The sequence below is a fragment of the Nakamurella endophytica genome (genome assembly GCF_014646215.1).
GTDB classification, from domain to species: Bacteria; Actinomycetota; Actinomycetes; order Mycobacteriales; family Nakamurellaceae; genus Nakamurella; species Nakamurella endophytica.
The window spans coordinates 304,874-419,657 of sequence record NZ_BMNA01000002.1 but is presented as its reverse complement, the minus strand read 5'-3'; the positions used below and the strand labels follow the sequence as shown (position 1 = coordinate 419,657).

102 protein-coding genes and 1 pseudogene (1 of these 103 only partly in view) are annotated in these 114,784 nt (G+C 74.1%); 51 read left to right on the top strand and 52 right to left on the bottom strand.

The window, feature by feature from the left end:
- The 4 genes from IEY37_RS05465 to IEY37_RS05450 all read right to left on the bottom strand — a co-directional run.
- Window positions 1–1,079, bottom strand: partial view of an enolase C-terminal domain-like protein gene (locus IEY37_RS05465; RefSeq protein ID WP_188940493.1) — the 5' portion only. 13 nt of this gene lie to the left of the window's left edge; the window shows 1,079 of its 1,092 coding nt (coding positions 1–1,079); the start codon lies at window positions 1,077–1,079; its stop codon lies beyond the left edge, outside the window.
- On the bottom strand, window positions 1,076–4,219 hold the full coding sequence (locus tag IEY37_RS05460) for an FAD-binding and (Fe-S)-binding domain-containing protein (RefSeq protein ID WP_188940492.1): 3,144 nt from the start codon (window positions 4,217–4,219) through the stop codon (window positions 1,076–1,078). Before IEY37_RS05460 ends, IEY37_RS05465 begins: the two co-directional genes overlap by 4 nt.
- A 111-nt stretch (window positions 4,220–4,330) precedes the next feature.
- Window positions 4,331–4,867, bottom strand: a complete 537-nt coding sequence (locus IEY37_RS05455) for a hemerythrin domain-containing protein (protein WP_188940491.1) — start codon at window positions 4,865–4,867, stop codon at window positions 4,331–4,333.
- Between the two features lie 86 nt (window positions 4,868–4,953).
- Window positions 4,954–6,750, bottom strand: a complete 1,797-nt coding sequence (locus IEY37_RS05450) for a thiamine pyrophosphate-requiring protein (protein ID WP_188940490.1) — start codon at window positions 6,748–6,750, stop codon at window positions 4,954–4,956.
- A 218-nt stretch (window positions 6,751–6,968) separates the two neighbouring features.
- On the opposite strand from IEY37_RS05450, the gene IEY37_RS05445 reads away from it, so the two are divergent.
- The gene (locus IEY37_RS05445) at window positions 6,969–8,336 is read left to right on the top strand and encodes a DUF2254 domain-containing protein (protein WP_229673932.1); all 1,368 of its coding nucleotides are present in this window, start codon (window positions 6,969–6,971) and stop codon (window positions 8,334–8,336) included.
- 33 nt (window positions 8,337–8,369) lie between these two features.
- Here IEY37_RS05445 and IEY37_RS05440 read toward each other — a convergent pair whose 3' ends face one another.
- The gene (locus IEY37_RS05440; RefSeq protein ID WP_188940488.1) at window positions 8,370–8,633 is read right to left on the bottom strand and encodes a hypothetical protein; all 264 of its coding nucleotides are present in this window, start codon (window positions 8,631–8,633) and stop codon (window positions 8,370–8,372) included.
- 286 nt (window positions 8,634–8,919) lie between these two features.
- On the bottom strand, window positions 8,920–9,582 hold the full coding sequence (locus IEY37_RS05435; protein WP_229673930.1) for a MarR family winged helix-turn-helix transcriptional regulator: 663 nt from the start codon (window positions 9,580–9,582) through the stop codon (window positions 8,920–8,922).
- A 175-nt stretch (window positions 9,583–9,757) separates the two neighbouring features.
- Between IEY37_RS05435 and IEY37_RS05430 the strand changes: the two genes are divergently transcribed.
- The 3 genes from IEY37_RS05430 to IEY37_RS05420 all read left to right on the top strand — a co-directional run bounded on the left by IEY37_RS05430 (window position 9,758) and on the right by IEY37_RS05420 (window position 13,911).
- The gene (locus IEY37_RS05430; protein WP_188940487.1) at window positions 9,758–10,885 is read left to right on the top strand and encodes an AI-2E family transporter; all 1,128 of its coding nucleotides are present in this window, start codon (window positions 9,758–9,760) and stop codon (window positions 10,883–10,885) included.
- A 165-nt stretch (window positions 10,886–11,050) separates the two neighbouring features.
- Window positions 11,051–12,616 (top strand): Na+/H+ antiporter, encoded by a 1,566-nt coding sequence (locus tag IEY37_RS05425; protein ID WP_188940486.1) that lies wholly within the window; start codon window positions 11,051–11,053, stop codon window positions 12,614–12,616.
- Between the two features lie 47 nt (window positions 12,617–12,663).
- Window positions 12,664–13,911 carry a cation:proton antiporter domain-containing protein gene (locus tag IEY37_RS05420; protein WP_188940485.1) on the top strand — a complete coding sequence of 416 codons (1,248 nt, stop codon included), beginning with the start codon at window positions 12,664–12,666 and terminating at the stop codon, window positions 13,909–13,911.
- 41 nt (window positions 13,912–13,952) lie between these two features.
- Here IEY37_RS05420 and IEY37_RS05415 read toward each other — a convergent pair whose 3' ends face one another.
- Window positions 13,953–14,402: a hypothetical protein gene (locus IEY37_RS05415; RefSeq protein WP_188940484.1), complete on the bottom strand. Its 450-nt coding sequence runs from the start codon at window positions 14,400–14,402 to the stop codon at window positions 13,953–13,955.
- A 322-nt stretch (window positions 14,403–14,724) separates the two neighbouring features.
- On the opposite strand from IEY37_RS05415, the gene IEY37_RS05410 reads away from it, so the two are divergent.
- The 4 genes from IEY37_RS05410 to IEY37_RS05395 all read left to right on the top strand — a co-directional run bounded on the left by IEY37_RS05410 (window position 14,725) and on the right by IEY37_RS05395 (window position 20,236).
- Window positions 14,725–16,998, top strand: a complete 2,274-nt coding sequence (locus IEY37_RS05410) for an MMPL family transporter (protein ID WP_229673928.1) — start codon at window positions 14,725–14,727, stop codon at window positions 16,996–16,998.
- Complete coding sequence (locus tag IEY37_RS05405) at window positions 16,995–17,777, top strand: LmeA family phospholipid-binding protein (RefSeq protein WP_188940483.1); 783 nt, start codon at window positions 16,995–16,997, stop codon at window positions 17,775–17,777. Before IEY37_RS05410 ends, IEY37_RS05405 begins: the two co-directional genes overlap by 4 nt.
- Before the next feature lie 197 nt (window positions 17,778–17,974).
- Window positions 17,975–18,463 carry a DUF421 domain-containing protein gene (locus IEY37_RS05400; RefSeq protein ID WP_188940482.1) on the top strand — a complete coding sequence of 163 codons (489 nt, stop codon included), beginning with the start codon at window positions 17,975–17,977 and terminating at the stop codon, window positions 18,461–18,463.
- A gap of 363 nt (window positions 18,464–18,826) precedes the next feature.
- Window positions 18,827–20,236, top strand: coding sequence for a glycosyltransferase (locus IEY37_RS05395; protein WP_188940481.1), 1,410 nt, complete (start codon window positions 18,827–18,829; stop codon window positions 20,234–20,236).
- 62 nt (window positions 20,237–20,298) lie between these two features.
- Here the strand turns inward: IEY37_RS05395 and IEY37_RS05390 are convergent, their stop codons facing one another.
- From IEY37_RS05390 to glgX, 5 genes are all read right to left on the bottom strand, one after another.
- The gene (locus IEY37_RS05390) at window positions 20,299–20,793 is read right to left on the bottom strand and encodes a DUF421 domain-containing protein (RefSeq protein WP_188940480.1); all 495 of its coding nucleotides are present in this window, start codon (window positions 20,791–20,793) and stop codon (window positions 20,299–20,301) included.
- 21 nt (window positions 20,794–20,814) lie between these two features.
- The gene (locus IEY37_RS05385; protein ID WP_188940479.1) at window positions 20,815–21,375 is read right to left on the bottom strand and encodes a hypothetical protein; all 561 of its coding nucleotides are present in this window, start codon (window positions 21,373–21,375) and stop codon (window positions 20,815–20,817) included.
- A 110-nt stretch (window positions 21,376–21,485) separates the two neighbouring features.
- Window positions 21,486–23,336, bottom strand: coding sequence for a malto-oligosyltrehalose trehalohydrolase (gene treZ / locus IEY37_RS05380; protein ID WP_188940478.1), 1,851 nt, complete (start codon window positions 23,334–23,336; stop codon window positions 21,486–21,488).
- Window positions 23,333–25,660 (bottom strand): malto-oligosyltrehalose synthase, encoded by a 2,328-nt coding sequence (treY, locus tag IEY37_RS05375; RefSeq protein ID WP_188940477.1) that lies wholly within the window; start codon window positions 25,658–25,660, stop codon window positions 23,333–23,335. The genes treZ and treY overlap by 4 nt, the downstream gene beginning before the upstream one ends.
- Entirely contained in the window at window positions 25,657–28,071 is a 2,415-nt protein-coding gene (glgX, locus tag IEY37_RS05370) for a glycogen debranching protein GlgX (RefSeq protein ID WP_229673926.1), read from the bottom strand. Before glgX ends, treY begins: the two co-directional genes overlap by 4 nt.
- A 226-nt stretch (window positions 28,072–28,297) precedes the next feature.
- Between glgX and uvrC the strand changes: the two genes are divergently transcribed.
- From uvrC to IEY37_RS05325, 9 genes are all read left to right on the top strand, one after another.
- Window positions 28,298–30,781: an excinuclease ABC subunit UvrC gene (uvrC, locus tag IEY37_RS05365; protein ID WP_188940476.1), complete on the top strand. Its 2,484-nt coding sequence runs from the start codon at window positions 28,298–28,300 to the stop codon at window positions 30,779–30,781.
- 218 nt (window positions 30,782–30,999) lie between these two features.
- The gene (gene rapZ / locus IEY37_RS05360; RefSeq protein ID WP_188940836.1) at window positions 31,000–31,851 is read left to right on the top strand and encodes an RNase adapter RapZ; all 852 of its coding nucleotides are present in this window, start codon (window positions 31,000–31,002) and stop codon (window positions 31,849–31,851) included.
- 29 nt (window positions 31,852–31,880) lie between these two features.
- On the top strand, window positions 31,881–32,894 hold the full coding sequence (locus IEY37_RS05355; RefSeq protein WP_373298265.1) for a gluconeogenesis factor YvcK family protein: 1,014 nt from the start codon (window positions 31,881–31,883) through the stop codon (window positions 32,892–32,894).
- A gap of 26 nt (window positions 32,895–32,920) precedes the next feature.
- Window positions 32,921–33,901: a DNA-binding protein WhiA gene (gene whiA / locus IEY37_RS05350; protein WP_188940475.1), complete on the top strand. Its 981-nt coding sequence runs from the start codon at window positions 32,921–32,923 to the stop codon at window positions 33,899–33,901.
- A gap of 284 nt (window positions 33,902–34,185) precedes the next feature.
- Window positions 34,186–35,190 carry a type I glyceraldehyde-3-phosphate dehydrogenase gene (gene gap, locus IEY37_RS05345; protein ID WP_188940474.1) on the top strand — a complete coding sequence of 335 codons (1,005 nt, stop codon included), beginning with the start codon at window positions 34,186–34,188 and terminating at the stop codon, window positions 35,188–35,190.
- Window positions 35,191–35,424: 234 nt separating this feature from the next.
- On the top strand, window positions 35,425–36,621 hold the full coding sequence (locus IEY37_RS05340) for a phosphoglycerate kinase (protein ID WP_188940473.1): 1,197 nt from the start codon (window positions 35,425–35,427) through the stop codon (window positions 36,619–36,621).
- Window positions 36,622–36,684: 63 nt separating this feature from the next.
- Window positions 36,685–37,431, top strand: coding sequence for a triose-phosphate isomerase (tpiA, locus tag IEY37_RS05335; RefSeq protein ID WP_188940834.1), 747 nt, complete (start codon window positions 36,685–36,687; stop codon window positions 37,429–37,431).
- Between the two features lie 145 nt (window positions 37,432–37,576).
- On the top strand, window positions 37,577–37,813 hold the full coding sequence (gene secG, locus IEY37_RS05330) for a preprotein translocase subunit SecG (RefSeq protein ID WP_188940472.1): 237 nt from the start codon (window positions 37,577–37,579) through the stop codon (window positions 37,811–37,813).
- Window positions 37,814–37,846: 33 nt separating this feature from the next.
- Window positions 37,847–38,194, top strand: a complete 348-nt coding sequence (locus IEY37_RS05325; protein WP_188940471.1) for an RNA polymerase-binding protein RbpA — start codon at window positions 37,847–37,849, stop codon at window positions 38,192–38,194.
- A gap of 70 nt (window positions 38,195–38,264) precedes the next feature.
- On the opposite strand, the gene IEY37_RS05320 is transcribed toward IEY37_RS05325, so the two are convergent.
- Complete coding sequence (locus IEY37_RS05320) at window positions 38,265–38,813, bottom strand: amino-acid N-acetyltransferase (RefSeq protein ID WP_188940470.1); 549 nt, start codon at window positions 38,811–38,813, stop codon at window positions 38,265–38,267.
- A 141-nt stretch (window positions 38,814–38,954) separates the two neighbouring features.
- Between IEY37_RS05320 and rimO the strand changes: the two genes are divergently transcribed.
- The 4 genes from rimO (at window position 38,955) to IEY37_RS05300 (ending at window position 42,587) form a co-directional block, all read left to right on the top strand.
- A complete protein-coding gene (gene rimO, locus IEY37_RS05315) occupies window positions 38,955–40,439 on the top strand; it encodes a 30S ribosomal protein S12 methylthiotransferase RimO (protein ID WP_188940833.1) in 1,485 nt (494 codons plus the stop codon).
- On the top strand, window positions 40,439–41,026 hold the full coding sequence (gene pgsA, locus IEY37_RS05310) for a CDP-diacylglycerol--glycerol-3-phosphate 3-phosphatidyltransferase (protein ID WP_188940469.1): 588 nt from the start codon (window positions 40,439–40,441) through the stop codon (window positions 41,024–41,026). Before rimO ends, pgsA begins: the two co-directional genes overlap by 1 nt.
- A gap of 32 nt (window positions 41,027–41,058) precedes the next feature.
- On the top strand, window positions 41,059–41,604 hold the full coding sequence (locus tag IEY37_RS05305) for a CinA family protein (protein ID WP_188940832.1): 546 nt from the start codon (window positions 41,059–41,061) through the stop codon (window positions 41,602–41,604).
- 605 nt (window positions 41,605–42,209) lie between these two features.
- Entirely contained in the window at window positions 42,210–42,587 is a 378-nt protein-coding gene (locus IEY37_RS05300; protein ID WP_188940468.1) for a helix-turn-helix domain-containing protein, read from the top strand.
- A gap of 70 nt (window positions 42,588–42,657) precedes the next feature.
- Here the strand turns inward: IEY37_RS05300 and IEY37_RS05295 are convergent, their stop codons facing one another.
- Complete coding sequence (locus tag IEY37_RS05295; protein ID WP_188940467.1) at window positions 42,658–43,197, bottom strand: dihydrofolate reductase; 540 nt, start codon at window positions 43,195–43,197, stop codon at window positions 42,658–42,660.
- Window positions 43,194–43,988 carry a thymidylate synthase gene (locus tag IEY37_RS05290; protein ID WP_188940466.1) on the bottom strand — a complete coding sequence of 265 codons (795 nt, stop codon included), beginning with the start codon at window positions 43,986–43,988 and terminating at the stop codon, window positions 43,194–43,196. Before IEY37_RS05290 ends, IEY37_RS05295 begins: the two co-directional genes overlap by 4 nt.
- A 180-nt stretch (window positions 43,989–44,168) precedes the next feature.
- Here IEY37_RS05290 and IEY37_RS05285 point away from each other — a divergent pair, with 180 nt between their 5' ends.
- Together IEY37_RS05285 and IEY37_RS05280 are read left to right on the top strand one after the other, a co-directional pair.
- The gene (locus IEY37_RS05285; protein ID WP_188940465.1) at window positions 44,169–45,107 is read left to right on the top strand and encodes a DUF998 domain-containing protein; all 939 of its coding nucleotides are present in this window, start codon (window positions 44,169–44,171) and stop codon (window positions 45,105–45,107) included.
- Window positions 45,108–45,165: 58 nt separating this feature from the next.
- Window positions 45,166–45,993 (top strand): DUF2127 domain-containing protein, encoded by an 828-nt coding sequence (locus tag IEY37_RS05280; RefSeq protein WP_188940464.1) that lies wholly within the window; start codon window positions 45,166–45,168, stop codon window positions 45,991–45,993.
- A 55-nt stretch (window positions 45,994–46,048) separates the two neighbouring features.
- Here IEY37_RS05280 and IEY37_RS05275 read toward each other — a convergent pair whose 3' ends face one another.
- Complete coding sequence (locus tag IEY37_RS05275) at window positions 46,049–48,349, bottom strand: HelD family protein (protein WP_229673909.1); 2,301 nt, start codon at window positions 48,347–48,349, stop codon at window positions 46,049–46,051.
- Between the two features lie 171 nt (window positions 48,350–48,520).
- Window positions 48,521–49,240, bottom strand: a complete 720-nt coding sequence (locus tag IEY37_RS05270; protein WP_188940463.1) for an LON peptidase substrate-binding domain-containing protein — start codon at window positions 49,238–49,240, stop codon at window positions 48,521–48,523.
- Between the two features lie 80 nt (window positions 49,241–49,320).
- Here IEY37_RS05270 and IEY37_RS05265 point away from each other — a divergent pair, with 80 nt between their 5' ends.
- Window positions 49,321–49,908, top strand: coding sequence for a TIGR03086 family metal-binding protein (locus tag IEY37_RS05265; RefSeq protein ID WP_188940462.1), 588 nt, complete (start codon window positions 49,321–49,323; stop codon window positions 49,906–49,908).
- The gene (locus tag IEY37_RS05260; protein ID WP_229673908.1) at window positions 49,901–50,566 is read left to right on the top strand and encodes a GNAT family N-acetyltransferase; all 666 of its coding nucleotides are present in this window, start codon (window positions 49,901–49,903) and stop codon (window positions 50,564–50,566) included. The genes IEY37_RS05265 and IEY37_RS05260 overlap by 8 nt, the downstream gene beginning before the upstream one ends.
- A 125-nt stretch (window positions 50,567–50,691) precedes the next feature.
- Here IEY37_RS05260 and IEY37_RS05255 read toward each other — a convergent pair whose 3' ends face one another.
- Window positions 50,692–51,111, bottom strand: a complete 420-nt coding sequence (locus tag IEY37_RS05255; protein WP_188940460.1) for a VOC family protein — start codon at window positions 51,109–51,111, stop codon at window positions 50,692–50,694.
- Window positions 51,112–51,500: 389 nt separating this feature from the next.
- Between IEY37_RS05255 and IEY37_RS05250 the strand changes: the two genes are divergently transcribed.
- The 3 genes and pseudogenes from IEY37_RS05250 (at window position 51,501) to IEY37_RS05235 (ending at window position 53,871) form a co-directional block, all read left to right on the top strand.
- Window positions 51,501–51,989, top strand: a complete 489-nt coding sequence (locus IEY37_RS05250) for a DUF2243 domain-containing protein (RefSeq protein ID WP_188940459.1) — start codon at window positions 51,501–51,503, stop codon at window positions 51,987–51,989.
- A gap of 4 nt (window positions 51,990–51,993) precedes the next feature.
- Window positions 51,994–52,838: pseudogene (locus IEY37_RS22775) on the top strand (cytochrome c oxidase assembly protein).
- A gap of 19 nt (window positions 52,839–52,857) precedes the next feature.
- Window positions 52,858–53,871, top strand: a complete 1,014-nt coding sequence (locus IEY37_RS05235) for a zinc-dependent alcohol dehydrogenase (RefSeq protein ID WP_188940830.1) — start codon at window positions 52,858–52,860, stop codon at window positions 53,869–53,871.
- A 58-nt stretch (window positions 53,872–53,929) separates the two neighbouring features.
- On the opposite strand, the gene IEY37_RS05230 is transcribed toward IEY37_RS05235, so the two are convergent.
- The 3 genes from IEY37_RS05230 to IEY37_RS05220 are packed head-to-tail and all read right to left on the bottom strand — an operon-like array spanning window position 53,930 to window position 55,366.
- Window positions 53,930–54,526 carry a maleylpyruvate isomerase family mycothiol-dependent enzyme gene (locus IEY37_RS05230; protein WP_188940456.1) on the bottom strand — a complete coding sequence of 199 codons (597 nt, stop codon included), beginning with the start codon at window positions 54,524–54,526 and terminating at the stop codon, window positions 53,930–53,932.
- Window positions 54,513–55,013, bottom strand: a complete 501-nt coding sequence (locus IEY37_RS05225) for an SRPBCC domain-containing protein (protein ID WP_188940455.1) — start codon at window positions 55,011–55,013, stop codon at window positions 54,513–54,515. The genes IEY37_RS05230 and IEY37_RS05225 overlap by 14 nt, the downstream gene beginning before the upstream one ends.
- The gene (locus tag IEY37_RS05220; protein WP_188940454.1) at window positions 55,010–55,366 is read right to left on the bottom strand and encodes an ArsR/SmtB family transcription factor; all 357 of its coding nucleotides are present in this window, start codon (window positions 55,364–55,366) and stop codon (window positions 55,010–55,012) included. Before IEY37_RS05220 ends, IEY37_RS05225 begins: the two co-directional genes overlap by 4 nt.
- 275 nt (window positions 55,367–55,641) lie before the next feature.
- Between IEY37_RS05220 and IEY37_RS05215 the strand changes: the two genes are divergently transcribed.
- Window positions 55,642–56,760 carry an undecaprenyl-diphosphate phosphatase gene (locus IEY37_RS05215; RefSeq protein ID WP_188940453.1) on the top strand — a complete coding sequence of 373 codons (1,119 nt, stop codon included), beginning with the start codon at window positions 55,642–55,644 and terminating at the stop codon, window positions 56,758–56,760.
- Between the two features lie 54 nt (window positions 56,761–56,814).
- Here IEY37_RS05215 and IEY37_RS05210 read toward each other — a convergent pair whose 3' ends face one another.
- Window positions 56,815–57,318, bottom strand: coding sequence for a mycothiol transferase (locus IEY37_RS05210; protein ID WP_188940452.1), 504 nt, complete (start codon window positions 57,316–57,318; stop codon window positions 56,815–56,817).
- Window positions 57,319–57,617: 299 nt separating this feature from the next.
- Between IEY37_RS05210 and IEY37_RS05205 the strand changes: the two genes are divergently transcribed.
- The 5 genes from IEY37_RS05205 to IEY37_RS05185 all read left to right on the top strand — a co-directional run bounded on the left by IEY37_RS05205 (window position 57,618) and on the right by IEY37_RS05185 (window position 61,853).
- Window positions 57,618–58,328: a sensor domain-containing protein gene (locus IEY37_RS05205; protein ID WP_188940451.1), complete on the top strand. Its 711-nt coding sequence runs from the start codon at window positions 57,618–57,620 to the stop codon at window positions 58,326–58,328.
- 56 nt (window positions 58,329–58,384) lie between these two features.
- Entirely contained in the window at window positions 58,385–59,524 is a 1,140-nt protein-coding gene (locus tag IEY37_RS05200; protein WP_229673906.1) for a sensor histidine kinase, read from the top strand.
- 13 nt (window positions 59,525–59,537) lie between these two features.
- Window positions 59,538–60,179, top strand: a complete 642-nt coding sequence (locus IEY37_RS05195) for a response regulator transcription factor (protein WP_188940450.1) — start codon at window positions 59,538–59,540, stop codon at window positions 60,177–60,179.
- 113 nt (window positions 60,180–60,292) lie between these two features.
- The gene (locus IEY37_RS05190; RefSeq protein WP_188940449.1) at window positions 60,293–60,685 is read left to right on the top strand and encodes a hypothetical protein; all 393 of its coding nucleotides are present in this window, start codon (window positions 60,293–60,295) and stop codon (window positions 60,683–60,685) included.
- A gap of 22 nt (window positions 60,686–60,707) precedes the next feature.
- Window positions 60,708–61,853, top strand: coding sequence for a geranylgeranyl reductase family protein (locus IEY37_RS05185; RefSeq protein ID WP_188940448.1), 1,146 nt, complete (start codon window positions 60,708–60,710; stop codon window positions 61,851–61,853).
- Between the two features lie 156 nt (window positions 61,854–62,009).
- Here IEY37_RS05185 and IEY37_RS05180 read toward each other — a convergent pair whose 3' ends face one another.
- Window positions 62,010–62,270, bottom strand: coding sequence for a DUF8836 family protein (locus IEY37_RS05180; protein WP_188940447.1), 261 nt, complete (start codon window positions 62,268–62,270; stop codon window positions 62,010–62,012).
- 127 nt (window positions 62,271–62,397) lie between these two features.
- On the opposite strand from IEY37_RS05180, the gene IEY37_RS05175 reads away from it, so the two are divergent.
- A complete protein-coding gene (locus tag IEY37_RS05175) occupies window positions 62,398–63,501 on the top strand; it encodes a DNA glycosylase AlkZ-like family protein (protein ID WP_188940446.1) in 1,104 nt (367 codons plus the stop codon).
- Window positions 63,498–63,947: a hypothetical protein gene (locus IEY37_RS05170; protein WP_188940445.1), complete on the top strand. Its 450-nt coding sequence runs from the start codon at window positions 63,498–63,500 to the stop codon at window positions 63,945–63,947. Before IEY37_RS05175 ends, IEY37_RS05170 begins: the two co-directional genes overlap by 4 nt.
- Before the next feature lie 122 nt (window positions 63,948–64,069).
- Here the strand turns inward: IEY37_RS05170 and IEY37_RS05165 are convergent, their stop codons facing one another.
- Window positions 64,070–64,570, bottom strand: a complete 501-nt coding sequence (locus tag IEY37_RS05165; protein ID WP_229673902.1) for a hypothetical protein — start codon at window positions 64,568–64,570, stop codon at window positions 64,070–64,072.
- Between the two features lie 412 nt (window positions 64,571–64,982).
- On the opposite strand from IEY37_RS05165, the gene IEY37_RS05160 reads away from it, so the two are divergent.
- Window positions 64,983–66,590: a cation:proton antiporter gene (locus IEY37_RS05160; RefSeq protein WP_188940444.1), complete on the top strand. Its 1,608-nt coding sequence runs from the start codon at window positions 64,983–64,985 to the stop codon at window positions 66,588–66,590.
- Between the two features lie 75 nt (window positions 66,591–66,665).
- On the opposite strand, the gene IEY37_RS05155 is transcribed toward IEY37_RS05160, so the two are convergent.
- Window positions 66,666–67,286, bottom strand: a complete 621-nt coding sequence (locus tag IEY37_RS05155) for a TetR/AcrR family transcriptional regulator (RefSeq protein ID WP_188940443.1) — start codon at window positions 67,284–67,286, stop codon at window positions 66,666–66,668.
- Window positions 67,287–67,353: 67 nt separating this feature from the next.
- On the opposite strand from IEY37_RS05155, the gene IEY37_RS05150 reads away from it, so the two are divergent.
- The 3 genes from IEY37_RS05150 to IEY37_RS05140 all read left to right on the top strand — a co-directional run bounded on the left by IEY37_RS05150 (window position 67,354) and on the right by IEY37_RS05140 (window position 71,825).
- Entirely contained in the window at window positions 67,354–68,793 is a 1,440-nt protein-coding gene (locus IEY37_RS05150; RefSeq protein WP_188940442.1) for an MFS transporter, read from the top strand.
- Between the two features lie 230 nt (window positions 68,794–69,023).
- Complete coding sequence (locus IEY37_RS05145; RefSeq protein ID WP_188940441.1) at window positions 69,024–70,307, top strand: FUSC family protein; 1,284 nt, start codon at window positions 69,024–69,026, stop codon at window positions 70,305–70,307.
- Between the two features lie 189 nt (window positions 70,308–70,496).
- Window positions 70,497–71,825 carry an MFS transporter gene (locus IEY37_RS05140; RefSeq protein ID WP_188940827.1) on the top strand — a complete coding sequence of 443 codons (1,329 nt, stop codon included), beginning with the start codon at window positions 70,497–70,499 and terminating at the stop codon, window positions 71,823–71,825.
- 24 nt (window positions 71,826–71,849) lie between these two features.
- Here the strand turns inward: IEY37_RS05140 and IEY37_RS05135 are convergent, their stop codons facing one another.
- The 5 genes from IEY37_RS05135 to IEY37_RS05115 all read right to left on the bottom strand — a co-directional run bounded on the left by IEY37_RS05135 (window position 71,850) and on the right by IEY37_RS05115 (window position 76,111).
- Window positions 71,850–72,506: an SGNH/GDSL hydrolase family protein gene (locus tag IEY37_RS05135; protein WP_188940440.1), complete on the bottom strand. Its 657-nt coding sequence runs from the start codon at window positions 72,504–72,506 to the stop codon at window positions 71,850–71,852.
- A gap of 212 nt (window positions 72,507–72,718) precedes the next feature.
- Window positions 72,719–73,012, bottom strand: a complete 294-nt coding sequence (locus tag IEY37_RS05130) for a hypothetical protein (RefSeq protein ID WP_188940439.1) — start codon at window positions 73,010–73,012, stop codon at window positions 72,719–72,721.
- A gap of 195 nt (window positions 73,013–73,207) precedes the next feature.
- A complete protein-coding gene (locus IEY37_RS05125) occupies window positions 73,208–73,963 on the bottom strand; it encodes an SGNH/GDSL hydrolase family protein (RefSeq protein WP_188940438.1) in 756 nt (251 codons plus the stop codon).
- A gap of 163 nt (window positions 73,964–74,126) precedes the next feature.
- Window positions 74,127–74,537, bottom strand: coding sequence for an MmcQ/YjbR family DNA-binding protein (locus IEY37_RS05120; RefSeq protein ID WP_188940437.1), 411 nt, complete (start codon window positions 74,535–74,537; stop codon window positions 74,127–74,129).
- Between the two features lie 110 nt (window positions 74,538–74,647).
- Entirely contained in the window at window positions 74,648–76,111 is a 1,464-nt protein-coding gene (locus tag IEY37_RS05115; RefSeq protein ID WP_188940436.1) for a protein adenylyltransferase SelO, read from the bottom strand.
- A gap of 141 nt (window positions 76,112–76,252) precedes the next feature.
- Here IEY37_RS05115 and IEY37_RS05110 point away from each other — a divergent pair, with 141 nt between their 5' ends.
- The 3 genes from IEY37_RS05110 (at window position 76,253) to IEY37_RS05100 (ending at window position 78,853) form a co-directional block, all read left to right on the top strand.
- The gene (locus IEY37_RS05110) at window positions 76,253–76,666 is read left to right on the top strand and encodes a YciI family protein (RefSeq protein WP_188940435.1); all 414 of its coding nucleotides are present in this window, start codon (window positions 76,253–76,255) and stop codon (window positions 76,664–76,666) included.
- A complete protein-coding gene (locus IEY37_RS05105) occupies window positions 76,663–77,823 on the top strand; it encodes an RNA polymerase sigma factor (protein ID WP_188940434.1) in 1,161 nt (386 codons plus the stop codon). The genes IEY37_RS05110 and IEY37_RS05105 overlap by 4 nt, the downstream gene beginning before the upstream one ends.
- Window positions 77,824–77,923: 100 nt before the next feature.
- On the top strand, window positions 77,924–78,853 hold the full coding sequence (locus tag IEY37_RS05100) for an NADP-dependent oxidoreductase (protein WP_188940433.1): 930 nt from the start codon (window positions 77,924–77,926) through the stop codon (window positions 78,851–78,853).
- A gap of 115 nt (window positions 78,854–78,968) precedes the next feature.
- Here the strand turns inward: IEY37_RS05100 and IEY37_RS05095 are convergent, their stop codons facing one another.
- Together IEY37_RS05095 and IEY37_RS05090 are read right to left on the bottom strand one after the other, a co-directional pair.
- Entirely contained in the window at window positions 78,969–83,318 is a 4,350-nt protein-coding gene (locus tag IEY37_RS05095) for a fibronectin type III domain-containing protein (protein ID WP_188940432.1), read from the bottom strand.
- A gap of 393 nt (window positions 83,319–83,711) precedes the next feature.
- On the bottom strand, window positions 83,712–84,095 hold the full coding sequence (locus IEY37_RS05090) for a VOC family protein (RefSeq protein WP_229673896.1): 384 nt from the start codon (window positions 84,093–84,095) through the stop codon (window positions 83,712–83,714).
- Window positions 84,096–84,178: 83 nt separating this feature from the next.
- On the opposite strand from IEY37_RS05090, the gene IEY37_RS05085 reads away from it, so the two are divergent.
- Both IEY37_RS05085 and IEY37_RS05080 read left to right on the top strand, forming a co-directional pair.
- Window positions 84,179–84,646, top strand: a complete 468-nt coding sequence (locus IEY37_RS05085) for a globin domain-containing protein (protein WP_188940431.1) — start codon at window positions 84,179–84,181, stop codon at window positions 84,644–84,646.
- An 84-nt stretch (window positions 84,647–84,730) separates the two neighbouring features.
- Window positions 84,731–85,504 (top strand): DinB family protein, encoded by a 774-nt coding sequence (locus tag IEY37_RS05080; RefSeq protein WP_188940430.1) that lies wholly within the window; start codon window positions 84,731–84,733, stop codon window positions 85,502–85,504.
- Window positions 85,505–85,538: 34 nt separating this feature from the next.
- Here the strand turns inward: IEY37_RS05080 and IEY37_RS05075 are convergent, their stop codons facing one another.
- Genes IEY37_RS05075 through fumC form a run of 3 tightly spaced genes read right to left on the bottom strand, consistent with a single transcriptional unit; the run spans window position 85,539 to window position 89,145 of the window.
- Entirely contained in the window at window positions 85,539–86,291 is a 753-nt protein-coding gene (locus IEY37_RS05075) for a YoaK family protein (RefSeq protein ID WP_188940429.1), read from the bottom strand.
- The gene (locus tag IEY37_RS05070) at window positions 86,288–87,658 is read right to left on the bottom strand and encodes a threonine/serine exporter family protein (RefSeq protein ID WP_188940428.1); all 1,371 of its coding nucleotides are present in this window, start codon (window positions 87,656–87,658) and stop codon (window positions 86,288–86,290) included. The genes IEY37_RS05075 and IEY37_RS05070 overlap by 4 nt, the downstream gene beginning before the upstream one ends.
- On the bottom strand, window positions 87,658–89,145 hold the full coding sequence (gene fumC, locus IEY37_RS05065) for a class II fumarate hydratase (RefSeq protein WP_188940427.1): 1,488 nt from the start codon (window positions 89,143–89,145) through the stop codon (window positions 87,658–87,660). The genes IEY37_RS05070 and fumC overlap by 1 nt, the downstream gene beginning before the upstream one ends.
- Before the next feature lie 416 nt (window positions 89,146–89,561).
- On the opposite strand from fumC, the gene IEY37_RS05060 reads away from it, so the two are divergent.
- Entirely contained in the window at window positions 89,562–90,842 is a 1,281-nt protein-coding gene (locus tag IEY37_RS05060) for an MFS transporter (protein WP_188940426.1), read from the top strand.
- Between the two features lie 18 nt (window positions 90,843–90,860).
- Here the strand turns inward: IEY37_RS05060 and IEY37_RS05055 are convergent, their stop codons facing one another.
- The 11 genes from IEY37_RS05055 to IEY37_RS05005 all read right to left on the bottom strand — a co-directional run bounded on the left by IEY37_RS05055 (window position 90,861) and on the right by IEY37_RS05005 (window position 100,600).
- The gene (locus tag IEY37_RS05055; protein ID WP_188940425.1) at window positions 90,861–91,253 is read right to left on the bottom strand and encodes an OsmC family protein; all 393 of its coding nucleotides are present in this window, start codon (window positions 91,251–91,253) and stop codon (window positions 90,861–90,863) included.
- A gap of 100 nt (window positions 91,254–91,353) precedes the next feature.
- The gene (locus IEY37_RS05050) at window positions 91,354–91,749 is read right to left on the bottom strand and encodes a VOC family protein (RefSeq protein ID WP_188940424.1); all 396 of its coding nucleotides are present in this window, start codon (window positions 91,747–91,749) and stop codon (window positions 91,354–91,356) included.
- A complete protein-coding gene (locus tag IEY37_RS05045; RefSeq protein ID WP_188940423.1) occupies window positions 91,746–92,030 on the bottom strand; it encodes an ArsR/SmtB family transcription factor in 285 nt (94 codons plus the stop codon). The genes IEY37_RS05050 and IEY37_RS05045 overlap by 4 nt, the downstream gene beginning before the upstream one ends.
- 32 nt (window positions 92,031–92,062) lie before the next feature.
- Window positions 92,063–93,259 carry an MFS transporter gene (locus IEY37_RS05040; protein WP_188940422.1) on the bottom strand — a complete coding sequence of 399 codons (1,197 nt, stop codon included), beginning with the start codon at window positions 93,257–93,259 and terminating at the stop codon, window positions 92,063–92,065.
- Window positions 93,256–93,393, bottom strand: coding sequence for a hypothetical protein (locus IEY37_RS05035; protein ID WP_188940421.1), 138 nt, complete (start codon window positions 93,391–93,393; stop codon window positions 93,256–93,258). Before IEY37_RS05035 ends, IEY37_RS05040 begins: the two co-directional genes overlap by 4 nt.
- 126 nt (window positions 93,394–93,519) lie before the next feature.
- The gene (locus tag IEY37_RS05030) at window positions 93,520–94,563 is read right to left on the bottom strand and encodes a class I SAM-dependent methyltransferase (protein ID WP_188940420.1); all 1,044 of its coding nucleotides are present in this window, start codon (window positions 94,561–94,563) and stop codon (window positions 93,520–93,522) included.
- Between the two features lie 201 nt (window positions 94,564–94,764).
- On the bottom strand, window positions 94,765–96,552 hold the full coding sequence (gene dacB, locus IEY37_RS05025) for a D-alanyl-D-alanine carboxypeptidase/D-alanyl-D-alanine endopeptidase (protein WP_188940419.1): 1,788 nt from the start codon (window positions 96,550–96,552) through the stop codon (window positions 94,765–94,767).
- Window positions 96,553–96,780: 228 nt separating this feature from the next.
- The gene (locus tag IEY37_RS05020) at window positions 96,781–97,779 is read right to left on the bottom strand and encodes an amidohydrolase family protein (protein ID WP_188940418.1); all 999 of its coding nucleotides are present in this window, start codon (window positions 97,777–97,779) and stop codon (window positions 96,781–96,783) included.
- Window positions 97,780–97,910: 131 nt separating this feature from the next.
- The gene (locus tag IEY37_RS05015) at window positions 97,911–99,167 is read right to left on the bottom strand and encodes an RNA polymerase sigma factor (protein ID WP_229673894.1); all 1,257 of its coding nucleotides are present in this window, start codon (window positions 99,165–99,167) and stop codon (window positions 97,911–97,913) included.
- Entirely contained in the window at window positions 99,149–99,526 is a 378-nt protein-coding gene (locus IEY37_RS05010) for a YciI family protein (RefSeq protein WP_188940417.1), read from the bottom strand. The genes IEY37_RS05015 and IEY37_RS05010 overlap by 19 nt, the downstream gene beginning before the upstream one ends.
- A 192-nt stretch (window positions 99,527–99,718) precedes the next feature.
- Window positions 99,719–100,600 carry an SDR family oxidoreductase gene (locus IEY37_RS05005; protein WP_188940416.1) on the bottom strand — a complete coding sequence of 294 codons (882 nt, stop codon included), beginning with the start codon at window positions 100,598–100,600 and terminating at the stop codon, window positions 99,719–99,721.
- An 80-nt stretch (window positions 100,601–100,680) separates the two neighbouring features.
- On the opposite strand from IEY37_RS05005, the gene IEY37_RS05000 reads away from it, so the two are divergent.
- Window positions 100,681–101,259 carry a TetR/AcrR family transcriptional regulator gene (locus IEY37_RS05000; protein WP_188940415.1) on the top strand — a complete coding sequence of 193 codons (579 nt, stop codon included), beginning with the start codon at window positions 100,681–100,683 and terminating at the stop codon, window positions 101,257–101,259.
- Window positions 101,260–101,570: 311 nt separating this feature from the next.
- Here the strand turns inward: IEY37_RS05000 and IEY37_RS04995 are convergent, their stop codons facing one another.
- The 6 genes from IEY37_RS04995 to IEY37_RS04970 form a co-directional block, all read right to left on the bottom strand.
- The gene (locus tag IEY37_RS04995) at window positions 101,571–102,575 is read right to left on the bottom strand and encodes a sugar phosphate isomerase/epimerase family protein (RefSeq protein WP_188940414.1); all 1,005 of its coding nucleotides are present in this window, start codon (window positions 102,573–102,575) and stop codon (window positions 101,571–101,573) included.
- 67 nt (window positions 102,576–102,642) lie between these two features.
- Window positions 102,643–103,824 (bottom strand): Gfo/Idh/MocA family protein, encoded by a 1,182-nt coding sequence (locus tag IEY37_RS04990; RefSeq protein WP_229673892.1) that lies wholly within the window; start codon window positions 103,822–103,824, stop codon window positions 102,643–102,645.
- A gap of 97 nt (window positions 103,825–103,921) precedes the next feature.
- Window positions 103,922–105,088 carry a substrate-binding domain-containing protein gene (locus IEY37_RS04985; RefSeq protein ID WP_188940413.1) on the bottom strand — a complete coding sequence of 389 codons (1,167 nt, stop codon included), beginning with the start codon at window positions 105,086–105,088 and terminating at the stop codon, window positions 103,922–103,924.
- 223 nt (window positions 105,089–105,311) lie between these two features.
- Window positions 105,312–106,379 carry an ABC transporter permease gene (locus IEY37_RS04980; RefSeq protein WP_373298264.1) on the bottom strand — a complete coding sequence of 356 codons (1,068 nt, stop codon included), beginning with the start codon at window positions 106,377–106,379 and terminating at the stop codon, window positions 105,312–105,314.
- 2 nt (window positions 106,380–106,381) lie between these two features.
- Complete coding sequence (locus tag IEY37_RS04975; RefSeq protein WP_188940823.1) at window positions 106,382–107,860, bottom strand: sugar ABC transporter ATP-binding protein; 1,479 nt, start codon at window positions 107,858–107,860, stop codon at window positions 106,382–106,384.
- Window positions 107,861–108,021: 161 nt separating this feature from the next.
- Window positions 108,022–109,212, bottom strand: a complete 1,191-nt coding sequence (locus tag IEY37_RS04970) for an ROK family transcriptional regulator (RefSeq protein ID WP_229673886.1) — start codon at window positions 109,210–109,212, stop codon at window positions 108,022–108,024.
- 415 nt (window positions 109,213–109,627) lie between these two features.
- Between IEY37_RS04970 and IEY37_RS04965 the strand changes: the two genes are divergently transcribed.
- From IEY37_RS04965 to IEY37_RS04950, 4 genes are all read left to right on the top strand, one after another.
- Window positions 109,628–110,635: a sugar phosphate isomerase/epimerase family protein gene (locus IEY37_RS04965; protein WP_229673884.1), complete on the top strand. Its 1,008-nt coding sequence runs from the start codon at window positions 109,628–109,630 to the stop codon at window positions 110,633–110,635.
- Window positions 110,636–110,910: 275 nt separating this feature from the next.
- Window positions 110,911–111,903: a LacI family DNA-binding transcriptional regulator gene (locus IEY37_RS04960; RefSeq protein WP_188940412.1), complete on the top strand. Its 993-nt coding sequence runs from the start codon at window positions 110,911–110,913 to the stop codon at window positions 111,901–111,903.
- Between the two features lie 208 nt (window positions 111,904–112,111).
- A complete protein-coding gene (locus tag IEY37_RS04955) occupies window positions 112,112–113,056 on the top strand; it encodes an alpha/beta hydrolase (RefSeq protein ID WP_188940411.1) in 945 nt (314 codons plus the stop codon).
- A gap of 460 nt (window positions 113,057–113,516) precedes the next feature.
- Window positions 113,517–114,707, top strand: coding sequence for an ABC transporter substrate-binding protein (locus IEY37_RS04950; protein ID WP_188940820.1), 1,191 nt, complete (start codon window positions 113,517–113,519; stop codon window positions 114,705–114,707).
- The last annotated feature ends 77 nt before the right edge of the window (window positions 114,708–114,784 follow it).

Below are 114,784 nucleotides of genomic sequence, written 5' to 3'. Positions count from 1 at the left end.
CGCGGCTCGCACCGGCCGCTGAGGGTGAGGCCGCTGCCCGGTTGGCCGCCGGGCACGGACAGCTGGCCCCCGTGGACCGAGGGTGTCCCGTCGAACAGCTGCGGCTCCAGGCGGGCGTGGTCGGCGAACCACTCGACGTGCCGGAGGTTGGGCACGGCGGCGGCGACGGGAGCGTGCAGGCTGGGCGCACAGTGCGCCGAGACCTGCAGTTCGGCGCTCGCCGCCACGGCGGCGCCGGCCAGGAACCCGGTGTAGCCACCGCAGCGGGTGGCGTCCAGTTGCAGGCAGTCCACCGCCGGGCACAGCCGCGCGGCGTCGACGACGTCCGCCGCGTACTCGCCGGCGGCGACGTCCGCACGCAGGCAGGCGCGGAGCAGGGCCAGGCCGGCGACGTCGTCGCTGCTCACCGGCTCCTCGAACCAGACGACGCCGCGGTCGTCCAGCGCGGCCCCGACCCGGCGCGCCTGGCCGACGGTGTAGCCGCCGTTCGCGTCGACCATGATCTGCACGCCCGGGCCGACGAGCTCCCGCAGCCGGTCCACCCGCGCCAGGTCGCGGTCGACCCGGGAACCCCACGACTCGCCGATCTTGATCTTCACGGCGGTGCAGCCGGCGTCGGTCCAGCCGGCCACCTGGGCGGCGAGCTGGGCGTCGTCCTGCGTGGTGAATCCGCCGGAACCGTAAACCGGCACGGTGTCCCGGCAGCGCCCGAGCAGCACGGACAGCGGGACGCCGAGGAGCCGGGACTTGAGATCCCACAGGGCGACGTCCACGGCACTGATCGCCTGGCCGACGAGTCCCCGGGTGCCGAGGTTGCGGCACGCGCGGCGCATGGCGCTCCAGCAGGCGGTGACGTCGCCCGCATCCTGCCCGCACACCACGTCGGCGAGATGGTCGGCCACCACGCCCGCCGCGGCGGCGGTGCTGTACGTGTAGCCCACTCCGGTGTGGTCGCCGGCGCGGACGCGCACGACGACGGCGGTGGTGGCGTCCCACTCGATGGTTCCGTCGGCCTCCGGGTAGGGGGTCGGGAACCGGTAGACGGCCGTCTCGACGGCCGAGACGGGTTCGAGCGTCATCGCCGGATCCGTCCGGCCGAGCGGCGCAGGACCGCCCGCCCGGCGGCGCGGATCCCCACACCAGCCGCAGCGAGCAGCACCGCTGCGCCGGCGCCGGCGCCGGCGAGCGCGGCGGCACTGCGGAGCGGTCCCGGCTCGACTGGCCGCTGCGCCCAGGCCTTCTCGGGTCGACGGATGGGCGAATCGTTGCCGGCCAGCGCTGCCCGGACGACCTCGGCCAGGTGCAGACCCTCGCGTCCGTTGCCGTCCATCTGGTGGATCTGCGTGCGGCAGCTGAAACCGTCGGCCAGCACCAGCGTCTCGTCGTCGGCACCGCGGATTGCCGGCATCAGAACCCGTTCGGCACAGTCCCGGCTGACATCCAGGTGCCCGGGCTGGAATCCGAAGTTCCCGGCCAGTCCACAGCAGCCGGAGTCCAGGTGGTCCGGCCGCATCCCCATCCGCCGCATCAATTCCATGTCCGGTCCGTTGCCCAGGACGGCGTGCTGATGGCAGTGCACCTGCACCATCGCGTCCGCGGCCAGCTGCGGCGGTTCCCAGCCGGGGGAGTGGTCGGCCAGCAACTCGCCGAAGGTTACGACAGCTCCCGCCAGGCGTCGGGCGTCCAGGTCGTCCGGGAACAGCTCCGACATGTCGGACCGGAACACGGCGGTGCAGCTCGGCTCCAGACCGACCACCTTCCCCCCGCCACGGACGTGGTCGGCGAGCAGTCGCACCGTGCGACCGAGCACCTTCTTGGCGACCTCGAGCTGACCGGTGGAGATCCAGGTCAGACCGCAGCAGACCGGTTCGGCGGGCACGACGACCCGCCAGCCGGCCGATTCGAGCACCTCGACGGCGGCGCGGCCGACGTGCGGGTGGAAGTTGTTGGTGAATGAATCCGGCCACAGCAGCACGGTGCCGCGCTCGCCCGTGCCCTGCGGTGCGCGGGCTGAGAACCACTGCTGGAAGGACTCGGCGGCGAACAGCGGGATCTCCCGGTCCGCCACGCCGGCGACGGCCGTGGCCACCCGGCGCAGGCCGGGAGCATGGCTCAGCGCGTTCACCACCGGGCCGAGTCGCAGGCGCGTGACCGTCCCGGCGAGCACCGGCAGGTAGCCCATCGCGTAGTCCGACCGCGGACGCAGCCGGCCCTTCCAGAAGTGTGACAGGAACTCGGCTTTGTAGGTGGCCATGTCGACGCCGACGGGGCAGTCCTTCTTGCACCCCTTGCAGGACAGGCACAGGTCGAGGGCGTCGAACACTTCCTGCGACCGCCAGCCGTCGGTCACCGGCCCGTCGCCGTGGCCGTCGAGCATCTCGAACAGCAGCCGGGCCCGCCCGCGCGTCGCGTGCTCCTCCTCGTGCAGCACTTGGAACGACGGGCACATGACCGTGCCGCCATCGCTGGCGTGCTGCCGGCACTTGCCGACCCCGACGCACCGGTTGGTGGCCTTGACGAACGATCCCCCCTCCCGGGGGTAGGCGAAGTGCAGACCGGCCGGCTCGCGGGGCGTCCACGACGGTCCGATGCGCAGGTCCTCGTCCAGCCGGTGCGGCGCCACCACCTTGCCGGGGTTCATCCGGTCCCCGGGATCGAACACGGCCTTGAACTGGCCGAAAGCGCGCATGATCTCGTCGCCGAACATGCGGGGGAGCAGCTCGCCGCGCTGCTGACCGTCGCCGTGCTCGCCGGAGAAGCTCCCGCCGTAGGCGACGACCAGATCCGCGGCACGCTCGAGGAACCGCCGGTACTGGTGCACGCCGGCCTCGTCCCGCAGGGCGAACGGGATGCGGGTGTGCACGCACCCCTGCCCGAAGTGCCCGTAGACGCTGGCCTGGGTGTACCCGAACTCCACGTAGAGCGCATTCAGGTCGCGCAGGTAGTCGCCGAGCCGATCCGGCGACACCGCGGAATCTTCCCACCCGGGCCAGGTCTCCGCGGCTCCGGGCACATGCGCGGTGGCACCGAGCCCGGACTCCCGGACGGTCCACAACTCCCGCTCCCGGTCCGGGTCGTCGAAGAACTGGTGCTGCGGCTCGTGCTCGGTGCCGGCCAACGCCTCCAGCAGGTCGTGTCCGGCCCGGTTCACCTCCTCCTGGCTGTCCGCACCGAACTGCACCATGAGCCAGCCCGACCCGTCCGGCAGCAGGTCGAGGGCCTGCGAGTTCATGCCCTTGCGGCGTTCGAACCCGATCAACTTGTCGTCCAGCCCCTCCAGTGCGATGGGCCGGTGCGGCAGGATCGCCGGGACGGCGTCGGCGGCCTTGTCCACGGACGGATACCCGAGCACGACCAGCGACCGGTGCGCCAGCACCGGGATCAAGGTCAGCTCGGCGCGCAGGACGGTGACGAGCGTCGACTCGCTGCCCACCAGAGCACCGGCCACGTCGAAGCCGTGCTCGGGCAGCAGCGAGTCCAGGTTGTAGCCGGAGACCCGCCGCGGGATGTGCGGGTACCGGGTGCGGATCTGCGCCAGGTAGGTGTCCCGGAGCGCCCGCAGTTGCCGGTAGACCTCCGCCTGCCGGTCCGTCCCGGCGGCGATGCGGGCGTACTCGTCGTCGTCCGTGGTCCCGCACCAGAACCGGGTGCCGTCGTAGAGCAGCACCTCCAGCCGGACCAGGTTGTCGACGACCTTGCCGGCGCGCTGCGCCGTGGCGCCGCACGAGTTGTTGCCGATCATGCCGCCGATCGTGCAGTTGTAGTGGGTCGCAGGCTCGGGCCCGTACCGCAGACCGTGCTCGGCCAGCTGCCGGTTCAGCACGTCCAGCACGATGCCCGGCTCCACCACGCAGGTGCGCTGCTCGACATCGACCGACAGCAGTCGGTCGCAGTACTTCGAGAAGTCGAGGACAACCGCCGTGTTGCAGCACTCACCGGCCAGACTCGTTCCCCCGCCGCGGGACAGCACCGGTGCATCGTGGTCCCGGCACACCGCCACGGCTTCCACGGCCGCGTCGACGGACCGGGGCACCACCACACCGATCGGCACCTGCCGGAAATTCGACGCATCCGTGGAGTAGGCGCCACGGGAACCGGCGTCGAAGCGGACCTCTCCGTCCACCCGGGACCGCAGTGCGGCCTCCAGAGCTGCGACGTCGACCGCTGCGGCGGACCGCGCGGACCGGACGACCGGCTCGGGAAGGGATGTGGTGCTCACGAGGACCTCCGAACGGTGCGGGACGAGGGCGGGGCAGTGGTCGGCGACTCTGTGGACAGCGAGCTGCCGCCGGAGGGCGGACCGACCGCAGGACGCCGCCGGATCCGCACGTCAACCAGCACCGTGCGGGTCGACGAGCTGGCGAAAGCGCTGCCGGTAGTGAGCCAGCTGCTCGGTGAACGGCGCGAAGTCCATGTCGGATTCCGTGGTCGCCCACCGCGCCGCAACGCGCAGTACCGCCTCGAGCCGTGTCAGGACGGTCACGTCGTCGACGGCCGCGAGGTGGGGGAACTCCTGGTCCTCCTCCTGGGCGGCATGGCGCTCCACCGCGTCCCGCAACTCGGCGAACCGCCGGTCGAACTCCGCCGACCCGACGTCGATCGACTCGAGGTCGGTGATGGCCTGGGCGGCGTGGCTCTCCTCGGCGATCCGCTGTTCCACGGTGTCACCCACCACGTGTCGTGCAGTCGGATGGACCGCCTCCTCCTCGGCCGCCTCGTGGACGGCCAGCAACCGGCACAGATCGGCGAACGCCTGTTGCCGACCGCAGCCGCTGTCGACGCCGACCGACTGCAGCAGCGCCCGGATCAGGGCGTGCTGCTCGAGCAGCAGCGGCACGAGTTTCGTCGTTCCGGTGCCCGCATCCATTGCCGGGGCGCCTCCTTCGATCAGATCGACTCCGAGATGTCGCTGCCGGGCTCGCGGTCCGCGACCCCGACCGCGCCATCCGTCCGTCAACTCTTCTTGGTCCCGGGCAGGAACTCCTGCGCCTTCTGCTTCACGCCCTGCTTGACGAACCCCCAGGCGTTCTCGTCGCCGTGCACCAGCGCGCTGAGGGTGGACGTCGCCTGCTCGAAGGAGGCGTGCGGCGGGATCGGCGGGACGTCCGGATCGCAGCGGACGTCCAGCACCGTGGGCCGGTCGGCGGCCAGCGCTCTGTCCCACGCGGACCCGAGATCGTCTGGGTCGTCGATGTTCAGCCCGTTGAGGCCGAGCCCCCGGGCGAAGGCGGCGTAGTCCACGTCGGGGAGGGTCTGAGACTCGCTGAACTTCGGCGATCCGGACATCGCCCGCATCTCCCAGGTGACCTGGTTCAGGTCGTCGTTGTGCATCACCATGACGATCAGGCGGGGATCCGCCCACTGCTGCCAGTAGTGCCGCACGGTGATCAGCTCCGCCAGGCCGTTCATCTGCATCGCGCCGTCGCCGGTGAGGGCGATGCTGGGCCGCGCGGGATGCGCCCACTTGGCGCCGATCGCGTAGGGCACGGCAGGTCCCATGGTGGCCAGCGTCCCCGAGAGCGACCCGCGGACGCTGCCGCGGAACTTCAGGTGGCGGGCGTACCAGTTCGCGGCGCTGCCGGAATCGGCGGCCACGACGGCATTGTCGGGCAGCCGCTCGGACAGCTCCCAGAAGATCCGCATGGGGTTGATCGGGTCGGCACCGGTCATCGCCTGCCGTTCGGCGATTTCCCACCACCGGGCGACGTTGGCCTCGACGGTGTCCCGCCACGAGCGGTCGGCCTTGCGGGTCAACAGCGGGATCAAGGCCTGCAGGGTCGCCTTCGCGTCGCCGACCAGGTTCAACTCGTACGGGTATCGCATGCCGATGAACTTGCCGTCGATGTCGATCTGCACGGCGCGGGCCTGGTCCAGCTTGGGCATGAACTGCGTGTACGGGAAGTTCGACCCCACCGTCAGCAGGGTATCGCAGTCCATGATCAGGTCGTAGCTGGCCTTGGTGCCCAGCAGGCCGATGGACCCCGTCACCCAGGGCAGGGTGTCCGGCAGCACGTCCTTGCCCAGCAACGCCTTCGCCGCGCCCGCCCCCAGCAGCTCGGCCACCTCGGACAGCTCCGTCAGGCACCCCCGCGCGCCCTGGCCGACGAGCATGGCGACCTTGGAGCCCGCGTTCAGCAGGTCGGCGGCTGCCCGCAGGGCGTCCTCCGGCGGCCGCACCACCGGCCACGCCGTGCTCGTCGCCGACGACGGCACCTGCTTGAACGCGTGCTCCGGGGCCTCGTACTCCAGCGTGAACACGTCCGACGGGAAGATGATGCAGGTCGGCGTGCGCTCCGCCTCGGCGATGCGGATCGCCCGATCGATCAGGTTGGGCAGCTGTTGCGGTACCACACAGGTCTGGACGTACTCGCTGCAGACGTCCTTGAACAAGCTCTGCAGGTCGACCTCCTGCTGGTACGAGCCGCCCAGGGCGGTGCGTTCGGTCTGGCCGACGATGGCGACGACCGGGACGTGGTCGAGCTTGGCGTCGTACAGCCCGTTGAGCAGGTGGATGGCACCCGGCCCGCTCGTCGCCGTGCAGACGGCGACCCTGCCGGAGAACTTGGCGTACCCGACGGCCTCGAAGGCCGCCATCTCCTCGTGCCGGGCCTGGACGAACTGCGGCTTGTTGTCCGCCCGCGCCCAGGCCGCGAGCAGTCCGTTGATGCCGTCTCCCGGATACCCGAAGACCTGCTCGACGCCCCACTCGCGCAGCCGCGCCAGCAGGACGTCGCCGACCGTGTCAGCCATCGCATACCCCTCTCCTGGACCCGCCGGATGCGTGTCCGGTTCCCACCGGGATCGCGGTCATTCATCGTTGCTGCGCCGCATTCTTTGCCATGTGGCAACCAAGATCACGACGAGTGGGCGGGAGGTCGACGATCCGCGATGGGGAGCAGCGGAGGAGGAGGGGCGCGGCGGCCCGTGCCGGAATGGATCCGTGGGTCCGCATGCGGAACAGTGGCCCGATGACCGTGCAGAGACGCTTGACGACCGTCCGGGACTCGTTGCGCACCCAGCTGTGGCCCGTGCCGACGGCAGCCGTGGTTCTGGCGCTCGTGGCCGGGGTGTTGCTGCCCGAGCTCGACCGCGCGATCGACGACCGACTGCCCGGCGCCGTCACCGACGTCCTGTTCGGCGGCGGCGCGTCCGCGGCCCGGACGCTGCTCGACGCCATCGCCAGCTCCCTGATCACCGTCACCTCGCTCACCTTCTCGCTGACCGTGGTCACGTTGCAGCTGGCCAGCGGCCAGTACTCGCCGAGGCTGCTGCGCACCTTCACTCGCGACCGTCTGGTGCACGTGACCCTGGGGGTGTTCCTGGCCACGTTCGCCTACGCCCTCACGGTCCTGCGGACCGTGCGGAGCCCGGACGACGACCAACCACTGTTCGTCCCGCAGATCTCGGTGACGGTCGGCTTCGTGCTCGCCGTCGGCAGCGTCGTCGTCCTGGTCGTGTTCCTCGCCCACCTGGCCCGGGAGATCCGACTCGAGACGATGGTCAGGAACGTGGGAGCGGATGCGTCCGCGGCGATCGACCGGCTGGTGCCCGACAACCGGCCGGACGGCGAGGACCGGCCGCTCGCGCCCGGCGAGCTCGCCGGACCACTGCAGGATGCCGTTCCCATCCTGGCGTCGGGATCGGGGTTCGTGACGGCCGTCGACCACGCGGCGCTGGTCGACCGGGCCGTCAAGGCCGAGGCCGTCGTGGTCATCGACCGGTCGCCCGGCGCCTTCGTGGTGGCCGGCACCCCGATCGGTCGGGTCTGCCGCCCGACGGTGGGCGACCGAGAGGCGGTGTCCGACCTGGCGCGGTCGCTCTCGCGCCTGGTGACCGTCGGCGTGGAGCGCACCGACGCCCAGGACTGGACCTTCGGCCTGCGCCAGCTCACCGATGTCACGGTGCGGGCGCTGTCGCCGGGCGTGAACGACCCGACGACCGCCGTGCACACCCTCGGGTACACGTCGGCGCTGCTGTGCCGAGCGGCGCGCCGGCCCCACCAGGACCACGTCGGCCGCGACGACAGCGGCCGGGTGCGACTGCTCCGTACGGTGCCGACGTTCGAGGAGGTCCTCGACGCGGCTGTCACCCCGGTCCGGCGCTACGGGGCGGCGGACCCCACCGTCCTTGCGCGACTGCTCCAGCTGCTGCGTGAGGTCGCCTGGTCCGCCCAGACCCCGGACTCACAGGTGGCCGTCGCCGATCAGCTCGCCCGGGTCCGGGCGACGGTGCGGGCGCAGGACTTCGACGCGGCGGAGCTGCGCCAGCTCGACGCGCACGGACGGGACGTGGAACAGGCGACGACCGGCCGCTGGTACGGCCCGCCGTCGAGGTGAGCCGAGCGGCGACCCGCCGGGATCCGCGGCGGTTCAACGCTGATTCGGGCGCCCTCGCAACGCATCCGTCAGGCGGAGCCGCGCGAGCCGCTCGACGAGCTCGTCCAGTGCCGCCGGTGGTGCGTTGCCACTGGTCAGGTCGGTGTGGCAGTGCAGAGCCACGGACCGGATGGTGCGCCGGTCGACGGGCAGTTCCCGCGAGAGCCGGTGCACCGTCCCGCGCACGCTCTGCGGGAGACCGGGACGGTCGCACAGCGGTGTCCGCGGAACGGACGTCGGCACCACGGGTCGAGGCACGTGCGGATGGTCAGCCATGGCAGTTCGTCTTCCAGGACGGGGCACTCACGTCGCAACCCGTTGGGCAGCCGGTCGACCTCCAGCAGACCCGTCCGGTCCGGAGCCCGCAACCGCGCGACCGGGACGGGGCGGGATCGTGTCCTGATCGTGACTCCGCGGGGAGGGTTCGTCCCGGACGCCCGCATCCGTCCGGCCGCCGGTCGGCCCCGGCCACACCGGATGTCGTAGAAGTAGGCCGTCGGGGACCGCGACCCCGGTCCACGGTCCGGCGACGCGATCACCCTGGTCAGGTGGCATCGTCGACCGTTGCGGTGGTCCAACCCACCCGCCACAGATCCGCCGGATCCGGTTCCCCGCCGGCGGCGGCGAAGGCCGCGAGGGCACAGGCCACGCGTGCCCGCTCGTTCGCCGGCATCCTGAGCAGGGTCTCGGCGACGGCCGCCCGCCGCACGGACATGACCTCGTGCAGCAGCGCACGTCCGGCCGCTGTCAGCGCCAGGACCAGCTGCCGCCGGTCCTCCCGGTTCTCGCGGCGGTCCAGCAGCCCCGCCGCGACGAGCCGGTCACATCCCCGGGTCGCGTTGGACGGGTGCACCCCCATGGCCTCCGCCAGGGCATTGACCCCGATCGGTCCACGACTTTCGACGATGACCATCACGCGGAACTGACCCACCGTGACCCGGTCCTCCGCGACGGACAGCGATCGGGCACTGACCGCGACCAGGACCCGGGAGGCAGCCAGCACCGCGTCCACCTGATCCGCCGCCACCGGCTCCGGTGCGGTGCGATCGTCGCGCAGGGTGTCCCGAACCGTCCGCTGCACGGTTGCCGGCTGCGGCACCACCCGGCGGCGAGGTCGGATCCGGGCGTGCGCCACGTCGTCCGGGGCGGAAGGCGCGCTGCCGGTCGACCGGCGCTCGGGACGTCCGGATGTACGGGAGCGCGACACCCGGGCATGGTGACCGTGCAGTTGCGTCGATGCAAGCGACACGGCGGGCTGGTTCGGATCGGCCCCGGGGACGGTCAGGTCCGGCGGGGTGCCACCATGGACGATCCCGGTCGGGCCGGCGCGGCGCCGCCATCGGCACCGACCCACTTCGCCCGCGACGCCGAGAGGACCGCACGTGTCCCATCCGCGAGCCTCCTCGTCCGGCACGCGTGTGCTGTCGGCTCTCCGCGCCTCGGCGGTGGTGTCGGCGTACTGCCTCGTGGTGGTCGCCGGCCTGGCGGTCGTCTGGTGGCTGCTGGGCTGGATGTGGGTCGCCGTGCTGCCCGTGTGCCTCGCCCTGCTGGTCAGCACTCTGGTCTGGCCGCTGGCGCGGTTCCTGCGGCGGCACGGATGGCCACCGCTGCTGGTCGCGGCCGTGGTCACGGCCGGCACGGTGCTGCTGGTCGCCGGGCTGGTGGTCGTGGTCGTACTACCGGTCGCAGGCCAGGCCACCGAAGTGGCCACGGGCGTCTCCAGTGGCGTCGACACCGTGCGGCAGTGGCTCAGGGGTCCGCCGTTCAATCTCGGTTCCGACCAGCTCGGCTCGGCGGTCGACGCGGCGATCGGCCAGCTGCAGAGCAGCACCGGCGAGATCCTGGGTACGGTCCTGAGCGGCGTCGGCGTCCTGGGTACCGGCCTGGTGACGATCGCCATGGCGGTCGTGCTGACCTTCTTCATGCTCAAGGACGGACCGGCCTTCCTGCCCTGGCTCGGCCGTCAGCTGGGCGGACGCGCCGGCCCGCACGTGGCCGAGCTCGGCCGTCGCTGCTACGACGCGCTGGGCGCGTTCATGCGGTCGCAGGCCCTGGTCGGGCTGGCCGATGCGGTCGGCATCGCCATCGGTTTGCTCGTCGTCGGCGTGCCGCTGGTGCTGCCGCTGGCGGTGCTGACCTTCCTGGGGGCGTTCGTGCCGGTGGTCGGGGCGTTCGTCGCGGGCGCCGTCGCGGTGCTCATCGCCCTGGTGAGCAACGGTCTGACCGACGCGCTGATCGTGCTCGGCGTTATCGTGCTGGTGCAGCAACTCGAGGGCAACGTGTGGCAGCCGATCCTGCAGGGCAGGAGCCTGCGGCTGCATCCGGCGATCGTGTTGCTGGCCGTCGTGGTCGGCGGCAACCGAGCCGGTGTCGTCGGTGCCCTGCTGGCGGTTCCCGTCGCGGCTGTCGTCGCCGTGTTCTGGCGGTACGGGCGCGAGCAGCTCTCGCGGTCCTCGGGACCGTCCGGTCGGGACACGGCCGGGGAGGCCGAGGAGACGGACGACGCCTGAGGCCCGCTCGGTCAACCGGATCCGGTGGATGCCGGCGACCCACCGGCAGGCGGGTCCGCCGCTCGGGCGGGACGATGCGTTCCATGGCCCGCCAGGGCGGCCGGCCGGGGACCTGGCCTCGACACCGGTGACGTGCGCCGAGGACGGACAGGCCAGGATGGTTCGGTGCACGCCGTCATCCTGCTGGGGTTGCTGGTCGCGGGCATCGTCGTGCTCACGCCGGTCTCGGACCGGATCGGCGTGCCGCAGCCGGTGCTGCTGACCATCTACGGGCTGGTGCTGGGGGTCGTTCCCTTCGTGCCGGCGCCGGATCTGGAACCCGACCTGATCCTGCCGCTGGTGCTGCCGCCGCTGCTGTTCGCGGCCACCCAGAACGCGTCCGTCCGGGAGCTGCGCAGCGCGGCCAGGCCGATCCTGGGTCTGGCGGTGGGACTGACGGTGCTCACCGCCGCGGCGGTCACCGTCGTCGGTCACTGGCTGGGCCTGTCCTGGCCGGTGGCTGCCGTCCTCGGCGGCGTGGTGTCGCCCCCGGACCCGGTGGCGGCGACGGCGGTCGCCAGCCGGTTGCGGCTCCCGCCGCGGCTGGTGACCCTGCTGGAGGGCGAGGGTCAGTTCAACGACGCGACGGCGCTGGTGCTGTATCAGATATCGGTGATGGCCGTCGTCGTCGGCAGCGTGACGGCGGGGCAGATCGGCGTCGGTCTGCTGGTCGCGGTGGCCGGCGGTGCGGCCCTGGGGCTGGCCGGGGGGTGGCTGACGCGGCGCGCGCTCGGGCTGCTGCACGATGCCGCACCCGAGACCACGGTCACCCTGGCCGTCCCCTTCGCGCTCTATCTCACTGCGGAGGCGGTGGGCGCTTCCGGCGTGCTGGCGGTCCTGGTGGCCGGACTGTTCCTGCGGTCGACCCTGTCCCGCGAGGTCACCTCGGCCGGGTGGGTGCTCGGGCGCTCGGTGTGGCGCTACGTGGATTTCGCGGTGAGCGGTCTGGTGTTCTCGTTCCTGGGTGTGGAACTGACGGACGTGCTCGGGTCCACCGACGTGCTGGCCGACGGGCGTGCCCTGGAACTGGCGGGCGTCGTGGTGCTGGTGCTGGTGGGACTGCGGGCCGCTGCGATGTTCGCGGCCTCGGCGGCGGTCGGCCGGCGGGCCAGGCGCAGCGGATCGGCGACGCCGTACGGGTGGCGCGAGTCGACCGTGGCCTCCTGGGCGGGGATGCGCGGCGTGGTGACCGTGGCGACCGCGCTGGCCCTCCCGATCACCGTCGACGGTGGCGGTCCGTTCCCCGCCCGCGACGAGGTGGTGTCGGTGGCGTTGATCGTGGTGCTGGTCACGCTGGTGCTCCAGGGGCTGACCCTTGCCCCGCTGATCCGCCGGCTCGGGGTGGCTGACGAGGCGGACGTAGGCGCCGACACCCGACGGCTGCACCGGGCGGTCACCGAGGCAGCTCTGAAGAGGCTGCGCCAGGCAGACGACGTCCCACCGGAAGTGAGAGCCGCTGCCATCCACCAGTACGAGAGCCGCCTGCACTACCGCCGCCAGGTCGAGGATCTGGTCGACGGAGATGCCGGCGGCGACGACGCCGGGGACCGATTGCGGGACCTGCTGGCGTCGGCCACCGAGGCGGAGCGGGAGGCGGTGCTGCAGGCCCGCCGGCGCGGGGACGTCAGCCCCGCCGCGGCCGACGACGTCCTGTTCGACATCGAGGCCCGGGCCCTGCGGTACGACACCTGACGTCGGCCGAACGGCGTGAACCACTGAACCCGGGAAGCGGGAAGCCCATGGTGCGATTGCACGTCGTGCTCGCTGTCGTCGGCGTGGCCGGTCTGGTCCTGGCGCTGTTCAGCGGGTCGATCCGCCGGCTCCCGCTCAGCGAGCCGCTGGTGGTCCTGGTCCTCGGAGTCGTCCTCGGCCCCTACGTCCTGGGGGTGCTCGACCTGTCCGACGGGACGCGCACCGAGGTGTTGCTGGAGGGCAGCCGGGTACTGCTCGCCTGGTCGGTGACGGCAGCGGCGCTGCGGTTCCCGGTGCGGCCACTGAGGGGGGTGCTGCGCCCGGTCGGGCTCCTGCTGGTGGTCGCGATGCCGCTGGCGGCCGTGTCGACCGGAGCAGCCGCACTGGTGACCGGTGTGCCCCTGGCACTGGCCGCGGTGGTCGGCGCGTGCCTGTCACCGACCGACCCGGTGCTGGCCGCGTCCGTGGTGACCGGTGGACCGGCGGAGCACAACCTGCCCGGGCGACTCCGGCAGGTGATCACCGTCGAGAGCGGAGCCAACGACGGTCTCGCCCTCCCACTGGTGGTGCTGGCCCTGGCCTGGGCCGGGCCGGGGGAGACCTTCGGGGCCGCGGTGCGCGAATTGCTCTGGCAGGTCCTGGCCGGTTCGGCGATCGGGGCACTGCTCGGCCTGGGCACCGGCTGGGCATTGCGCGTCGTGTCACGCCGCCGGGACCTGGAACACGGACCCCAACTGGTCCTCACGCTCTTGATGGCGATTGCGGTCCTGGGCGTGTGCCGATTGGCCAACACCGACGGCGTCCTGGGCGCCTTCGTCGCGGGCCTGGCCTACAACGCGCTCGTCGAGCGCAGCGAGCGGCAACCGGAGCAGGGTATCGACGAGGCGGTGAACCGCTACGCCGTGCTTCCGCTGTTCCTCGTCCTCGGAGCGGTCCTGCCACTGCGGGACTGGGTGGCGCTCGGCCCCGGGGTGGTGCTGTTCGCCGTCGCCGTGCTGCTCGTCCGGCGACTTCCCTTCGTGCTCGCCCTCGCCCGTCCGCTGGGACTGTCCGTGCGGGACGCGACCTTCGCCGGCTGGTTCGGCCCGGTCGGGGTGAGCGCGATCTTCTACCTGGCACACAGCGCCGAGCAGGGCATCACCGATCCGCGGGTCTTCGCGCTCGGCTCGCTCGCCGTGGCACTGAGCGTGGTGGCGTTCGGCGTCAGCTCGGTGCCGCTGCGCAACCTGTACGCCCGCAGCCGGACCGACGGTGCCGCACCTGGCGCGTCCGGGGCCGGCCGTCGCGCATCCTGACGTCCCCCCGCCGGTCAGCGCTTCCGGGCCGCACGTCAGGACTATCGCTGGCTGGTCGTGACGGTCGTACCCGGGACGTCCGAGGCCGCGGACACACCGCTCGAGACGGTGGCACCGTTCGGCAACCGAGTGGTGACCCGGCAGGCGGTGACGTCGTTGCGGAGGTTCTGCTGCAACGGCTGCAGCCGGCGGATGATGTCGTCCAGCCGGGATGCGTTGAGGGAACGGACGGCGTCGGCGACGTCCTGGACGAGCGCGTAGGCGTCCTGCGCCTCGTTGATCGCCCGCAGGCAGGCGTCGTTGACGCTGACCTCCGCCGTAGCACCCGACGACGGTGCGGGCATGGCCGACGTCGACGGTGACACCGCGGACGGGCTGGTCGTCGCGGGCGTGGCCACAGGTGCCGGACTGCCCTCGCTGAGCAGGCCGACGACCACCGCGCCCACCACCAGGCCCAGCACGAAGGTCGCAGCCGCAAGCCACCAGCGCACGGCCCTCCCGGGCCGGTCCGTTCGGCGGGGCGTTCCAGTGGGCGTGGCCATCGGTCCTCCACGGCGTCCGGTCGGCGGCATGATCCGGCGGTCGGTGTGACGCGACCTGGTGGCCACGCTAGCCCGGGTGCCGCCGGGTGGCGGCGGGGACCTCCCCGGTAGCGTCTCTGACTCCGGATGGTGTCCAGTCCGGGTAGCCGATCCGCCGGCGACCTGCGCACGACTCGAGTGCTGCGTCGCGTCGAGGCTTGCGGAAAGGGGGGCCACGGCTGGCAACGCCCTGCGATGGCTGCGTCACGCCCCCGGGCGTGCTCTGCGCGTCGTGGGGCGGACGTACGTCAGGGCCGTCGTGGCCGGCCGATGGTTCATCCTGGTCGCCTGGGTGGCCCTGACCTTCGCGGTCTCCGCCGCACTGCCGTCGACAGGCCCGGGCGGGGGCGGGGAGATCGGCAGTCTGCTGCCGCGGGACAGTCCGGCGGTCGCCACGCTGCAGCGGTCGCTGGCACAGTTCGCGGTGCCCGTCCTGTCGGAGACGTCAGTGGTGGTCCACGACCCGGCCGGACTGAGCCTGCTCACGCGGGCGGACGTGGCGCTGTGGGCACTGGCCCATGTCCAGGCCGCCGACGACGGAGCCGTCCCGTCCGGACCGGGACACATCGTCGCGGCTGTGCCCATCCCGGTGGCGACTGCGCAGACCGCGGTCACGTACCTCTACCTGTCCGGGGGGACCGGGCAGCTCGACGGGGTGGGTCTGGCGCAGCAGTACGCGGCGCACTTCCACAACCAAGCATCGGTGCAGACCTTCGTCGCCGGGGTCAGCCCGGCCCAGGTCCGACAGAGCCACTATCTCACCGACTATCTCGGGTACTTCGAGACCGCCACGCTGGTGCTGATCACGGTCGTGGTCGCCGCCGCCTTCCGGTCCGTCGTGGCACCGCTAGCCGTCCTGGCGGTCGCCGGGCTGGGCTACCTGGTCGCCGTCCGGCTGCTCGGCCTGCTGGCCGCAGCGCTGGGCTTCGCCATGCCGGAACAGATCCAGCCGCTGCTGGCGGCGCTGCTGATCGGCGTCGTCACCGACTACTGCGTGCTGTTCTTCTTCGGCTTCCGCGACCAACTGCAGCAGGGTCGGCAGGCCCACGGCGCCGCGCGGCGATCGGCGGCGTCCGACGGCCCCATCGTCGCGGTGGCCGGCATGACCGTGGCCGCTGGTACGGCCGCGCTGTTGGCCGCCAACTTCCCGCTGTTCCGTGCGTTCGGTCCGGCCATGTCGCTGACCATCCTGGTCGGACTGGCCGTGTCACTCACCCTGGTGCCGTCCTTGATGGCCATCCTCGGGCACCGGTTGTTCCTGTCGTGGGACCCGGCGAGCTGGAGTGCCCGACCGGCGGCCGGGACCGCCCGTCAAGCCGGGCGGCTCATCCGCATCGTCGCCGACCGCCGCGGCGCCGCAGTGGCCACCTCGATCGGCGTCGGCATCCTGGTCCTCGCCGCCCTCCCGCTCGGCGCGCTGCGACTGGATCTGTCCTTCACCTCGGGACTTCCCGCGGACGACGCGGTCAGCAAGGGCGCGGCCGTCCTGGACGCCGCGGGCATCCGCGGTATCACCGCCCCGACAGAGGTGCTGCTCGAAGGACGGGGCATCGCGGCCCAACGACCGGCGTTGACCCGCCTGCAGACGACCATCGATGCGCAACCGGGAGTGGCCGCCGTCCTCGGCGCGGCGCAGAACCCGCTGCCGGAGGACTACGGGATCGTCGTCTCCCGGGACGGCAACGCCGCGAGGTTCGTGGTCGTCCTCGACAGCGACCCGTTGGGGGCCCGGGCCATTGCCGACCTGCAGCAGCTGCAGGGGCGCCTGCAAGCGCTGGCCGACGGGTCCGGGGTCGTGGGTGCAACGGTGTCGGTGACCGGCGAGACGGCGATCGCAGCGGAACTGGCAGAGATCACCCGGGAGAACCTCTGGATCACGCTGCTGGCGGCTCTGGCTGTCGAGCTGGTCATCCTGGTGATCTACCTGCGCGCGCTCGTCGCCCCGCTGGCACTGCTGCTGTGCAGCGCCCTGGGTGTCGCCGCCACCCTGGGCCTGACGGTGCTGGTCTTCCAGGAGTGGTTCGGCGACTCCGGCCTGACCTTCTACGCTCCGTTCGCCACCGCGGTGCTCCTGCTGGCCCTCGGCTCGGATTACAACGTGTTCACCGTCGGATCGATCTGGGACGAGGCGCGCCGACATCCGCTCAGTCGGGCCATCGTCCGGGCCATGCCGGCCACGTCGAGGGCGGTCAGCACGGCGGGCATGATCCTTGCCTCCACATTCGCGATGGTCGCGATCATCCCCATCGGCACGTTCCGCCAGGTGGCGTTCACCATGACCGCCGGCCTGCTCATCGACACGTTCCTCATTCGTCCGGTGCTCACGCCGGCCGTCCTGACGCTCCTCGGCTCGGCGGCAGGCTGGCCCAGTCGGCGGATCCGCACCGTGCGCCTCGGGCGGGACGACCTCCGCAAGGAAGTCCGGGGTGACGAGCAGGATCGGGACCGCCAGGATGTCCGGACGAGGGCAGCGGACGAACGACGGCCGGAGGAGGCCCGACAGTGACGCAACCCGGACCCGCGGGGCGGGAACCGGGGACATCGGTCCCCCCCACCGGTGCCGGCTGGAACGGCCGGTCGCGGACGGTCGCCCTGGCACTGTCGGTCGTCATCGGCACGCTGGCACTGCTGTGGGTCGCTGACTGGCTGTCCCGGCTGGGCGCCCAGAGTCTGCTGGCGCGCAGCGTCCAGGACGAGACGGGCTCGCCCGAACGGCCGTCGGTGACCATCCACGGCACGGTCTTCCTCCTCCAGGTGATCCGGGGACGCTACGACCAGGTCGACGTCGACATCCCGCAGCTGTCCTCCGGTCCGCTCCGCCTGCAGCGCGTCCACGCCGAACTCCAGGGGGTGCACCTGCCCTTCCACGACGTGCTCGTCCGGAACGCCAGGCAGGTCGTCGTGGACCGCGCGACCGAGGACGCCTTCCTGTCCTACGACGACCTGAATCGCTACCTCCGGTTCACCGGACGCAGCCTCACGGTCGAGTCCGCAGGGTCCGGCAAGGTGACCGTTACCGGCACCGTTCGCATCCTCGGCCGGGAGGTGTCCGTATCGGCCGACGCGACGCTGGCCGCGCGAGGGGACTCCGTGGCGGTCACACCGGGTCGGCTGCACACCGACACCTCCCTCGACCGCGCCAGCGAGATACTGCTCGGGGAGCGGCTGACACTGCTGGTACCGCTGGATCCCTTGCCGTTCGGCCAGCTGCTGACCAGCATCCGGACCACCGAGCACGGTCTGCAGGTGCAGGCAACGGGTACCGGCGTGGTGCTGGCGTCCTGACGGGCCGGACGCCGGTCGCACCCTCCAGACCCGCCTCGTCGTTCGCCGGCAGCCTGCGACGGTCGAGCGACGGTGTGATCGCCTCCGCGTCGCCGACCGCAAAGCGGGGCACCGTCCTTTCGACCGTCGACCGACGGTCGGGTGTGGCGACCGTGGCGGCACGGGTGCCGTACCCGATGGGGAAGGCAGGAGCAGCGATGTTCTACGACGGCGTCGGCGGCCTGGTCCGCGTGCTCGTGGTCGGCGTGCTGGCCTACCTCGCGCTGGTCGTCCTGCTGCGCGTGTCGGGCAAGCGCACGCTGTCCAAGCTCAACGCCTTCGACTTCGTCGTCACCGTCGCCCTCGGGTCGACCCTGGCCACGGTCCTGCTCACCACGGGTGTCGCCCTGGCGGAGGGCGTCCTGGCGTTGGTATTGCTCGTCTGCATGCAGTACGTCGTGGCCTGGGCGTCCGTGCGCAGCCGCCGTGTCGAGCGGTTGGTCAAGTCCGAGCCGACCCTGGTCTACCGCGCAGGTTTCCTTCATGCCGCGATGCGCCGGGAACGCGTCACGGCCGACGAACTCCGGCAGGCGGCACGGAACCAGGGCCACGGATCGCTGGACCAGGTCGCCGCAATCGTGCTCGAGACGGACGGGACACTGAGCATCCTGACGGACACGGAGCAGCCGCCGGACGTACCGTCGTGAGGCGCGGTCCGGAGGCGGGAACTCGCGAAAACCGGTGAGGACACGTGCTCCGCGGCGCGCTTTGCCGATGCACGGGCCGGTCGACGGCCCCTCCTGGCGGCGCGCCGGAACGACGGTCTCCGAGTGGGTTCCGGGTATCGTGGTGGCGGTGTGACCGGCTCCTGTCCGCCCGGGCGTGCGCCCGTGGCGGCCTTGCTGGTGACCGTCCCCTGGCGGGGCCGGTGTCGGGCGGGTGAGGGAACGGCCGATCCCATCCGACGGCCGGACGGCGATCGCCAGGTCGTACCGGCGTCTCCGGGCCCGGGCGGGCCGGCACGGCGCGCCCGCAACGGCACGTCGATCCGGGAGGAGTGACGGACAGCTGTGACGCAACGCATCTCGGTGGCCTCCATCGACCCGGAACGCCTGCGCGGCGTCATCGGTGACGAGCGGGCGGACCGGTTCGGCGCAACGGCGCAGGACGTCCGGCAGGCGATCGGGGACCGCGTGGTGCTGTCGATGAACTCGACGGCCAGCGGGGGCGGCGTCGCCGAGATGCTGCCGCAGATGCTCGGGTACGCGCGGGGGGCCGGCGTGGACGCCCGGTGGAGCGTCCTCGACGGCAACCCCGACTTCTTCGCCGTCACCAAGCGGCTGCACAACATGCTGCACGGCTCGGCCGGTGACGGCGGGTCCCTGCACGGCCCGGAGCGCGACGCGTACGAGCGGGTGCTCGCGGACGCATCCGCGGACCTGGACGCCGAGTTGGCGGCCGGGGACATCGCCGTCCTGCACGACCCGCAGACGCTCGGCCTCGCGCCACGGCTGCGGCGACGCGGAGTGCGTGTCGTGTGGCGCTGCCACGTCGGCAGCACCACCACCGACGAGCACACCGAGCAGGCCTGGCAGTTCCTCGAGCCCTACTTCGACCACGTCGACCGGTTCGTCTTCTCGGTCGAGACGTTCGCGCCCGGGGCCGTCGCCGCCGACGAGGTGACGATCATCCCACCGTCGCTGGACCCGCTGGCCGCAAAGAACCGACCGTTGTCCGATGGGGACGTCCGCGACGTGCTCGCGCACTGCGGTCTGGTCCAGGGCTCGACGGGCGGCCCGGTCCGGATCCGCGGTGACGGTCCGCCGGTGGACGTCCGTCGGCGGGCCGACCTGGTCCAGCTCGGTCCGCCGCCGCCGCCGGATGCGCCGCTGGTGGTGCAGGTCTCGCGGTGGGACCGGCTCAAGGACATGGAAGGCGTCCTGCAGGGGTTCGCCGACCACGTCGCCGACCTCGACGACGTGCACCTGGTGCTGGCCGGGCCCAACGTCTCCGGGGTGGCCGACGACCCGGAGGCGACGGCCGAGCTGCAACGGTGTATCGATCTGTGGCGGACCTTGCCGCACGAGCGGCGGGCACGGGTGCACCTGGCATGCCTACCGGTGGCCGACCGCGACGAGAACGCCGTCATCGTCAACGCCCTGCAGCGCGCCGCCACGGTGGTGACGCAGAAGAGCCTGGCCGAGGGCTTCGGTCTCACCGTGGCCGAGGCCATGTGGAAGGGCCGACCGGTGGTGGCCAGCGCCGTGGGCGGCATCCCGAGCCAGATCGACGACGGGGACAGCGGTCTGCTGCTCCAGGACCCGACGGATCTGGCCGGTTTCGGTCACCTCGTCCGGCGCTGCCTCGATACCGGCGTCAGCGGGCCGATCGGCCGGGCGGCCGCCGACCGTGCGTCCACGTTCCTGCCGGACCTGCAACTCGAGCGTTGGGCGTCCGTGGTTCGCGCCGTCCTGGGCTGAGGTCGCGGTCGGTCCTCTCCGGTGCCGCGGTCGTTGCTGCCGGCACCGGGCCGAACCTCCCGTCACCCGACCGAGGGCGTCTGCTCGGCACCGCTGTTGCCGCCCTCCCCGCCGCTGTCCTGCCGGGCGAAGAAGGAGACCTGGCCGTTGGCCTCCAGGACCGCCAGCCGGATGTCGGACAGCCGCTCGAAGCCCTGCTGCCGGGCCGCGGCCATCAGGTCGTCGAGCGACATACGTTCCCGCCGCAGCACCGTCATGTCCGGTTCGCCGTGGTCGACGATCAGCACCGCGACGCCGTGCGTGATGGCCCGCAACCGGGGCCACCGGGTGTTGGCCCAGGACAGGGCGATCGTCAGCAAGGTGAACACCGAGATGGTGAGAACCCCGCCGGTGAACGAGTAGTCCTGCTGCGTGACGGCCTGCTGGACCATGTCGCCCATGGTGATGAACAGGATCAGCTGGAAGGTGCTGAGCTCTCCGACGGTCGACCGGCCGACGACCCTGGTGATGATCCACAGGAACAGGAACATCACCGCAGCGCGGTAGACGATCTCCACGGGCGCGGGCCTCCGTCTCGGTCAGGGCACGAGGGTGGTGTGGGCGCGCACGGACGTGATCGAGGTCCTGTCGAGGAGCAGCTCGACCGTGACGTCCTGCCCGATCTGGCTGGCCGGCTGGATGTAGGCGTCGAAGTCCGCACTGAACCGGGTGCCCTGGTCCGGCGTGGTGAACTGCCACTGGACGGTGTCGCCGTTCGCCGTCTCGTCGGCGGCCTCCGGGTTGAGCCCCTGCGTCTCGAAGATCGCCAGGTACGCACGGCTCACCCGTAGCACCAGCGTGGCGCCGGCGAACGGCTGCGGGGCGGTGACGTCGATGCTGAACGGGACGTCGAGTCCCGCCCGCGCGAAACGGGGATAGGTCAGGGTCATCGAGTAGCCCTTGGCCGACGACGTCACCGTCGCCGACCGGACACCGAGCAGACCGGCGCCGGCCACCACCACCACCGCGAGCAGCACCAGGGTGGCCAGCCGCCGCCCCCAGGTGGCGGGCCACGGCGCGCCCCCGGTGCGGACGTCGGACAGCGTCGAGCCGGGCGCGCGGTCCAGTCCGGCCGGCGGGTACGACCCATCCTCGGGCATGTCGATGGCATATCACAGGCATACCCGCGGTCCTGCCGCCGACCCGCGGGACCGCCTTTCGGCCGGGGCCTCCGCCCCGTGGGCGGCCGCCGAGCGGCCGCCCACGGGGCTCACTCCGGCTGCACGGGCTCCGGGAGCCGGAGCAGGACCCCGCCCGGACCGGGCACCGAGACGCTGTCACCGTCGACACGGATGGTGTCGTCGGTGGCCAGCACCAGCTCGCAGCCCGCCGGGACCGGCAGCGCGGCCGGCTCCGCGGAGAAGTTGGCCAGCAGCACCAGCTGTCCGCGCGTCACGGTCAACGTCCGCGACGCGTCGTCCGCGGTGGCCGTCACCCGGTACAGCCGGGGATCGGTCAGCTCCGTCTCCGCGCGCCGTAGCGCACCGAGCGCCCGGTAGAACCTGAGCACGTCGGCGTGGTCGCCCCCGTCGGGTTCCGACCAGTCGAGCTTGGACCGGGTGAAGGTCTCCGGGTCCTGCGGGTCCGGCACGGTCGCCGGGTCCCAGCCCATCTTCGCGAACTCCTCGATCCGGCCCTCGGCGGTGGCCTTGCCCAGGTCGGGTTCCGGGTGGGAGGTGAAGAACTGCCAGGGCGTGGAGGCGCCCCACTCCTCGCCCATGAACAGCATCGGCGTGAACGGGCTGGCGAACAGCACCAGGGCACCGAGTTTCAACGCGGCGGGGGGCAGGGTCGCGGTGAGCCGGTCGCCGATGGCCCGGTTGCCGATCTGGTCGTGGTCCTGCGCGAAGACCACGAACCGGGAAGCCGGCATGCGGGGCACGTCGACCTGGCGCCCGTGCCGCCGGCCGCGGAACGTGGACAGCGTGCCGTCGTGGAAGAAGCCGCGCTCGAGCACCTTGGCGAACGCCGACAGTGAGGCGAAGTCCTCGTAGTAGCCGGTGGTCTCGCCGGTCAGCGCGACGTGCAGGCAGTGGTGGAAGTCGTCGCTCCACTGCGCGGTCAGACCGTAGCCGCCGGCCTCCCGGGAGGTGATCAATCGCGGGTCGTTCATGTCCGACTCCGCGATCAAGGTCAGCGGCCGGCCGAGATGAGCGGCCCGGACGTCTGTCTCGACCGCCATCTGCTCCAGCAGGTGCACCGCGCGGTGGTCCACCAGGGCGTGCACGGCGTCCAGCCGCAGGCCGTCGACGTGGTAGTCCTCGAACCACATCGCCAGGTTGTCCAGGATGTAGCGGCGGACGACGTCGGAGTGCTCGCCGTCCAGGTTCATCCCGGCGCCCCAGGTGTTGGCCCGCTCGGTGTGCAGGTAGGGCCCGAAGGTGGGCAGGTAGTTGCCGCTGGGCCCGAGGTGGTTGTAGACGACGTCCTGCACCACGGCCAGCCCCGCCGCGTGGCAGGCGTCGACGAACCGTTGGTATCCGGCCGGGCCGCCGTACGGCTCGTGCACGGTGTACCAGAGCACGCCGTCGTAGCCCCAGTTGTGGGTGCCGTTGACGCCGTTGACCGGCAGCACCTCGACGTGGGTGACCCCCAGGTCGACCAGGTGCGGCAGCCGCTCGGTGGCCGCGTCGAAGGTGCCCTCCGGGGTGAAGGTGCCGATGTGCAGCTCGTAGACCAGCCCGCCGGCCAGCGGACGTCCGGTCCAGGCGGTGTCCCGCCACCGGTGGGCCGACGGGTCGAACACCGCGGACCGGCCGTGGACGCCGTCCGGCTGGCGACGCGACCGCGGGTCGGGCAGCACCGGCAGGTCCTCGTCGCCGGAGCCCGCAGCCGCACCCGCCTCGTCGCCGTCGGCGTCCGTGCCTGCGGGGTGCACGCGAAAACCGTAGGTCTGCACCGCCGTCCCGTCCGGGACCCGGACCGTCCACCAGCCCTCGGCGGCGGCGGTCATGGGGTGGGTGGTGTCCTCGACGACCAGGTCGACGGCGCCGGCCAGCGGCGCCCAGACCTCGAAGTAGCCGTCGCGGGTGTGGACGGCGGCGCCGGCCTGCGTGCTCATCGGTCCTCGGTCCTGGTCAGAAGGGCGACGGGGTAACGGGCCAGCAGGTCGCCGACCGCGACGACACCGCGGAGCGCCGGTGCGGCCGGGTCCTCCCCGAGCTGGTCCTGCCAGGCGCCGGGCGGCAGCGTCAGCGTGGTGCCGACCCAGCCGCCGCGCTCCGCCAGCCCCACGGGCAGGCGGGTGCCGACGGCGAGGACGCCGCCCCGGTCCACGCCCACCAGGTGCTGGGCGGCGGGACCGTCGGCGGTCAGCGGGCGGTAGCCGGTGAACAGCTCCGGCCGGTCCCGGCGCAGTCGCAACGCCCGGGACACCACGAGCAGCTTGGCGGCACCGGACTCGTCGACCTCCGGACGCCAGCCTCCGTCGATCCGCTCCAGGAGCTCCGCGGCGGCCCGGTGGTCGACCGGCCGCCGGTTGTCCGGGTCGACCAGCGAGGTCTCCCAGCGCTCGCTGCCCTGGTACACGTCCGGCACCCCGGGCCCGGTCAGCTGCAGCAGCTTGGCGGTCAAGGAGTTCGACCAGCCCGGGGCGGCCAGCCGTTCGACGACGCCGACCAGATCCTGGTGCAGCACCGGGTCGTCGTAGACGGCGTCCACCAGCGCATGCATGGTCTCCTCGAACGCGGTGTCCGAGTCGGTCCAGGCGGTGCTCACGCCCGCCTCTCGCGACGCCTTCTCCGCGTACGCGTGCATCCGCTCCCGGGAGATCGGCCACGCGCCGACGACGGCCTGGAACAGCAGATTGGCCAGCGGCCGGTCGGACAGCGGGGTCCGCACGGCCCAGCGGCGCACCGCGGCCGCCCACAGGTCGGGCAGCTCGGACAGCACGGAGATCCGGGCGCGGACGTCCTCACCGCGCTTGGTGTCGTGCGTCGACATGGTGGTCATCGCGTGCGGCCAGGCGCCGAGCCGCTCGAGCTGCGCGTCGTGGAACCGGCGCGGTGTCACGGCCCACACCGACGGGTCGGCACCGACCTCGTTGAGCGAGGTCAACCTGCTCCACCGGTAGAAGGCGGTGTCCTCGACGCCCTTGGCCATCACCATGCCCGAGGTCTGCTGGAAACGGGTGGCCACCTCGGTGTCCGGGTCGGTCAGCCGGGGGAGCAGCACGTCCAGCACGGGTGCCAGCTCCGGCCGGTGCAGCCGCACCGCGGCGGCGGCCTGGTCCAGGTGCGCGCGGCCGACCGGCAGGTAGCTGCGGTACACCGGGAAGCGGGCGAGCAGCTCCCCGAGGGTGTCCGCGACCAGCTCGGCCGGCGGCTCGAGGGCATCCGGCCCCTGGGTCACCAGCCGGGTGAGGCGCAGCACCTCGGCGTGCAGGATGCCGTCGGCGATGCCACGCTTGGTCGAGGCGATCATTGCCGGCCAGTCGACCGGGGTGCCGCCGCGCAGCTCCGTCTCCAGCCGGTCCAGCGGTGCCTGGCCGGCCGGGTCGACGAACAACCGGTCGAGGACCGCGAGCGCGTCGTAGCCCGTGGTGCCGTGGCACGGCCAGGCGACCGGCAGCTCCTCGCCCGGTTCCAGGATCTTCTCGACGAGCAGGTAGGCCCCGCCGGTCAGGTCGGAGAGCCGCTCCAGGTACTGGCCCGGGTCGAACAGCCCGTCCGGGTGGTCCACCCGGAGCCCGTCCACCCAGCCCTCGTGGAACCAGTGCGCGACCTCGCTGTGCGAGGACGCGAACACGTCGGGACGCTCGACCCGGACGGCCGCCAGGTCGTTGACCGCGAAGAAGCGACGGTAGTTCAGCTCGTTGTCGGCGCGCCGCCAGTTGACCAGCCGGTAGTGCTGGCGCTCGTGCACCTCGCGGCCGGAACCGCCCTCGGTGCCCGGGGCGACGGGGTAGCGGTGGTCGTAGTAGGCCAGCTCCCCGTCGACGACCTCGAGCTGGTCCAGCTCGGCGTCGCCGCCGTCGCCGAGCACCGGCAGCAGGATCTTGCCGCCGCCCGCCGCCCAGTCCACGTCGAAGGCGTCGGCGTGGGCCGACTCCCGGCCGTGCTGCAGCACGTCCCACCACCACAGCGAGTGCTTGGGCGTGGCGACACCGACGTGGTTGGGGACGATGTCGACCAGGACGCCGAGCCCGGCGCCGTGGGCGGCGTCCGCGACGGCCCGCAGGCCCTCGCGGCCGCCGCGCGGCTCGTCCGTGGTGCCGTGGTCGATGACGTCGTAGCCGTGGGTGGAGCCGGGCTCGGACGCCAGGATCGGCGACAGGTAGACCCAGTCCGCGCCGAGCGCGGACAGGTACGGCACCAGACCGGCGGCGTGCTCGAGGTCGTCCTCCGCGGTGACCTGCAGCCGGTACGTGGAGACGGGCAGCCTCACTGGTCGTCGTCCTTCTTGCGACGGGACCGGGTGCCGGTGCCGCGCTTGCGCGGCTTCGACGCCGGTGCGTCGTCCTGCGCGGCGGCGTCCTGCCCCTCCGCCGGCTGGCCCGGCCCGGCGTCCTCGTTGGCCGCCCGCTCCTGCGGGACGGCCGTCGGTCCGTCGTCGACACCCGAGCCCAGCGGCCGGACCTGGACCGCCTCGGCGGGCAGCTCCTCGGGGCGGGCCGGGGCGACCGGCTGCGGCGGCGGCGGGATGGACGGCACGGCAGCGGTCGGGTGCAGCGTCGGCGCGGCGGGCTCGGGTTCGGCCAGCGCGCGCAGCACGACGACGCCCTTGCCGGCGACCGAGACGTGCTCGCCCGCCTTCATCGGGTCGTTCGGGTCGGGCAGCCCGGCGGTGTTCACCACCGTCTCCCACGACGGGCCGTACTCCTCGCTGGGCAGTGCGAAGTCCAGCGGCTCGTCGTGGGCGTTGAACATGAGCAGGAAGGAGTCGTCGACGACCCGGGCGCCGCGGCGGTCCATGCCGCGGATGCCGTTGCCGTTGAGGAACACCGCGATGGACCGGCCGAAGCCGGAGTCCCAGTCCTGCTGGGACATCATGTCGCCGGACGGGTTCATCCAGACGATGTCCGGCAAGGGCTCGCCCTCGCCGCGGCCGGCCGGCCGTCCGTCGAAGAACCGCCGGCGCCGGAACGTCGGGTGCTGGTGCCGCAGCCGGCTCAGCGACGCGGTGAACTCGATCAGTCCCTCGTCGGCCTTGGACCAGTCCACCCACGCCAGCTCCGAGTCCTGGCAGTAGGCGTTGTTGTTGCCGCCCTGGGACCGTCCGAGCTCGTCGCCGTGGGCGATCATCGGCACGCCCTGTGACAGCAGCAGCGTCGTCAGGAAGTTGCGCTGCTGGCGGGCGCGCAGCAGCAGCACGTCCAGGTCGTCCGTCGGTCCCTCGACACCGCAGTTCCAGCTGCGGTTGTGGGACTCGCCGTCGTTGTTGTCCTCGCCGTTGGCCTCGTTGTGCTTCTCGTTGTAGGACACCAGGTCGGACAGCGTGAAGCCGTCGTGCGCGACGACGAAGTTGATGGACGCCACCGGCCGCCGGCCCGAGTTCTCGTACAGGTCCGCGGATCCGGTGAGCCGGGCAGCGAACTCGCCCAGGGTGGCCGGCTCGCCGCGCCAGAAGTCGCGGACGGTGTCGCGGTACTTGCCGTTCCACTCCGTCCACTGTGGCGGGAAGTTGCCGACCTGGTAGCCGCCGGGGCCGATGTCCCACGGCTCGGCGATCAGCTTGACCTGCGAGACCACCGGGTCCTGCTGGACGAGTTCGAAGAAGGTGGACAGCCGGTCGACGTCGTAGAACTCCCGGGCCAGGGTCGCCGCCAGGTCGAACCGGAAACCGTCGACGTGCATCTCGGTGACCCAGTAGCGCAGCGAGTCCATCAGCAGCTGCAGCGCGTGCGGGTGCCGGACGTTCAGCGAGTTGCCGGTGCCGGTGTAGTCCATGTAGAACTGCTGCGAATCGTCGACAAGCCTGTAGTAGGCGGCGTTGTCGATGCCGCGGAAGGACAGCGTCGGGCCCATGTGGTTGCCCTCGGCGGTGTGGTTGTAGACCACGTCGAGGATGACCTCGATGCCGGCGGTGTGCATGGCCTTGACCATCGCCTTGAACTCCTGCACCTGGGCACCCCGGTCGCCGAAGGCGGCGTACTCGTTGTGCGGCGCGAAGAAGCCGATGGTGTTGTAGCCCCAGTAGTTCCGCAGTCCCTTGTCGAGCAGGGTGCTGTCCTGGACGAACTGGTGCACCGGCATGAGCTCGAGAGTGGTGACGCCGAGCCGGGTCAGGTGGTCGATGATCGCCGGGTGGGACAGGCCCGCGTAGGTGCCCTGCTGGCTCTCCGGGATCTCCGGGTGCAGCTTGGTGAGCCCCTTGACGTGCGCCTCGTAGATCACCGCCTCGCTGTACGGGATCCCCGGCCGCCGGTCGCCGGCCCAGTCGAAGTACGGGTTGATGACCACCGAGTGGGCCACGTACGGCGCGGAGTCCTCGTCGTTGCGCGAGTCCGGGTCCCCGAAGTTGTAGGAGAACACCGCCTGGTTCCAGTCCCAACCGCCGGCCACGGCCTTGGCGTAGGGGTCCAGGAGCAGCTTGTGGGGGTTGCAGCGGGCGCCGCTGCTCGGGTCGTATGGGCCGTACACCCGGTAGCCGTAGCGCTGCCCCGGCTGCACCGTCGGCAGGTAGCAGTGGTGGACGAAGCCGTCCACCTCCGGCATGGGGACGCGCGTCTCGGTGCCGTCATCGCCGATCAGGCACAGCTCGACGCGGTCCGCCACCTCGCTGAACAGCGCGAAGTTGGTTCCGGTCCCGTCGAACGTCGCGCCGAGCGGGTAGGGCGTCCCGGGCCAGATATCCATGTCAAGGCTCCTCGTGTGTCGTTCTGGGTCGTGCGGCGCAGCGGGCGGGTCCGTCGCCGCCGCGGGGCGGCGGCCGGTCGGGGGCGGAGTCGGGACCCCGGGACGGCCCAGTCGCTGGCCGGTGTCCTCGGTGCCCGGCCTGGGCAGACCCTAACCAGACAGCATCGCCGCGACGGCAGCCGCCGTCGCGGTGGCCTGTCGGGCCCCTCGACTACGCTGGCGCAGCGTGGCCGATCCAGCCAGTTACCGCCCGGCCGCCGGGACGATTCCCGAATCGCCGGGGGTCTACAAGTTCCGCGACGCCCAGCGCACTGTGATCTACGTCGGCAAGGCCAAGAGCCTGCGCCAGCGGTTGAACAGCTACTTCGCCGACCTGACGTCGCTGCACCCGCGTACGCAGCAGATGGTCACCACGGCCGCGTCCGTGGAGTGGACGGTGGTGACCACCGAGGTCGAGGCGCTGCAGCTCGAGTACAACTGGATCAAGGAGTTCGACCCGCGGTTCAACGTCCGCTACCGGGACGACAAGTCGTACCCGGAGCTGGCGGTGACGGTGGGCGAGGAGTTCCCGCGGCTGCAGGTCATGCGCGGCCCGCACCGCAAGGGGGTCCGGTACTTCGGTCCCTACGCGCACGCCTGGGCCATCCGGGAGACGCTGGACATGCTGCTGCGGGTGTTCCCGGCGCGGACGTGCTCGACCGGGGTGTTCCGCCGCTCGGCACAGATCGGCCGCCCGTGCCTGCTCGGCTACATCGGCAAGTGCTCGGCCCCGTGCGTCGGCCGGGTCACGCCGAACGAGCACCGGGACATCGTCAACGCCTTCTGCGACTTCATGGCCGGCCGGGCGGACCCCTTGATCCACCGGCTGGAGCGGGAGATGGCCGGCGCGGCCGCCGAACTGGACTTCGAGCGGGCGGCCCGGCTGCGCGACGACCTGGGGGCGCTGCGCCGCGCCGTGGAGAAGCAGGCCGTCGTGCTCAGGGACGGCACCGACGCGGACGTCGTCGGGGTGGTCGCCGACGACCTGCTCGCCTCGGTCCAGGTCTTCCACGTCCGCGGCGGCCGGGTCCGCGGCCAGCGCGGCTGGATCGTCGACGTCGACGCCGAGACGGCGGCGTCCGGGGTCGGCGGGACCACCACCGGCTCCGGTACCGGCGACCGCGCGGCGGGTGCGGAGGGTGCGGCGGGACCGGACGGCACGGCGGTGACCGGCGGCGGCGAGGGCACCGAGAGCACCGGTAGCACCGACGGCACCGAGGGCACCGAGGGCACCGAGGGCACCGAGGGCACCGAGGGCACCGAGGGCACCGAGGGCACCGAGGGCACCGAGGGCACCGAGGGCACCGAGGGCACTGCCCGGCTGGTCGGCAACTTCCTGGTGCAGTTCTACGGCCGCCGCGCGTTGGACGACCCGTCGGAGAACGCGGTGCCGATCCCGCGGGAGATCCTGGTGCCGGCGCTGCCGGCCGACCACCTGGAGCTGGCGGACTGGCTGTCCGGCCTGCGCGGCTCGCGGGTGTCGCTGCGGGTCGCCCAGCGCGGTGACAAGCGGGCGCTGGCCGAGACGGTGGAACGCAACGCCGGCGAGGCGCTGGCGCAGCACCGGCTCAAGCGGGCGAGCGACCTGACCGCCCGGTCGGCCGCGCTGTCCGAGGTCGCCGACACCCTCGGCATGGACACCGCGCCGCTGCGGATCGAGTGCATCGACATCTCGCACGTGCAGGGCACCGACGTGGTGGCCTCACTCGTGGTCTTCGAGGACGGCCTGGCCAAGCGCAGCGACTACCGGCGGTTCGCCATCCGCGATCGGCCCGGCGACGATGTCGCCTCGATCGCCGAGGTGGTGCGGCGCCGGTTCTCCCGCGGCGCCGGCGACCGCCGGGGTGCGGCCGCCATGCCGGCGACCGAGGACCTGGCGGGGACGGCGCCGGCGACCGCACCGGGCACCGCAGCGGGTGGCGAGGTGACCGCCGAGGGGGTCACGGCCGACGGCGCGCCGCCCGGCATCGACCCGCAGACCGGCCGGGTGCGCCGCTTCGCCTACCCGCCGCAGCTGCTGGTCGTGGACGGGGGGGCGCCGCAGGTCAACGCGGCCGCGGCGGTGCTGGCCGACCTGGAGATCGCCGACGTCACCGTCTGCGGGCTGGCCAAGCGGCTCGAGGAGGTCTGGCTGCCCGGCCAGGACGACCCGGTGATCTTCGCGCGCACCAGCGAGGCGCTCTACCTCCTGCAGCGGCTGCGGGACGAGGCGCACCGCTTCGCGATCACCTACCACCGGACGAAACGCTCGTCGTCGATGACCGTGTCCGCGCTGGACGGCATCGCCGGCGTCGGGCGGTCCCGCCGGACCACGCTGGTCAAGCACTTCGGCTCGGTGGCGGCGCTACGCCGTGCCGGCGTCGACGACATCGCCGCGGTGCCTGGCTTCGGCCCGCGGACCGCGGCCGCGGTCTACGACGCGCTGCACGCGCCCGACACCGGCGAGCAGCCGGCCGGCGGGTCGGCACCCGCCACCGGCCCGGCGCCGCTCGACGCGGCGGCGGGTGGGGGCGACCGACCGGACGACGCCCGGGACGCCGGCGACCCTGAGCCGTCGCCGGACCTGTCCGCGGCGGTGTCCGGTGACGTCGGCCCGGGGACGGAGAGCGCCGAGCGGGCGGACGCGGCCGGTGACCGCCCGGCGGAGCTGGACCCGGCGGGCCGGAGGTGACCGTGGAGCAGCCCGACAGCGCCGTCGACCGGCCGGGCACATCGGACGACGGCAGCACTGACGGGCCGCGACCCTCGCCGGCCCGTCCCGGCCGCACCCGGCCACCCGCACCCGGCGTCGACGTACCCGACGGCGACGCCCCCAGCGGCGACGCACCCGGCGGCGCCGCGGACGCCCGGGCCGCCGGGGCCGGCGGACCGGGACCGGCGTCGAGCGGTATCGCCGTCGCGGTCGTCTCCGGCCTCTCCGGGGCCGGCCGCTCGACCGCGGCCAAGTGCCTGGAGGACCTCGGCTGGTTCGTCGTCGACAACCTGCCGCCCGAGCTCATCGCCACCATGGTCGACCTGGGGTCGCGGGCCAGCGGCGGGCTGACCCGCATCGCCGTGGTGATGGACGTCCGGTCCCGGGCGTTCACCGAGGACCTGGCCTCGGCCATCCGCGACCTCGACGCCCGCGGCTACCGTCCCCGGGTGCTGTTCCTCGAGGCCGACGACGCCGTGCTGATCCGGCGGTTCGAGGCCAACCGGCGGGAGCACCCGCTGCAGGGCGGCGGCCGCATCGCCGACGGGCTGGCCGCGGAACGGGCCGTGCTGGCCTCGCTGCGGGACGAGGCGGACGTGATCATCGACACCAGCGGCCTGTCGGTGCACGAGCTGCGCCGGCAGATCGAGCGCGCCTTCGCCGACCAGCCGCCGCCGCGCAGCGTGACGCTGCTCAGCTTCGGCTACAAGTACGGCCTGCCGCTGGACGCGGACCTGGTGGTCGACATGCGGTTCCTGCCGAACCCGCATTGGAAACCGGACCTGCGGCCGCTCACCGGGCTCGACCCGGCGGTGTCCGGGTACGTCCTGGGCCAGGAGGGTGCCGGCGAGTTCCTGGACCAGTACGTCCGGCTGCTGCACCTGATCGGCGGCGGCTACCAGCGCGAGGGCAAGCGGTACCTGACGCTCGCCGTCGGCTGCACCGGCGGCAAGCACCGGTCCGTGGCGATCGCCGAGGAGCTCGGCCGCCGGCTCGCCGCGGACCACACCACCGTCCGCGTCGTGCACCGGGACCTGGGGCGCGAGTGACCGGCCCGGGGGAGCGGGACGGCGACGTCGTGGCGGAGATCGGGGCCGGAGCCGGGGCCGGCACCCGCCCGCGGATCGTCGCGCTCGGCGGCGGTCACGGGCTCTTCGCCATGCTGCAGGCACTGCGCCGGCTGGACGCCGACCTGACGGCGGTCGTCACGGTCGCCGACGACGGCGGCTCGTCGGGCCGGCTCCGCCGCGAGCTGCCGGCGATCGTGCCGCCCGGCGACCTGCGGATGGCGCTGGCCGCGCTGGCCGGGGAGACGGACGAGGCGGAGCTGTGGGCGACCACGCTGCAGCACCGGTTCGCCGGCGAGGGTGCGCTGGCGGGTCACCCGGTCGGCAACCTGGTGCTGGCCGGGCTCGCCGAGGTGCTGGGAGACCCGGTCGCCGCGCTCGATGCGACCGCCCGGCTGCTGCAGGCCCGCGGTCGGGTGCTGCCGATGTCCTGCCGGCCGCTGACGATCGTCGCGCAGGTCGAGCGGTTGGACGCCGACCCGGCCGCGGTCCGCACCATCCGCGGGCAAGTGGCGGTGGCCGCCACCCCGGGCCGGGTGCGCAGCGTCGACCTCGAACCGCGGGACGCGGCCGCCTGTCCCGAGGCGCTGGCGGCGGTGGCCGCCGCCGACCTGGTGGTGCTCGGTCCCGGGTCCTGGTTCACCAGCGTGCTGCCGCACCTGATGCTGCCGGGCTCGGCCGCCGGCCTGGTGGCGACCGCGGCGCACCGGCTGGTGGTCCTCAACCTCTCGGCGCAGCCGGGGGAGACCGAAGGATTCTCACCGGAACAACACTTGGACGTACTCTCTGCTCACGCTCCGGCCTTCCGGATCGACACGGTGCTGGCCGACTCGGGCGCGGTGCCCCTCCCCGGCCGCCTGGCGGCCACCACGGACCGCCTGGGCGCGCGCCTCGTGCTGGCCGACATCGCCGTCCCGGGCGAGTCGCGCCACGACCCGACCGCACTCGCCGCCGCGATCGGGCCCGTGCTGGCGCGGGCCGTGTCGGACCGGGCGGTCCGCGGGCGCGGGCGCGGACAGGCATAGGGCACACAGGCCGGGAGGACACACCGATGGCGATGACCGCCGCCGTGAAGGACGAGCTGAGCCGGGTGGCGGTCGCCAAGGTCTCGGCCCGCAAGGCGGAGGTCTCGACGCTGCTCCGGTTCGCCGGGGGGCTGCACATCGTCGCCGGCCGGGTGATCATCGAGGCCGAGCTGGACACCGGAGCGGTGGCCCGGCGGCTGCGTCGCGAGATCGGCGAGCTCTACGGGCACAACGCCGAGGTGCAGGTGCTCGGCGCCGGCGGCATCCGCAAGAGCACCCGCTACCTGGTCCGGGTCGTGGTGGGCGGCGACCAGCTCGCCCGGCAGACCGGACTGCTGGACCAGCGCGGCCGCCCGGTCCGCGGGCTGCCGGCGCAGATCGTCGCCGGGGCGCTGGGCGACGCCGAGGCCGCCTGGCGCGGCGCGTTCCTGGCCCACGGCTCGCTCACCGAGCCCGGCCGGTCGGCGTCGCTGGAGATCACCTGCCCGGGACCGGAGGCCGCCTTCGCGCTGGTCGGGGCGGCCCGGCGGCTGGGCATCGCGTCCCGGGCCCGGGAGGTCCGCGGCGCCGACCGGGTGGTGGTCCGCGACGGCGACGCGATCGCGGCGCTGCTCACCCGGCTCGGTGCGCACACCTCGGTGCTGGCCTGGGAGGAGCGGCGCATGCGCCGCGAGGTGCGGGCGACCGCCAACCGGCTGGCCAACTTCGACGACGCCAACCTGCGACGGTCGGCGCGCGCCGCCGTCGCCGCCAAGGCCCGGGTCGAGCGTGCGCTGGAGATCCTCGGCGCGGACGCCCCCGACCACCTGCAGGAGGCCGGCCGGCTGCGGATCGAGCACGGCCAGGCGTCGCTGGAGGAGCTGGGCCAGCTGGCCAACCCGCCGATGACCAAGGACGCGATCGCCGGCCGGATCCGTCGGCTGCTGACCATGGCCGACAAGCGCGCCGCCGACGACGGCATCCCGGACACCGAGTCGGCCGTCACCCCGGAGATGCTCGACGGCTGACCGGCGGCACGGGCCGGCGGAGGCGGCCGGACGGCACCCGACCGGGCGCGCCGGCCGCGGTCCGAACGGCTCCGGACCCGGCGTCCGCGCTGGTCACGCGACCGGACCCGGGGCGATCCGGCCGCGGGTCCGAGGCACCCATGGCCGGCCGATACAGTGAGGCCGGACGCCCGGGTGGCTGTGTGCGGCGTCTCTTGATCGATCCGGACGGGTCACCGGACCCGGCCGGGACATCCGGTCCGGACGGCCACCACCGGACCACGCAGACGAAGGGCTGACACAACGTGACCGTGCGCGTCGGAGTGAACGGATTCGGCCGGATCGGCCGCAACTTCTGGCGGGCGCTCGACTCGCTGGAGCACGACGTCGAGATCGTCGCCGTCAACGACCTGACCGACACCAAGACCCTGGCGCACCTGCTCAAGTACGACAGCGTGCTGGGCAAGCTGCCGTACGAGGTCTCGGCCGGCGAGGGTTCGATCACGGTCGACGGCAAGGAACTGAAGGTGCTGTCCGACCGCGACCCCGGCGCGCTGCCGTGGGGCGACCTGGGCGTGGACATCGTCATCGAGTCGACCGGTCACTTCACCACGGCCGACGGCGCCCGCAAGCACCTGACCGGCGGCGCCAAGAAGGTCATCATCTCGGCGCCGGCCACCGGCGAGGACCTGACCGTGGTCATGGGCGTGAACGACGGCGCCTACGACGGCAGCCAGACCGTCCTGTCGAACGCCTCCTGCACCACCAACTGCGTGGCCCCGATGGCCAAGGTCCTGCACGAGGCCTTCGGCATCGAGAAGGGCCTGATGACCACGGTGCATGCGTACACCAACGACCAGGTCATCCTGGACTTCCCGCACAAGGACCTGCGCCGCGCCCGCGCTGCCGCCGTCAACATCATCCCGACCTCCACCGGCGCCGCCAAGGCGACCGCGCTGGTGCTGCCCGAGCTCAAGGGCAAGCTGCACGGCTACGCCCTCCGGGTGCCGGTGCCCGACGGCTCCTGCACCGACCTGACCGTCGAGCTGAGCCGGTCGGTCACCGTCGACGACGTGAACGACGCGTTCCGCGCGGCCGCCGAGGGCCCGCTGTCCCGGTACGTCAGCTACTCGACGGACCCGATCGTGTCCTCGGACATCGTCGGTTCCCCGGCGTCGGTCACCTTCGACTCGCCGCTGACCCTGGTGCTGGGCGACAACCTGGTGAAGGTCGTCGGCTGGTACGACAACGAGTGGGGCTACAGCAACCGGCTGGCGGACTTCACCGCCCTGGTCGCCTCGAAGCTCTGACCCGCCGGCCGGCCCGCCCGCACCCGCGGGCGGTGCCGGCCCGCGCGGCCGGGGCCGGTCCGCCGCGCTCCACAGTGGATCCTCAGCGGATCCTCAGCGGATCCCCAGCGGATCCCCAGTGCATCCCACAGTGGACCCCACCCCGCCCGCCCGTCCGGAGGCGGCACCGTCCGGACACATCCCGACGCCGGCCTGCGCCCCGCGCCGCCGTGCGACCCGCAAGGAGACCCCTGCGTGCACACCCTCGACGACCTGCTCGCCATCGGCGTGTCCGGCCGGACCGTGCTGGTCCGGTCGGACTTCAACGTCCCGCTGGACGGCACCACGATCACCGACGACGGCCGCATCCGCGCGTCGCTGCCCACGCTCACCGCGCTGACCGGCGCGGGGGCCCGGGTGGTCGTCACGGCGCACCTGGGCCGGCCGAAGGGCGCGCCTGAGGAGCGGTACTCGCTCGCCCCGGTCGCCGCCCGGCTCGGTGAGCTGCTCGGCGCGCCCGTCGCGCTGGCCGCCGACCTGGTCGGCGAGTCCGCCGCGGCGACCGTCGCGGGGCTGTCCGACGGTGCGGTGGCACTGCTGGAGAACGTGCGTTTCGACCCGCGCGAGACCAGCAAGGACGACGCGGAGCGCGGTGCGCTGGCCGACGACCTGGTGCGGCTGGTCGGCCCGGACGCCGCGTTCGTCAGCGACGGCTTCGGCGTGGTGCACCGCAAGCAGGCCTCGGTGTACGACGTGGCGCTGCGGCTGCCGCACTACGCCGGCTACCTGGTGTCGGCCGAGACCGCGGTGCTGCGCCGGCTCACCACCGAGCCGGCCCGGCCGTACGCCGTGGTGCTCGGCGGCTCCAAGGTCTCGGACAAGCTGGGCGTGATCACCTCGCTGCTGCCGCAGGTCGACACCCTGCTGATCGGCGGCGGCATGGCCTACACCTTTCTGGCCGCGCAGGGTCACGGCGTCGGGCAGTCGCTGCTGCAGCAGGACCAGATCGGCACCTGCGCCGACCTGCTGGCCCGGCACGGCGACAAGATCGTGCTGCCGACGGACATCGTGGCGGCGGACGACTTCGCACCCGACGCGGACACCGAGATCGTCGACGCCGCCGCCATCCCGGACGCGTGGCAGGGCCTGGACATCGGCCCGAACACCCGGGCCGCCTTCGCGGAGGTGATCGGGCGGGCCGCCACGGTGTTCTGGAACGGTCCGGTGGGCGTGTTCGAGATGGCCCGCTTCGCCGACGGCACCCGCGCCGTCGCGGAGGCCATCGCGGCCTCCTCCGCGTTCTCCGTCGTCGGCGGTGGCGACTCCGCCGCCGCCGTGCGCACCCTCGGCGTCGACGAGGCCGGTTTCACCCACATCTCCACCGGGGGCGGCGCCTCGCTGGAGTACCTGGAGGGCAAGCAGCTCCCGGGCCTGTCGGTGCTGGAGGACTGAGCGGTGGCTGCGGAACGGAACGTCCAGGGCGGCCGGCGGACGCTGATCGCCGGCAACTGGAAGATGAACCTGAACCACCTCGAAGCCATCGCGTTGGTGCAGAAGATCGCCTTCACGCTGCCGGAGAAATACCTGCAGCACGTCGAGGTGGCGGTGCTGCCGCCGTTCACCGACCTGCGGTCGGTGCAGACCCTGATCGACGGCGACAAGCTGCAGCTCGGGCTGGGCGCGCAGGACCTGTCGCCGCACGACGCCGGCGCCTTCACCGGGGACATCTCCGGCGCCATGCTGGCCAAGCTCGGCTGCAGCTACGTGCTGGTCGGCCACTCCGAGCGGCGCGAGCACCACGGCGAGAGCGACGAGCTCCTGGCCGCCAAGGTCGCCGCCGCCTACCGGCACGGCCTGACCCCTCTGCTCTGCGTCGGCGAGGGACTGGACGTCCGCGAGGCCGGCCGGCAGGTCTCGCACGCGGTGGCCCAGCTCGACGCCGCCCTGGCCTCGGTGACCGCCGATCAGGCGGCCCGGCTGGTGCTGGCCTACGAGCCGGTGTGGGCCATCGGCACCGGCCGGGTGGCCACCCCGGCCGACGCGCAGGAGGTCTGCGGCGCGCTGCGGGCGCAGCTCGCCGAGCGCTTCGGTGCCGGTGTCGCCGCCGGCACCCGGATCCTGTACGGCGGCTCGGTCAAGGCGTCGAACTGCGCCGAGATCGTCGCGCAGCCGGACGTCGACGGCGCGCTGGTCGGCGGCGCCTCGCTGGACGGCACGGAGTTCGCCACGCTGGCGGCCAACGCGGTCGGCGTGCTGGCCTGAGCACGGCCCGGACGGCCCCCGGCACGCTAGACTGCACCGACCCTGCCGGGCGGCCGCCCGCAGTGGACGCGCCCGCCGCGACCACTGCGCCGCCGCCGGCACCGATCGACACGACCGGGTTCCGGCCCGGTCCGCGAGGCCGTTGATGAAGATCGTCCTGGACATCCTGCTGGTGATCACCAGCCTGGCGCTGATGGCGCTCATCCTGCTGCACCGCGGCAAGGGTGGCGGTCTGTCGTCGCTGTTCGGCGGCAGCATGCAGTCGTCGCTGTCCGGGTCGTCCGTGGTCGAGAAGAACCTCGACCGGCTGACGCTGTTCGTGGCAGTGATCTGGGTCATCTCGATCATCGGGGTCGGCCTGATCCTCAAGGTCGGCGCCTGACCGGTCCGCCGGTCGTCGCCGGAAGGGCTGGACATGGCTACCGGTAACCCGATTCGTGGCTCCCGGGTGGGAGCTGGCCGGATGGGTGAGGCGGACCGCGGCGAGACCGCGCCGCGCCACCGGCTGGAGTTCTACTGCGCCAACGGCCACCGCACCCGGCTGTCCTTCGCGGTCGACGCCGAGCTCCCGGACACCTGGGACTGCCCGAGTTGCGGGCTGCCGGCCGGGCTCGACTCCGAGAACCCGCCGGCCGCGCCGCGCAACGAGCCGTACAAGACCCACCTGGCCTACGTGAAGGAACGGCGCAGCGACAGCGACGGCGAGGCCCTGCTCGCCGAGGCGCTGGCCAAGGTCGCGGACCGCCGCACGCCCCGCGGCTGAGCCACCGACCGAGGCCCCCGTCCCGGGCGGATCTGCTGCGCCGCCGCGGGTGGCGCGGTCCGCGGGCGGATCAGTCCGGCAGCTGCAGCAGCATGCGGGTGTTGCCCAGGGTGTTCGGCTTGACGTACGGCAGGTCGAGGAACTCGGCGACGCCGGCGTCGTAGGACCGGCGCAGTTCGGCGTAGCCCTCCGGGTCCAGGTCGAGTTCCTCGATCGGCTGGAACCCCAGCGCCGAGAAGAACGACACCTCGAAGGTCAGCACGAACAGCCGGCTCAGCCCCATCCGCCGGGCCTCCGCCATCAGCGCCTCGCACACCGCGCGGCCGATACCGCGACCGCGCGCGGAAGGGTGGGTGGCGACGGTGCGGATCTCGCCCAGGTCCTCCCAGAGCACGTGCAGGGCTCCGCAGCCGACCACCCGTTCCCGGTCGTCCTGCTCGTCGACGGCCACCCAGAACTCGGTGACGTCCTCGAACAGGTTGGCCAGGGTCTTCTCCAGCAGGATGGGCCCGGCGTAGACGTCGACCAGCTGCTTGATCTGCCGGACGTCGCCGACCCGGGCGCGGTGCACCCGCACCCCCGACGCCGGGGCGGCGGACCGGGACGACGAGCGGGTCACGTCCGGCACCCTAGTCGCCGGCCACCGACCGCCCCTGCCCGGACGGACCGCCAGGGCGGCCGGCCCGGCGGTCCCGGTCCCCGCCGGACGCCTCGGTCCCGCGGGCCGCTGTGGCGCGACTAGTCTTTCGCTGTGACCTCGTTGCCGTCCGCCCGCTCCGACCGGGAGCCACGGACGGTGTCGCTGGTGACGCTGGGCTGCGCCCGCAACGAGGTCGACTCGTCCGAGATCGCCGGGCGGTTGGCCGGCGGCGGTTACCGGTTGCTGGACGAGGCGGCCGACGAGAGCCCGGACGTCGTGGTGGTCAACACCTGCGCGTTCGTGGCCGGCGCCAAGAAGGACTCCATCGACTCGCTGCTGGCCGCCGCGGACACCGGCGCCAAGGTCGTCGCGGTGGGCTGCATGGCCGAGCGGTACGGGCAGGAACTGGCGGACGCGCTGCCGGAGGCGGACGCCGTCCTCGGGTTCGACGCCTACCCGGACCTGGCCGGCCTGCTCGGCGACGTCCTCGACGGGCATTCCCCGCGCTCGCACGTCCCGGTCGACCGGCGCACGTTGTTGCCGCTGTCCCCGGTGAGCCGGCCGGCCGCCGCCGGCGCGCTCTCCGTCCCGGGCCACGGGCCGGTGCCCGCCACCGGCCCGGTGCTCACCCGGCGGTTGCTGCACGACGGTCCGGTGGCACCGCTGAAGATCGCCTCGGGCTGCGACCGGCGGTGCACCTTCTGCGCCATCCCGTCCTTCCGCGGCGCGTTCGTGTCCCGGCCGGCCGACGAGATCGTCGCGGAGGCCGGCTGGCTGGCCGCGCAGGGCGTCCGCGAGGTGGTGCTGGTCAGCGAGAACTCCACCAGCTACGGCAAGGACCTGCCCGGCCGGAACCTGCTGGAGCGGCTGCTGGGCGACCTGGCCGCGGTTCCCGGCATCCGGCGCGTCCGGCTGTCCTACCTGCAGCCGGCGGAGACCACGCCGAGCCTGCTCAGCGCCATCGCCCGCACTCCGGGGGTCGCCGACTACTACGACATGTCGTTCCAGCACGCGTCCGCGCCGGTGCTCCGGCGGATGCGCCGGTTCGGCTCCCGGGAGTCCTTCCTCGACCTGTGCCGCCGGATCCGCGACGAGGCGCCGGAGGCCGGCATCCGCACCAACGTCATCGTCGGCTTCCCCGGGGAGACGCTCGAGGACCTCGACGAGCTGACCGGCTTCCTCAGCGGGGCTCGGCTGGACGCGGTCGGCGTGTTCGGCTACTCCGACGAGGACGGCACCGCCGCGGAGCGGCTGCCGGACAAGCTCGACCAGGACGAGATCGACCGCCGGGTGGAGCTGGTCACCGCGCTGGCCGAGGAGCTGACCGCACAGCGCGCCGAGGACCGGGTCGGCACCGAGGTCACCGTCCTGGTGGACGAGGTGGACGGCCCGGACGGCGTGGTGGGCCGCGGCGCGCACCAGGCACCCGAGGTGGACGGCTGCACGGTGCTCACCGAGGCCGACGGGCTGCGCCGCGGCGACCTGGTCCGGGCCGTGGTGACCGGCACCGACGGCGTCGACCTGCAGGCGCGTGCCCTCCAGGTGCTCGACGCCGCGCCGGCGGGCACGGTAGCGCTCCGGGCGGTGGCGGGGGCGCGGTGCTGATGGCCGATCAGCCGCCCCGCGTGTCGTTGGTGAACCTGCCCAACGCGCTCACCGTGCTGCGGCTGATCCTGGTGCCACTGTTCCTGCTGGCACTGTTCGCCGGCGGCGGCCACGACACGACCTGGCGCTGCGTCGCCGGCCTGGTGTTCGCCACGGCCGCCATCACCGACCGCTACGACGGCCACATCGCCCGCAAGCGCGGCCAGGTCACCGACTTCGGCAAGATCGCCGACCCGATCGCCGACAAGGCCCTCACCGGCTCGGCGCTGATCGGGCTGTCCATGCTGCACGACCTGGCGTGGTGGATCACCGCGGCCATCCTCGTCCGCGAGATCGGCATCACCCTGCTGCGCCTGGCCGTGCTGCGCTACGGCGTCATCTCGGCCAGCCCCGGCGGCAAGGCCAAGACCCTCGTCCAGATCGTCGCCATCGGCCTGTACGTCCTGCCCGTGCCGCCGTCGCTGGACTGGGTCCGCGCCGCGCTGATGTGGGTGGCCGTCGGGCTCACCCTGCTCACCGGAGCCGACTACCTGGTCCGCGCGGCCGCCCTCGTCGGCCGGGTCGACCGGCCGAAGGCCCGCCCGTGATCGTCGACGCACCGCTGGCCCGGGCCCTCGGGATGGATCCGAACCGGCTGGTGGAGCTGGTCGCCAGGCTGACCCGCGACGGGACCACCGTCGCCACCGCCGAGTCGCTGACCGGGGGCCTGCTCTGCGCCCTGCTGACCGAGGTGCCCGGCGCGTCGAGCGTGGTGCGGGGCGGATTGGTGTCGTACGCGACCGAGCTCAAGCACGAGCTGGTGGGCGTCGACGCCGATCTGCTCGAGCGTCGGGGCGCCGTGGATCCCGAGGTGGCCCGGCAGATGGCGCGCGGGGCGCGGCAACGCTGCGGCGCCCGCCTCGGCGTCGGGCTGACCGGCGTCGCCGGCCCGGCCCGCCAGGACGGCAAGGACGTCGGCACCGTCTTCGTCGCGCTGTCCGGATCGGCGGTCCCGGACGGCGACGGTGGCGACTCGCGGGACGCCGTGGACCAGGTCGTCGAGCTGCACGCCGGCGACGACGGCGCCACACCGGGCCGGGCCACGGTCCAGGCGGAGGCCCTGGAGGCCGCGGTGCGGCTGCTCGAGGACTATGTCGCCACCTCGGGGCGGGCCGACGGTCACTGAGGACCGCTGACCGCTTCGGAGGACCGGACGGCCACCGGCGGTCCTGAAGCGGCGGGCAGCCGATGGCCGTGCCCACCGCCGTGCCATCCGCCGTGCCACCGCCGTGCCCCGCAGGGTCGGCCCTGCGGCCGACGAATGGAAACCTTGCCCGACGCGGTCCCGATGGCGCCCCCGGGCGGGGCTGGCCAAGGTCGAGCGCCGGCGTTCGCCCACGGCGGACACCGGCGCGGTGCGCGATCCGGCGGCGCTGTCGGTCGCCGGGAGTAGCGTGACCGGCACGGGTTCGGGGCACCGGTGCGGTGTCGGGACAGCCGGCACCGTCGGGCAGTCGGCACCGTCGGCTCTGTCGGCGCTGTCGGCGCTGGCCCGCCGGTTCCGCCGCGGGACGGCCGCGGTCGGCGCCGGCGGGGACGCCGGAGCCGTGGCGGCACCGGGTGCCGGGTCCGCGGGCATCGTCGCCCTCCGGGCCGGCCGGTCCGCCCGCCGTCCCGTCGGTCACCGGCGACCGGCGGCGGAACTACCGTCGGTCCTGCGGTGTTGTAGGTAGCGACGGGTCTGCGCCCCGCGTCCGCGGAGCAGCCCGGCGAGAGGAAGGGAGGTGCGACGTGTTGTTGCGGGATGCATTGGGTGAGACGTTGCGCGACGCCCGGACGAGTCAGAGTCGGACGCTGCGCGACGTGTCGACGGCAGCGAACGTCTCCCTCGGCTACCTCTCCGAGGTGGAGCGGGGACGCAAGGAGGCCTCGAGCGAGTTGCTCGCCGCCATCTGCGACGCCCTCGACCTGCGGCTGTCGGACGTGCTCGACACGGTCAGCCAGAGCCTGCGGTCGGACGCCGACCGTCAGTGCGCCGTCGCGGCCAAGCAGGCCAACTCGGCCAAGGTGTCGCTGGACGGGGCGCAGCAGCGCCGCCCGTCGATCGACCCGGCGCTGCGGATCGTGGTGCCGTACGAGCGGGCCAAGCCGGAGGCATCGGTCGCCTGAGCGGTCCGCGCCGGTCGTGCGGGAGCCACGCCGTCCGTGGGGACAGCGGCACGTCCGCGAGGACTGCCGGTCAGCCGGCCGGCGCGGTGTCCGTGCCGCCCGGCCGGACGTCCGCCGCGGCCAGGGTGGCCGGGGTGGCCGCTCCGGTGTCCGCGCGTCGTTCGTAGCGGACGAAGCTGAACCCGTCGCGGTCCTGTCGCTCGGTCTCCCGCCACTCGTCGACCCGGATCTCGGGGAACCGGGTGTCGCCGGCCACCGCCCGGTCGACGTGCGTCAGTTCCAGCACGTCGGCCACGGGTAGCGCGGCCGCGTAGATCTCGCCTCCGCCGACCACGACGGCGTCCGGTCCGGCCAGTGCCAGGGCGTCGGCCAGCGAGTGCGCGACCGTCGCACCGTCGGCGGCCCACGCCCGGTCCCGGGTCACCACCACCGTGCGGCGCCCGGGGAGGGGCCGGCCGATCGAGTCCCAGGTGCGTCGACCCATGACCAGGGTCCGGCCCGTCGTCAGCCGCCGGAAGCGCCGCAGGTCCTCCGGGAGGTGCCAGGGCATGCCGCCGTCCGCGCCGATCACGCCGTTGGCCGCCACAGCGGCGACCAGGGTCACCGTCATACCGCGATCGGCGCCTTGATGCCCGGGTGCGGCGCGTAGTCCAGGACCTCGATGTCGGCCTCGGTGAATGCGTCGAGCTCGGTGACCGCCGGGTTGAGCCGCAGCCGCGGCAGCGGCCGCGGCTCGCGGGTCAGCTGCAGCCGGGCCTGTTCGAGGTGGTTCGCATACAGGTGCGCGTCGCCGATGGTGTGCACGAACTCGCCCGGCGCCAGCCCGACGACCTGCGCGGTCATCGCGGTGAGCAGGGCGTACGAGGCGATGTTGAACGGCACGCCGAGGAACACGTCCGCGGACCGCTGGTACAGCTGGCAGGACAGCCGGCCGTCCGCGACGTAGAACTGGAACAGGGTGTGGCAGGGCGGCAGCGCCATGTCGTCGACCTCGGCGACGTTCCACGCCGAGACGATGTGCCGGCGGGAGTCCGGGTTGCTGCGCAGCGACGCGACCACCCGCGCGATCTGGTCGATGTGCCGCCCGTCCGGCGCCGGCCAGGACCGCCACTGGTGCCCGTAGACCGGGCCGAGCTCGCCGTCCGGGCCGGCCCACTCGTCCCAGATCGTCACGCCGCGGTCCTGCAACCACCGGACGTTCGTGGAGCCCTGGAGGAACCACAGCAGCTCGACGACGACCGACCGCAGGTGCACCTTCTTGGTGGTGACCACCGGGAAGCCGTCCGCGAGGTCGAAGCGCATCTGGTGGCCGAAGACGCTGAGCGTCCCCGTCCCGGTGCGGTCGGACTTCGCGTGCCCGGTGGACAGGATCCGGTCCAGCAGGTCCAGGTACTGCCGCATACCCGGCAGCCTAGAGGCCACCGGCCGCGACCCGGGCACGCCGGCCCGGTGCGCCCGGCGGAGGACGGGGAACCTCCGGAGATGCCCCCGACCGGACCCCGGTCCGGACCCCTTCGGGCCCCCGGACCCGGCTGGTCCGGATAGCGTGTCGGCACCGGACGCGCACGGGAGGGGGCACGGGTGACGCTGCAGCTCCCCGCGGACCGCCTCGAACCCGAACGCCGGCGCCCGGCGGGCCAGGCGGCAGCGGCGGATCCCACGGGCTCCGACCGGGACGTCCCGGCCCACCCGACCGTCCCGGCGTCGGCCGTGACCGCACCGGCGCCGGATCCGTCCGCCGGCGACGCGGTCGCGGCCCGCACCGGCGAGCCGGGCGGGCTGGACCGGGGATCGGCGTTGGGAGCGGTGGCCGACCCGGTGGCCGTCCAGCGCGACGCGCCCGCGGCCCACCGACTGGCCCTGGTCGGGCTGGCGGCCGTGGCCGTCTCGACCGTCGCCATCGGCCTGCTGCACGTCCTGCCCGCCGGCCGGGCGCTGGATCCGCTGTCCCGGACGATCAGTGAATACGCCCTGACGCCGATCGGCTGGCTGTTCAACGGCGGGGTCCTGGTGCTCAGCGCAGGGTCGGCCGCAGTGCTGGCCGCCGTCGTGGCGTCCGGACTGGCGCGCTGGCGGACCGTCGGCGCGGCGATGCTGGCCACCTGGTGCGTCGGGTTGGTGGGGCTCACCGTCTTCCACAAGCAGGCCCTGGGCGTGGAGACCGCCGTGGGCAGCCGGGTGCACTGGACGTGGACCCTGATCGCGTTCTTCAGCCTGCCGCTGGGGGCGCTGCTGACCTGCCGCACGGCCGCCCGCGCGGGGGAGCGGTGGCCACGGTGGGCGGTGCGGCTGTCCTGGGTCGCGGCCGGCTGGTTCGGCGTGCTGGCGGTGCAGACCGTGCTGTCGGCCACCACCCGGGTGCCGGCCTGGCGCCTGGTCGGCTTCGTCGAGCGGGCGCTGTCGCTGACCGAGATGGCGGCGGTCGCCGTGCTCGCGCTGTGGGTGCTGCAGCGGCCGGCTCTGGCCGGCCCGGACGGCGCCCGGCTCGGTCCGTCCCCGGCGGTGGCCACCCGCCGGTGACGCGCGGGCCGCTCGGCCGCGTACGTCCACCGCACGCAGCGGTCTCTACGCTCGGCCCGTGGACTGGGACCTGCGGACGTGCGCCCACCGCGGGCACGAGACCTACGCGCCGACCGAACCGGACCTGCGCGAGCGGGTCCGCGTCCGGACGCCGGCCGGGGAGGCCTGGCGGTGCCTGCGGTGCGCCACGTTCGTCGTCGGGCCGCCGCGCGGCGAGGGCCCGGCGGATCGCGCGCCGGAGGTGCCGCGCGGCCGCGCGCTGCGCGACCGCAGGATCCTGCGGCTCATCGCCGTCGAACGCTGGCTGCGGACCGTCGGGCTGCTGCTGCTGGCCGTGCTGGTGCTGGTGTTCCGGCACCGGCGCACGGACCTGCACCGGTCGTTCCTCGAGGACTTCCCGTTGCTGCGGCCGTTCGCCCGCCAGATCGGCTGGAACATCCAGGACTCGCACATCGTCCGGTGGATCGACGACGCCTTCTCGCTCACCCCGACGACGCTGGTCTGGGTGTCCGTCGGCCTGGTCGCCTACGCGGCCCTGCAGGCCGTCGAGGGCGCCGGTCTGTGGCTGGCCCGACGCTGGGGCGAGTACCTGTCGGTGGTGGCCACCGCGGTGTTCCTGCCGCTGGAGATGTACGAGCTGACCGAGCGGGTCACCGCGCTCCGGGTGGTCCTGTTCCTGCTGAACCTGGCGGTCGTGGTGTGGCTGGTCGCCTCCAAGCGGCTCTTCGGGGTGCGTGGCGGTGCGGCGGCCCAGCAGGCGCTGCACCGCTCGGAAAGCCTGCTGACCGTCGAGCGGGCGGCGGCGGGCGGCCCACCCTCGGATCCGGCCGGCGGCGCCACGACGTCGACGCCCGGGTCGCTGTCCGGGACAGGAGCCGCACGGTGAGCTGCACCGTGAGCTGCACGGTTCGGGTCGACCGCCCGGCGGCCGGCCCCGCGGATCAGTCCGCCGCCCAGGCCGGGGTCGGGCCGGAGTGCAGCACGCCGAGCCGCTGCGTCGCCCGGGTGATCGCGACGTAGACGTCGCTGCGGCCGCGCCGCGAGCCGCGCTCGATGGCATCCGGGTCGACGAGCAGGACCACGTCGAACTCCAGGCCCTTGGCCTCGGCCACGGTCAGCACGTCGACCCGCTCCCGCGCCGCCCGGTCCAGGCCGGCGGCCACGGCCGCCGCAGCGGCCGCTCGGAGACCCGGCGGCACCAGCACCGCCAGCCGCCCCTCCGCGGACTGCGCGAGCTCCTCGGCCGCCGACTGCGCGGCCACCGCGGTGAGCTTCTCCGCCGGGACCCGGCGGAACCACGGCCGGACGCCGGTCCGGCGGACCGCGGTCGGGGCCCGCAGCCCGGGGTCGATCCGGCGGAGCACCCGCTCGGCCAGGTCCGAGATCTCGCCGGGGGTGCGGTAGTTCACCGTCAGCTCCGCCAGCCGCCACCGGTCCCCGACGTGCGGCCGGAGAGCCCTGGCCCAGGACCGCGCGGCGGCCGGGTCGGACGCCTGCGCGGTGTCGCCGACCAGGGTCATCGACCGGAGCGGGCAGCGACGCATCACCGCACGCCACGCCATCGGCGAGAGCTCCTGCGCCTCGTCGACCACGACGTGGCCGTAGGTCCACTCCCGGTCGGTCGCCGCCCGCTCGGCCGTGGAGGTCAGCGCCACCCGGTCCGCCTGCAGCGCCAGCAGGGTCGCCGCGTCGACGATGCCGCCGGTCCCGTCGGACGCCGTGTCGCCGGCGGCCTCGGCGTCCTCGTGCGCCTCCTCGCCGGCGAGCATGTCCAGCACGGTCTCGGCGTAGTCCCGCGCCGCGCCGTCGTCGGCCGGTCCGGGACCGCGGTCCGCCGGGAGCGGCCCGAGCAGCTCGGCGGCCTCGTCGAGCAGCGGCACGTCGGACACGGTGAACGGCGCGGACGCCGGACGCAGCAGCGCGGCCCGCTGCCGCTCCTGCAGGTCGGGTGCGGCGAACGCCAGTCGCCGCGGATCGGAGAGCAGATCCCGCAGCAACGCCGCCGGGGTGAGCAGCGGCCAGAGCGGGGCGAGCGCGCGGTGCACGGCCTCGTCCTCCCGCAAGGCCGTCACCGTGTCCGCCGCGTCCTCCGCGGTCCACGGCAGCTCCGCGCCGAGCCCGCGACGGTGCCGCGCGGCGACCTGCCGGGCGAGGTCGTTGAACACCACCCGTAGGAACGAGGCCCGGGCGCGGTTGTGCGGGGCCCGCCCGCCCCAGGCCCGCCGCTGCGCCCGGGCCAGCAGCTCCGGCGACAGCTCGAGCCGGCCCTGCGCCGACGGCACCGGCACCGGCACCCGCGGCATGCGCTGCCGGTCCAGCACCGCGTTCGCGATCACGCCCGCCATCTGGGCACGGCCCTTGACGGCGGCGACCTCCGGCTCGTCGACCGCCTCGGCGCGGACGCCGGGCACCAGCTCGCCGAGGGTGCTCAGCACGACGGCGTTCTCGCCGAGCGAGGGCAGCACCTGGCCGATGTACTCCAGGAAGGTCCGGTTCGGCCCGATGATCAGGACGCCGCGGTTGGCCAGCTGGTCCCGGTGGTTGTACAGCAGGTACGCCACCCGGTGCAGCGCCACGGCGGTCTTGCCCGTGCCGGGACCGCCCTGGACGACCAGCACGCCGGACCGGTCGGCGCGGATGATGGCGTCCTGCTCGCCCTGGATGGTCTCGACGATGTCGGCCATCCGGCCGGTGCGCGGCGCGTTCAGGGCGGCCAGCAGCGCCGACTCACCGGCCGGGGAGTCCGCCCTGGCCACGTCCGCGGTCTCGACGCCCAGGCGGGCCAGCAGTTCGGGGCGGACGTCCAGGTACTCGTCGGTCACCGCGCCGACGACCCGCCGGCGCACCCGCAGGTGCCGGCGGCGCACCAGACCCAGCGGATCGGCGGCGGTGGCGACGTAGAACGGCCGGGCCGAAGGCGCCCGCCAGTCCATCAGGAGCTGCCGGTCACCCGGCCCTTCCTCGAAGATGCCCAGCCGGCCGATGTGCACCGACTCGCCCGCCGCCGTGTCGAGCCGGCCGAAGCAGAGCCGGTCCTCGGCGAGCACCAGCGACTGCAGGGTGGCCGCGTGGTGCGCGTAGGCGATGTCGCGCTGGACCCGGCCGCCCGGGGTGCCGTCGCTGTCCCGCAGGTACGCGTCGCGCAGCGACGTGGTCTGGTCGCGCATCTGGTCGAGGCGCCGGTACAGCGTGCTGACGAACTGCTGTTCCTCCCTCAGGTCACGGTCGGACAGCGTGATCAACCCCCGGGATGTCGACAGGACGGAGCGGCCATCAAGCGTACGTGGCCGCGGCGCCGGCGGGTGGCGGTCGGCACCGGACGGCACCGGACGGCACCGGACGGCACCGGACGGCACCGACCGCTGACGGCACCGACCGGCGCTCGACCGGACCGGCCGGCGGTCGGCGGCCGGTCAGTTCGCGGTATACGGCAGCCGGGTGAACTCGACCGCGGGGCGCATGGCCAGGCCGCGGATCATCGCCGTCTCCCGCCGCAGCACGACCAGCTCGGCCCGCAACCGCCCGGCGGTGTCCGGGCTGGCCAGCAGCTGCTGCTTGTCCGGCAGGTCGAGCACCATCGCCGCGGCCACCGCGTAGGACAGCACCAGCGGGTCCGGCGGCAGCCGCAGCCCCGCGGCGTCGCCCGGGACGCCGCGGGCGTGCAGCAGGGCGTCCCGGTACCGGGCGAACGCCTGGCGCACCAGCTCGGCCAGCTCGCCGACCGACCTGCCGGGTGCCGGGTCCTCGCCGGGATCGCGGCCCGCTGCGGGGGCCGCCCGGTCGTCGTCCGACAGCATCCGGACGACCCCCGTCCGCACGTCGCCGAACTCCGTGTCGACCAGGTGGAAGCGCTGCACGCCGACGGCGAGGACGTCGTACCGGCCGGCCGCCCGGGGCGAGACGTCCCGGAGCAACGCCGAGCAGCCGACGTCGTGCAGGGCCGAGACACCGTCCGCGCCGACCTCGCGGCCCTGCCGGATGGCCACCACCCCGAAGACCCGCCGGTCCTCCGGCAGTTCCAGCAACGCGGTGATCAGCGCCAGGTAGCGCGGCTCGAACACGTGCAGCGGCAACGGCTCGCCCGGGAACAGCACCGTCCCGAGCGGGAAGAGCGGCAACCGCAGCAGGTCCACGCGGCGACTCTACGCAGGTCGCCGTGGGCGCGGGGCCCTCGATCCGCCGTTGTCGGTGGCCTGCCCTACGGTCTGCTTGCATGGACCCCACGACCACCACCGCCCTGCTCGACCCGGTGCTGTCCGACCTGGCAGTCGTCGTCGACGGCATCCCGCCGTCGGCCGACCGGCGGCCGACACCGTGCACGGATCTCGACGTGGCGGCGCTGCGTCACCACGTGCTCAGCTGGCTGACGGTCTTCGCCGACGGCTACGCCGACCCGGACGGACGGGCGCCGGTCGGGCAGGAGCCGGCGGACGACCGGACGGGCGCCACCGTCCAGGACGCCGCGCGCCGGCTGCACGACGCGGTGTCCGGCGGAGCCGCGGACCGCCCGCTGTACCTCGGCGAGAGCGGGATGCCCGGGGACATGGCGCTGTCCATGATCCTCTGGGAGTACCTGGTCCACGGGTGGGACCTCGCGGTGGCCACCGGCCAGCCGTGGACGCCGGCGGACGACGCCTGCGTCGCCGCGCTCGACTTCGCGCCCGGCATGCTCACCCCGGACTACCAGGGGCCCGGCAAGACGTTCGGTCCACGGGTGCCGGTCCCGGACGATGCGCCGCCGCTGGACCGCCTGCTGGGTCTCTCCGGGCGGGACCCGGGGTGGAGGCCTGCCGGTGGCTGACCACCGGATCGTCGACGGCGTCGTGGGCAGCGCGCCGGTCGGGGACGCGCGGGCGCCCGCGCCGCCGCCCGGCGGCGTCGCACCGGCGGCCGGAGCCGGCGACGCCGGGTGGGCGCTCGCCGTTCGCGCCGCCCGTCCGGACGACATCCCGGCACTGACGGCGCTCTACAACCACTACGTCCGCACGAGCGAGGCCACCTTCGACCTCGACGAGTGGTCCGAGGCGCAGCGCGCCGAGTGGTTCTCGCACTACGGCACGGCGGGGCCGCACCGTCTGCTGGTGGCCGAGGCGCCGGACGGCGGCCTGCTGGGGTATGCGAGCAGCAGCCCCTTCCGGCCGCGGGCCGGCTACCGCACCTCGGTGGAGGTGTCGGTCTACGTCGACCCGGGCGGCCAGGGTCGGGGCGTCGGCCGGGCCCTGTACCGGGAGCTCTTCGACCTGCTGGACGGCCAGCCGCTGCACCGTGCCTACGCGGGTGTCGCGCTGCCCAACCCGGCGTCGCTGGCCCTGCACCACGGGTTCGGGTTCCGCGGCATCGGCACCTTCACCGAGGTCGGCAGCAAGTTCGGCCGCTACATCGACGTCGCCTGGCTGGAACTGGACCTCGAGAGGCGGCGGAGCGGACGGGGAGGGCCGGTGCCGGACCCGTCCGGCTGACCATGGCGCCGTGCCGACGGCCCGCGCGCGACGGACGACGGCGCCGGACGGACGACGGCGCTGCACGGCCGACCGCGCCGCACCGGCGGCGCCGGCCAGGCGCACCCGGCGCAGAGGCTGCGGTCTCAGCCCTGTCCGGCCGGCGAGATGTTCACCAACCAGTTGACGCCCCAGCGGTCGGTGCACATCCCGAACCAGTCGCCCCAGGGCGCCTGCTCCAGCGGCATGGTCACGGTCGCCCCGTCGGACAGCTTCTCCCAGTACCCGCGGAGCTCCGCCTCGTCGTCCCCACTGAGCGACACGGAGAAGTTGTCGCCGGGGTTGTAGTCCATCCGGTTTGGCGTGTCCGCCGCCATCAGCACGAAGCCGCTGTCGGTGACCAGCATCCCGTGCATGATCTTGTCCGCCTCGGCGGGGTCGTCGCTGGCGTGCATGTCCGCGAACCGGCTCAGGGTCAGCTCCCCGCCGAACACCGACCGGTAGAACTCCATGGCCTGCCGGGCGGTGTCCCGGAAGCCCAGGTAGGGGTTGAGGCGGCTGGTCATGGCTGCTCCTGTCGGTGTGTGCGGATCCCCGCGGCGATCCTCCGACCGGTCCCCGCCGGCCACAACTCGAGCCGGAGCGCCGCCCCTGGCCCGTCCCGCCCCGGTCGGACCGGTGCGACCGTGACCGGCGAGCGGCGACCGACCCGCCGGCGACGACAGGTCGCCAGGTCGACAGGGGCGACGGGTCGTGCCCGCTCCGGGTGCCCGCGGACTGCCCGCTCCCGACGACACGGGCGACGGGGCAGACGGGCAGACGGGGCCGACAGTCGACGGCGCGTCCGTGCCCACACCCGGTGACCGCCGGCGGTTCACCCCGCCCCGGCGCCGGGAACCGGTCGACCGTCCACCCGGCCGGTCGCTCCGGTCCGCCGCCCAGCAGGGAGACCCGCGTGCCGCCGACCGACCCGACCGCCGCCCGGACCGGCCGATCCGTCCTCGCCGGCGTGCTCGTCGGCGTCGGTGTCGCCGCCTTCCTCGACGAGACCGTCTTCCACCAGTTGTTGCACTGGCACCACTTCTACGACCGGTCGACGCCCGAGGTGGGCCTGGTCTCCGACGGGCTGTTCCACGCCGGCGGCTGGATCGCCGTCGTCGCCGGGCTGTTCCTCTTCGCCGACCTGCAGCGGCGCCGCGCCACGGTGCCGGAGCGGGTGTGGGGCGGCGGGCTGCTCGGCTGGGGCGCGTTCCAGGTCTACGACGGGCTGGTGCAGCACAAGGTGCTCGGCCTGCACCAGATCCGGTACGGCGTCGACCTGACCGCGTACGACGTGGCCTGGAACGTCAGCGGAGCGGTCGGCGTGGTCGTCGGCATCGCGCTGCTGCTCGGGCGGGCGCGCCCGGTGGCGCCGCGGCCGTCCACGCACGACCGGGGCGCCTGACCCGGTGACCGGACAGCTGGCCGGCGCGTGGTGGGTGACGGCCGTCGCCGCGGTCGCCGCCGGGTACGCCGCCGCGGTCCGTCGGCTGGGGCTGCGCGGCGTGGTCTGGCCGCGGGGCCGGCAGTGGGCGGCGGCCGGTGCAGCGGTCCTCGCCGGCGCGGCGTTCCTGGTCCCGCACGGCGACGTGCGCGGCGTCGTGGTGGCCCATCTGGTGCTGTCCGGTCTCGTCCCGCTGTGCGTGGCACTGGCGGCCCCGGTCACGCTGGTGCTGCGCTCGTGCGGTCCCGCGGGGCGGCGGCGGTTGCTCGGGGTGCTGCACGGCCGGGTGATCCGACTGCTGTCTTGCGGTCCCGTCGTGCTGGTGCTCCAGGTGGGCGGGACCGCGGCGTACTTCCTGACCCCGCTGTACGGATGGACCCAGCGGCTGCCCGCGCCCGGCGTGCTCGTCCACCTGCACATGCTGTGGCCGGGTGCCTGTTCGCCTGGTACCTGACCGGTGTCGACCCCGCCCCGCGCCGGCCTGGTGCGGCCGTGCGGCTCGCGGTGCTGGTCGCCGCCGCCGCCGCGCACGACGTGGTGGCCAAGCTGGCGTGGGCCCGGTCGCTGCCGGCCGGCGCCGGGTCGCCGGAACAGCTGCGCACCGCCGCCGAGCTCCTCTACTACGGCGGCACCGCGGTCGAGGCGTTGGTCGCCGGCGCCGTCATGGCCCGGTGGTACGCCCGGTCCGGACGCGACCTGCGCCGGGCCGAGGCCCGCGCCGCCCGGGTGCCCGCCGGGCGGGCGGTGGCAGCGTCCCGGGCGAGGTCCCAGGCGGCGGCCCGTGGCGGCCGGACCCGGGTCACAACCTAGGGTCTGCGGCGTGCAGACGATGCGTGCCCTCGTGCTCACCGGCCCGGACGCCGCGGAGGTGCAGCGGGTCCCGGTGCCCGAGGCGGGTCCGGGGCAGGTCGTCGTGGACGTGCACCGGGTCGGCGTCTGCGGCACCGACGTCGCCTCCTACCGCGGCACCATGCCGCACCTGGTCAGCGGTGCCGCCTGGTACCCGCTGCGGCCGGGGCACGAGTGGGCCGGGACCGTGGCCTCGATCGGCGACGGCGTCGGACCGGAGTGGCTCGGCCGCCGCGTCACCGGGGACACCATGCTCGGCTGCGGGCACTGCGACCGCTGCCGCCGCGGCCTGCAGCACGTGTGCGCCCACCGGTACGAGGTCGGCGTGCTGGGTGGCTGGGACGGGGCGGTGGCCGAACAGGTGCTGGTGCCGGCCAGCAGCCTGCAGCGGCTCCCGGACCGGGTGTCGGACACGGCCGGCGCCATGGTGGAACCGGCGGGCAACGCCGCCCGGGCGGTGCTGTCCTCGGGCGACCTCACCGGCGCCCGGGTCGCCGTGGTGGGTCCCGGCACCATCGGCCTCCTCGCCGCGGCGTTCGCCGTGGCCGGGGGAGCGGAGGTCCACGTGTTCGGCCGGTCCTCGGCCGGACTACGGCTGGCCGCGGGTCTCGGCGTCGCGTCGACCGGGGGGCTGGCCCACGCGCAGGACTCGGCGTACCAGCTCGTCGTCGACACGTCGAGCGGACCCGAGGTGCCGGCCCGGGCCCTGGAGATCGTCGAACCCGGCGGCACCGTCGTGCTGATCGGGCTGTCCGGGAGCCCGAGCACCGTCGACACCCGGGAGGCGGTGTTCAAGGACGTGACCGTGCGCGGTCAGCTGTCGGGATCGCCCGTCATGGCCCGCACGGTGGCCGCCTTCGCCGACGGCTCGGTCGACCCCGAACCGCTCGTCGGCGCCACCGTGCCGCTGGACCGCGCGGCCGACGTGCTGGCGGGCTGGCGTCCCGACGACGCCGGGGCCGGCCCGAAGATCCACATCGACCCGCGGCGCTGACCGGTCGGACCCGTGGCGTTCCGGCTCTCGCCGCCGGGGACGCCGTGCACCGCCGTGCTCACCGCCCGACGGATCCCGGCGGTGCCGGTGGTCGCCAGGCCGGGTCCCGGCCGATCAGGCCGAGCAGCCGGTCCTGCACCCCGGCGTCGGCCGGGACCGCGACCGGCGGCCCGTACTGACCGGACGCGTACAGCACGTCGGCCAGGGGCTCCATCCCGGCCAGCAGGTCGGCGCACACCTCGGGGTCGAGCCGGTCGTCCAGGCCGCCGGCCCTGGCCAGGTCCCAGCTGTGCAGGAAGACGTCGGACGTGTAGAACCGGTCGACCGCCTCGGCCACCGGAAGCTCGCCGAGGTAGGGGTTGGTCAGCAACCGGGCCCCCGCGACGGCGTCGTCGAGCACCTCCTGCACCTGCGTCGACAGCACCTGCCACGCGCCGGCCGGGTCGTCCTCCGCGGACGGCCCCGGCCGCAGCCGGATCCCGGCGCCGCTGTCCAGCAGACCGGGCAGCCACCCGGCCAGGTGACCGACGACGTCCCGGGCCTGCCACTCGCGCACCGGGCTGGGCGCGTCCCAGTCCGTGGTGGCCAGGACCAGGGTGGTGAACCGGCCCGCCACCGCGCGGTGGCGCTCGGCCGGGTCGTCAGGCAGGGACATCGCCGAGCAGCGCGTCGAGCTTGGCGTACCCCTGGTCGACGCCGACCTCCATGCCGCTGCGCAGCCAGGCGTCCCGGCCCTCGAAGCTGTCCACCAGCGACTGGGCGTGCAGCCGGGTGCGCCCGTCGCCGAGGTCCTCGAACACCAGGGTCTCCAGCGCCACCCCGTCCGGCTCGCCGTCGAAGGTGAAGGTCTGCACGATGCGGTCCGGCCGGATCTCGTGGAAGCAGCCGTGGAACCCGAACTCGCCGCCGTGACCCTCGGCGACGTAGCGCCAGCTGCCGCCGGAGCGGGCGTCCCAGTGCACGATGCGGGTCCGCATCCCGTCGGGGCCGACCCAGCGGGCGAAGAGTTCTGGGTCGGTGTGCGCCCGCAGCAGCTGTGCCGGGGTCGCCGCGAAGTCCCGGGTGATGCGGACGACGGGAAGGTCGGGGTCGGCCTCGATGCGGGCCTCGGTGTGGGTCCGGGTGGACGGGCTGGTGGTCATGTCGGGCTCCCGGTCGGAAGGTCGGGACGGACGTCGTCGGGCATCGCCGCGAGGATCGCGTCGAGCCGCCGGTACCGCTGCTCCGCCTGCCGGCGGTACCGCTCGATCCACTTCGTCATCAGGTCGAAGACCTCGGCCTCCAGGTGCACGGGTCGGCGCGGCGAGCCGGTGCCGCGGCTGACGACCCCGGCGCCCTGCAGGACCTTGAGGTGCTTGGACACCGCCTGCACCGAGACGTCGTAGCCGGCGGCCAGCTGACCGACGGTGGCGTCGCCCTCCGTCAGCCGCGCCACCATGTCGCGGCGGATGGGATCCGCCAGAGCCGCCAACACCCTCGACAACTGGTCGGTCACCGCACTCCTCAACCTGGTGGTTGATGACGAGGATGCCGCCGTGCATCGCTGATGTCAACCTGTCGGTTGACGAGATCTCGGTCGTCGGTGCGACGGCGTCGGGAACGGTCGCCTCACGATCGTCCTACATCCCAGTCGTACTATCCCGTCGGTAGTGAAAGGCTGACGACCGCGGCGCGGGTCGGCGGCATCCGGTGGAGGGAGCGACGGTTGACTTGCGCAGCACGGACGGCAGGCGCGGGGCGGCGGACGACCGCCGGAGCGGACGGGTTCCGGTGAGCGATCTCGGCTCGTCCGGGCTCGGCTACGGGGAAGCCGTGGCGATCGGTGCCCTGCAGGGACTCACCGAGCTGTTCCCGGTGTCCAGCCTTGGCCATTCGGTCCTCGTCCCCGCCCTCGTCGGCGGTCGTTGGGCCACCGACCTCGACGTCTCCCGGCCCGAGTCGCCGTACCTGGCGTTCATCGTCGGGCTGCACGTGGCGACCGCTGCCGCGCTGGTGCTGTTCTTCTGGCGGGACTGGGTGCGGATCCTCGCCGGGCTGGTCACCTCGCTGCGGCACCGCCGGATCCGCTCCGACGCCGAGCGGCTGGCGTGGCTGCTCGTCGCTGCGACCGTGCCGGTCGGCGTGGCCGGCCTGCTGCTCGAGCACCTGTTCCGCACGGTGCTCGGCCGGCCGGTGCCCGCGGCGGCGTTCCTCGTCGCCAACGGCGGGGTGCTGCTGCTCGGCGAGCGTCTGCGGCGACGGGACCCGGGTCTCCGCGTGGCCGACGGCGTCGCGGGCGGGCAAGCGGGCGTGGATGCGGGCGTCGATGCGGGCGTCGATGCGGGCGTCGATGCGGGCGCGGATGCGGGCGTGGATGCGGGCGTGGATGCGACTGCCTCCCGGGCCGGTGCCGCATCCGCCGAGCGGCGCGGGAGCGCGGGAGCGGTCCGGGTCCCGGTCGATCCCGCGGAGGTCCCGGCCGGCGGCCCGGAGGGCCGGGCGCTGGACGCGGCCGCCGATCTCCGGCTCGCGCGGCTCGGGCTGCCGACGGTCCTGTGGATCGGCTGCGCCCAGATCCTCGCGCTGCTGCCGGGCATCAGCCGGTCCGGCGCCACGATGGTCGCCGGACTGGCCCGCGGCCTCTCGCACCGGGACGCCGCCCGCTTCTCGTTCCTGCTGGCGACGCCGGTCATCCTGGCCGCCGGCGTGCTGAAGCTCCCCGACCTGTTCGGTCCGCTGGGTGCCGGCATCGGCGGACCGGTCGCCGCGGGCAGCGTGGCGTCCTTCGTCTGCGCCTACGCGGCCGTGCGCTTCCTGGACCGCTGGTTCCGCACCCGCACCCTGGTGCCGTTCGCCGTCTACTGCCTCCTGGCCGGCGCCGCCGCGCTGGTGGTGCTCGCCGTGCGCTGACCCCCGACCGGCGCCGACCGCGACGGGCGCCCGGCTGGCGGGTGCTCCGGCGGCTCAGCCCCGGGACAGCCCCAGCACGTACGCCGCCTGGCCGACGTGCTGCAGGTCGTCGGACAGCACGCTGACCAGCCGGGCGCCGAGGGTGACCGGCGGGTCCCAGTCCTCGTCGACCACCCGGTCGAGGTCGTCCTCGGCCAGGCCGCGCAGGTATCCGGCCGTGGCCTCGGCCACCGCGTCGTGGTACCCGGCCAGCAGGTCCGCCGACACCTGCACGGCGGCCACCTCGTCCGCCGACTGCCCGTAGCCGGTGGCCGAGTCGGCGAAGGGCAGCTGGAACCGGCCGGCCCAGCCGTCGCGGGTCCAGACCTGCTGCACGCCGGCGACGTCCGCGACATGGTCGTCCTGCACGCGGGTCAGGTGCCACACCAGCCAGGCCGGGGTGTTCGCGTCGGCGCCGGGCCGGTGGGTCAGCGCCGCGGCGTCCGCCCCGTCGAGGACCCCGTGCACCTCCTCCCGGATGCGGCCGAATGCGTCCAGGAGCAGCTCGACGGCGTTCATGGGTCCCCCCGATCGATGGCGGCGCGGACCGGTCGACCCGCCCGCCCAGCCTCGCAGGTCCCCTCCTGCGGCGGCGCCGGGGTGGTGGGCACCGACGCACCGCCCCGGGTCCGGCCGGCATCGGCGCGGCTGCCCGCCGCGGTGCGGCGTGCCGTCGCCCCGGCGCTCCCAGCGCTCACAGCGCTCCAGAGCTGCGGCGCTGCAGCGCTCACTGGCCGGGGCGGGGTGGGGTTGTCCCTACCCCCACGACGGTGGCCCACCGGATGGTCCGGGGACCGGCGTCCCGACAGGCTCGTCGCATGACATCGCCGACCACGCACCCCGCCCGTCCCGTCCACCCGGCCGTGTCGGTGCCGCTGTCCGCCACGACCCGGCAGGTCCGGCCCGTCGCCGCGGATCGGTCCGAGCTGCCCGGCCCGGTGACCGCCTCCGCCTACGTGCTGCTCACGCTGCCGGTGGGTGTCGTCGCCTTCGTCGTGACCGTCCTGCTGTTCACCGCCGGTGTCGCCTCGGCCGCCGTGTGGCTCGGGTTGCCGCTGCTGGTGCTGGGCCTGTCGGCCACCCGCGGTCTGGCGCGGCTGGAACGGGTCCGCGCCGCCACCGTACTCGGCCGCCGCGTCGGGTCGCCGTACCGGGCGGCCCCGCCCGGCAGCGCCGCCCGGCGCTGGTGGTCCCGCGCCACCGACCCGGCCACCTGGCGTGACCTGCTCTACCTCGCGGTCCTGCTGCTGCCGCTGGGTATCGCCGAGTTCACGGCGGTCGTGACGGTGTGGTCCGTCGGCCTGTCCCTGCTGGTGCTGCCCGTCTGGTACCGCTTCCTGCCCGAGGGCGGCGTGCACCTCGGTCCGGACGGGACGACGTTCCACTGGCTCACCGTCGACTCCGCGTGGTCGGCGCTGCCGTGGTCCTGTGCGGGGCTGCTGGTGGTGGCCCTGGCCGTCCGCGGTACGCCCCTGCTCGCGGTCGCGCACGCCCGGCTGGCGGCGGCCCTGCTGGGACGGCGGCCGTGAACGTCGGCGTGCCGCTGTTCGTCGCACCGGCGGACCGTCCGCGACACAATCGGGCCGTGCGCGTCCCCGACCCGGTCGTCACCGCGGCGGCGGTGCCGCGGCCCGGAGGTGTCCGGGCCGCGGCGTTCCTGCTGCTGAGCCTGCCGCTGCGGATCGCCGGGTTCGTCCTGCTGCTGACCGGCACGGTCGTCGGCGTCGCCACCACCGTCGTCTGGGTCGGCATCCCGGTCCTGGTCGCCACCACCGCGGCGACCCTGGCACTGGCCAGGACGGAGCGGCGCTGGGTGCGGCGGTTGCTCGGCACGCCGCTGGCCGAGCCCGCGCCCGAGCCGCCGGCGGCCGGCGTGCTCCGCCGGTGGCGCGACCGGGTCACGGATCCGGCGACCTGGCGGGCCGCGGCCTACGTCCTCGTCGGCTTCCCGCTGGGCGTCGTCGAGTTCGTCCTGGCCGCCCTGGGCGTCGTGCTGGTCCCGATCGCCGTGTGGGTGCTGCCGTGGGTGGCGTGGTTGCACTCGCACCTGGCGCTGGCGCTGCTGGGTCCGAGCCGGGCCGACCGGATGCAGCGGCGGGCCGAGCGGTTGCAGACGGCCAGGGCCCGCGGCGTCGAGGCCGCGGAGGCCGAACGGCGCCGCATCGAGCGGGACCTGCACGACGGCGCCCAGCAGCGGCTGGTCGCCGTGGCCGTGAACCTGGGCCGGGCGCGGGCGAAGTTCGACACGGACCCGGCGGCCGCCCGCGGCCTGGTGGGCGAGGCGCACACCGACGCCAAGCTGGCCGTCGCCGAGCTGCGCGACCTGGCCCGCGGCATCTTCCCCGCGGTGCTGGCCGACCGCGGGCTCGACGCCGCCCTGTCCTCGCTGGCCGCCCGCTCGCCGGTGCCGGTGCACGTCGACGTCGCCCTCGACCCGCGGCCGCCGGCCGCGGTGGACACCACGGCGTACTTCATCGTCGGCGAGGCGCTGACCAACGTGGCCAAGCACTCCGGAGCGCTGTCGGCGCAGGTGCGGGTCTGGCGCACCGACGACCGGGTGGTCGTGGAGGTGACCGACGACGGCCACGGCGGTGCGGCGGTCCGGCCCGGCGGCGGCCTCGCCGGCCTCGCCGACCGGGCCGCCACCATCGACGGGGCGCTGACCGTGGTGAGCCCGTCCGGCGGGCCGACCGTGGTGCGGGCCGACCTGCCGTGCACGTGGTGACGGGGGGCGGCCGGTGCGGGTGGTGATCGCCGAGGACGCGGTCCTGATCCGTGCCGGGGTGGAACGGCTGCTGGCCGACGACGGGATCGAGACCGTGGCGGCCGTCGGGGACGGCGACGCGCTCGTCGACGCGGTCGTCGCCCACCGGCCGGACCTGGCCGTCGTGGACGTCCGGATGGCGCCGACCTTCACCGACGAGGGACTGCGCGCGGCGCTGCGGGCCCGCACCGAGGTGCCGGGGCTGCCCGTGCTCGTGCTGTCGCAGTACGTCGAGGAGAGCTACGCCCTGGACCTGCTGTCCTCGGGCAGCGGGGGAGTGGGCTACCTGCTCAAGGAGCGGGTGGCCGACGTGGCGGACTTCCTGGACGCCGTGCGCCGGGTGGCCCGTGGCGGCACGGCGATCGACCCGGAGGTCATCGCGCAGCTGATGGCCCGCGGACGGAGGTCACCGGTGGGCGACCTGACGCCCCGGGAGACCGAGGTGCTGGCCTTGATGGCCGAGGGGCTGTCGAACCTGGCCATCGGCACCCGGCTGGTGGTCTCGCCGGGCGCCGTCGAGAAGCACATCGGCAACATCTTCGGCAAGCTCGCGCTGGAGCCCTCCGCGGACGAGCACCGGCGGGTCCGCGCCGTGCTGACCTATCTGCGCCGCTGAGCGGCGCGCCGCCGGCAGCGCGGCAAGGCCGCCGGCTCGCGACACCCGCGGAACTGCGACCCCCGCAACAATCCGGTCGCGGCGGAGCGCGACGCTGGGCAGACTCGCGGCCCGTGCCGGTGACCCGCCACCCCTACCGCCGCGCCGACGGAGAGCACGTCGGCTTCCTCGACCTGGTCGCCGACGGCAGCGCCGTCCCGGTGACCCTGCTGGGCAGCCCGCTCGCCGACGCGCGGCCCCGGGCCGAGGCCGAGGACATGCTCGACCGGCAGGGGTTGTCGGTCCTGGCGGCCCGGTGGTGGTGCCTGCTGCCGGCGGTGATCGACCGCGGTGTCGCGCTGGACGTGCGTCGCCCGGCGCCCGGCTGGACGTGGCGGCCCGTACTGCTGGTCGAGGTGCGCCCGTCGGAGGTCCTGGTGCGTCCGGACCCGGCCGACGCCGAGCGCGCCGCCGTGGTCGTCGTTCCGAACCCGGTGGCGGACCTGCTGCGGCGGGAGCAGCCCTGACCGTCCCCGTATCGTCGCTGCGGTGCAGGAGTCCGCGGCCGAGGGGGTGTGGGACGTCGTCGTGGTCGGCGCCGGGCCGGCCGGCTGCGCCGCTGCGGCGGCGGCCGTGACGGCCCGTCCGGGCGCCCGCGTGCTGCTGCTGGACCGGGCCGGGTTCCCGCGCGACAAGGTCTGCGGCGACGGCGTCGCGGACGAGGTGTTCGACGTGCTGGCCGGTGTCGGCTTCGACGTCGCAGCGCTGACCGCCGGCTTCCCGCCGGTGCACCGGTTGCAATTGACCTCGCCGGGCGGCGCCGTGGCCGGCGGCCGGCTGGGCCGTCCGGCCCACGTCGTCCCGCGGCAGGTGCTGGACGCCCGGTTGGTCGCGGATGTGCTGGGCCGCGGCATCCCGCTGCGCCGCCACCGGGTCCGCTCGCTCGAGGTGAGCGGCGACGGCGTGCTCGTGGACGGCAGCCTGCGCGCCCGCGTGGTGATCGGGGCGGACGGCGCGGAGTCCGTGGTGCGCCGGCTCGCCGGGGTCCCGGCCAACCGCCCGGACCAGGTGGCCGTCGCAATCCGCGGCTACGCCCCGGTGCCCGCCGACCGGCGGGACGTCCAGGTGATCACCATGTCGCGCCGCCGGTGGCCGGCCTATGCCTGGTCGTTCCCGCTCGGCGACGGCCGGGCCAACGTCGGGTACGGCCACCTGCTGCACGGTCCGCCGGTCGGGCGGGCGGACCTGCTCGCCGAGCTCGACCGGTTGCTGCCCGGCGCGGCCGACGGCATCACCGACGTCCGCGGCCACCGCCTGCCCTTGTCCACCGGCCGGCCGGCCGTGCGGGAGGGACGGGTCCTGCTCGCCGGGGATGCCCAGTCGTTGATCAACCCGCTGACCGGCGAGGGCATCTACTACGCCGTGCTGTCCGGGGTGCTCGCCGGGCGCGCTGCGGTGCACGGCCCGGCGGCCGGGCGGCTGTACCGACGGTCCGTGCGCTCGGCGCTGTCCCGCCACCTGCGGCACACCGACGTGGCCGCCGCCCTGGGCCGGCGGCCGTGGGTGATCGACGCGGGCGTCGCCGCCGCCGCCCGGGACGAGCGCGCCTTCGACGACCTGGTCGACCTGGGCCTGACGGACGGACTGCTCACGGCGCGGACCCTGCGCGGGTTGGTGTCGGCCCGCTTCCGCTGATCCCGCGGCCGCAAGCCCGGTCCTGCAGCGCGGTCGCCCGTCCGGTCGGCGGTACGTCCTGCTCGCCCTGCGGTCGACGGCGCCCGACCCCGCCGCCCGGAGCCGGTGCGGCCCGAACGGGCCGTCGGACGGCGCCGGTCAGGACCGCCCCACGGGTCACGCGGACCGCCGCAGCGGCGTCACCTCGTCGTCCTGCAGTGCGGGGTCGGCGGCGGGGTGCTCGACCAGCGCGATCACCCGGCCGGCGAGGAACCGAGCCGTCCGGACCGCGGTGCCGCCGCGGGTCAGCTCGGTCACCTCGACCAGGCCCCGCCCGTGGCGCACGTCGACCCTGCGGCCGGCGCGCGTCGCCTCGACCTCGAATGTCCGGGTGCTGCCACCCGCGTCCACGACGATCTCCACCCGATCACCCTTCACGGTTCCTCCTTGCCTTCTTTGTTCTCCGCCTGGTGCAACGCCGCAGGTCAGAGCGGTATTTCCGGGTCAGGAACCGGTCCGGCGGCCGGTCGTGGCGGTGGTCGGTGCCGTCTCCTACGGTGTGGCCATGGTCCCGACGATGTCCCGTGCCGAGGCGCTCGCCGAGCGGCTGGCCGCCACCGGGCTCGACGGCGTGCCGCGGGACGTGGCGGAGGTGCCGGCGCTGGATCTCGGGGTGCAGGACACCGGGCCGGACGGTGCCCGGTGGGCGCTGGCCCAGCGCGGAGCGGACGTCGACCTCGCCGACCCGCGGCTGGCCACGGTGTGGACCGTGCGCGGCGCCCCGCACGTCTACCGCCGCGCCGACCTGGCCGGGGTGGCCGCCGCCACGCAACCGTTCTCCGACGCCGACGCGGGCAAGCGGATCTACGACGCGGCGAAGCCGCTCAAGGCGGCGGGCATCGGCATCCTCGAGGCGCTGGACACCATCGCCGGCGAGATGCGGGCCGTCACCGGCGAGCCGACCGTCAAGGGCGAGGTCTCCCGCCGGCTCGCCGAGCGGCTCCCGGCCCCCTACCTGCGGCAGTGCCGCCCGTGCCGCGCGGTGCACCTGTACGAGATGCCGTTCCGGTTGGCGGCGCTGCGGGCGGCGCTGGAACTGCGCCCCGGGTCCTCGCCCCCGGTCCTGGTGCCGGTGGCCGGACTCGCGCCGGCCCGGCGGGTACCCGAGCGGCTGGACGTCGTCCGGGCGGTGCTGCGGGCTCTCGGTCCCGCCACTCCCGCGCAGGTCGCCGCCTACCTGGACGCCCGGGTGGACGAGGTCCGGGTGCGCTGGCCCACCGACGCCGTGGAGGTCGAGATCGACGGGGAGGCCCGGTGGCAGCTGCCCGGCTCACAGTCCGGCGCCGGGCCGGCCGGGCCGGTGGTCCGGCTGCTCGGGCCGTTCGACCCGTTCCTGCAGCTGCGCGACCGCGAGCTGCTGGTGCCCGACGAGCAGCGGCGCGCGGAGCTCTGGCCGGTGCTCGGCCGGCCGGGTGCCGTGCTGGTCGCGGCCGGCGGCGACGTCACGGTGGCCGGGACCTGGCGGCCACAGTTGTCCGGCCGTCGGCTCCGCGTCCGGGTGCAGCCGTGGCAACGGATCGCGGCCGCCGTCACCGCCGCGGTCGCGGAACAGGCGGAGCGGCTGGCCGCCACCCGCGGTGCCCGGCTCACCGATGTGGTGACCGAGTGACGGTGCCCGCCGGACCGGCCGGCTACGACGCCGCACTCGGCCGGCAGAAGCCGGCCAAGGGTGAGCGGGCCGCCGTGCTGCGGTATCTGGAGGACGACGAGGCGGTGCACGCCCGCCACGTCGGGTCGGCGGTCCGGGAGACCGGGCCGGAACGGGTCCTGTTCGACGGCACCGTCGTGGTGCTGGTCACCGACCGGAAGCTGGTCCTCGGCCGGGGCTCCGGTGGTATCCGGCCGCGGTGGGAGGTGATCACGCTGCCGTTCGGTCACCTCGAGCCGGACGTCTCGGTGGACAGCGGGTCCGGCGCGGCGGTACGGGTACCGGGCTCCGGCCGGCGGTCCTGGGCGGTCGACCTCCCGGACGCCGAGTCGGCCGGGCGGCTCGCCGAGGTCCTGCGTACCGCGCTGGCCGCGTACCGGCGGGAACGGATGGGCCTGACGGACTGACCCGCTGCCATCCGGCACCCCTGGACCGGCCCGCGGTAGGCCTTGCCGGGCACGATCGTGCTGCGACCGCGGACGACCTCGGCGGCTGTCAGCGCCGGGCGGACGGGCAGCCGCCCCGGTGCTCAGTGGCTGACCGTGCCCCGGGCGCTCTGCAGCGCCGGCGGCACCAGCCGCTCCGCAGCGATCGAGGTGACCAGCGAGTAGACGGCTTTGTGCAGCACGTCGACCACCTGCTCCCGCACCGGCCAGGTGCGGGGCGGCGCGCCGACACCGGTGGCGTTCTCGACCGTCTGGTCGAAGGCGAGCCGGACCACCGCGTGCGCGGCCCAGGCGCGAGGTCCCCGCAACCCCACGGCGGCCCACACACCGCCGACGGCTCCGAGCAGGGCACCGGTGCCCCAGTGCAGGGCGTGGTTCCAGCCGGGCCGGCGGTCCGCGTCACCGGCCGGGCGGCCGAGCAGCGTCCGCAACGCCCGGGCCGGGACGTAGGAATCAGGACGGTGGGTGACCGACTGCTCGACCTTCTCGCCGGCGGTCATGACGGCGACACCGGCGAGCCCGGCTACCACGCCCTTGAGGGCGGCGATCCCCAGCTGGGCCGGTCGGCGGGGCGAGTGGGTCACGGTGTCTCCGTTCCGGGTGGCGCGTCGGTGGTCCGGGACGCGGGGGACGGCGCCACCCGCACGGCGCCACCCGCACGGCGCCGCACCGTCTACGGCGCCGGCCATGCCGGCCGTGCCGGCCGCTGCGGACATCGCCCCGTCCCCGGCACGGTTCCGTGCCGGACGCCACCCGAAACCGTTCGCCGCAGCCCGGCAATCGGCACGGGGCGTCAAGCCGGGAGCCGACCGGACAGCACCGCCGCTCCCGCGCCGGTGAGGTCGGCGGCCACCGCCGCGCGCCCGCCGGCCGTCCGCGCCGCGACGCGGCCGGACGGTGGTGGGTCGATGGCCGGTCGGGGCCGGTCGCGGGGGTGCTGGTCGCTACGGTGCCGGACAGGCGCCCGCCGGTGCGCCGTCACCCGGGGAGGGCACGGTGGAGCTGCTGGTCGTCGGCGTGCTGGCCCTGCTGGCCATCGGCGGCAGCGGCATGGTCAGTGCACGGTTCGGCATCGCCGCGCCGCTGGTGCTGGTCGTCGTCGGCATCGTGGTGAGCCTGGTCCCGGTCACCCCCGAGGTCCGGGTCGACCCCGAGTGGATCCTCGCGGGCGTCCTGCCGCCCCTGCTGTACGCCGCCTCGGCCTCGCTGCCGGCGATGAACTTCCGCCGCGAGTTCGCGCCGATCGGCAGCCTGTCCGTGGTGCTCGTCGTGCTGACGTCCGTCGCCGTCGGCTTCTACCTGCACTGGGTGGTGCCCGGCCTCGCGCTGTCCTGGGGCATCGCGCTCGGCGCCATCATCAGCCCGACGGACGCCGTCGCCACCTCGATCGCCCGGCGGGTGGGCGTCTCGTCCCGGGTGATGGCCATGCTCGAGGGCGAGAGCCTGCTCAACGACGCGACCGCCCTGGTGCTGCTGCGCACCGCGATCGCGGCGGTCAGCAGCTCGTTCTCCTTCTGGACCACGGTGGGCCGGTTCGCCTGGGCGGTCGCCGCGGCGACCGTCATCGGCGTGGTGGTGAGCAGGGTCAACCTCCGCGTGCGCGCCCGGACCTCCGACGCCACGGTGAACACGGTGCTCTCGTTCACCGTGCCGTTCCTGGCATCGGTGCCCGCCCAAGCCGTCGGGGCGTCCGGGTTGGTGGCCGCCGTGGCCGCCGGCATCGTCACCGGTCGGCGGGGGCCGCGCCTGCTGTCGCCGCTGCACCGGTTGTCCGACACGCAGAACTGGCGGACCGTCGAGCTGGTCCTCGAGGGTGCGGTCTTCCTCCTGATGGGGCTCGAGCTGTCGGCGGTGCTCGGCGAGGTCGGCGACGAGCGACCCGGGGTGGCCGCCGCGGTGCTGGTGGCGGGCGGAGCCCTGGTCCTGGTGCTGGCCGTGCGGGCGCTCTACGTCGCCCCGCTGGTCACCAGGCTGCGGCGGCGCGCCGAACGGCGGCGGCGCCTGCAATCCCGGTTGGCGGGCGCCGCCAGGGCGGTCGAGGATCCGCGGACCGCCGAGCTGTGGGCCGAACGCTTCGCCGCACGCGGCAGCCGGCGACGGTTCGACGTGCAGCGCTGGTCCGCCCGCGCCCGGCGGATGCTGGCCGACATCGAGTACTTCCTGCGGACGCCGCTGGGCTGGCGCGACGGCGGGGTGCTCGTCTGGGCCGGCATGCGCGGCGCGGTGACCGTGGCCGCCGCCCAGACCCTGCCGGACGACACGCCGCACCGGTCGCTGCTGGTGCTGGTGGCCTTCGCCGTGGCGACCCTGTCGCTGCTGCTGCAGGGCGGCACGCTGGCCGCCTTCGTCCGCTGGATCCGGCCGACGACGGCCGATCCGGAGGTCGGACGGACCCAGCGCGCGCAGATCCAGGCACTGCTGGACGCCGTGCCGGTCCCGGAGCCGTCGGACCGCCCGGCGCTGGCCCGGCTGGTCGCGCAGCGCAGCGCACTGCTCGACGCCCGGGACGAGGGGGCGTTCGACGCCGATGCCCTCGCCGCGGCCCTGGCCGCGGTCGACGCCCAGCAGATCGTGCTGGAGCTGCAGGACGACCCCGCCGGGTGACCGGGCGTGCGCCGTCGACCGGCGGAGCGGGCCGGGCCGGGAACCGCAGCCGACCGGGCGGGCCGGACCTCGAGCTCAGGCGCGACCGGACGAGCCGGAGCCCGGACCGACGGCCCGCAGCACCAGGTCGAGCTTGGCGCCGAAGGCGCACTCGAGCAGTTCGCGGCCGGTGTCGTCGGCCGCCTCGGGCAGGGCCAGCGTGAGCAGCGTGTTGTAGAGCATGCCGTGCGCCAGGAAGTCCACGGCGTCGGCCGCCGCGAGGCCGGCCTCGTCCCGCAGCATCCGGTAGATCTCCAGGAAGCCCGCGCGGGCCACCGGGCCGACGACGGGGTCGGCGCCGCCGAGGAAGCCCTGCATGAGCATGCGGAGGATCCCGCGGTCCTGCACCAGGTCGATGTACGCGGCGCCGAGCCGGGCCATCAGGTGGCCGTCGGGTTCCGCCGCCGGCGCGGCCAGCACCGCCCGGAAGGCGTCGAGCACCGCGTCCCGGGCACGCTCGACCGCCGCCACGTACAGCCGCTCCTTGGAGCCGAACATCCGCACGACGTACGGCTGGCTGATCCCGGCGGCGCGCGCGACCTGGTCGGTCGTGGTGCCGGCGTACCCGGAGAGGCCGAACTGCTCGATCGCGGCATCCAGGATCTGCTCGCGCCGCTGCTCGGCGGGGATGCGTCCGGACAGGCTCTCGACCACCACGCTTGACAGGTTATCAGCGGATTACTAACGTCCCAAGTAATCATCGGATTACCAACGAGAGGTCCGCATGTCCCAGCACCCACGGTCCCGACCGGTGTGGCTCGCCATCGCGGCGGCGTCCCTGCCGATGTTCATGGCCACCCTCGACAACCTCGTGGTGACGAGCGCGCTGCCGGTGATCCACGCGGATCTCGGCGCCTCCGTCACCCAGCTGCAGTGGATCACCAACGCCTACACGCTCGCCTTCGCCTCGTTGATGCTGCTCGCCGTCGACCTGGGCGACCGGTGGGGCCGGCGCACCGTGTTCGTCGCCGGCATCGCCCTATTCACCGCGGCCTCGGCCGCCTGCGCGCTCGCCGCGGACTCGACGGTGCTCGTCCTCGCCCGGGCGCTGCAGGGTGCGGGGGCGGCCGCCGTCATGCCGCTGTCACTGACCCTGGTGGCGGCGTCCGTCCCGCCGCGGCTGCGGTCGCTGGCCATCGGCATCTGGGGCGGTGTCTCGGGTCTGGGTGTGGCGGTCGGACCGCTGGTCGGCGGGGCGGTCGTCGAGGGCTGGAACTGGCAGGCGATCTTCTGGCTCAACGTCCCGGTCGGCGTGGTGGCCGTGGCGCTGGCCGCGGCCGCGCTGCCGAACGGCTTCGGTGCCAGGGTCCGCGCCGACGTCCCGGGGGCGGCACTCGCGGCGATCGGGGTGTTCGGTGTCGTCTTCGGCGTCGTCCGCGGCAACGACGCGGGCTGGACCAGTGCGCAGGTGCTCGGTTCGCTGGGCGGCGGGGCGCTGGCGCTCGGCCTGTTCCTGCTGCGGCAGCGCCGCGCCGCCGCGCCCATGCTGCCATTACGGCTGTTCCGCGACCGCAGCTTCACGGTGATCAACCTGGTCGGCGTCACCTTCTCGTTCGGCGCGTTCGGTGCCGTCTTCATCCTGGTGCAGTTCCTGCAGGTGGTGCAGCACCGCACGCCGCTGGAGGCCGGCGTGATGACGATGCCGTGGACCCTGGCGCCGATGGTGGTGGCGCCGCTGGCCGGCGTCTTCGGACCGCGCATCGGCACCCGGCTGCTGGTCGTCGCCGGATCGGTGCTGCTGGCGGCCGGGATCCTGGCGACGGCGCTGGTGATGTCCCCGGACGCGCGCTTCGCCGAGATGGTGCCGGGCTTCCTGCTGGCCGGCGTCGGGATGGGTCTGATCTTCGCCCCGTCCTCCACCGCGGTGCTGGCCACCATGCGGCCCGAGGACCACGCCAAGGCGTCCGGCACCAACGCCACGTTGCGCGAGGTGGGCGTCGCGCTGGGCGTCGCGGTGCTGACGGCGGTGTTCACCGGTGCCGGCGGGCAGCTGACGCCGGACGGGTACGTGCACGCCGCCCGCCCGGCGGTCGTGGTGGGTGCCGCCGCCGTCGCCCTGGCCGCGGTGATCGCCGTATTGCTGCCGGCCCGACGCCGCGCGGCTGCCGGAGCCACCGCGACAACGGCCGCCGGCGCGATGCCCGCGGAGCTGGTCGGGGCCTGACCCGGACGCACCGGCGGGTGCACCTGCAGGGCCGCGTCGCCCCCGTCCACCGGGGAGCGGCGCGGCCCCGCGGTGTCGTCGAGGACCGGCCCCGGCCCCCCACCGACCGGTGGCGCCGGCACGACCGGGTCGGCCCGTCCCGCGCCGGCGGCCACGGACGCGCCCCGTCCGACGTCCGGTGGCCGGCGGACTATGGTGACCGCCACGCGTGCAACCCTTCTCGTCCCGTGGTGGTCAGTGTGCGATGGGAGGCCCTGAGCCGGGCGGTCCGGCGCCGCGCCCTGCGGTGGGTGTGGCCGCTGCTGCCGGCCACCTGGTCCGAGGTCCCGCGGCGGGTGGGGTCGGCGGCGACCCAGATCGCCCGGTTGACGGCGGCGTCGGTGGTGGCCTACGTGGTCGCCGAGGCGCTGTCCCCGGGTCTGCAGGACCTCACAGCGCCGCTCACCGCTCTGCTGGTGGTGCAGGCGTCGACGGTCGGCACCCTGTACATGGGCCTGGTCCGGGTCGGCGCGGTGCTGACCGGCGTGCTGGTCGCGGTCGGGCTGGCCAGCGCCATCCGGCTGTCCTGGTGGAGCCTGGCGCTGGCGATCGCCGCGGCGCTCGTGCTGGCCAAGGTGCTGCGGCTGGGCGAGCAGTCGCTGGAGGCGCCGATCAGCGCCATGCTGATCCTGGCGGTGTCGTCCCCGGACCTGGCCGCGCAGGTCCGCGTCGCCAACACCCTGGTCGGCACCGCCGTCGGGATCGCGTTCAGCCTGCTGGTCCCGGTCGCCATCCCCAACGCCGGCGCCAGCGACGCCGTGCGCCGGATCGCCCGGTCGCAGGCAGCGCTGCTCGACGAGGTGGCGTTGACGCTGGGGGACCGGCCCCCGGACCCCGAGGAGGTCGCGGCCTGGCTGGCGTGGACGGACGACATCGACGCGGACAGCACCGCCGCGGCGTCCGCCGTCCAGGAGATCGAGGAGCGCCGGCGGCTCAATCCGCGCGCGCTGACCGTGGCGAAGGTGCACCCGGGGCTGCGCACCGCGCTGGCCCGGCTCGACCGCTGCCTGGCGGCCGAACGCGCGCTGCTTGTGGTGGTCGCCCGGCAGGGGTCGGTCGGCGACGCCGCGGCGGACCGCCCCGCGGGCACCGTGGCGGCTGACCCGGCGGACCCAGCGGACCCAGTGGAAACAGTGGACCCAGCGGACCCGGTGGACGAGGGGTCGCCCGGCGCGGACCTGCGACGTGCCTTCGCCGTCGTGCTGGACGACCTGGCGACCGGGCTGCGCACCTTCGGCGACCTGGTCGGCGCCGAGTACGGGACCGGTGGCGCCGGACGCGTGGACGAGTCCCTCGACCGCCTGCTGCAGGTGGTGCGGGAGACCCGGGCGGTGCTGGCCGAACTGATGATCGTGGACATCGATCCTCGGGAGCGGACCGACCTGTGGATCCTGCAGGGCTCGGTGCTGGCCGCCGTCGACCAGGTGCTGCGGCAGCTGGACCTGGAGCGCCCGGGCCAGCCGGGTGAGGCCTGAGGCGCCGGCGGGGAGACCGGCCCGCGTCGACGGTGGCGGCGCGGTTAGCCTGTCGATCATGTCGCCGGCAGCGCTCCCGGGGCGCCGGCCGGCCCCGGCGCCGCGGCACGGTCACCGTCCGGCGCCCCGGTCGGCGTGACCGCGCCCGCGGCCGGAGCGGAGTCCTTCGACCGGCGGCTGCTGCCGCCGATGATGCTCGGCGCCGTCCTCAACCCCATCAACACCTCGATCATCGCCGTCGCGCTGGTGCCGATCGCCGCGGCGTTCGACGCCACCGCCGCACACACCGCCTGGCTGATTTCCGCGCTGTATTTGGCCACCTCGATCGGTCAACCGCTGGTCGGCCGGCTCGTCGACCTCCACGGCCCCCGCCCGCTGTACCTGGTGGGGACCGCGCTGACCGGGATCGCCGGCGTGCTGGGCATGCTCGCCCCGTCGCTGGGCGTGCTGGTCGTGGCCCGGGTCGTGCTGGGCCTGGGCACCTGCGCCGGGTACCCGTCGGCCATGTACCTGATCCGCAGCGAGGCCCGGCGCACCGGCCGCAGCAGCCCGGCCGGGGTGCTGACGGCACTGTCGCTGTCCACCCAGACCGTCGCGGTGGTCGGTCCCGCACTCGGCGGCCTGCTGATCGCGCTGGGTGGTTGGCGCGCAACCTTCGCCGTCAACGTGCCGTTGTCGCTGGCCTGCCTGGTGCTCGGCGCCCGGGTGCTGCCCCGCGGCGCAGTCCTGGACGCCGGCGGCGAGCGGGAACGGTTGGACGTCCCGGGTGTGCTGCTGTTCGCCGCGACCCTGCTCGCGCTGCTGCTGTTCCTGGTGGACCTGCGGGTGGCCCGGCTCTGGCTCGCCGGTCTGGCCGTCGTCGCCGGGGCGGCCTTCGCCGTCCGCGAGCTGCGTTGCCGGGAACCGTTCGTCGACGTCCGGGTCTTCGCGGGCAACGTGCCGTTGCTGCTGACCTACCTGCGGGCGGTGGCGGCGGCGACGGTCAGCTACTCCTTCGTCTACGGCTTCACGCAGTGGCTCGAGGACGGCCGGGGGCTGAGCGCGACGGCGGCCGGGCTGGTGCTGCTGCCGACGTTCGGCATCGGCATGCTGGTCACCACGCTCACCGGCCGGCGCCCGGAGATCCGGGCCAAGCTGTTGGTCGGGGCCGTCGGGCAGGTGGTGGTGTGCGTGCTGCTGCTGTTCGTGCACCCCGGGGCCGCTGTGGTGTTCCTCGTCGGGATCGCGGCCCTCCTCGGGATCCCGCAGGGGCTGACCAATCTCGCCATCCAGAACACGCTGTACCACCAGGCCGACCCGGCGCGCATCGGCGCCTCCGCCGGGCTGCTCCGGACGTTCCTGTACCTGGGGGCCATGCTGGCCTCGTCGGCCGGCGGCGCGGCGTTCGGTGCCAGCGCCGACACGCACGGGCTGCACGAGCTGGCCGTCGTCATGCTGGCGGCGGCGTCGCTGTTCCTGATGGTGACGGTGGCCGACCGGTCGCTGCGCCGGGTGGACCGGGCCGCCGCCGGCGGCTGACCGGTGCCGCCGCCGGCCGGCGGGTCAGTCGGCGAGCACGTCGACGACGACCGTCGCCAGGGCCTCGCCCAGCACGCGGTTGTTCTCCTCGGTGAAGTGCACGCCGTCCACGCCGTCGGTGGTGATCACCGACCCGGCGTCGAAGAACGGCACCTTGGCGAACTCGGCCATCGCCCGGTACACCTGCGCCAGCTGCCGGGTCTTCTCCTCGCCGCCGCGGAACACCTCCTGGAACCACGGATCCGGCATCGCGGACAGGGCCGGCGGGGCGACCACCAGCACCTCGGGTGCCGGGTAGCTGGTGACACCGCCGGCCGCGGACACCACCTGCCCGACGAGAGCGGCCATGCCGGTGGCGATGTCGAACGGGGTCCGGTGGAAGTAGGCCTTGCTGTCGTTGGTGCCGAGCATCAGCACGACCAGGTCCAGCGGGAGGTGGCTGGCCAGCGCGGCGGGCAGGTGGGCCGAGCCGTTCAGCCGCGGATCGAGCGGGTCGTCGGCGGTCGTCGTCCGCCCGTTCAGACCTTCCTCGACGACCGCGTACCCCGGGCCGAGACGGTCCGCCAAGACCCCGGTCCAGCGGACGCCGCGGCCGTACCGCCGGCTCGGCGCACCCTGCTCGGTGGGCACCCACCCCCACGTCAGCGAGTCGCCGAAGCACAGCACGGTCCTGGGGTCCACGGAGGTCTCCTCGTCCGACGTCCTGCGGGGGCCGCACCGGGCGGGGCCGCCGGGCGTCGGCGGGCCGTCGTCGGGCCTGCCCGCGATCCGTCGTTCGTACACCGGGGCCAGACCGGCGGCGGCAGCAGGGCCCGCCCTGCAGGATCCCGCGCGGGACGGTCGGTGCCGGGACACCGGGAGCCTCTCCGGCGGGCTCGGCGTCCCCCGCGCCGTCAGGGCCGCGGGTCGTGCCGGGTCCAGCCCCGCCGCGGCCGGCCACCGGCGGCGGCCTGGCAGCGCGGGCAGACGCGCTGCACCCGGTCGGCGTCCGCACCGGTCGCCGGTTGCACCTCGGTCCAGGGCACGTGCGGGAAGCGCAGCAGCGACGCGCGGCTCAGCGCCAGGCCGCAGACCGTCTGGTTGGTCCCGTGCGTCCACGCGTGGACCTCGCCGGCGGGCATCCGGACGCCGTCCGGGTCCGTCCAGCTGCCGGACGCGGCGACGGCCGGTGTGGTGGACCTGCCCAAAGTCGGACCTCCCGTGCGGTGCCCGGCGATCCGGTTCCCCGCCGTCCGGGCGGTCACCGCCCTCACCGCGGTCACCGCGGTCGGTGCGGTCGGTGCCGTCACCGCGGTCACCGGTCGCGGCCGTGACCAGAGCGCCACCGGGACCGGCGCGCGCCGTCGGGCGTCGCACGCTCCCGACCCCGGACGAGCCCGCGATCAGGCCGGGTCGACGGTGACCCAGTCGGGGTGCTTGGCCAGCCGCGTGTCCCCGCTGGAGGTTCCCCGGAGGCGGCGGCGGACCCAGGGCAGCACGTGGCTGCGGTAGTAGCGCAGCTCGGTGCGCACGCCACCGGGCGGCGGTGCGGACCCGGCGGCGACGGCGTCGCCCGGGGCGGCCGGGTGGCCCAGCGCCGCGAGGACCGCCTCGGCCACCCGCTGGTGGCCGGCCGGGCCGAGGTGGATGCGGTCCGCCGACCAGTAGCCGGGCCGCCGGATCTCGGTGTCGTGGAACATGTCGACGAACCGGATGCCGTCCCGGGCCGACAGCTCCCGGACGGCCGCGGTCAGTTCCTCGCCGCGCCGGCGCACGGCCCGGCCGAACGGCAGCCGGTCCGACGGGTCCGCTCCGCTGAGCAGCAGCACCTCGACGCCGGCGTCCAGGCACCGCCGGACGGCCTGCTCGGTCCACCGGGCCAGCCGCGCCATGTCGGCGCGGGGCCGCAGCATGTCGTTGCCGCCGCCGTTGAACGACAGCAGGGTCGGCAGCGGGTCCAGGGAGAGTGCGGCCTCGAGCTGGTCCGTGACGATGGGCTCCAGCAGGCGTCCCCGGATGGCGAGGTTGGCGTACTGCACCGGCTCACCGGCCGCGGCCAGACCGGCGGCAACCCGGTCGGCCCAGCCCCGCGGCGTGCCGTCCGGGCGCTCGTCGCCCACCCCCTCGGTGAAGCTGTCACCGATCGCCACGTACCGCACGCGCACCTCCCGACCCGGCCCGGCGGTCTGCGACGCCGGCGGGACCAGTGTCGGTGACGGTGCGGGCCGACCGGTGCGCGGGACCGGGTCGGGCTCCGACGCGGCTCCGACGCGGTTTGGGTGCCGGCCCCGGCGTCGGGCGCGGCGCCGCTGGGCGGCAGGCTCAGTCCCGGACCTCACCCGCCCGGTCCCGCCCGGCGAGGTACTCGCGACGCAGCCGCGCCGGCGCGCGGTCCACCCATGCCTCCACCACGAGTTCCTCGAGTTCGGGCATCGGGAGCCGGTCCAGCCGGGCGAGCACGGCCGGGAAGCCGGCGAAGTGCAGGATGGTGAAATAGATGTCGGGCTGTTCGGCGACGAGCGCCGCCCGAACGCCCTCGTCGGGCACCCGCGCGGCGACGATCGGGCCGTCGGGCGCTCCGGCGCCCAGCGCCTCCCGGTCGGTCCGCCCCAGCGGGCGCTCCCAGACGAAGCCACGGTCCCGCACCCGCCAGTGCGCGTGCCCCCAGGACACGTGCTCGCTGGTGCCGGGCAGCGCCAGCGCCAGCCGGCGCACGTCCGCCCACCCGGCCATGGCGACACCCTAGCCAGGCCGGCCGGGGCCGGCGAGCCGGACGCAGGACGTCCCCGCCGCGGACGGCACTCCAGTGCGGACGGACGTCGGCCGGGTCGACTCCGGGACCGTCAGGTCCCGCAGAAGGTGACGTAGCTGCCGAAGGTCGCCGGCGCCGGCGCCGCGTACCGCTCCAGTCCGGGGCGTTCCCGGTAGGGGTCCGCGACGGCGTCGAGCAGGACGCCCAGCGGCTGCAGGTCGCCGCCGGTGGCGGCGTCGAGTGCCTCCTCGACCAGGTGGTTGCGGGGGATGTACACCGGGTTGGCGCGGTCCATCGTGTCCGCGTCCGGCTGCAGCGCCCGCCAGCGTGCGGTCCACGCGTCGATGGCGGCCAGGTCGAGCACCAGGCTGCGGGCGGGCTCGGCGTCCCCGCGGGCGGCGGTCCCGAGCGCGCGGAAGATCGACGTCAGGTCGACGCGGTGGATGCGCTGCAGCTCGAGCAGCTCCTGCCCGAGCGAGGTGACCGTGGCGTCGTCCACGGTGGCCGGCAGCCCGAGCTTGGCGCGCATGCCGGCGGCCCAGGCGGCGCCGTACTGCGGGCGGAAGCGGCCGAGCGCCGCCACCGCCAGTTCGATCGCCCGGTCCTGGTCGTCGTCGAACAGCGGCAGCAGGGCCTCGGCCAGTCGTGCCAGGTTCCACTCGGCCACCACGGGCTGGTTGCCGTAGGCGTACCGCCCGGTCTCGTCGATCGAGCTGTACACCGTCGCCGGGTCGTAGACGTCCAGGAAGGCGCAGGGTCCGTAGTCGATGGTCTCGCCGGACAGGGTCATGTTGTCGGTGTTCATCACCCCGTGCACGAACCCGACGAGCATCCACTGCGCGATCAGCGACGCCTGCGCCGCGACGACCGCGTCGAACAGCGCCAGGGCCGGGACCGCCGCGTCCGCCGCCTGCGGGTGGTGGCGGCGGACGGCGACGTCGACGAGGCGGCCCAGCAGGCCCGCGTCGCCGGTCGCCCTGGCGTACTGGACCGTGCCCACGCGCAGGTGACCGGCGGCGACCCGGGCCAGGACGGCGCCGGGCAGCAGGCGCTCGCGGCGGACGCTGCGGCCGGTCGCCACCACCGCCAGCGACCGCGTGGTGGGGATGCCGAGCGCGTGCATGGCCTCGCTGACCACGTACTCGCGCAGCATCGGCCCCACGGCGGCCAGGCCGTCGCCGCCCCGGGCGAACGGCGTGCGCCCGGAGCCCTTCAGGTGCAGGTCGCGCAGCCGACCGTCGGCGCCCGCGAGCTCACCGAGCAGCAGCGCGCGGCCGTCACCGAGTCGTGGCGAGTAGCCGCCGAACTGGTGCCCGGCGTAGGCCTGGGCGACCGGTCGGGCACCGTCGGGGACCCGGATGCCGACCAGCAGCCGGACGCCGTCCGGGCTGCGCAGCCACTCCGCGTCCAGACCGATCTCTGCAGCCAGGGTCTCGTTCAGCGCCAGCAGCCGGGGGTCGGGGACCTCGGCGGCCTGCCAGGTCAGGGCCAGCTCGGGCAGCTCGTCCAGGAACCGGTGGGTCAGCGTGACGACCGGCGCGGATGCAACGCTCACCTCGTCCACGGTACGGCCGGCAGTGGGACCGGGGTCCGGAGAGATCCGTCCGGGCAACCGTGTCGAGAACCGCGCCGCCGCTCCGTCCCCCGGACGCGAGACGGCAGGATGGCCGTCCACCGGACGAGAGGTGACCCAGCGATGCCCAAGTACCTGCTCCTCAAGCACTACAACGGCGGCCCGGCCCCGATCGGCAACCACGGCCCGATGACCGGCTGGGCGCCGGAGGACGTCACCGCGCACCTGGACGCCCAACGACGGATCGGCGACGAGCTGCGCGCCAGCGGGGAGTTCATCGACGCCCAGGCGCTGGCCCCGACCGGGAGCTACGTCCGCTTCGGGGGACCGGACGCCGCACCGGTGACCGACGGCCCGTTCCCGGAGGCCAAGGAGCTGATCGCCGGCTGGTACCTGGTGGACGTCGACTCCGAGGCCCGCGCGCTCGAGATCGCCGCGCACGTCTCGTCGGCGCCCGGCCGCGGCGGGCGGCCGCTGTACGAGTGGATCGAGGTCCGGCCCGTGCTCGAGGACGTGCCGGCCACCGATCAGGCATGAGCCCGCTCGACCCACTGCTGGTCCGGGACCTCGCGCCCCGGGCGCTGGGCGTCCTCGTCCGCCGCGGCTGCGGCTTCGCGGCGGCCGAGGACGCCGTGCAGGAAGCGGTGATCGAGGCGTCCGTACGGTGGCCCGGCGACGGAGTGCCGCGCGACCCGCTGGCGTGGCTGGTCACCGTCGCCCACCGGCGCCACCTGGACGCGGTGCGCTCGGACGCGGCACGCCACCGGCGGGAGCGGGCGGCCCTCGACGAGCCGGTCCCCGGCCCGACGGAGCAGGCGGACGACACGCTCCAGCTGCTGTTCCTGTGCTGCCACCCGTCGCTGAGCCCGTCCTCGGCCGTCGCGCTGACGCTGCGGGCCGTCGGCGGGCTGACCACGCGGGAGATCGCCGAGGCGTTCCTGGTGCCGGAGGCGACGATGGCGCAGCGGATCAGCCGCGCCAAGCGGACGCTCGGCGACGCGCGGTTCGACCGTCCGGGCGACCCGGCCGCCGTGCTGCGGGTGCTGTACCTGGTGTTCACCGCCGGGTACGCCGGGCGGGTCGACCTGGTGGCCGAGGCGATCCGGCTCACCCGGCAGCTGCGGACCGGCGTCCGCGACCCCGAGGTTGACGGCTTGCTGGCCCTCATGCTGCTGCACCACGCCCGGGCCGCCGCCCGGCTGAACCGCCACGGCGACCTGGTGCCGCTGGACCGGCAGGACCGCTCCCGCTGGGACACCGCCGAGATCGCCGAGGGTGTCGCCGTGCTGCAGGCGGCGCTGGCACGTGGCCGGCACGGCGAGTACCAGGTGCAGGCCGCGATCGCGGCGCTGCACGACGACGCGGCGACGGCCGCGGAGACGGACTGGCCGCAGATCCTGGCCTGGTACGACGAGCTGATCGCGCTGCGGCCGGACAACCCGGTGGTGGCACTGAACCGGGCGGTGGCCGTCGGCGAGGTCGACGGGCCGCTCGTGGCCCTGCGCGAGCTGGACGCCGTGGCCGGACGGCTCAGGGGTCACCACCGGCTGGCGGCGGTACGGGCCCACCTCACCGAACGGGCCGGCGACCGGGTCGCCGCAGCACGGCTCTACGCGCAGGCCGCCGCCGGTGCCACCACGGTGGCCGAGCGGGATCACCTGACCCGCCAGGCCGCCCGGCTGGGGCAGGACTGACCGGCCACCGGGAGGCGGACCCCTCGGCGTGCCCGGCTCCCGGTCGGCCAGCGGGCACGGTGGTGGGAATCGCGATCCCGGCGGACCGGTTGCCCCGGAGGTGAAGGCGATGACCTACGACCGCTACGGCGACGACAGCGTCCTGCACCTGACCGATCTGCCGACCCCGAAGGTCGGGCCGGGGGAGGTGCTGGTCCGGGTGCGGCGGGCCGCCGTGAACCCGGTCGACTGGAAGGTCATGGCCGGCGGGCTGGACGAACTGATGGACGCCTGGTTCCCGGTGGTCCCCGGCTGCGACGCCGCCGGCGTGGTGGAGCGGGTCGGCCCGGACACCACCGAGTTCGCGCCGGGGGACGGGGTGATGACGTACGCCCGCAAGGACGTGCTGCACGCCGGCACCTTCGCCGAGTACGTCACAATCCCGGCCCGCGCGGTGGCCCGGAAGCCGGCGTCCCTGGACTTCGACGCAGCGGCGGCGCTGCCGCTGGCCGGTCTGACGGCCTGGCAGGTGCTCACCCGGCTCGGGGTCGACCGCGGGACGACGGTGCTGGTCCACGGTGCGGCGGGCGGCGTGGGTTCGCTGGGCGTGCAGATCGCCGCGGCCCGCGGCGCGCGCGTGATCGGGACGGCGTCGGCGGCCCACCACGACCACGTCCGCGGTCTCGGCGCGGACGCGGCCGTCGAGTACGGCGAGGGCCTGGCCGAGCGGGTGCGCCGGCTGGCCCCGGACGGCGTGGACGTCGTCGCGGACTTCGTCGGTGGGGTGCTGCCGGTGACCACCGCGGTGCTGCGGCCGGGCGGGCGGCACGGTTCCATCGCCGACCCGTCGGTGGAACAGGCGGGTGGGCACTGGTTCTGGGTCCGGCCCGACGGAGCCGACCTGGCGGCGTTGGGATCGCTGGCCGACAGCGGGCGGCTCCGGGTGCCGGTCGCCGCGGTGCTGCCGCTGGAGGAGCTGGCGGAGGCCTTCGCCCGCAGCCGGTCCGGCCACACCCGCGGCAAGATCGTGTTGGCCGTCGCGGACCGCTGACCGCACGGATCCGATCCCACTCCGCCGCGACCGATCTCGGCGTCCCCGGCACGGAAAAGCCGTTGCCGGCCGGGTTCTCACCCGGCCGGCAACGGCTCCTGGTCCTGCGTCCGGACTACCGGGTCACCGTGATGACGACCCGCCGGTTGGCCTCGCGGCCGGTCGGCGTGCCGCCGATGACGACCGGCCGGGCCGGGCCGTACGCGGCGGTGCTGACGCCCACCCGCGCGCCGTGCGCCAGCAGCCACGAGCACACGGTGTGCGCCCGCACGTCCGACACCCGCGTCTCGTGGGCGACGACACCGCTGCCGTAGTCGGCGTAGCCCTCACAGGTGATCGACCGTGCACCGCGGACCGACGACACCACCTGCCGCAGCTCGGCCTCGGCTCCGGGCTTCAGCGTCGCCGAGTCGAAGTCGAAGATCTCGGCTCCGGTCACCACGACACCCTGACCGGGCATCAACCGCCGACCGGCCGCGAAGCCGGCCGCGACCACGACCTGACCGTGGCCGTTGCGGTTCAGGGCCACCGTGCTGACCAGCCGCCCGCGGTAGCTGTTCGGGTTCGCCGGGACGGCGACCTCGGCCGCCCTGGCCTGCCGGTTGATCTGGTCGGTGAACCAGCCGGGCGTCGCCAGGAACGACACCGCGGCGCCGGCCCCCGCGGCGTTGACCGCCCGCAGCAGCACCCGGTACCGGTGGTCGTTCTGCAGGCCACCGAGAGCCGTGTGCAGCGGCCGGGTCCCGGTGACGGCGACGGCGTGCCAGCTGCGGCCGCCGTCCACCGACGCCTGGTACCCGCGGATCGCCGCACCGCCGGTGGACGCCGGCGCGATGAACCCGATCCGCAGACCCTCGTCCACCGCGGACGTCCGGACGGCGCGCGGCGCCGTCGGCGGCGTCACCCGCGGCGGGGTGACCGCGGGGGAGACCACGATGGCGAACGCCCGGGACACCGCACCCGCCCGGTTCGCGGCCCGGATGCCGAACACGAACCGGCCCGCGGTCGTCGGCCTGCCGGTGAGGGCACCCGTGCCGGCGTTCAGCGAGATCCCCGGCGGCAGCACACCGCTGGCGAACCGGTAGCCGACCGGCGCGGTGCCGGAGGTGACCGCCACCGATCCGGTGTAGGCGGTGCCGACGCGGGCGTTCGGGACGCTGCGCGGCAGCACCGGGGCCACCCCGGGGGTGTTCGGGGTCACCGCGGCCGAGGCAGCGGAGGCCGTACCGGCTCCCACCGCGTTCGTCGCGCTGACCCGGAAGGTGTAGGCCGTCCCGTTGCGCAGCCCGGTGACCGCGCAGGTCAGGGCGCGCGCCGGCGAGGTCGGGTTCACCGTGACCGTGCAGGTCCGGCCGGCGACCGCGACGCCGCCGGAGTAGGCCTGGACCGTGTAGGCGGTGATGGCCGACCCACCGTTGCCGGACGGGGCCGACCAGGACACGGTGGCGCGCCCGTCACCGGCGGTGGCCCGCACGCCGCGCGGGCTGCCCGGCGCGGTCGACGCCGGGATGGGCGTCACGGTGTCCGACGGCACCGACGTGGCGCCGTCACCCACCGAGTTGGTGGCGACCACCGTGAACGTGTACGCGGTGCCGTTGGTCAGCCCGGTGACGGTGCAGTGCGGCCGTGCGGTGAACGGACCGGACACCGTGCAGGTCCGGCCGGCGACCGGCTGGCCGTTGACCCGGGCCTGGACCGTGTAGGACCGGATCGGAGCTCCACCGTCCGACTCCGGTGCCGACCAGCTGACGTCGACCGAGCCGTCACCGGCGACGGTCGCGAGGTTTCCGGCCGCGGCGGGGACCTGCGGCGCCGCGGTCGGCGTGACCGCTGCCGAGGGACCCGAGGCGGCGCTGCTGCCCACGGAGTTCGCGGCGGTGACCCGGAAGGTGTACGCCGTGCCGTTGGTCAGGCCGGTGACGGTGCACGTCAGCGGGGTGCCGAACGGCGCCGTGACGGTGCAGGTGCGCCCGCTGACGGGGTCGCCGCCCGCGTAGGCCTGCACGGTGTAGGAGGCGATCGGCGCGCCGCCGTCCCGCTCCGGAGCGGTCCACGAGACCGCCGCCTGCCCGTCGCCCGCCGTGGCCGCCGCCCCGGTCGGTGCCGCCGGGGCGGTCGGCGCCGGCGTCGGGGTGACCTGGTTGGACGGGTCGGACGCGGAGCTGCTGCCGACGCCGTTCGTGGCGGTCACCGCGAAGGTGTACGACGTTCCGTTGTCCAGCCCGGTCACCGTGCACGTCAGCGGCGAGGGGAACGGGGCGGTCAGGGTGCAGGTCGCGCCCTCGACCGCCGTGCCGCCGGAGAGGGCCTGCACGGTGTAGGAGGTGACGGCGGAGCCGCCGTCGTCCACCGGAGCCGACCAGACGACCGAGGCCCGCCCGTCGCCGGCAGCAGCCTCGACGGTGGCCGGGGCGTCCGGTGCGGTCGCCGCGGGCGCCGGGACGACCGCCGCCGAGGCAGCCGAGCTCGGCCCGGTGCCGGCCGAGTTCGTGGCCGTCGCCCGGAAGGTGTACGAGGTGCCGTTGGTCAGACCGGCCACCACGCAGGACAGCGGCGGGGTGAACGGGCTCGTCAGCGTGCAGGACCTGCCCGCCACCGGGTCGCCGTTGACGTAGGCCTGCACCGTGTACGACGCGATGTCGGCCCCGCCGTCGTTCGCCGGGGCGGTGAGCGAGACCGACGCCTGGCCGTCACCGGCCGCGGCCGTGACCGCGGTCGGCGCACCCGGAGCGGTGACCGGCGTGGAATTGTCCGGGGCGACCGCGGCGGACGCGGCCGAGGCCGGACCGGTGCCGACGGCATTGGTGGCCGTGACGGTGAAGGTGTAGTCGACCCCGTTGGTCAGGTTCTCCACCGTGCACTGCAGCGGGGGCGTGAACGGGCTGGCGAGCGTGCAGGTACCGCCGTCGACGGCCTGGCCGTTCGCGTAGGCCTGCACCGTGTAGGAGGTCACGGCAGAGCCGCCGTCGTCCGCCGGGGCGGACCAGGTGACGGTCACCGAGCGGTTGCCCGGGGACGCGACGGCGGTGGTCGGCGGCGCCGGGCTCTCGGCCGGGCCGGAGATGCGGATCAGCGCGGTGCCGCCGGGGTAGCCGAAACCGTCGGTCTCGCCCCACTCGTAGACCTGGAGCCCGAACGGGTTCGGCCCGGTGAACGAGTGTGCGCCGGTCGTGATGGACAGCTGGGCGCCGGAGTAGCCACTGGTGCCGATCGGCGCGAACTGGTCGACCGGGATCGCCACCCCGTCCAGCAGGACGGCACCGGCGTCGGCGGTGGGCACGACGACGGAGGCGTACGGGGTGAACCCGCCGTCCGGAAGCGCCGGCGCGGAGATGGTGTAGTGGTCCAGGTACTCGCCGGTCGGCGGGACCAGCAGCATCAGGGGGTCGCCCGTCGTGCTGTCGAACGTGGTGCCGTTGCCGTACTGGGCGACCTCGACGGGCTTGGTCGCGTCGATCTGCACGCCGTCGTTGCCGGCGGTGGTTGCGTCGGCGGGCAGCACGGCCTCGTAGAACTCTCCTGCACCGAGCGTCGCGACCGGGGTCCCCCCGACGGACACCACGGTGTTGTCCTCGTTGGCCAGCACCCGGTAGGTGTCCCCCTTGGTGCGGGTGGCGTACCGGACCGTGGCGAAGTGCGTGCCCCAGGTGCTCACCGGGGTCATCTGCTGCTCGACCTGGTCGCAGGCGGCGGCCGAGGTCGGGATGTCGGCGCACCCGTTGCCGCCCATCACGGCGACCGGTGCGGTGGCGACGATGGTGGTACCCGACACGTCTGCGTCGCGGGTGGTCGCCTGCAGCTGGTAGCTGTCGCCGCGGTTCAAGGTGCGGGTGAAGGCCACGCCTGCCGGGTGACCACCGATGGCCGTCGCCGGCGTCACCGTGACGGTCGTGCCGTCCACGGTCCCGACGACGTTCAGCTGGGACGCGAGCCCGGCCATCGGGATCCCGGTCGTATACCCGAGCACCCGGTAGGACCGGCCCAACGAGGTGGTGGGCAGCCCCAGCCAGCCGCTGCTGGTGTAGAGCACGTGGCTGGTGCCGTACACCGACACCGGCACGGTGCTCGTCAGGTGCACGCCCTTGGCCTCGATACCGTCGGTCGCCTGCACCTCGAGACCGGGGTCGATGGCCACCTGGGTGACCTCTCCGGGCGTGACCGTGAAGGTCTGTTCCCCGGAACCACCGGGCGGCGGCGCGGAGACGGTGCCCGTCCCCGCCACGTCCCCGGAGATGGACAGGGTGAGGGCAGGGGATCCACCCTCGCCGCCGGCGTTGACCGGGAAGGTCATCCAGAAGTCGGTGCCCACGCTCGTCAGCGAGCCGTCGTCCGCGGTCGCCGTCGCGGCCGGCGCGGCCGCCGGGTGCTGCACCGGCGTCACCGCGGACGCGGCGGGCGCGGACCCGACGACGAGCACACCGGCGACCAGGACCGTGGTGGCGACGACGGAGCTGACGCGTCGCACAGCGTGCCGCCGCCCTCGCGATCGCGCACCGGTCGGTGCCGCACCCCCGCGCGGCGCCGTCCACGGCCACCCGGGCCGCCGACCTCTTTGCTTCATCTTTACCCCTGACCGATCGGTCCGACGGGTGTACGACACCCGGCCGGGCCACCCCGGCGGGGGACACTCTGATCCGCGCCGCGCCATCGGGCTAGCACGATCGGGCGAGTTCGCTCGCTCGATCCGGCACACCGACCATTCGCCGCCGCCAGTCACAGTGCGTGACGGATTCTGCGCGCTCCGTACGGCCGGACGGCACGGCGCCGGCGGTGGTCCACCCGGATCCAGCCGCGAGACGGCCGGGCCTTGCGACCGAACCAGCGGTCACCGTCGGCCGGGCCGGCCGGTGGTGCGGGGCTACGGCTGGGTGCGGTGGGCGCCGCCGGTGCGGACGGTGCCGTCGGGACCGTCCTGGTCGAGGCCGCCGACGCCCACCTCGTTGCCGTCCGGGTCGCGGAACAGCACCTTGCGGACGCCGTCGTACCGCTCCTCATGCACCGGCGCCAAGCCGCGGGCGGCGACGTCGCGCAGCCAGGTCCGCAGGTCGTCGACGAACACGGTGACGAACCCCTGGCCGGCGCGCTCCGGCCGCACTTCGACGTACAGGTAGCCGTGCTCGACGACCTGGAAGACGGCTTCGGTGTCGTTGGGGAAGAAGGCGGGCGGGGCGCCGAGGAATCGCTCGTACCACCGGACGGCGCGGGACCGGTCGGCCACCGGCAGCCCGGCGAACAGGTCCACGCCGGCGACCGTAGCCGAGGCGTCGACCCGCCGCAGCATGGAGACGGTTCCCCCGTGCCCCGCCGTTGTGCCACGCTCGCGGCGTGCAGACGGTGTACGAGGCGGCCGGCGGCCTGGACGGGCTGCGCCGGCTCGCCGCGGCCTGGCACGTCAGGGTGATGGCGGACGCCGTGGTGGCCCACGCCTTCGGCCACGGCTTCCGTGCCGACCACACCGAGCGACTGGCTGCGTACTGGGCGGAAGCGCTCGGCGGGCCGGCGGCGTACTCGTCCCGGTACGGCGACGAGAGCTCGGTGGTCCGGCTGCACAGCGGCAACGGTGCGCACGAGGACATGGACCGGCGGGCCATCCGGTGCTTCGACCAGGCGCTCGCGGACGTCGGGATCCCGCCGACCGGGCGGCTGGGCAGCGCCCTGCACCGCTGGTTCGCGGACCGGACCACCGGCGCGATGGCCCGCTACCCGCGGTCCGCCGACGACGTCCCGGACGGGCTCCCCATCCCGAGGTGGTCCTGGGACGGCCCGCCGGCGGACGCGGACGGAGCGGGCTGACGACGCGCCGCCGACGGACGTGACCGCAACGGTCCAGGCGAATCCGGACAGATTCCGTCCGCAGCCGGCTCTACCCTCACCGGCATGGCGGACGACCTGCGGGACCTGTCGGGATCCACGATCGAGCGCGTCGACCTGAGCGGGTCGAGGATGGACTGGGTGGTGCTGGACGGCGTCCGGCTCCGGCACGCCAGCCTGAGCGGGCTGGTGCTGCGGGGCGTCGAGATCAGCGACACCACCATCGACGGCGACGTCGAGCGCCTGGTGATCAACGGTGTCGACGTGGCGCCGCTGGTCCAGGCGGAACTCGACCGGCGGCAGCCCGACCGGGTGCTCTTCCGGCCGACCACCGCGGACGGGTTCCGCGCCGCCTGGGCGAGGAACACCGAGCTGTGGGCGGCCACCGTCGACCGGGCCCGCCGGTTGCCGCCGGAGGCGCTGCACGAGTCGGTGGAGGGCGAGTGGTCGTTCATCCAGACGGTGCGGCACCTGGCCTTCGCGACGCAGTCGTGGGTGGGCCGCTGCCTGCTCGGCGATCCGGCGCCGTGGCACCCGCTCTCCCTGCCGTGGGACCAGCGGCGGCCGCGGCCCGGGCTGCCCACCGACCGGGACGCCCGCCCGTCGCTGGACGAGGCGCTCGCCCTCCGGCAGGACGCCGCCGGCCTGGTCGGCCGGGTTCTCGAGGACCTGACGGACGAGCGTCTGGACGAGCGCACCGAGCCGCTGCAGGGGCCGGGCTGGCCCGAGGAGGGGGCGACGTTCCCGGTGCGCGAGTGCCTGCTGGTGGTGCTGAACGAGGAGTGGGAGCACCGCCTGTACGCCGAGCGGGACCTGGCCGTCCTCGAGCAGCGCGGCTGATCCCGGGCGGTCCGCCCCGACTCCGAGCGGCGGCTCAGCCCACCGACGACGCCGCCCGCCGGTCGCCGACCGCCGGCCGCTGCCGGTCGGACCCCACCGCGAAGGCCACCGCGACGGCGAGCGCGGCCGCCACCGGCAGCACCCAGCCGGGGTCGTGCATTGCCCAGCACGCGGCCGCCCCGGCCAGGCAGCCGGCGAGGAAACCCGCGATCAGCGGCCAGGTCCGCCGCCAGGCCGCCCGGTCCGCGGACGCCTGCCCGGGCCGGCCGACCAGCACCCGGATGCCGGACACGGTGGCCTCGACGACGTTGCCGGTCATCACGGCCGTGGACGGCGACGCGGTGAACGCCACGTGCAGCAGCGCGTTCTGCACGGCCATCGCCGCGACGGCCAGCAGCCCGGTGACGATCGCGGCCGCGCCGTGCGGCGACGCCGACGCGTCGAACACCGTCGACACCGTCCCGGCCGCGGCGAGGAACACGCACTGGGCCGCCAGCAGCGGGGTGACCCACCAGCTCGGCGGCCGCGCCGACCGGGCCGCCAGCGCGGTGACGACCGCGGCGATCGCCACGAAGAACGGGACCGCCAGCACCGTGGTGGCGCCCACGGGTCGGCCGGTCGCCAGGTCGGCCGCCAGCACGACGAGGTTGCCGGTGATGTGGGCGCTGAAGACGCCGCCCAGCAGGACGAACGTCGTGACGTCGGTCAACCCCGCGACGATGCTCAGCAGCAGCGGCAGCCGAGCGAGCCAGGGACCCGGTGCGGCGACGGAGCTCTCGCCGCTCATCGCGTCGGCCCCGGGCCGGTGGCGTGCCACGCCACCCGGTCGACGGCGACGGCCAGGATGAAACCGATGGCCATGGCGGCGACGGTCAGCAGCGCCACGGTGGAGTCGTTCATCACACCCTGCACCAGCTGCTGGGCCCGCTGACCCGACGCGTCCTGCAGCATGGCCAGGCCCGCCACCGTCCGGAAGACCAGCAGGCCGGGCATCAGTGACACCACGGACGCGAAACCGACGGCGGAGAAAGGGACCTGGAACCGCCGGCACACCGGCAGCAGCACCAGGCCGGCGACCAGGCAGGCCAGACCGGCGGCGAGGTAGGACTCGAGGTGCCAGTGCTCGATCGCGACCCAGCGCAGGGCGTGCACCGCAGCGCCCACGACCAGCGGCCACACCAGGATCCGCAGCGGCGCCGAGTAGAAGACGCCGTAGCAGACGGCCACCACGCCGGCGGCGGCCGCGTCGAGCCACAGCGGCACGTCGCGGCCCGCCGGGTCCAGCACGAGGTCCGCCCCGCCGGCGGTCAGTCCGACGACGAGCCCCGCGCCGATGGCCAGCAGGGTGATGGTGGCGAACGCGAGTCGCGCGATGCCCAGCGGTATCCGGATGCCGGCCAGGTCGAACGAGCCGTTGAGCAGGTGCGGTCCGGGCACCAGCACCATGCACGGGCAGACCGCCGCCAGGCGCAGCGGCGAACTGAGGTCCGCGTCGACCGCCAGCGCGCCGATCAGCCCGGCCAGCAGCGCGGCGAGGCCGGCCTGCCAGAAGTTGGATCCGCCGAACCGCGCGACCGCGCGGCGCAGGAACGCCCCGCCCCCGGCCGCCACCGCGATCAGGGCGACGGCCTCCCAGTGGTCCACGCCGAAGATCACGGCCAGGCAGGCGGCACCGACCGCGCAGGCGGCCGCGAAGAGCCAGACGTTCGCCGGCGGCAGCGCCCGCGCGGTATCCACGGCGGCGCGGGCCTGCGGCAGGGACAGCCGCCCGGCGGCGAACCGGTTGACCGCGTCGTCGACAGCCATCACCCGGTTCATCCCGATCGCCGTCGGCGGCGCGGAGAAGCTGCGGTCCACCGACCGCCCCGCCCGGTCGGTGTAGCGGAGCGACGACTCCGTCCAGCCCAGGGTGACCGCGACGCGTCCTCCGGCCGACCGCGCCAGCTGTCCGGCACGGTCGACGACGCGGTCGGATCCGGCCCCGTTGGCGTACAGGCCCGCCACGGCCGCGGCGACCAGATCGGCCTCCGCGTCCGTGGTCGCCGGGGTGGTCGGCGCGGTGGTCGTCGCGGTGGTCGCCCGGGTGGTCGGCGCGGTGGTCGGCGCGGCGGCCGCCGGCACGCCGGTCGGCGTGCCGGCGCGACCGCCGGGCATCAGGCGCCTTGGACGCCGTGACCGACGAGGTTCGCCGGCACGACGATCGAGTCGAACTGCTCCTCGGTGACGTGACCGGACGCCAGCGCCGCCTCCTTGAGCGTCTGGTCGTCGGCCAGCGCGTTCTCGGCGATGTGCGCGGCGTTCTGGTAGCCGATCACCGGGCTGAGAGCGGTCACCAGCATCAGGCTCTCGCCGACGTAGCTGTCGATCTTCTTGCGGTTCAGCTCCGTGCCGGACACCGAGTACTTCACGAACTTCTCGATGCCGTCGCCGAGGATCCGGGCCGAGTGGAGGAAGTTGTTGATGATCACCGGCCGCATGGCGTTCAGCTCGAAATTGCCCTGCGATCCGGAGAAGGCGATCGCGGCGTCGTCGCCGAGCACCTGGATGCTGATCATCACCATGGCCTCGCACTGGGTCGGGTTGACCTTGCCCGGCATGATCGAGGAGCCCGGCTCGTTCTGCGGCAGCAGGAGTTCGGCGAAGCCGGTGCGCGGACCCGACGCGAGCCACCGCATGTCGTTGGCCACCTTCATCAGCGCGACCGCGAGCCCGCGCAGCGCCGCGCTGGCCCGGACCATGGCGTCCAGGGAGCCCTGCGCCATGAACTTGTTCGGGGCCGTCCGGAACCTCTTGCCGGTGAGCTCGGCGATGGTGAGTGCGATGTCCTCGCTGAAGCCCTCCGGAGCGTTCAGGCCGGTGCCCACGGCGGTGCCGCCGGCCGCCAGCTCGAGCAGACCCTCACGGCTGTGCTCGATCTCGTCGATGCAGGCGCGGATCTGCGCGGCCCAGCCGGACCACTCCTGGCCGACGGTCAGCGGGACGGCGTCCTCGAGGTGGGTGCGGCCGATCTTGACGACGTCCATCCACTGCGTCGCCTTGCGCTCGAGCTCGTCCGCGAGCGCGGTCACCCGCGGCAGCAGCCGGGAGTCGATCTCGGTGATGGCCGCGATGTGCATGGCGGTGGGGAAGGTGTCGTTGCTGGACTGGCCCATGTTGACGTCGTCGTTCGGGCCGACCGGGTGCTGCGTGCCGAGCGTGCCGCCCAGCAACTGGATGGCACGGTTGGAGATGACCTCGTTGACGTTCATGTTGCTCTGCGTCCCGGAGCCGGTTTGCCAGACGAAGAGCGGGTAGTCGTCGTCGAGCTGGCCGGCGATGGTCTCCTCGGCCGCCTGGATGATCGCCTTGGCCTTCCACTCGGGAAGCCGGCCTGCGGCGTTGTTGACGATTGCGGCGGCCTTCTTGACGTACCCGTAGGCCTGGTAGACCTCCTTGGGCATGTGGTCGCCGCCGATGGAGAAGTGCACCAGGGACCGCTGGGTCTGCGCTCCCCAGTAGCGGTCGGCCGGGACGTCGACGGTGCCCATGCTGTCGAACTCCGACCGGGTGCCGGTGGCGTCGAGTCCGATCGGCACGTCACGCAGCGTGGGCGGCGCCTCGGCGGCCTCAGGCGCGGCGGCGTGGTCGATCTGTGCGGTCATCGGTGGAGGGCCTTTCGCTGTCTGGTCGCTGCGGTGGGGGCGCCCGGGACCGGTCTGGCTCGCTCCGGTGGGTATCGGGCGGTGGGGACGGACGTGCGGGGTGCGGGTGTCGCTGCCGATCGAGGTGGCGGGAGGAGCGCGCCGGCGGGACCGGCGGTGGGACCACGGGCAGTACCGCGGAGCGTCCGTGCGGGGCGCGCCGACCAGGCGAGAGTAACAGCACACTGCGTGCTCGCGTGAGTACTTTGCGCAACCATTCCGGGATCGCCCGCAGCTCGACGGTGCGACCGCGGGCGCCGGGACGGGGCACCGTTGACAGGGGCGCCGGCCAGGCGGGAGCGGTGCCGGTCGGGGACCCGGTCGCGCCTGCCGGGTGTCCGTCCTGCGCTGCCCGCCGCCGCCTCTACGCTCGGCCGGTGGGGGGCCGCCTGCTCGAGCTGGTGACGCCGTCCCGGCTCGGCCCCGGTTTCCGGTGGCTGCTGCCGTCGTCGTGGGTGTCGAACCTCGGGGACGGGATCGCGCTGGCCGCCGGGCCGCTGCTGGTGCGGTCCCTGACGGACAACGCCGTGCTGGTGGCGTCCGCGGCGACCCTGCAGTGGTTGCCGCCGCTGCTCTTCGCCGCCGTGGCCGGTGCGCTGGCCGACCGCTGGGACCGGCGGCGCATCGTCGTCACGGTCGACCTGTGCCGGACCGCGGTGCTCGCCGGGCTGACCGTGGTGGTGCTCCTCGGGCAGGCGACGGTCGCGGTGGTGCTGGCGTTCCTCTTCGTCCTGGCCACCGCCGAGGTGTTCGCGGACACCACCACGCAGACCCTGCTCCCCATGCTGGTGCGGCGGGAGGACCTGGCCGTCGCGAACTTCCGGCTGCAGACCGGGTTCGTGACGGTGAACCAACTGGCCGGGCCACCGCTGGGCGCGGCGCTGTTCGCGGCCGGGGCGGCATGGCCGTTCGGCACGCAGGCCGCGCTGGTCGCACTGGCCGTCGGACTGGTGGCCAGGATCCGCCTGCCGCGCCACGGCCCCGGCGGCGGCCCGCCGACGAAGCTGCATCACGACATCGCCGAGGGCGTGCGCTGGGCGGTCCGCCACCCGGCCGTCCGCACCCTGGTGGTCACCATCGCGATCTTCAACGTCACGTTCGGGGCGGCCTGGTCGGTGCTCGTGCTGTACGCGACCGAACGGCTGCGCCTGGGCGCCGTGGGGTTCGGGCTGATCACCACGGTCGGCGCCGTCGGCGGCCTGGTCGGCACCGTCTGCTACGGCTGGCTGACCCGGCGGGTGTCGCTCGGCGACCTCCTGCGTGTCGGGCTGATCGTCGAGACCTGCACGCACCTGCTGCTGGCCCTGACCACCACCGCCTGGGTGGCGTTGCCGGTGTTCTTCGTCTTCGGCGCCCACGCCTTCGTCTGGGGCACTACGTCGGTCACCGTCCGGCAGCGGGCCGTCCCCGGCCGGCTGCAGGGCCGCATCGGCAGCGTCAACATGGTCGGCACGTACGGCGGCCTCGTCGTCGGGTCCAGCCTGGGCGGCCCGCTGGCCGAGCACTGGGGGGTGACGGCGCCGTTCTGGTTCGCCTTCGGCGGGTCCGCGGTCTTCGTCGTGCTGATCTGGCGGCAGCTGCGCCACGTGTCGCACGGGGACCGGTCGGCGGACCCGGTCGAGCGGGACGGCGACGCCCGGGCAGCGCCGGCCGGATGACCGCCTGCCCAGGTGGGGCTACCCGCCGGTCCGCTGCACCCGGGCCCCGGCGCGCAGCGCCCTGGGGATCTCGGCGACGGCGTCGACCTGCCGGGTCAGCGCCTGCACCCGGTCCGGCGGGGCGGGGGAGTCGACCTCGACCTGGTACTCGATGCCGGTCGAGTGCCAGTCCGGGTCGAAGGCTCCCGAGGCGGTGACCCGCACCCCGTCGACCGCGACGCCGAGAGCCGCGGCCTCGCGGTAGACGTCGTTCAGCACGCATCCCGCAGCGGCCAGGTGCAGCAGGTGCGCGCCGGTGAACGGGGCCTGCACGGTGACGCCCTCCGCCGTCCAGCGGTGCGGGAAATGCACGGCCTCGGCGGCGGTGCTGCGCAGGCTGCCGGCGCCCACGCTGACCCCGAACGTGTCCATCGGGCGATCGTGGCACGGCCGGGTCGCACCGGCAGCGCACCGGCGGCGTCCTGCCGGGATCGGGTCGCCGGTCCTGCCTCCGGCCGCGACGGATCGTCGGTCAGCCGGCGGGCTTCTCGGCGATCAGCTGGACGAGGTTGCCGCAGGTGTCGTCGAGGACGGCGACCACCGCCATCCCGACGTCGGTGGGCGGCTGGGTGAACACGACGCCCTGCGCGGTCAGCCGCGCGTGCTCGGCGTGGACGTCGGCGACGGCGAACTGGGCCAGCGGGATGCCGTCGGCCATCAGGGCGTCCCGGTACGGCTGCACCGCCGGGTGCCCGGCCGGCTCCAGCAACAGCTCGGGGCCGTCGGGCGACTCGGGCGAGACGACGGTGAGCCAGGAGTGCTCGCCGAGCGGGACGTTGCGGTGCTCGACGAACCCCAGGACGTCGGTGTAGAAGCGCAGCGCCGCCTTTTGGTCGTCCACGAACACGCTCGTCAGGGCGATCCTCATGGATCCGTCCTCTCTGTGGTGGGCCACCGCGCGGTGATCTGCGCGAGCGGCGCGGTGTCGAAGTAGTGGTGCTTGGCGCGGCCGCGCCGCTCCGCCCGGACCAGCCCGGCCGACTGCAGCACCTCGAGGTGCTGCGAGATCGCCTGCCGGGTCAGCGTCCGGCCGTGGCGGGCGAGCAGCAGCGTGCAGATCTCGAAGAGCGTCCGGCCGTCACGCACCGACAGTTCGTCGAGGATCAGACGTCTGGTCTCGTCGTCGAGCGCACGGAACACGTCGACCACGACCCCACTATAGGCAAGTGGCGACTTGCCTATCAAGACCCTGCCGGTGGCGGGACGAGCGGGGTCGCCGCCGGGGTGGGCGGGGGCAGTCCCGCGGCGCGGCGGAAGAGCAGGACCGACAGGGCACCGAGCCCGGCGCCGGTCAGCGCCAGCACCGGCGGCGCGGCGACGAGCAGCTCGCGGCCGCCGAGGAACGCGCCGCCTGCGATGCCGACGTTGAACGTCGCGTTGACCACGGCCGTCGCCGCGTCGGGGAACCGCGGGGAGGCCGTCAGGGCCACCGACTGGATCAGCGTCGGCAGCGCGCCGAAGGCCAGGCCCCAGCCGAGGACGGCGGCGACCGCGCCGCCGATCGTGCCCCAGACCGCCAGCACCAGCAGCGACGCCGAGAGCACCAGGACGGCCGACTGCAGGCCGGCGCGCGGGTGCCGGTCCGCCACCACTCCGGCCAGCACCAGCCCGACGACGCCGGCCGCCCCGTACCCGAAGAGCACCAGGCCGACGTCGTACAGGTCGACACCGCGGTGCAGCAGCAGGGGACTGATGTAGGTGTACGGGGTGTAGTGGCCGAGGGTGACGACGACGACCGCGGCCGCCACCAGCTGCATCGGCCGGCGGCGCAGCACGTCCCGCATCGGTGCCGGGCCGGTCCCGGACCGGGCCGGCCCGTCGGCCGGAACGACGAGCAGCGCCACCACGGCGAGCAGCAGCAGGACGGCGGCACAGCAGGCGAACGCCCACCGCCACCCGAGGGCCGTCCCGACCGCCGTGCCCAGCGGGATGCCGGCCGCCAGTCCCAGCGCGTTGCCCGCGCTGACGATGGCGACAGCCCGGCCCGCCCGCTCGGTCGGCACCATGCTGATCGCCGCCGCGAAGACGACCGAGAAGAACCCGGCGTGCGCGACCCCGCCGAGCAGGCGGGCGACGAGAGCGGTCCAGAAGTCGCCCGCCGCCGCGGTGGCCGCGTTGGCCGCCGCGTAGCCGAGCAGCAACACGCAGAGCACCCGGCGCCGCGGCCACCGGACGGTGAGGGCCGTGAGCGGGATCGAGGTCGCGGCCACCACGACCGCGTAGCCGGACACCAGCAGACCGGTGCGCGACTCGTCGGTGCCCAGACCCCGACCGATCACCGGTAGCAGGCCCACCGGCAGCACCTCGGTGGTGATGGCGAAGAAGACGCAGGCAGCCATGACCGCCAGCGCCGCGACCGGGAGCCGGCTGCCGGTCACCGGTGCACGCCCCGGACGACGGCGGTGCCGGTCGCCGCGGTGCGGCCGGCCGCACCGGCCCGGCTGCGGCGCGGGTCCGGCGCCGTCCCGTGCACCGCCACGACCGGTCGTGGGGCAGGGGCGGCCGGGGTCATGCCGAGCATGATCACCCTGGCGGGTGCGCGGGCGGGCGGCGGCCCCTCCGCGGGCTTCCGCCAGCCCGGCGGATGCGCCCGCGGCCGGCCGCGCAGGCAAGGCCGGCGGCCGGCCCGGGCGACGGGTCAGGCCGGCCGGGAGACGACCAGGACGGCCAGCCGCCAGGCGAACCACGGCTCCGGCGGCTGCCCGGCGACGGCCCGGGCGAGGTGGTCGTCGAACAGCGCGGTGGCGACCGCCGCCCGCCGCGCCGGGTCCACGGCCCGCAGCAGGGCCGGCCCGAAGGAGACCCGCAGTGCGGCGGCGACCGTCGCGCCGTAGTCGCCGAGCCTGGCACCGGCGGTGTCCTGCGTCTGCTCCCAGATCGGGTCGCCGAGGTCCACCAGATCCAGGCTCTCCAGCACCAGCGGCGAGTCCGCGAACGGGGCCCGCCACTCGTCGGCTGTCCGGTACCAGGCCGGCACGACCATGGCGTCCACTTCGTCCTGGGTCAGCAGCCCGCTGCGGACCAGCCGCCGCAGCCCGGTGGCGAGCTCGGTCATGGCGCGCTCGGCCCCGGCGCCGCGGGTCGGCCCGTCGCCGCGCGCGGCACCGACGACGACGACCAGCCGTGCTCCGGGCAGCATCTCGGCGGAGCGGAGGCGCAGGAACCGTGCCCAGTCCTCCGCCGCGGCCCGGCTCCAGACCGCCTGCTGGTCCGCGTCGCCGCCGGCGGGCCAGAACCCCTGCAGTGGGCCGGGGACCGTGCTGAGCCAGTGCAGTGCGATGGAGCTCCAGCCGAGACCGACCGTGGCGTCCGGCATCAGCCGTTCGAAGTGCGACCGGCCGACGGCGGCGCTGAACACACCTGGACGCCGGTAGCTCGCCGGGTCCTCGTCGACGGTGCGGAACAGCGCGGTCCAGTCGTTGTCCGCGAGGTCGGCATGGAACACCCAGACCTGCTGCGACACCCCGTACCGGCCGCGGAGGGCGTCGACCGCGGTCGCGACCGGCCGCAGCGAATTGCGACCCTGCGAGGCGCCGTAGTCCACGACGGTGACGGTGCCGCCGGGACCGCGCGGCGCGGTGGCCGCCGCCGCGGCGAGGTGGTGCAGGCCGAACACCGCGGACGCCGCCTGTGCCGAGGCGTTCCGGTTGTACCGCCCGCCACCCTCCATGGCGCTGGTCATGGGCGCACCTCCCCAGGCGACCGGGACGGTGCCGTCACGGCCGGGCCGCGCCGTCCGGCAGCGGTGTCCGCGGCCGGGACCCCCTGCGTGAGCACGGTGCGCCGCCAGATCGGCAGCAGCACAACAGGATCACAGGCACGGACGTTCGGCCCAGCGGCACGGCCACCGGATCGGACTCCACCGGACCAGCCACGACCTGCGTCAGTAGCTCTGCTGGATGATCTCGACGACCTTGCCGACGTCGTCATTGGCCGCGAACACCCCCTGGATGTCGGTGTAGACGCTGTTGGTGCTGATCACCGCGAAGGCCAGGTGCCGGCCGGCCTTGGTGTCGATGTACCCGCCGAGAGCCTTGGCCGGCAGCAGCAATCGGTCGTTGAACAGGTCGCCGGCCCCGAGGGTGCCGGTCTTGGCGAAGACCTTGCCCTTGGCGGGGCCCTTCGACTGGACGAGCGCCAGCGAGCCGTCGACGCCCAGGACGGGCAGGGTGGCCTTCCACCGGGCGGCGTCGGGCCGCTTGGCCATGATGGTCTCCAGCTGGACCTGGTTGTCGGCGGTGATCAGGTTGCCGGGCAGGCCCGAACCGTCGATGAGCACCGCACCCGTGGGGTCGAGTCCGGCGCGGCGCCAGATCTCGGCGGCCCTGGCCAGCCCGGCCTCGCACTTGGTACTCCCGGCCTGGACGGCGAGCAGGCAGATGAAGGTCTCCGCCCCCAGGTTGTAACTGATCTTCAGGGTGTAGGTGGCTTCCTGGTCCAGCGACAGCGAGGTCAGCTTCGCCACCGCGGGCAGCGCCGCGACGGCCGCCTTGGCCGGGAGGCGCCCGCCGGGATTGTCCGCGACCGCCTTCGCGGCGACGCTGACGCCCTTGCGCTGCAGGGCTTCGATGAAGGCCGTCCGGGCGAACGTGGCCGGGTCCTTGAAGGCGTAGGTGTTGACCACCGGCGCGCTGTCCGCGGCGATGGTCCCGGTGAGCACCACCGTGCCCTCCCGCGGTGCGGTCACCGTGATCCCGGTGGGTTGCCCGGCCGGCACGGTCTTGACCTGGCTGGTGACGGTCCACGGTGCGACCTTCGGCCGCATCGCGACGGTGGCCACGGCGCCCACCCGGCCGGGCGTCGTGGTGAAGTCGATCAGGTTGTTGTTGATGACGATCGGGGTGACCGGGCCGTTCTCCAGCGCGTGCGGCTCCCAGAGCCGGTCGTCGACGACGACATCGCCCGAGACATGCCGGATCCCGGCGGAACGGACCTGGGCGGCGAGCTGGTCCAGGCCGGTGAGCGGGTCCTCCGGGGTCAGCGTGGCCCCGGGGATGGCGTTGGCGTCGTTGTGGTCCAGGTCGGTGAAGTCCACGGTGCCGTCCGGCTTGGTTCGCCCACCCATCGTCAGGTCGCCGGCGCCGACCAGGACGAGATCGCCCTGCAGGGTGTTCCCGACGATCCGGCCGGTCCGCTTGACCGGGGTGACGACGGTGTGGTCCGGGCCGAACTGCTGCCAGGCGGCGCCGACGCTGTAGGTCTTCACGACGGATCCGGGCTGGAACAGCTTGTCGGCGTTGTACGAGACGAAGGGCCGGCCGGAGTCCAGGTCCCGGACGGAGATCGCCCACTGGCCGGCCGTGTAGGGCGCCTTGTTCATCACCGCCAAGGCGGCGGGGTCGAGCCCGGGGATCGACGAGCCGGTCGTCCCGGCGCCGGACGTCGGCGTCCCGGCCGTCGAGGCGGCGCCGGTCGAGGACGCGCCGGTGGACGCGCTCGCGGACGTCGGCGTGGTGGCCGCGGTCGTGGCTGCGGTGGTGCCGCTCGCGCCCGCAGCGGCGCCGGAGGTCACAGACGTCGAGGTACCGGACGCCGAGGTGGTCGATTGCGCCGCCGATGTCGACGTGCACGCCGTGACGCATGCCAGGGCCAGCACGGTCGCCGTCCACGCGAGGGTGGCGCGTCGCCGCCGCGGCCGGACCGGGGTTGCCGACGGGGTACTGGGGCTCATGGGCGCTCCTCGGGTGGTGCGGGCGCGAGTCACCCTACGAGCGCATCGGCGTTCGGGCGATAGACCTGGGTCGCCACGTCGGGGCCGACGTACCTCGCGGCCATCCACCCTGGGACGACCTCCCGGCGTGCGCATGTTGCGGGACCGCCGGGAGGTCGTCTCGATGGGTCGGGCGACAGCTGCACCCTCGCGCTGCCGGTCCTGCCCGACGGGTGACCGCCCCGGCGGTCAGTCCGGACGGCCCCCGGGCTCGTCGAGCCGGAACAGGGCCCGGGCGTTGCCGGCGGTGAACCGGTCGCGGTCCTGCGGGGTCGGGAAGGCGGCCAGGAACCGTTCGATGTCCGCGCCGGACGGCCGCTGGAACGGGTAGTCGGTGGAGAACAGCAGCCGGTCCGGTGTGGTCACCTCGAGCGCGTGCCGCAGCAGCACCGGGTTGAGCATCCCGGAGCTGGTGATCCACACGTTGGTCCTGACGTACTCCGTCACCCGGCGCTCCAGACCCGCGACGCGGGAGAGACTGTCGGTCCGGTCGCCCCAGAACAGCAGGAGCTCGCCCCAGTGCCCGAGCACCAGCCGAAGGTCGGGGTGCCGGTCGAACGTGCCGCGGACGATGAGCCGCAGGGCGGCCAGCGCCGCCTCGAGGTGCCATCCCCAGCCGAAGGTCGACAGGGCCAGGTCGGTCAGGGCGTCGAAGCCGCTGTACGACGCCCGCCGCACCGCCGGGGGCGGGATCTGCGGGTGCAGGAAGACCGGCTGGCCCAGCCTGGCTGCGGTGGCCCAGAGGTCGTCGTACCGCGGATCGTCCAGCGGGACGTCGCCGCTGCGGCCGTAGACCATGGCCCCGACGAAGCCGGCGGCGGCCGTCCGCTCCAGTTCCGCCGCCGCGGCCGCCGGGTCGGGCGTCGGCAGGCAGGCCAGCGCCCGGAACCGCGACGGGTGCAGGCCGACGGCCTCGGCGGCGATGTCGTTGGCGCGCCGGCTCAGGGACACCGCCTCGCCGGCGTCGAGCGGCTGGGTGCCCGGCGGAGCCAGCGACAGGATCTGCAGGTCCACGCCCTGGGCGTCCATCGCCGCGAGCCGGCCGTCGCCGAGATCGTCGAGCCGCTCGAGGTTGTCGCCGATCTCGTCCAGGGCGACGCTCTCGTCCGCCCGGTCGCCCGGCAGCGCCTTGACCGCCGCCGTCAGCGCGGGCAGGTTCCAGTGCTCCTCGATCGCGATCAGCGCCATCGGACCTCCTGCAGGCGGGTGGGCGGGCAGCGCCGGGTTCCGGTCGGTGCCGCCCGCGGCCCGGGCGGCGTGGCGCCGGTGCGCGGTCGCCGCTCCCACCCTCGCACGCCGGCGTACCGGCCGGCCCGGGGCTACCCCGTCCCGGCCGTGGCCGCGGTCCGGGCGCGGACCCCGAGCCCGTCGATCCGGTGGCGGAGGTGGTCGGCGTGGGCCGGGTCGGTGGTCAGGTCGGCGGCCCGCCGCAGGGCCGCCGCGGCGTCCGCGGTGCGGCCGGCACGGACCAGGAGGTCGCCTCGGGCCGCCCACCACGGTTGGAAGCGCTCGACGTCCGTCTCGCCGGCCAGGCGGTCCAGCTCGGCCAGTCCCGCCACCGGACCGTCCGTCCGACCGATCACCACCGCGTGGGCCACCCCGGCGCCGGCGGTGGGCGCCAGCACCTGCAGCGCCGCGTACAGGGTGCGGAGCGCGGACCAGTCCGTGGCGCCGGTCCTGGCGCGGGCGCAGTGCACGGCGTGCACCGCCGCCTCGCACTGGAACCGGCCCAGCGGACCGGGTGTCGCGCGGCGCAGGTAGCTCTCGCCCTCGGCGATGAGTGCGGCGTCCCAGGTCGCCGGGTCCTGGTCCTCGAGCGGGAGATAGGTCGAGGGTGCGGCGCCGCGACGCCGGGCCCGGCTCAAGGTGATCAGCGCTGCCAGTCCCCAGGCCTCGGAGCGGTCCGGGAAGGCGGTGGCGAGACCGACGGCCAGCGGCGCCGCCTCGTCGGACAGGTCGATGGCGTAGCAGGCGTACACCGCCTCCAGCACGGGTGGCAGGCGCTCGGCGAGCCTGGCCCGCGAGGGGACGGCGAACGGGATGCGGGTGTCCCGGATGCGCCGCTTCGCCCGCACCAGCCGCTGGGCCATGGCGGCCGCGGGGACGCCGAACAGCGCGGCGATCCGCGACGCGTCGTACCCCAGGACGGTCTGCAGCATGAGCGGTGTCCGGACCGCGGGGTCGATCGCCGGGTGCGCGCAGACGAACAGGAGCTCCAGCGACCTGTCCGGGAGCGCGTCCGGGTCCAGCTCGTCGAGCGGGGACACGGCGTCCGCGCCGGCGAGTACGGCGGCGGCCAGCGGGGCGCACCGGCGGTGGGCCGCCGACCCCCAGACGTCCCGCTGGCGGTTGCGGGCGACGGTGAGCAGCCAGCCCTCCGGGTTGCCGGGGACCCCCTGGGTCGGCCAGGTCCGCAGTGCCTGCTCGAACGCGGCGGACAGGGTGTCCTCGGCGGTCGCGACGTCCCCGGTGGCGGCGGCGAGCAGGGCCAGCAGCCGGCCGTAGGAGGACCGGGCGGCCCGCTCGGCCGCCCGGTGCGCCGGGGCGGCCTCGGCGGTCACGGGTTCGGCTGCCACGCGCCGTCCGCCCAGTGGGTGGCGCCCGGCCGCACCTCGACGGCGCCCCACTCGATGGACGGCGCCCGTCGGGCCCACTCCAGCGCCGCGTCGAGGTCCGGCACGTCGAGGACGACGGTGCCGCCCAGCTGTTCCTTGGTGTCGGCGAAAGGACCGTCCTGCACGAGCAGCTCGCCGCCGGCGGCCCGCACGGTCGTGGTGCTCACCGACGGCTGCAGCACCTCGGTGGCGAGCAGGACGCCGGCCTGCTCCAGCGCCGCGCCGTAGGCGGCGAAGGCCCGCTGGCCCTCGGCCATGGCCGCCTCGCCGAGCTCGGTCGCGGGCATCTCGGGCCAGTGCAGCAGCAGGGTGTAGCGCATGGGTGCATCCTCTCCTCGCGGCGGGCCGTCCGCCCGGCTCCACGGGCATGACGATCCGGCCGGCCCCGGATCGACATCGGCACCCGATCGGCGGGCTCACCGGTCGGCACCTCGGTGCGGACTCCGTCGCGACCGCACGGTGCGAGTGCCGGCCCAGCACCGGGGCCGGCGGTGAGCGGTTGTCCGGCGGGATCAGGGCCGGAGGTTCTCCAGGTCCTCGAGCAGGCTCGGGTGGGTGGGCTGCCAACCCAGGACCTCGCGGGTGCGGGCACTGGAGGACGGCTGGTCCAGGGCGAAGATCGCGCCGAGCGGGCCGAAGTTCTCCTCCGGGGCGGACGCGACCGGCAGGCCCAGCCGGCGTCCGATGACCGTGGCGATGTCCCGGACGGTGTCGCCCTCGTCGGCCACGGCGTGCCACGCCGTGCCGGCCGGCGCGGCCTCCAGGGCGAGCCGGAACAGCACCGCGGCGTCCAGGGCGTGCACGGCCGGCCAGCGTTGGCTGCCGTCACCGGGGTACCCGGACACCCCGGTCGACCGGGCGAACCCGGTGAGCAGGCCGGCGAACCCGCCGTCGCCCCGGTTGTGCACGGTGCGCGGCATTCGGACCGCGGAGCTGCGGACGCCGCGGTCGGCCAGCCCCAGCACGGCCGTCACCGCGCGGCCGCGGCCGCCGACCAGCCCGTCGGTCGGCGCGGGGTCGTCCTCGGTGGACAGCCGGCCGGGTACCCACGGCGTCCCCGAGACGGTCACCAGCGGACGGCCGGTCCCGAGCAGAGCGTCGCCGAGGGCGCCCAGAGCCGCCGTCTCCTCGTCGACCGCCCTGGTCACCGCCTCCGCGGTGCTGAAGTCGTTGCGGAAGGCCAGGTGGATGACGCCGTCGGCCGCCGAGGCGGCGGACCGGAGGACCTCGACGTCCGCGAGCGACCCGCGGAGCACCTGGGCGCCGGCGGCCTGCAGGGCTCGGGACGAGGCCTCGGTGCGGGCCAGGCCCAGGACGGTGTGGCCGTGGGTGAGCAGTTCGGCGACCACGGCGGACCCGATGAGCCCGGTGCCACCGGTGACGAAGACGTGCACGGAGTTCTCCTCAGTGATGGGACTGTTGTCCCATCACTGTAGCAGCGATGGGACAACAGTCCCGCCATTAGGATCGGGGCATGGGCAGGTGGGAACCGGGAGCGCGGGAGCGGCTGGTGGCCGCCGCCGTCGACCTGTTCACCGAGCAGGGATACGACGCCACCACCGTCACGCAGATCGCGGAGCGGGCCGGGGTCACCAAGAGCACGTTCTTCCGGCTCTTCCCCGACAAGCGCGAACTCCTGGTCGCCGGGCAGGAGACGCTCAGCCGGTTGCTCGGGGAGGGGATCGCGGACGCCCCGGCCGATGCCGGGCCGTTGGCTGCCGTCGCCGACGGCCTGCGGCGCGCGTCCGGAGCGCTCGGTCCGGCGAACCGCGAACTCGGTCCGAGGTTGAAGGCGGCGATCGCCGCCAGCAGCGAGCTGCAGGAGCGGGACGCGCTCAAGACCGTGGGACTCGCCGCCGCGATGACCTCGGCCCTGCTGGCCAGGGGCGTGCCGGACGCCACGGCGCAGGTGGCGGGGGAGCTGGGCGTGCTGGCGTTCAAGCGTGGCTACGCCCGGTGGTCCGAGGGCAGCCGGGACACCGACGAGCCGCTCGAGCCGTACGCGCTGGCGGCACTGGACGAGTTGCGGGCGGCGAGCGCAGCGCTCAGGTGAGCCCTGCCGGGTCCACGCGCTGCGGATCGAGCCGGACGGCGCGGGACCGGCGCGGAGCCGACCGCGGTGCCGGGCCATGGAGCCAGGCCGAGTTCTTGACAGCGGCCCGACGATCCGAGCTCGCAACCGCGCAGGGCCACATCGGGGTCGGCGTCTCGTCGCCCGGCCGCGACTGCGACCCGCTCGCGGCCGGCTGAGCAGTCCCAGGGCCGGCTCCTGTCCGCCGGGCCGGCACTGGCCGGCCCTGCAGCGCCGCGAGCCCGGGACCCAGGTGAAGGTCCCGGGCTCGCGGGTGGAGGAGGTGTCGCCGCTCAGCCGGAGGCGAAGGCGGCGTCGAAGGCGGCGGTCGGCTTGTCGAACAGCTTCGACCGGACGAACTGCAGCGCCTCGGGTGCACCGACGAGCCGGTCCATACCGGCGTCCTCCCACTCCACCGAGATGGGCCCGTCGTACCCGATGGTGTTCAGCATCCGGAAGCACGCCTCCCACGGCACGTCACCGTGCCCGGTCGACACGAAGTCCCAGCCGCGCCGCGGGTCGGCCCAGGCCAGGTGCGAGCCCATCCGGCCGTTCCGGCCGTTGCCCACCTGCCGCTTGGCGTCCTTGCAGTCGACGTGGTAGATTCGGTCCTTGAAGTCCCACAGGAAGCCGACCGGGTCCAGGTCCTGCCACACGAAGTGGCTCGGGTCCCAGTTGAGCCCGAAGGCCGGCCGGTGGCCGATGGCGTCCAGCGCCGCCACGGTCGTCCAGTAGTCGTAAGCGATCTCGCTGGGGTGCACCTCGTGGGCGAACCGGACGCCCTCGGCGTCGAAGACGTCCAGGATCGGGTTCCAGCGGTCGGCGAAGTCCTGGTAGCCCGCGTCGACCAGGTCCTGCGACACCGGCGGGAACATGGCGACGTACTTCCAGATGGACGATCCGGTGAACCCCACGACGACGTCGACGCCCAGGCCGCGCGCCGCCCTGGCCGTCAGCTTCATCTCCTCGGCGGCCCGCTGCCGCACTCCCTCGGCCTCCCCGTCGCCCCAGATGCGGTCCGGGAGCATGCCGCGGTGCCGTGCGTCGATCGGGTCGTCGCAGACCGCCTGACCCTTGAGGTGGTTCGAGATGGCGAAGACCTGCAACCCGTACCTGTCCAGGATCTCCTTGCGCGACGCCAGGTAGCCGGGGTCCTCCGCCGCCTGCCACGGATCGAGGTGGTCGCCCCAGCAGGCGATCTCGAGGCCGTCGTAGCCCCAGCCGGAGGCCAGCCGCGCCACCTCCTCGAACGAGAGGTCGGCCCACTGGCCGGTGAAGAGAGTGATCGGTCGTGTCACTGGGTGTGCTCCATCCTCGTCGCCGCCCGGGTGCCCGGGCCGCCGTGTGGGTCCGCCGTGCCGCCCGTCACGACGGCACCTTCTGCCAGCTGCTCTCGTTCGCCGCGCTGGACTCGACGGCGTCCAGGACACGCTGCACCTGGAGTCCCTCGGCGAAGGAGGGACTGATCGGGGTGCCGGTGCCGATGGCGGTGACCAGGTCCCGCACCTCGTGGACGAACGAGTGCTCGTACCCCAACATGTGCCCGGGCGGCCACCACGCCGACAGGTACGGATGCTCCGGCTCGGTGACCAGCACGCGGCGGAAGCCCGCGCTGGTCGCAGGCTCCCGGCCGTCGTAGTAGGACAGCTCGTTGAGCGCCTCCAGGTCGAACGCGACGCTGCCGTCGGAGCCGTTGACCTCGATGCGCAGGGCGTTCTTCCGGCCGGTGGCGAACCGGGTGGCCTCGAACGTGCCGATGGCGCCGCCGCCGAACCGCGCGGTGAACAGGGCGGCGTCGTCGACCGTGACCTCGCCGGTGCCGTGGCCGCCGGTGGCGGACAGGCCCGAGGACCGTTCCGGCAGCGGCCGCTGCTTGACGAAGGTCTCGCACAACCCGGACACGCCGACGATCTGGTCGCCGAGCAGATATTGAGCGAGATCGACGATGTGGGCACCGATGTCGCCCAGCGCGCCGGAGCCGGCCTTGTCCCGCTGCAGGCGCCAGCTCAGCGGCGCCTGCGGGTCGACGATCCAGTCCTGCAGGTACTGGGCCCGGACCTGCCGGACGGTGCCGAGCCTGCCCTCGGCGATCCACTGCCGGGCCAGGGTGGTGGCCGGCAGCCGGCGGTAGTTGAAGCCCACCATGGCCACCTGGCCGCGGGCGGCCGCTGCGTCGGCGGCGGCGACCATGGCCTCCGCCTCGGCCACGCTGTTGGCCAGCGGCTTCTCGCACAGCACGTGCTTGCCGGCCTCCAACGCCGCGATGGCGATCTCGGCGTGCAGGTTGCCGGGTGTGCAGACGTCGACCAGGTCGATGTCGTCCCGGGTGACCAGCTCCCGCCAGTCCGTCGCCGTCCCGGCCCAACCGAGCCGCCGTGCCGCGGCGGCCACCGCGTCGGCGTCCCGGCCGGCGATCACCGCCATCTCGGGATCCATGGGCAGGTCGAACACGCGCGGCGCGGTCCGCCAGCCCACCGAGTGCGCGGCGCCCATGAACGCATACCCGACCATGCCCACACGCAGCCGTGGGGCGGTCGCTTCCGACATCGTGGTCCTCCAGGAGGTGGGATCGGCAGTCACGGGGTGGGTCCCGTCCGGCGCAGCGGCTCGGAACTCGAGCCGCGCGCCGGACGGGACGCGGGGATCAGGACTCGAACGCCGACTTCAGGTAGGTGTCCACGTTGGCCTTGGTGACCACGGCCGAGTACAGGGTCAGCGACTTGGGCACCTCCTGCTCCTTCAGGTCCGCCATGCCCTTGCCCAGCACCAGCAGCCGGGCCAGCAGGACGCCGGAGGCCGCCTGCGTGGACGGGTAGATGACGGTGGCCTTGAGGACGGAGTTGTCGGCCTTGATGTCGCGCATGACGTTGGCCGACCCGGCACCGCCGACCATGATGAACTCCTTGCGGCCGGCGTTCTGGATGGCCGCGAGCACGCCGACGCCCTGGTCGTCGTCGTGGTTCCAGAGCGCGTCCAGCTGCGGGGCGGCCTGGAGCAGGTTGGTGGTGACCTCCTCGCCGGAGTCCGCGGTGAACTCGGCCGACACCTGGTTCGACACCTTGAAACCGAAGGTGGCCAGGGCGTCCGAGAAGCCCTTCGACCGGTCCTGTGTCAGCGGCAGGCTGGCGATGCCCTGCACCTCGGCGATCTTCGGGTTGCTGACGCCCTTGTCCTTGAGGGCCTGCCCGATGTACCGGCCGGCCGAAACGCCCATGCCGTAGTTGTCGCCGCCGATGTACGTCCGGTAGCTCAGCGGCGAGGAGAACACCCGGTCCACGTTGACGACGACGATGCCGGCGTCCGTGGCCTTCTGGGCGACGTCGGTCATCTGCGCGCCGTCGAACGGCAGCAGCACGATGGCGTCAACCTTCTGGTTGATGAAGGTCTCGACCTGGGAGATCTGCTGGTTCACGTCGTTGGTGCCCTCGACGATGCTGACCTGCAGGTCCTTCATGCTGCTGCTGACCTTCTTCACGTTGTCCGTGATAGCGGCCATCCAGCCGTGGTCGGCGGCCGGCGCCGAGAAACCGATCTTGACCATCTTGCCCTCCGGATTGCTGGCTGAACTGGTGAGTGCGCTGGATTCGACGGCGGAGGTGACCGCCGAGCTGGAGCTGGAACCGGATGCAGCCGTGGTGGCGCCGCTGCTGCTGGCGCTGCTCGACGAGCTGCTGTCGGCCGCCGGGGTGTTCGACGTGCAGGCGGCGAGGATGGCGGACGTGGCGGCGGCGAGGCCGCCGACCAGGAACGTACGGCGTCCCAGGCTGTGGACGAGGTCCGGTCCGGGGTCACCGTTGACTTCGGGGGGCATGTGGTCTCCCTGTCGGTGGATGCGGGTCGCCGGGCCGCTGGTCGGTGGCGAGGTGGGTGCGGGCGGTGCGGCCGGGGGAGCGGTGCTCTCCCGGTGGGTGAGGCGGATGGGGCGGACGTACCGGCGGCGTCGCGGCGGACCGCGACCCGGACGGCGTGCGGGGACGGCTGTTCCGGGGCGGCGGCACGGAGCGGCGCCCGTCCGGACACCGCCCCGGCCGCCGTCAGCGTCGGAGCTCGGTGCGGGCGGCCCGTTGCTGCAGCAGGACGGCGATGACGATGATCGCCCCGCGGGCGATGGCCTGGGTGGAGGTGTCGAGGTTGTTGAGCGTGAAGACGTTGTTCAGCACGGAGAAGATCAGGACGCCGATGATGGTGCCGACGATGGTGCCCCGACCGCCGGTGAGCAGGGTGCCGCCGATGACGACCGCGGCGATGGAGTCCAGCTCGTACCCCAGGCCGAGGTTCGACGACCCGGAGTTGGTCCGGGCGGAGATCAGCACCGCCGCGATGCCGCAGCACAGGCCCATCAGCACGTACAGCAGCATGGTGTGGCGGCGGACGTCGATACCGGCCAGGCGCGCGGCCTCCGGGTTGCCGCCGACCGCGTAGGTGCGCCGGCCGAAGGTGGTGCGGTTCAGCGCGATCCAGCCGACGGCGGCCACCAGCACGAAGACGATGACCTGGGTCGGGATGCCCAGGACGCTGCCGGTGAAGAAGTCCCGGTAGCCGGTGTCCCGGATGACCTGCGTCTTCTTCTGCGAGATGACCTCGGCCAGACCCTTGGCGGCGGCCATGGTGGCCAGCGTCATGATGAACGGCACGATCGGTCCGTAGGCGATGAAGATCCCGTTCACCAGGCCGGATCCCATCCCGACCAGCACCGCCACCAGGACGATGAGCCACCACGTCGACTTGCCGGCCATCTCCTGGGTCGCGACCGTCGTCGACCACACCGTGCACAGGGCGACGAGCGAGCCGACCGAGAGGTCGATGCCGCCACCGATGATCACGAACGTCATGCCGATCGACAGCACGCCGGTGACCACCGCCAGGGTCAGCACGGTGCGCAGGTTCGACCCGGTGGCGAAGCGGTCGCCGGCCGTGACCATGCCGATGACGACGAGCACCACGAGTGCGATGACCAGCCCGACGTGCCGGCCGACCGGGCTGGACAGGAACGACCGGCGCGCCCCCTGCCGGGGTTCCGGTGGGGAGCCGATGCCGCCGGCCGCCACCTCCTCGGCGGTGACCGTGGCGGTGTCGCCCCTGCCGGGCGGGGTGGGTGTGATACTCACGCTGCCTGTCCTCTCATCACCAGGTCCAGCACGCCCTGCTCGTCGATGCCGGCGGCGTCCCCGGAGTACACGACTCGTCCTTCGGTCATCACCAGTACGCGGTCGGACAGCCCGAGCACCTCTTCGATCTCGCTCGAGACGACCACCACGGCCAACCCCGAATCGGCCAGCGACCGGATGACGGAGTAGATCTCGGCCCGCGCGCCGACGTCCACGCCGCGGGTGGGCTCGTCCAGCAGCAGCACCCGGCAGCCCTTGAGCAGCCAGCGCGCCAGCACGACCTTCTGCTGGTTGCCGCCGGACAGCGTCCGGACGACGCGGTCCACGTCGTCCGGACGGACCTCCAGCTCCCTGGTGCGCTCCTGGGCGGCCGCGCGCTCGGCTCCGCGCCGCAGGAACCCGCCCACCGCGAACCGGCGCATCGAGGACACCGAGACGTTCTGGTACACCGGCTCCATCAGCAGCAGGCCCTGGGCCTTGCGCTCCTCCGGGCAGAGCCCGATGCCCGCGGCCACGGCCGCGTTCACCGACCGGTGCACCGGCTTGCCGTCCACCGTCACGGTTCCCGCGTCGGCGCGGCGGGCTCCGTAGACCGTCTCCAGCACCTCGCTGCGGCCGGCACCGACCAGCCCGGCGAGACCGACGATCTCACCGGCCCGGACTCGGAATCCGATGTCGGCGAACTCGCCGCGGCGGGTGAGGCCGTCGACCGTGAGCACGTCCGCCGCGTCGGACGGCACGCCGGGCCGCTCGGGGAACACGTAGGTGATGGACCGACCGGTCATCAGCTCGATCAGGTCGCGGGTCGGCGTGTCGGCGGGCAGGTTGGTGCCGACCGTGCGGCCGTCCTTGAGGACGGTGATCCGGTCGCCGATCCGCCGGATCTCGTCCAGCCGGTGGGAGATGTAGACCACCGCGACGCCGTCCCGCCGGAGCTCGCCGACCAGCCGGAACAGGTTCTCGACGCCGTCCGGGTCCAGCACCGCCGACGGCTCGTCCATGATGATCAGCTGCACGTCGTGGGACAGCGCCCTGGCCATCGAGACGATCTGCTTCTGCGCGGCCGACAGGGTCCGCACCTCGTCGGACGGGCGGATCTCGGGGTGGCCCAGCCGGTTCAAGAGCTCCCGGGTGCGCCGGCGCATCGACTGGCGCTGCGAGAACCCGCCCGTGCTGAGCTCGTGCCCCAGGAAGATGTTCTCGGCCACCGACAGCCCGTCGACCAGGTCGAGCTCCTGGTAGATGGTGGCGATGCCGTGGCGGACCGCGGCCAGCGGCGTGGCCAGCACGACGGGTTCGCCCTGCCAGCGGATCTCGCCCTCGTCGGGGCGGTGCGCCCCGGCCAGCACCTTGATCAGCGTGGACTTGCCGGCGCCGTTCTGGCCCAGCAGGCAGTGCACCTCGCCGGCCCGCACCTCGAGGTCGACACCGTCCAGCGCGCGGACGCCCGGGAACACCTTGACGATGCCGCGCATGTCCAGCAGCGGTCGGAGCGACTGCTCTCCGGCCGGCGCCGTGCTCGGCTCCGGCCCGCCGGTCGCGGTGTCGACCGGCGACTGCTTCCGCAGTTGCGGCCCGCCGGCTGTGCGCCCGGCCGGCTCGCCGGCTGTGCCGTCGCGGGGTTCCACGGGATGGCTCACTCCTGCTCCTGGGTGCCGAAGGCGAGATCACTGGCCAGGACCGCGGCACCGACGACGCCGGTGCGGGGTCCGAGCTCGGACATGACGATGGGCATGTTGCCGGTGGCCAGCGACAGCGACCGGCGGTAGACGACGCTGCGGATCTCCGCCAGCAGCACATGGCCGAGACCGGCCAGTCCGCCGCCGATCACTATCATCGACGGGTTGAGGAAGCTGACCAGACCGGCCAGCACCGACCCGACGCGACGGCCCCCCGAACGGACCAGGTTCAGGCACGCCGGATCCCCGTCGACCGCGCCGGCAGCGACGTCCTCGGCCGTCAGTTCCGGTCGGTGCGGCAGCCGCTCGGCCAGGAACGACGACTTCCCCGAGCGGGCGAGGGCCGTGGCGTCCCGGGCGAGCGCGGTCCCGCCGAAGAGCGACTCCAGGCACCCGACGTTGCCGCAGGCGCACACCGGGCCGCGGTCGTCCACCCACATGTGCCCGATGTCGCCCGCGCACCCGTCGGTCCCGCGGTAGACGTCGCCGTCGAGGAAGATGCCGCACCCGATGCCGGATCCCAGCTTGAGGAACAGGTAGTCGTCGACGGACCGGGCCACGCCGCCGTAGCGCTCGCCGACAGCCATGATGTTGACGTCGTTGTCGACGACGACGGGACACCCGTGCTCGCGGGCGAGTGCGTCGCGGACCGGGAAGCGGTCCCAGCCCGGCATGATCGGCGGCGAGACCGGGATCCCGTCCCGGAAGCTGACCGGGCCGGGCAGCCCGATGCCCACCGCGGTCAACTGCTCGAAGGCGCCGTCCACCTGCAGCTTGGCCAGGATCTCGTTCACCCGGTGCAGGGTCCGGCGCGGGCCGAGGCGGACGTCCGCCGGTTCGCTCACGGCGGCGACGGGGTGCAGCGAGCCGTCGGTGACCTCGAGGTCGATCGACGAGACACCGATGTCGACGGCGGCGAAGCGGATGTCGGGGTGCAGTTCGATGAGCGTCGACCGCCGACCGCCGCGGGACGACGCGAACCCGGCTTCCCGGACCAGGTTGGACCTGACCAGTTGGTCCAGCTCGGCCAGCACCCGTCCGCGGTTCATGCCCAGGACGTCGGCGAGCTCGGCGCGGGACCGGGGACCCTGGTCCCGCAGGTGCGCGAGCAACCGATGACGATGACCGGCGGGCATCGCATCGAGCATCGGCGCTCCTCGGGGACTGTGGACCGGCTGTGGTCCTGGAGGGACGGTAGCGGCCGGCTTTCGCAGACACAAGACGAAAGTTTCGTTTCTTGTCGACGGAAGACCGATCGACAACGGACGCGGCAGGCCGCCCAGCCCACCGCCGCTCAACGCGTTGACCTGCAACAATGATCATGAGTGTGGCCCGAGTCACGAACCGGTAACGATCGGGGCTCGGTTCTGGTCTGCCGGCACCTTCACTCTCTAGCGTGCGAAAGGCCAGGCGATCCGGACGTCCCGAGCGTCGGCTCGACGCGATCACGGTGCCGCGTCACCCGGATCCGCACCCCTGGCGGGACAGTGCGGCGTCGTCTCGCCGAGGCGACGACTCCCCAACTCCTCCCTGGAGCGCTCCATGTGCCAGTCCTGCAGCATCATGCCCACGCCTGCCCAGGCCACCCAGCTGAACAGGAGGCGGATGCTGGGCGTCGGCGCCGCGGTCGGCCTGGCCGGCGCCGCCGCGCTCACCGTCGGCAGCGGCTCGGCCGCCGCGGCGGCTCCGGCCGCCACCGGCGCGCAGGCTGCGGGCCGCCCGGCCGCGCACTGCCACCGCCGGGTGCCGACCGACAACATCAGCATCCAGCTGTACACCCTGCGGGACCTGCTGGCGAAGGACCTGGACGGAACCCTGGCCGGCCTGGCGAAGATCGGGTTCAAGAAGGTCGAGAACGCCGGCTACCAGGGCCTGACCGCCAAGCAGTTCCGCGCGGCCCTAGACCGGCACGGGTTGCGGTCGACGTCCGGGCACAACGCCTCGATCACCGCGCCGTTCGACGCGTCGGCGTTCGCCCAGGTGCTGCACGACGCGCGCGTCGTCGGGCAGAGCTACATCGACCAGTCCGTCGTGGGCGTCACCGGTTTCACCGCCGACGGGGTGCAGTACCTGCAGACCAAGGCCGAATGGCAGCAGCTGTGCGAGGCGCTGAACCGGGCCGGCCAGGCGGCGCACCGCGCCGGCCTGAAGTTCGGCCTGCACAACCACTTCTGGGAGTTCCTGCCGCTCAAGGACACGCCCCTGGTCGGTTCGGACATCTTGATTGCCGAGCTGGACCCGCGGTACGTGCACTTCGAGGTCGACATCTTCTGGGCGCACTACGGGCACCACGATCCTGCCCAGCTGGTCACCTTCCTGCAGAACCGGCTGCCGCAGTTCCATGTCAAGGACATGAGGTTGCTCAACGGCGAGCCGGCCCCGTCCTCGCTGCTGCAGACCTTCACCTGGACCGACCCGGGCAAGGGCATCATCGACTTCGCGCGCGTCTTCGCGGCCAAGACGGCCAGCCCCACGGTGACCGAGTACATCATCGAGCGCGACGACGCCGGCGCCGCCGCCCTGACCACCGCCAAGGTCGGGTTCGACTTCCTCAAGAACATCCGTTTCTGACCGGAGCGGAACCGCGACGCGGCCCGGCGGGCGAGGGGCCGCCGGGCCGTGTCGCTGCACGCCGGTCGGTGCCGCTCGGTGCCGCCCGGTGTGCCGCTCCGTCCCACCGGCCACGGCGCCGGCTCGCGTGCAGCGGGCCGGCGCCGTCGGCGTGCCGGGACGGGGCGTCGGGCTCGACCCGGCCTCCGGCGCCGCGCCGCCCTGTAGCTTGCTCTGTCGAAGGGTCTCGGCGAGGTGGGTGCCGCAGCGGCAGGTGTCGGAGGAGGTGCACCTCGATGGTCTCCCAACCGGTCACGATCTACGAGGTCGCCGAGCGGGCGCAGGTCAGCATCTCGACCGTGTCCAACGTCCTGAACAAGCCGGACAAGGTCAGTGCCGCGACGCGCGCACGCGTGCTGGCCGCGGCCGACGCGCTCGGATTCGTCCCCAAGGCGCAGGCCGTGAGCCTGGCACGCAAGGGCACGGGGCGCATCGGCGTCATGGCGCCCTTCACCTCCTACGGTTCGTACCTGCGACGGCTGTCCGGCCTGCTCGAGGCCGCCGCCGACAGCGGGTTGGACGTCCTGGTCTTCGACCACGAGTCGGCTGCCGTGGCGACGTCCCCGGAGCTGGCCAGCATGCCGATCCACGGCCGGTTGGACGGATTGATCGTCATGGGCCTGGAGATCGAGGAGGGGATCGCCCGGCGCCTGCACAAGCGGGGGCTGGCCACGGTGGCCGTCGACGCCGACAGCGACGTGTTCAGCCGGGTTCTCATCGACGACGTGGACGGCGGACGGCTGGCCGCCCGGCACCTGGTGGAGCGAGGCCACACCCGCCTGGGATACCTGCTGGAGCGGCAGGTGTCCGACTACGAGTCCCAGGCGGTCAAGCGGCTCACCGGGTTCCTCGAGATCGCCGACCGCGCGGGCCTGCCGCAGGTCCAGGTCGAGATCTGTGACAGCTCCATCGCTGCCGCCCGCGCGGCCGCCGGCGCGTTCCTCGACGGCGACACCCGCCCGACGGCGATCATGGCGCACCACGACACCCTGGCGGTGGGCGTCCTGCTGGCCGCCCGCGATCGCGGTCTGAGGGTTCCGGAGGACGTCGCCGTCATGGGCTTCGACGACGGCGACGTGGCGGCAGCCGCGGACCTGACGACGGTGCGGCAACCGTTCGAGGAGTCCGGGGCGGCCGCGCTCCGGATCCTCCGCGGGCAGCTCGACGGCGGCTCGCTGCGGTCGACGACGATGTTGGACGTGCAGCTCGTGCGGCGCTCGACCACCTGACACCGCCTGTCCGGGATGGCCTTTGCTCGTGCGGTCCGTCGATAAAAGTGCTTCGACAAAACCCCTTGACACGTGCCTCCGCCGCCCGGTTGACTGGATCGGCCGGCACCGGGGACGGACGTCGGCGCGACCGCGGACCCGCCGGGACCGTCACCGTCGCGAGCACCGCCCGCGCACCTGTGCCTGCCGTCCGAGGAGGGACGAGACCGTGGTCCTGGACGACGAAGTCCGCGCCTTCCTCGACGACAAGCCCGACTCGGGCCACCCGGACCGGACCGTGGCGCAGCGCAGGACCGCGATCCGGTCCGCCGGCGACGAGCTGTTCCGCCGCCACGGACGGGCCGGTGAGGACGTCCACTCCGTCGCCGACGTCGCGGTCCCGACCGGGACCGTTCCGCTGCGGGTCCGGGTGTACCGACCGTCGTCCGCCACCGGGCTCCCGGTGCACGTCTTCCTCCATGGCGGCGGGTTCTGGCTCGGCTCGGTCGACGAACCGGTCAACGACGCGCTGTGCCGCACCCGCGCTCGGGCCGCCGACTGCGTGGTAGTGGCGGTCGACTACCGCCTGGCGCCCGAGCACCCGTTCCCGACAGCGGTCGAGGACTGCTACGCAGGACTGCTGTGGGCGGTGGAGCACGCGCACGAGTGGGGTGGCGACCCGGAACGGTCGACCATCGGCGGGGTCTCGGCCGGCGCGAACCTGGCCGCCGCCGTCGTGCTGGCCTGCCGGGACCGCGGCGGCCCCACCGTCGACCTGCAGCTGCTCGAGGTGCCCGTGCTGGACCTGTCCCTGCAGACCATGCGCACGTCGGGGGTCGGTGACGACTTCGGCATCACCGTGGCCGAGATGCAGTGGTGTGCGGAGCTCTACCTCGCCGGCCCGGCGGAAGCGCTGCAGCCGTTGGCGTCGCCGCTGCTGGCCGGGGATCTGACCGGCCTCCCGCCGGCGCACATCATGACGGCCGAGCACGACCCGCTCCGCCTCGACGGCCACCGGTACGCGGCGAGGTTGCGCGAGGCCGGCGTCGAGGTGACCGCGACCGAGTACCCCGGCGCGGTCCACGGGTCCCTGGCCTTGACCGGCCGGTGGCCACCGGCCCGGCGGTGGCAGCAGGACGCCGCCGACGCCCTCCGTCGCGCCTGCCACCGGTGAGCCGCCGGATGGCACCGGCCGACCGCCCCGGACCGCGATGACCGCACCAGAACCGTCGCACCACCACCCGGACCGGAGCCGCCGTCGGGCGGCGGCCGGTGTTCTCGCCAAAGGAGGCGTCCCGATGTTCCCAGCAGTGCCGCTCTTCTCGCGCCGCGGCCGACGAGGTGCCGCAGTGACGGCCGTGCTCCTGGGCGGCGTGCTGGCCGCCTCGGCGTGCAGCCCGCCGGGCGGGTCCTCGGCCACATCCTCCAGCACCGCGTCGACCGAGGCATCCAGCTCGGCCGGGGCCGGGACCGGCACGGCCTCCGGGTCCGGCACGGCGTCGGGGACCGGCACGGCCTCCGGGTCCGGCACGGCCTCGGGGTCCGGCACGGTGTCCGGGTCGGCCGGCACGTCCTCGGGCGGGGGATCGTCCTCGGCGGCCGCGACCCCGGGTTGCGGGTCGGACCCGGTGGAGATGACCGGCTACTTCGAGACCGGGTTCCCGCTGCCCAAGGCGCTCACCGACGAGTTCACCAAGCAGTTCCCGAACGTCACGTGGAAGATCCGCGAGGACCAGTTCGCGGTCATCACGCAGAACGCGCCGCGGGTCCTCGCGGACGACCCGCCGGACCTGATGCGCCTCCCGCAGATGTCCGAGCTGGTCAAGGACGGGCTGCTCAAGAACCTGGACAGCTACGCCACCGCCTACGGCTGGGACAAGTGGCCCGCCTCGCAGCTGGAGCAGCTGCGGGTGGACGACAAGGGCCAGCGCGGCACCGGGCCGCTGTACGCGATGGGCCTGAACTTCAGCCTGACCGGCATCTTCTACAACAAGAAGCTTGCCCAGCAGGTCGGGATGACGGCCGAGCCGACCACGCTCGCCGAGCTCGACGCCGTGCTCGCCAAGGCCAAGCAGGCCGGGGTCACCCCGATCGCGCAGTTCAACGGCGGCGCGACGGGCGGCCTGGCCTTCCCGCTGCAGAACCTGATGGCCGCCTACGGACCGGCGGCACCGATCAACGACTGGATCTTCCAGAAGTCCGGCGCCACCATCGACACGCCGACCAACGTGCAGGCCGCCCAGCACCTGCAGCAGTGGATCAAGAGCGGCTACTTCGCGCCGGACGTCAACTCGTTCGACTACGCCGCGATGATGAGCCGCTTCATCGGCGGACAGAGCCTGTTCATCTTCGACGGTGACTGGGAGTCGGGCAATCTCGACAAGCAGATGGCCGGCAACGCCGGGTTCTTCCTCATGCCGCCGGCCCAGGCGGGCGGCAAGCAGGCCGCGATGTCCGCGCCGCTGACCTTCGGCATCGCCGCGACGGCCAAGCACGCCGACTGTGCGGCGTTCTTCCTGAACTGGGTGGCGACCAACCAGAAGGCCCGGGAGATCGACGTGACCGTCGGGGGTTCCCACCCGATGGGACCGGCCGACGCCTACATGCCGCCGGCGAAGCAGGGCACCGTCACGGCGACGACCTTGGCCGCCGGCGCCAAGATCGGTCAGGACAACGGAGCGATGGACTTCATCGCCAACGCCACCGGTTCGATCTACGCCAAGAGCTGGACCCCCGAGCTGCAGAAGCTGGTGGCCGGTCAGGAGAGCGCCGAGAACATGCTCAAGAAGGTGCAGAGCGACTACGAGAGCCAAATCGGGGGCTGACCGGCCATGGCAAGCCCGTTGACCCGTCCGGCAGCCGCTGCCTCCTCGACCGCCACGGGCGAGCCACCGACCGTCGC

Bases quoted from the DNA above. Each gene is read 5' to 3' on its own strand.
- IEY37_RS05105 (WP_188940434.1), top strand. From the start codon at position 76,663: ATGAGCCCGCTCGACCCACTGCTGGTCCGGGACCTCGCGCCCCGGGCG.
- IEY37_RS04970 (WP_229673886.1), bottom strand. From the start codon at position 109,212: ATGCTCGATGCGATGCCCGCCGGTCATCGTCATCGGTTGCTCGCGCAC.
- IEY37_RS05225 (WP_188940455.1), bottom strand. From the start codon at position 55,013: ATGACCACCAGCCCGTCCACCCGGACCCACACCGAGGCCCGCATCGAG.
- IEY37_RS05305 (WP_188940832.1), top strand. From the start codon at position 41,059: ATGGATCCGAACCGGCTGGTGGAGCTGGTCGCCAGGCTGACCCGCGAC.
- IEY37_RS05205 (WP_188940451.1), top strand. From the start codon at position 57,618: ATGACATCGCCGACCACGCACCCCGCCCGTCCCGTCCACCCGGCCGTG.
- IEY37_RS04950 (WP_188940820.1), top strand. From the start codon at position 113,517: ATGACCGGCTACTTCGAGACCGGGTTCCCGCTGCCCAAGGCGCTCACC.
- IEY37_RS05255 (WP_188940460.1), bottom strand. From the start codon at position 51,111: ATGACCAGCCGCCTCAACCCCTACCTGGGCTTCCGGGACACCGCCCGG.
- tpiA (WP_188940834.1), top strand. From the start codon at position 36,685: ATGAACCTGAACCACCTCGAAGCCATCGCGTTGGTGCAGAAGATCGCC.
- IEY37_RS05010 (WP_188940417.1), bottom strand. From the start codon at position 99,526: ATGCGCTACACCCTGCTGCTGCACTGGCCCGAGATGCCCGCGACCGAG.
- IEY37_RS04960 (WP_188940412.1), top strand. From the start codon at position 110,911: ATGGTCTCCCAACCGGTCACGATCTACGAGGTCGCCGAGCGGGCGCAG.
- IEY37_RS05230 (WP_188940456.1), bottom strand. From the start codon at position 54,526: ATGTCCCTGCCTGACGACCCGGCCGAGCGCCACCGCGCGGTGGCGGGC.
- treZ (WP_188940478.1), bottom strand. From the start codon at position 23,336: ATGAGCACGCAGGCCGGCGCCGCCGTCCACACCCGCGACGGCTACTTC.
- IEY37_RS05455 (WP_188940491.1), bottom strand. From the start codon at position 4,867: ATGGATGCGGGCACCGGAACGACGAAACTCGTGCCGCTGCTGCTCGAG.
- IEY37_RS05030 (WP_188940420.1), bottom strand. From the start codon at position 94,563: ATGACCAGCGCCATGGAGGGTGGCGGGCGGTACAACCGGAACGCCTCG.
- secG (WP_188940472.1), top strand. From the start codon at position 37,577: ATGAAGATCGTCCTGGACATCCTGCTGGTGATCACCAGCCTGGCGCTG.
- IEY37_RS04985 (WP_188940413.1), bottom strand. From the start codon at position 105,088: ATGCCCCCCGAAGTCAACGGTGACCCCGGACCGGACCTCGTCCACAGC.
- fumC (WP_188940427.1), bottom strand. From the start codon at position 89,145: ATGACCGCACAGATCGACCACGCCGCCGCGCCTGAGGCCGCCGAGGCG.
- IEY37_RS05400 (WP_188940482.1), top strand. From the start codon at position 17,975: ATGTTCTACGACGGCGTCGGCGGCCTGGTCCGCGTGCTCGTGGTCGGC.
- dacB (WP_188940419.1), bottom strand. From the start codon at position 96,552: ATGAGCCCCAGTACCCCGTCGGCAACCCCGGTCCGGCCGCGGCGGCGA.
- whiA (WP_188940475.1), top strand. From the start codon at position 32,921: ATGGCGATGACCGCCGCCGTGAAGGACGAGCTGAGCCGGGTGGCGGTC.
- IEY37_RS05450 (WP_188940490.1), bottom strand. From the start codon at position 6,750: ATGGCTGACACGGTCGGCGACGTCCTGCTGGCGCGGCTGCGCGAGTGG.
- IEY37_RS05110 (WP_188940435.1), top strand. From the start codon at position 76,253: ATGCCCAAGTACCTGCTCCTCAAGCACTACAACGGCGGCCCGGCCCCG.
- IEY37_RS05070 (WP_188940428.1), bottom strand. From the start codon at position 87,658: ATGCCCGGCGGTCGCGCCGGCACGCCGACCGGCGTGCCGGCGGCCGCC.
- IEY37_RS05175 (WP_188940446.1), top strand. From the start codon at position 62,398: ATGGTCCCGACGATGTCCCGTGCCGAGGCGCTCGCCGAGCGGCTGGCC.
- IEY37_RS05000 (WP_188940415.1), top strand. From the start codon at position 100,681: ATGGGCAGGTGGGAACCGGGAGCGCGGGAGCGGCTGGTGGCCGCCGCC.
- IEY37_RS05020 (WP_188940418.1), bottom strand. From the start codon at position 97,779: ATGGCGCTGATCGCGATCGAGGAGCACTGGAACCTGCCCGCGCTGACG.
- IEY37_RS05385 (WP_188940479.1), bottom strand. From the start codon at position 21,375: ATGCCCGAGGATGGGTCGTACCCGCCGGCCGGACTGGACCGCGCGCCC.
- IEY37_RS04990 (WP_229673892.1), bottom strand. From the start codon at position 103,824: ATGTCGGAAGCGACCGCCCCACGGCTGCGTGTGGGCATGGTCGGGTAT.
- IEY37_RS05035 (WP_188940421.1), bottom strand. From the start codon at position 93,393: ATGACCCCGGCCGCCCCTGCCCCACGACCGGTCGTGGCGGTGCACGGG.
- IEY37_RS05445 (WP_229673932.1), top strand. From the start codon at position 6,969: ATGACCGTGCAGAGACGCTTGACGACCGTCCGGGACTCGTTGCGCACC.
- glgX (WP_229673926.1), bottom strand. From the start codon at position 28,071: ATGGATATCTGGCCCGGGACGCCCTACCCGCTCGGCGCGACGTTCGAC.
- IEY37_RS05325 (WP_188940471.1), top strand. From the start codon at position 37,847: ATGGCTACCGGTAACCCGATTCGTGGCTCCCGGGTGGGAGCTGGCCGG.
- IEY37_RS05265 (WP_188940462.1), top strand. From the start codon at position 49,321: ATGGACCCCACGACCACCACCGCCCTGCTCGACCCGGTGCTGTCCGAC.
- IEY37_RS04965 (WP_229673884.1), top strand. From the start codon at position 109,628: ATGCCCACGCCTGCCCAGGCCACCCAGCTGAACAGGAGGCGGATGCTG.
- IEY37_RS05120 (WP_188940437.1), bottom strand. From the start codon at position 74,537: ATGGCCGGGTGGGCGGACGTGCGCCGGCTGGCGCTGGCGCTGCCCGGC.
- IEY37_RS05150 (WP_188940442.1), top strand. From the start codon at position 67,354: ATGTCCCAGCACCCACGGTCCCGACCGGTGTGGCTCGCCATCGCGGCG.
- IEY37_RS05075 (WP_188940429.1), bottom strand. From the start codon at position 86,291: ATGAGCGGCGAGAGCTCCGTCGCCGCACCGGGTCCCTGGCTCGCTCGG.
- IEY37_RS05050 (WP_188940424.1), bottom strand. From the start codon at position 91,749: ATGAGGATCGCCCTGACGAGCGTGTTCGTGGACGACCAAAAGGCGGCG.
- IEY37_RS05290 (WP_188940466.1), bottom strand. From the start codon at position 43,988: ATGCGGCAGTACCTGGACCTGCTGGACCGGATCCTGTCCACCGGGCAC.
- IEY37_RS05080 (WP_188940430.1), top strand. From the start codon at position 84,731: ATGGCGGACGACCTGCGGGACCTGTCGGGATCCACGATCGAGCGCGTC.
- IEY37_RS05210 (WP_188940452.1), bottom strand. From the start codon at position 57,318: ATGAACGCCGTCGAGCTGCTCCTGGACGCATTCGGCCGCATCCGGGAG.
- IEY37_RS05420 (WP_188940485.1), top strand. From the start codon at position 12,664: ATGGTGCGATTGCACGTCGTGCTCGCTGTCGTCGGCGTGGCCGGTCTG.
- IEY37_RS05295 (WP_188940467.1), bottom strand. From the start codon at position 43,197: ATGACGGTGACCCTGGTCGCCGCTGTGGCGGCCAACGGCGTGATCGGC.
- IEY37_RS04975 (WP_188940823.1), bottom strand. From the start codon at position 107,860: ATGCGCGGCATCGTCAAGGTGTTCCCGGGCGTCCGCGCGCTGGACGGT.
- IEY37_RS05140 (WP_188940827.1), top strand. From the start codon at position 70,497: ATGATGCTCGGCGCCGTCCTCAACCCCATCAACACCTCGATCATCGCC.
- pgsA (WP_188940469.1), top strand. From the start codon at position 40,439: ATGGCCGATCAGCCGCCCCGCGTGTCGTTGGTGAACCTGCCCAACGCG.
- IEY37_RS05235 (WP_188940830.1), top strand. From the start codon at position 52,858: ATGCGTGCCCTCGTGCTCACCGGCCCGGACGCCGCGGAGGTGCAGCGG.
- IEY37_RS05055 (WP_188940425.1), bottom strand. From the start codon at position 91,253: ATGGACACGTTCGGGGTCAGCGTGGGCGCCGGCAGCCTGCGCAGCACC.